This window comes from Micromonospora endophytica, from assembly GCF_003236305.1.
Lineage (GTDB): Bacteria > Actinomycetota > Actinomycetes > Mycobacteriales > Micromonosporaceae > Micromonospora > Micromonospora endophytica.
On the sequence record NZ_POTX01000001.1, the window covers coordinates 1 to 115,343 of the forward strand.

Annotated in this window: 91 protein-coding genes and 1 riboswitch (1 of these 92 running past the window's edge); of the genes, 35 read left to right on the plus strand and 56 right to left on the minus strand. The window is 70.0% G+C overall.

Annotation, left to right across the window (positions count from 1 at the left end):
* The 3 genes from C1I93_RS00005 to C1I93_RS00015 form a co-directional block, all read left to right on the plus strand.
* A partial coding sequence (locus tag C1I93_RS00005) for a carbohydrate ABC transporter permease (RefSeq protein ID WP_309148188.1) occupies positions 1–870 on the plus strand: 870 nt, incomplete at its 5' end.
* 35 nt (positions 871–905) lie between these two features.
* Entirely contained in the window at positions 906–3,266 is a 2,361-nt protein-coding gene (gene yicI / locus C1I93_RS00010) for an alpha-xylosidase (RefSeq protein WP_111241089.1), read from the plus strand.
* 158 nt (positions 3,267–3,424) lie between these two features.
* A complete protein-coding gene (locus C1I93_RS00015) occupies positions 3,425–4,924 on the plus strand; it encodes a multicopper oxidase family protein (protein WP_111241090.1) in 1,500 nt (499 codons plus the stop codon).
* On the opposite strand, the gene C1I93_RS00020 is transcribed toward C1I93_RS00015, so the two are convergent.
* Positions 4,925–5,962 carry a medium chain dehydrogenase/reductase family protein gene (locus C1I93_RS00020; protein WP_111241091.1) on the minus strand — a complete coding sequence of 346 codons (1,038 nt, stop codon included), beginning with the start codon at positions 5,960–5,962 and terminating at the stop codon, positions 4,925–4,927.
* A gap of 34 nt (positions 5,963–5,996) precedes the next feature.
* The gene (locus C1I93_RS00025; protein ID WP_111241092.1) at positions 5,997–6,437 is read right to left on the minus strand and encodes a hypothetical protein; all 441 of its coding nucleotides are present in this window, start codon (positions 6,435–6,437) and stop codon (positions 5,997–5,999) included.
* A gap of 148 nt (positions 6,438–6,585) precedes the next feature.
* Between C1I93_RS00025 and C1I93_RS00030 the strand changes: the two genes are divergently transcribed.
* Positions 6,586–9,279: an AAA family ATPase gene (locus tag C1I93_RS00030; RefSeq protein WP_212808386.1), complete on the plus strand. Its 2,694-nt coding sequence runs from the start codon at positions 6,586–6,588 to the stop codon at positions 9,277–9,279.
* 54 nt (positions 9,280–9,333) lie between these two features.
* On the opposite strand, the gene C1I93_RS00035 is transcribed toward C1I93_RS00030, so the two are convergent.
* From C1I93_RS00035 to C1I93_RS00050, 3 genes are all read right to left on the minus strand, one after another.
* Complete coding sequence (locus C1I93_RS00035) at positions 9,334–10,905, minus strand: serine/threonine-protein kinase (protein ID WP_111241094.1); 1,572 nt, start codon at positions 10,903–10,905, stop codon at positions 9,334–9,336.
* A gap of 49 nt (positions 10,906–10,954) precedes the next feature.
* Complete coding sequence (locus C1I93_RS00040; protein WP_111241095.1) at positions 10,955–14,134, minus strand: type I restriction endonuclease subunit R; 3,180 nt, start codon at positions 14,132–14,134, stop codon at positions 10,955–10,957.
* A gap of 687 nt (positions 14,135–14,821) precedes the next feature.
* Positions 14,822–15,964 (minus strand): helix-turn-helix domain-containing protein, encoded by a 1,143-nt coding sequence (locus C1I93_RS00050; RefSeq protein WP_111241096.1) that lies wholly within the window; start codon positions 15,962–15,964, stop codon positions 14,822–14,824.
* Positions 15,965–16,498: 534 nt separating this feature from the next.
* Here C1I93_RS00050 and C1I93_RS00055 point away from each other — a divergent pair.
* Both C1I93_RS00055 and C1I93_RS00060 read left to right on the plus strand, forming a co-directional pair.
* On the plus strand, positions 16,499–17,338 hold the full coding sequence (locus tag C1I93_RS00055; protein ID WP_181444939.1) for a helix-turn-helix domain-containing protein: 840 nt from the start codon (positions 16,499–16,501) through the stop codon (positions 17,336–17,338).
* Positions 17,335–17,565 carry a DUF397 domain-containing protein gene (locus tag C1I93_RS00060; RefSeq protein WP_111241098.1) on the plus strand — a complete coding sequence of 77 codons (231 nt, stop codon included), beginning with the start codon at positions 17,335–17,337 and terminating at the stop codon, positions 17,563–17,565. The genes C1I93_RS00055 and C1I93_RS00060 overlap by 4 nt, the downstream gene beginning before the upstream one ends.
* Positions 17,566–17,627: 62 nt before the next feature.
* On the opposite strand, the gene C1I93_RS00065 is transcribed toward C1I93_RS00060, so the two are convergent.
* The 9 genes from C1I93_RS00065 to C1I93_RS00105 form a co-directional block, all read right to left on the minus strand.
* The gene (locus tag C1I93_RS00065; RefSeq protein WP_111241099.1) at positions 17,628–18,080 is read right to left on the minus strand and encodes a hypothetical protein; all 453 of its coding nucleotides are present in this window, start codon (positions 18,078–18,080) and stop codon (positions 17,628–17,630) included.
* Entirely contained in the window at positions 18,053–18,709 is a 657-nt protein-coding gene (locus tag C1I93_RS00070) for a hypothetical protein (protein ID WP_111241100.1), read from the minus strand. The genes C1I93_RS00065 and C1I93_RS00070 overlap by 28 nt, the downstream gene beginning before the upstream one ends.
* Positions 18,706–18,966 carry a hypothetical protein gene (locus tag C1I93_RS00075; RefSeq protein WP_111241101.1) on the minus strand — a complete coding sequence of 87 codons (261 nt, stop codon included), beginning with the start codon at positions 18,964–18,966 and terminating at the stop codon, positions 18,706–18,708. Before C1I93_RS00075 ends, C1I93_RS00070 begins: the two co-directional genes overlap by 4 nt.
* Before the next feature lie 3 nt (positions 18,967–18,969).
* Positions 18,970–19,233 (minus strand): hypothetical protein, encoded by a 264-nt coding sequence (locus tag C1I93_RS00080; RefSeq protein WP_111241176.1) that lies wholly within the window; start codon positions 19,231–19,233, stop codon positions 18,970–18,972.
* Between the two features lie 142 nt (positions 19,234–19,375).
* On the minus strand, positions 19,376–19,987 hold the full coding sequence (locus C1I93_RS00085) for a DUF4276 family protein (RefSeq protein WP_111241102.1): 612 nt from the start codon (positions 19,985–19,987) through the stop codon (positions 19,376–19,378).
* Positions 19,984–21,213, minus strand: coding sequence for an AAA family ATPase (locus tag C1I93_RS00090; RefSeq protein WP_111241103.1), 1,230 nt, complete (start codon positions 21,211–21,213; stop codon positions 19,984–19,986). The genes C1I93_RS00085 and C1I93_RS00090 overlap by 4 nt, the downstream gene beginning before the upstream one ends.
* A 59-nt stretch (positions 21,214–21,272) precedes the next feature.
* On the minus strand, positions 21,273–22,490 hold the full coding sequence (locus tag C1I93_RS00095) for a restriction endonuclease subunit S (RefSeq protein ID WP_111241104.1): 1,218 nt from the start codon (positions 22,488–22,490) through the stop codon (positions 21,273–21,275).
* Positions 22,487–24,532 carry a type I restriction-modification system subunit M gene (locus C1I93_RS00100; protein WP_111241105.1) on the minus strand — a complete coding sequence of 682 codons (2,046 nt, stop codon included), beginning with the start codon at positions 24,530–24,532 and terminating at the stop codon, positions 22,487–22,489. Before C1I93_RS00100 ends, C1I93_RS00095 begins: the two co-directional genes overlap by 4 nt.
* A gap of 44 nt (positions 24,533–24,576) precedes the next feature.
* Positions 24,577–26,601 carry an N-6 DNA methylase gene (locus tag C1I93_RS00105; RefSeq protein WP_181444940.1) on the minus strand — a complete coding sequence of 675 codons (2,025 nt, stop codon included), beginning with the start codon at positions 26,599–26,601 and terminating at the stop codon, positions 24,577–24,579.
* 303 nt (positions 26,602–26,904) lie between these two features.
* Here C1I93_RS00105 and C1I93_RS00110 point away from each other — a divergent pair, with 303 nt between their 5' ends.
* The 4 genes from C1I93_RS00110 to C1I93_RS00125 all read left to right on the plus strand — a co-directional run bounded on the left by C1I93_RS00110 (position 26,905) and on the right by C1I93_RS00125 (position 38,250).
* On the plus strand, positions 26,905–29,364 hold the full coding sequence (locus C1I93_RS00110; protein WP_181444941.1) for an AAA family ATPase: 2,460 nt from the start codon (positions 26,905–26,907) through the stop codon (positions 29,362–29,364).
* Positions 29,361–29,735, plus strand: coding sequence for a hypothetical protein (locus C1I93_RS00115; protein WP_146603389.1), 375 nt, complete (start codon positions 29,361–29,363; stop codon positions 29,733–29,735). The genes C1I93_RS00110 and C1I93_RS00115 overlap by 4 nt, the downstream gene beginning before the upstream one ends.
* A gap of 278 nt (positions 29,736–30,013) precedes the next feature.
* Complete coding sequence (locus C1I93_RS00120) at positions 30,014–33,325, plus strand: hypothetical protein (protein ID WP_146603390.1); 3,312 nt, start codon at positions 30,014–30,016, stop codon at positions 33,323–33,325.
* The gene (locus C1I93_RS00125; protein ID WP_111241110.1) at positions 33,322–38,250 is read left to right on the plus strand and encodes a DEAD/DEAH box helicase; all 4,929 of its coding nucleotides are present in this window, start codon (positions 33,322–33,324) and stop codon (positions 38,248–38,250) included. The genes C1I93_RS00120 and C1I93_RS00125 overlap by 4 nt, the downstream gene beginning before the upstream one ends.
* A 67-nt stretch (positions 38,251–38,317) precedes the next feature.
* Here the strand turns inward: C1I93_RS00125 and C1I93_RS00130 are convergent, their stop codons facing one another.
* From C1I93_RS00130 to C1I93_RS00160, 7 genes are all read right to left on the minus strand, one after another.
* Positions 38,318–39,571, minus strand: coding sequence for an iron-containing alcohol dehydrogenase (locus C1I93_RS00130; protein ID WP_111241111.1), 1,254 nt, complete (start codon positions 39,569–39,571; stop codon positions 38,318–38,320).
* A 93-nt stretch (positions 39,572–39,664) separates the two neighbouring features.
* The gene (locus C1I93_RS00135) at positions 39,665–41,125 is read right to left on the minus strand and encodes an NAD-dependent succinate-semialdehyde dehydrogenase (RefSeq protein WP_111241112.1); all 1,461 of its coding nucleotides are present in this window, start codon (positions 41,123–41,125) and stop codon (positions 39,665–39,667) included.
* A gap of 36 nt (positions 41,126–41,161) precedes the next feature.
* On the minus strand, positions 41,162–42,238 hold the full coding sequence (locus tag C1I93_RS00140; protein WP_111241113.1) for an ABC transporter ATP-binding protein: 1,077 nt from the start codon (positions 42,236–42,238) through the stop codon (positions 41,162–41,164).
* Positions 42,238–43,305 carry an ABC transporter ATP-binding protein gene (locus C1I93_RS00145; RefSeq protein ID WP_111241114.1) on the minus strand — a complete coding sequence of 356 codons (1,068 nt, stop codon included), beginning with the start codon at positions 43,303–43,305 and terminating at the stop codon, positions 42,238–42,240. The genes C1I93_RS00140 and C1I93_RS00145 overlap by 1 nt, the downstream gene beginning before the upstream one ends.
* Entirely contained in the window at positions 43,305–44,216 is a 912-nt protein-coding gene (locus C1I93_RS00150; RefSeq protein ID WP_111241115.1) for a carbohydrate ABC transporter permease, read from the minus strand. Before C1I93_RS00150 ends, C1I93_RS00145 begins: the two co-directional genes overlap by 1 nt.
* Positions 44,216–45,166 carry a carbohydrate ABC transporter permease gene (locus C1I93_RS00155; protein ID WP_111241116.1) on the minus strand — a complete coding sequence of 317 codons (951 nt, stop codon included), beginning with the start codon at positions 45,164–45,166 and terminating at the stop codon, positions 44,216–44,218. The genes C1I93_RS00150 and C1I93_RS00155 overlap by 1 nt, the downstream gene beginning before the upstream one ends.
* On the minus strand, positions 45,163–46,563 hold the full coding sequence (locus C1I93_RS00160; protein ID WP_223256637.1) for a sugar ABC transporter substrate-binding protein: 1,401 nt from the start codon (positions 46,561–46,563) through the stop codon (positions 45,163–45,165). Before C1I93_RS00160 ends, C1I93_RS00155 begins: the two co-directional genes overlap by 4 nt.
* A gap of 296 nt (positions 46,564–46,859) precedes the next feature.
* On the opposite strand from C1I93_RS00160, the gene C1I93_RS00165 reads away from it, so the two are divergent.
* The 3 genes from C1I93_RS00165 (at position 46,860) to C1I93_RS00175 (ending at position 49,096) form a co-directional block, all read left to right on the plus strand.
* Positions 46,860–47,603, plus strand: a complete 744-nt coding sequence (locus C1I93_RS00165) for a GntR family transcriptional regulator (RefSeq protein ID WP_111241118.1) — start codon at positions 46,860–46,862, stop codon at positions 47,601–47,603.
* Positions 47,604–47,691: 88 nt separating this feature from the next.
* Positions 47,692–48,261, plus strand: a complete 570-nt coding sequence (locus C1I93_RS00170; RefSeq protein WP_111241119.1) for a DJ-1/PfpI family protein — start codon at positions 47,692–47,694, stop codon at positions 48,259–48,261.
* 19 nt (positions 48,262–48,280) lie between these two features.
* Entirely contained in the window at positions 48,281–49,096 is an 816-nt protein-coding gene (locus tag C1I93_RS00175) for an alpha/beta fold hydrolase (protein ID WP_111241120.1), read from the plus strand.
* A 2-nt stretch (positions 49,097–49,098) separates the two neighbouring features.
* Here C1I93_RS00175 and C1I93_RS00180 read toward each other — a convergent pair whose 3' ends face one another.
* Both C1I93_RS00180 and C1I93_RS00185 read right to left on the minus strand, forming a co-directional pair.
* A complete protein-coding gene (locus C1I93_RS00180) occupies positions 49,099–51,033 on the minus strand; it encodes a plant Invertase/pectin methylesterase inhibitor family protein (protein ID WP_146603391.1) in 1,935 nt (644 codons plus the stop codon).
* Positions 51,034–51,290: 257 nt separating this feature from the next.
* The gene (locus C1I93_RS00185) at positions 51,291–51,962 is read right to left on the minus strand and encodes a hypothetical protein (RefSeq protein ID WP_111241122.1); all 672 of its coding nucleotides are present in this window, start codon (positions 51,960–51,962) and stop codon (positions 51,291–51,293) included.
* Between the two features lie 315 nt (positions 51,963–52,277).
* On the opposite strand from C1I93_RS00185, the gene C1I93_RS00190 reads away from it, so the two are divergent.
* On the plus strand, positions 52,278–52,943 hold the full coding sequence (locus tag C1I93_RS00190; RefSeq protein ID WP_212808389.1) for a CPBP family intramembrane glutamic endopeptidase: 666 nt from the start codon (positions 52,278–52,280) through the stop codon (positions 52,941–52,943).
* A gap of 12 nt (positions 52,944–52,955) precedes the next feature.
* On the opposite strand, the gene C1I93_RS00195 is transcribed toward C1I93_RS00190, so the two are convergent.
* Genes C1I93_RS00195 through C1I93_RS00210 form a run of 4 tightly spaced genes read right to left on the minus strand, consistent with a single transcriptional unit; the run spans position 52,956 to position 60,541 of the window.
* Entirely contained in the window at positions 52,956–55,718 is a 2,763-nt protein-coding gene (locus tag C1I93_RS00195; protein ID WP_111241123.1) for an FtsX-like permease family protein, read from the minus strand.
* On the minus strand, positions 55,715–58,885 hold the full coding sequence (locus C1I93_RS00200; RefSeq protein ID WP_111241124.1) for an FtsX-like permease family protein: 3,171 nt from the start codon (positions 58,883–58,885) through the stop codon (positions 55,715–55,717). The genes C1I93_RS00195 and C1I93_RS00200 overlap by 4 nt, the downstream gene beginning before the upstream one ends.
* A 7-nt stretch (positions 58,886–58,892) precedes the next feature.
* Entirely contained in the window at positions 58,893–59,615 is a 723-nt protein-coding gene (locus tag C1I93_RS00205; RefSeq protein WP_111241125.1) for an ABC transporter ATP-binding protein, read from the minus strand.
* Positions 59,612–60,541, minus strand: coding sequence for an ABC transporter ATP-binding protein (locus C1I93_RS00210; protein ID WP_111241177.1), 930 nt, complete (start codon positions 60,539–60,541; stop codon positions 59,612–59,614). The genes C1I93_RS00205 and C1I93_RS00210 overlap by 4 nt, the downstream gene beginning before the upstream one ends.
* A gap of 482 nt (positions 60,542–61,023) precedes the next feature.
* Between C1I93_RS00210 and C1I93_RS00215 the strand changes: the two genes are divergently transcribed.
* The 13 genes from C1I93_RS00215 to C1I93_RS00275 all read left to right on the plus strand — a co-directional run bounded on the left by C1I93_RS00215 (position 61,024) and on the right by C1I93_RS00275 (position 76,463).
* Entirely contained in the window at positions 61,024–62,259 is a 1,236-nt protein-coding gene (locus C1I93_RS00215; protein WP_223256638.1) for an ATP-grasp domain-containing protein, read from the plus strand.
* A complete protein-coding gene (locus C1I93_RS00220) occupies positions 62,256–63,104 on the plus strand; it encodes a Rossmann-like domain-containing protein (RefSeq protein WP_111241127.1) in 849 nt (282 codons plus the stop codon). The genes C1I93_RS00215 and C1I93_RS00220 overlap by 4 nt, the downstream gene beginning before the upstream one ends.
* The gene (locus C1I93_RS00225; protein WP_111241128.1) at positions 63,098–64,174 is read left to right on the plus strand and encodes a PLP-dependent cysteine synthase family protein; all 1,077 of its coding nucleotides are present in this window, start codon (positions 63,098–63,100) and stop codon (positions 64,172–64,174) included. The genes C1I93_RS00220 and C1I93_RS00225 overlap by 7 nt, the downstream gene beginning before the upstream one ends.
* A complete protein-coding gene (locus C1I93_RS00230) occupies positions 64,171–65,193 on the plus strand; it encodes an enolase C-terminal domain-like protein (protein WP_111241129.1) in 1,023 nt (340 codons plus the stop codon). The genes C1I93_RS00225 and C1I93_RS00230 overlap by 4 nt, the downstream gene beginning before the upstream one ends.
* A complete protein-coding gene (locus tag C1I93_RS00235) occupies positions 65,190–66,425 on the plus strand; it encodes an MFS transporter (RefSeq protein WP_111241130.1) in 1,236 nt (411 codons plus the stop codon). The genes C1I93_RS00230 and C1I93_RS00235 overlap by 4 nt, the downstream gene beginning before the upstream one ends.
* Complete coding sequence (locus C1I93_RS00240; protein WP_111241131.1) at positions 66,422–67,225, plus strand: class I SAM-dependent methyltransferase; 804 nt, start codon at positions 66,422–66,424, stop codon at positions 67,223–67,225. Before C1I93_RS00235 ends, C1I93_RS00240 begins: the two co-directional genes overlap by 4 nt.
* A 29-nt stretch (positions 67,226–67,254) precedes the next feature.
* On the plus strand, positions 67,255–68,820 hold the full coding sequence (locus tag C1I93_RS00245) for an ABC transporter substrate-binding protein (protein ID WP_111241132.1): 1,566 nt from the start codon (positions 67,255–67,257) through the stop codon (positions 68,818–68,820).
* Positions 68,817–69,761, plus strand: a complete 945-nt coding sequence (locus C1I93_RS00250) for an ABC transporter permease (RefSeq protein ID WP_212808390.1) — start codon at positions 68,817–68,819, stop codon at positions 69,759–69,761. The genes C1I93_RS00245 and C1I93_RS00250 overlap by 4 nt, the downstream gene beginning before the upstream one ends.
* Positions 69,758–72,148, plus strand: coding sequence for an ABC transporter ATP-binding protein/permease (locus C1I93_RS00255; protein ID WP_111241134.1), 2,391 nt, complete (start codon positions 69,758–69,760; stop codon positions 72,146–72,148). The genes C1I93_RS00250 and C1I93_RS00255 overlap by 4 nt, the downstream gene beginning before the upstream one ends.
* 182 nt (positions 72,149–72,330) lie before the next feature.
* Positions 72,331–73,710, plus strand: coding sequence for a hypothetical protein (locus C1I93_RS00260; protein WP_111241178.1), 1,380 nt, complete (start codon positions 72,331–72,333; stop codon positions 73,708–73,710).
* Between the two features lie 64 nt (positions 73,711–73,774).
* On the plus strand, positions 73,775–75,019 hold the full coding sequence (locus C1I93_RS00265; RefSeq protein ID WP_111241135.1) for an AAA family ATPase: 1,245 nt from the start codon (positions 73,775–73,777) through the stop codon (positions 75,017–75,019).
* Complete coding sequence (locus tag C1I93_RS00270; protein WP_111241136.1) at positions 75,016–76,272, plus strand: vWA domain-containing protein; 1,257 nt, start codon at positions 75,016–75,018, stop codon at positions 76,270–76,272. Before C1I93_RS00265 ends, C1I93_RS00270 begins: the two co-directional genes overlap by 4 nt.
* A complete protein-coding gene (locus C1I93_RS00275; RefSeq protein WP_111241137.1) occupies positions 76,269–76,463 on the plus strand; it encodes a hypothetical protein in 195 nt (64 codons plus the stop codon). Before C1I93_RS00270 ends, C1I93_RS00275 begins: the two co-directional genes overlap by 4 nt.
* Before the next feature lie 4 nt (positions 76,464–76,467).
* Here the strand turns inward: C1I93_RS00275 and C1I93_RS00280 are convergent, their stop codons facing one another.
* A complete protein-coding gene (locus tag C1I93_RS00280; protein ID WP_111241138.1) occupies positions 76,468–77,970 on the minus strand; it encodes a cellulose binding domain-containing protein in 1,503 nt (500 codons plus the stop codon).
* Between the two features lie 164 nt (positions 77,971–78,134).
* Here C1I93_RS00280 and C1I93_RS00285 point away from each other — a divergent pair, with 164 nt between their 5' ends.
* Positions 78,135–79,280, plus strand: a complete 1,146-nt coding sequence (locus C1I93_RS00285; RefSeq protein ID WP_111241139.1) for a helix-turn-helix domain-containing protein — start codon at positions 78,135–78,137, stop codon at positions 79,278–79,280.
* A gap of 68 nt (positions 79,281–79,348) precedes the next feature.
* Here C1I93_RS00285 and C1I93_RS00290 read toward each other — a convergent pair whose 3' ends face one another.
* Positions 79,349–81,613 (minus strand): ATP-binding protein, encoded by a 2,265-nt coding sequence (locus C1I93_RS00290; protein WP_111241140.1) that lies wholly within the window; start codon positions 81,611–81,613, stop codon positions 79,349–79,351.
* 267 nt (positions 81,614–81,880) lie between these two features.
* On the minus strand, positions 81,881–82,684 hold the full coding sequence (locus C1I93_RS00295) for an inositol monophosphatase family protein (protein ID WP_111241141.1): 804 nt from the start codon (positions 82,682–82,684) through the stop codon (positions 81,881–81,883).
* 180 nt (positions 82,685–82,864) lie between these two features.
* Between C1I93_RS00295 and C1I93_RS00300 the strand changes: the two genes are divergently transcribed.
* Complete coding sequence (locus C1I93_RS00300) at positions 82,865–83,398, plus strand: DUF6993 domain-containing protein (protein ID WP_111241142.1); 534 nt, start codon at positions 82,865–82,867, stop codon at positions 83,396–83,398.
* On the opposite strand, the gene C1I93_RS32165 is transcribed toward C1I93_RS00300, so the two are convergent.
* The 5 genes from C1I93_RS32165 to C1I93_RS00320 are packed head-to-tail and all read right to left on the minus strand — an operon-like array spanning position 83,349 to position 86,894.
* On the minus strand, positions 83,349–83,534 hold the full coding sequence (locus C1I93_RS32165; RefSeq protein ID WP_258378242.1) for a TauD/TfdA dioxygenase family protein: 186 nt from the start codon (positions 83,532–83,534) through the stop codon (positions 83,349–83,351). The two genes, C1I93_RS00300 and C1I93_RS32165, sit on opposite strands and share 50 nt — an antisense overlap.
* Positions 83,461–84,240 carry a TauD/TfdA dioxygenase family protein gene (locus tag C1I93_RS00305; protein WP_258378243.1) on the minus strand — a complete coding sequence of 260 codons (780 nt, stop codon included), beginning with the start codon at positions 84,238–84,240 and terminating at the stop codon, positions 83,461–83,463. Before C1I93_RS00305 ends, C1I93_RS32165 begins: the two co-directional genes overlap by 74 nt.
* Positions 84,237–85,007 carry an ABC transporter ATP-binding protein gene (locus C1I93_RS00310; protein ID WP_111241143.1) on the minus strand — a complete coding sequence of 257 codons (771 nt, stop codon included), beginning with the start codon at positions 85,005–85,007 and terminating at the stop codon, positions 84,237–84,239. The genes C1I93_RS00305 and C1I93_RS00310 overlap by 4 nt, the downstream gene beginning before the upstream one ends.
* Positions 84,994–86,016, minus strand: coding sequence for a taurine ABC transporter substrate-binding protein (locus C1I93_RS00315; RefSeq protein WP_111241144.1), 1,023 nt, complete (start codon positions 86,014–86,016; stop codon positions 84,994–84,996). The genes C1I93_RS00310 and C1I93_RS00315 overlap by 14 nt, the downstream gene beginning before the upstream one ends.
* Before the next feature lie 11 nt (positions 86,017–86,027).
* On the minus strand, positions 86,028–86,894 hold the full coding sequence (locus tag C1I93_RS00320; RefSeq protein WP_111241145.1) for an ABC transporter permease: 867 nt from the start codon (positions 86,892–86,894) through the stop codon (positions 86,028–86,030).
* Between the two features lie 278 nt (positions 86,895–87,172).
* On the opposite strand from C1I93_RS00320, the gene C1I93_RS00325 reads away from it, so the two are divergent.
* Both C1I93_RS00325 and C1I93_RS00330 read left to right on the plus strand, forming a co-directional pair.
* The gene (locus C1I93_RS00325) at positions 87,173–88,381 is read left to right on the plus strand and encodes a S8 family peptidase (RefSeq protein ID WP_223256392.1); all 1,209 of its coding nucleotides are present in this window, start codon (positions 87,173–87,175) and stop codon (positions 88,379–88,381) included.
* 224 nt (positions 88,382–88,605) lie between these two features.
* A riboswitch (SAM riboswitch) is annotated at positions 88,606–88,726 on the plus strand.
* Between the two features lie 30 nt (positions 88,727–88,756).
* The gene (locus C1I93_RS00330) at positions 88,757–90,007 is read left to right on the plus strand and encodes an aminotransferase class V-fold PLP-dependent enzyme (RefSeq protein ID WP_111241147.1); all 1,251 of its coding nucleotides are present in this window, start codon (positions 88,757–88,759) and stop codon (positions 90,005–90,007) included.
* Between the two features lie 26 nt (positions 90,008–90,033).
* On the opposite strand, the gene C1I93_RS00335 is transcribed toward C1I93_RS00330, so the two are convergent.
* The 21 genes from C1I93_RS00335 to C1I93_RS00435 all read right to left on the minus strand — a co-directional run bounded on the left by C1I93_RS00335 (position 90,034) and on the right by C1I93_RS00435 (position 112,094).
* Positions 90,034–90,921 (minus strand): glutathione S-transferase C-terminal domain-containing protein, encoded by an 888-nt coding sequence (locus C1I93_RS00335; RefSeq protein ID WP_111241148.1) that lies wholly within the window; start codon positions 90,919–90,921, stop codon positions 90,034–90,036.
* Positions 90,918–92,621 carry a dipeptide ABC transporter ATP-binding protein gene (locus tag C1I93_RS00340; RefSeq protein ID WP_111241149.1) on the minus strand — a complete coding sequence of 568 codons (1,704 nt, stop codon included), beginning with the start codon at positions 92,619–92,621 and terminating at the stop codon, positions 90,918–90,920. Before C1I93_RS00340 ends, C1I93_RS00335 begins: the two co-directional genes overlap by 4 nt.
* Positions 92,621–93,493 carry an ABC transporter permease gene (locus C1I93_RS00345; protein ID WP_111241150.1) on the minus strand — a complete coding sequence of 291 codons (873 nt, stop codon included), beginning with the start codon at positions 93,491–93,493 and terminating at the stop codon, positions 92,621–92,623. Before C1I93_RS00345 ends, C1I93_RS00340 begins: the two co-directional genes overlap by 1 nt.
* A gap of 46 nt (positions 93,494–93,539) precedes the next feature.
* Positions 93,540–94,484 carry an ABC transporter permease gene (locus C1I93_RS00350; protein ID WP_111241151.1) on the minus strand — a complete coding sequence of 315 codons (945 nt, stop codon included), beginning with the start codon at positions 94,482–94,484 and terminating at the stop codon, positions 93,540–93,542.
* A 10-nt stretch (positions 94,485–94,494) separates the two neighbouring features.
* The gene (locus C1I93_RS00355) at positions 94,495–96,180 is read right to left on the minus strand and encodes an ABC transporter substrate-binding protein (protein ID WP_111241152.1); all 1,686 of its coding nucleotides are present in this window, start codon (positions 96,178–96,180) and stop codon (positions 94,495–94,497) included.
* A 53-nt stretch (positions 96,181–96,233) separates the two neighbouring features.
* The gene (locus C1I93_RS00360) at positions 96,234–97,769 is read right to left on the minus strand and encodes an MFS transporter (RefSeq protein ID WP_111241153.1); all 1,536 of its coding nucleotides are present in this window, start codon (positions 97,767–97,769) and stop codon (positions 96,234–96,236) included.
* 37 nt (positions 97,770–97,806) lie between these two features.
* Positions 97,807–98,457, minus strand: a complete 651-nt coding sequence (locus C1I93_RS00365; protein ID WP_111241154.1) for a DsbA family oxidoreductase — start codon at positions 98,455–98,457, stop codon at positions 97,807–97,809.
* Between the two features lie 43 nt (positions 98,458–98,500).
* Positions 98,501–99,487, minus strand: a complete 987-nt coding sequence (locus C1I93_RS00370) for a quinone oxidoreductase family protein (protein WP_111241155.1) — start codon at positions 99,485–99,487, stop codon at positions 98,501–98,503.
* Between the two features lie 84 nt (positions 99,488–99,571).
* Entirely contained in the window at positions 99,572–100,723 is a 1,152-nt protein-coding gene (locus C1I93_RS00375; protein WP_111241156.1) for a glycosyltransferase, read from the minus strand.
* Complete coding sequence (locus C1I93_RS00380) at positions 100,720–101,862, minus strand: glycosyltransferase (RefSeq protein ID WP_181444943.1); 1,143 nt, start codon at positions 101,860–101,862, stop codon at positions 100,720–100,722. Before C1I93_RS00380 ends, C1I93_RS00375 begins: the two co-directional genes overlap by 4 nt.
* Positions 101,863–101,936: 74 nt before the next feature.
* The gene (locus tag C1I93_RS00385; RefSeq protein ID WP_212808392.1) at positions 101,937–102,881 is read right to left on the minus strand and encodes an MBL fold metallo-hydrolase; all 945 of its coding nucleotides are present in this window, start codon (positions 102,879–102,881) and stop codon (positions 101,937–101,939) included.
* Positions 102,882–102,887: 6 nt separating this feature from the next.
* A complete protein-coding gene (locus C1I93_RS00390; RefSeq protein ID WP_111241159.1) occupies positions 102,888–104,027 on the minus strand; it encodes an acyl-CoA dehydrogenase family protein in 1,140 nt (379 codons plus the stop codon).
* 6 nt (positions 104,028–104,033) lie between these two features.
* Positions 104,034–104,699: a hypothetical protein gene (locus C1I93_RS00395; protein ID WP_111241160.1), complete on the minus strand. Its 666-nt coding sequence runs from the start codon at positions 104,697–104,699 to the stop codon at positions 104,034–104,036.
* A gap of 61 nt (positions 104,700–104,760) precedes the next feature.
* A complete protein-coding gene (locus C1I93_RS00400; RefSeq protein ID WP_111241161.1) occupies positions 104,761–105,276 on the minus strand; it encodes a nuclear transport factor 2 family protein in 516 nt (171 codons plus the stop codon).
* Between the two features lie 176 nt (positions 105,277–105,452).
* A complete protein-coding gene (locus C1I93_RS00405; RefSeq protein ID WP_111241162.1) occupies positions 105,453–106,406 on the minus strand; it encodes a 3-hydroxyacyl-CoA dehydrogenase NAD-binding domain-containing protein in 954 nt (317 codons plus the stop codon).
* A 99-nt stretch (positions 106,407–106,505) separates the two neighbouring features.
* The gene (locus tag C1I93_RS00410) at positions 106,506–107,921 is read right to left on the minus strand and encodes an NDP-hexose 2,3-dehydratase family protein (RefSeq protein ID WP_111241163.1); all 1,416 of its coding nucleotides are present in this window, start codon (positions 107,919–107,921) and stop codon (positions 106,506–106,508) included.
* Positions 107,918–108,757: an SDR family oxidoreductase gene (locus C1I93_RS00415; RefSeq protein ID WP_111241179.1), complete on the minus strand. Its 840-nt coding sequence runs from the start codon at positions 108,755–108,757 to the stop codon at positions 107,918–107,920. Before C1I93_RS00415 ends, C1I93_RS00410 begins: the two co-directional genes overlap by 4 nt.
* Positions 108,757–109,362, minus strand: a complete 606-nt coding sequence (locus C1I93_RS00420) for a dTDP-4-dehydrorhamnose 3,5-epimerase family protein (RefSeq protein ID WP_111241180.1) — start codon at positions 109,360–109,362, stop codon at positions 108,757–108,759. The genes C1I93_RS00415 and C1I93_RS00420 overlap by 1 nt, the downstream gene beginning before the upstream one ends.
* A gap of 9 nt (positions 109,363–109,371) precedes the next feature.
* Entirely contained in the window at positions 109,372–110,115 is a 744-nt protein-coding gene (locus C1I93_RS00425; protein ID WP_181444944.1) for a class I SAM-dependent DNA methyltransferase, read from the minus strand.
* 30 nt (positions 110,116–110,145) lie between these two features.
* The gene (locus C1I93_RS00430) at positions 110,146–111,297 is read right to left on the minus strand and encodes a DegT/DnrJ/EryC1/StrS family aminotransferase (RefSeq protein WP_111241164.1); all 1,152 of its coding nucleotides are present in this window, start codon (positions 111,295–111,297) and stop codon (positions 110,146–110,148) included.
* On the minus strand, positions 111,294–112,094 hold the full coding sequence (locus C1I93_RS00435; protein WP_111241165.1) for a phytanoyl-CoA dioxygenase family protein: 801 nt from the start codon (positions 112,092–112,094) through the stop codon (positions 111,294–111,296). Before C1I93_RS00435 ends, C1I93_RS00430 begins: the two co-directional genes overlap by 4 nt.
* Before the next feature lie 233 nt (positions 112,095–112,327).
* Between C1I93_RS00435 and C1I93_RS00440 the strand changes: the two genes are divergently transcribed.
* From C1I93_RS00440 to C1I93_RS00455, 4 genes are all read left to right on the plus strand, one after another.
* Positions 112,328–113,566 carry a beta-ketoacyl-[acyl-carrier-protein] synthase family protein gene (locus C1I93_RS00440; protein ID WP_275938109.1) on the plus strand — a complete coding sequence of 413 codons (1,239 nt, stop codon included), beginning with the start codon at positions 112,328–112,330 and terminating at the stop codon, positions 113,564–113,566.
* 61 nt (positions 113,567–113,627) lie between these two features.
* Complete coding sequence (locus C1I93_RS00445; protein ID WP_111241167.1) at positions 113,628–114,854, plus strand: ketosynthase chain-length factor; 1,227 nt, start codon at positions 113,628–113,630, stop codon at positions 114,852–114,854.
* A gap of 67 nt (positions 114,855–114,921) precedes the next feature.
* Complete coding sequence (locus C1I93_RS00450; protein ID WP_111241168.1) at positions 114,922–115,185, plus strand: acyl carrier protein; 264 nt, start codon at positions 114,922–114,924, stop codon at positions 115,183–115,185.
* On the plus strand, positions 115,182–115,343 hold the start of the coding sequence (locus tag C1I93_RS00455) for an aromatase/cyclase (RefSeq protein ID WP_220039546.1). Its footprint extends 786 nt past the window's final position; only the first 162 of its 948 coding nucleotides appear in the window; the start codon lies at positions 115,182–115,184; its stop codon lies beyond the right edge, outside the window. The genes C1I93_RS00450 and C1I93_RS00455 overlap by 4 nt, the downstream gene beginning before the upstream one ends.

Below are 115,343 nucleotides of genomic sequence, written 5' to 3' on the forward strand. Positions count from 1 at the left end.
ACCTTCCCCCGGCCGGGCCGCTCTCGGAAACCCCGGGACCGGGCCAAGATCGTCCCCACCCTCGTGCTCGCCCTCGGCGCGATCTACTGCGTCCTGCCGGTGATCTGGGTGCTGATCGCCGCCACCAAGACCACCGACGAACTCTTCAGCACCTACTCCGGCTGGCCCAGCTTCAACGGCGGTTTCACCGAGAACATCAGCACCCTGAGCACCTACGCCGACGGCCGGTTCTGGTGGTGGACCCTGAACAGCCTGATCTACGCCGGCGGCGGGGCGCTGCTGACCGTCATCGTCTCCTCGATGGCCGGCTACGCGATGGCGAAGTTCCGGTTCCACGGGCAGAAGCTGCTCTTCGGCGCGCTCCTCGCCGGGGTGCTCATCCCGCAGATCACCCTCGCCATCCCGCAGTACCTGCTGCTGTCCGAGATCGGCCTGGCCGGCGGCTACTGGTCGGTGATCCTGCCGAGCATCATCAGCCCGTACAGCATCTACCTCTGCCGGGTCTATGCCGGCGCGGCGATCCCCGACGAGATGCTGGAAGCCGGGCGGATGGACGGCGCCAGCGAGTTCCGGCTCTTCCGGTCGGTGGTGCTGCCGGTGATGGTGCCCGGACTGGTCACCGTCTTCCTGCTCCAGTTCATCTCGATCTGGAACAACTTCCTGCTGCCGTACATCATGCTCGCCAACGACGACCGGTTCCCGCTCACCGTGGGGCTCTACTCGCTGCTCAACCGGGGTGCCTCGCAGCCCGCGCTCTACACCCTGGTGATCACCGGCGCACTCCTGTCGATCATTCCGATCTTCGCGCTCTTCCTCTTCCTCCAGCGCTTCTGGCGGCTCGACCTGGTCGCCGGGGGACTGAAGGGCTGACCGTCACCCACTGTGGAACACCGAACGGGGAGACAATGAAATTCAAGGACGGCTACTGGCAGATGCGTCCCGGGGTGCGGGGCAGCTACGCCACCGCCGCCCACGACGTCACCGTCGGCGCGCAGGCCATCCGGGTGCTCGCCCCGGCCAAGCCGATCGGCCGTCGCGGCGACACGTTGGACGGGCCGGTGCTGCGGGTGGACCTCTCCGCACCGATGCCCGGCGTCGTCCGGGTCCGGGCCACCCACTTCGCCGGCTCCGTACCGGCCGGGCCGTCCTTCGCCCTCACCACCGAGGGCACACCGATCAGCACCGACCCGGCCGGTGACGGACCGCTCGCACAGGTCGACGACGAACACGTCAGCCTGACCAGCGGTGAACTCACCGTCCGGGTCGGCCGCGGCGCACCCTGGGGGCTCACCTTCAGCGCCGACGGCCGGGAAGTCACCCGCAGCGACCACAAATCCCTCGGCGCGATGACCGACGCCGACGGCGGCCACCACATGGTCGAACAGCTTCACCTCGGCGTCGGCGAACTCGTCTACGGCCTCGGCGAACGCTTCGGCCCACTGGTCCGCAACGGACAGGCCGTCGAGATCTGGAACGCCGACGGCGGCACCAACAGCGAACAGGCGTACAAGAACGTCCCGTTCTACCTCAGCAACCGCGGATACGGCGTCTTCGTCAACCACCCCGGCCGGGTCTCCTTCGAAGTCGCCTCCGAAACCGTCACCCGGGTGCAGTTCAGCGTCTCCGGCCACGAACTGGAGTACCTCGTCATCCACGGCCCCACCCCGGCCGAGATCCTGCGCCGCTACACCGCCCTCACCGGCCGCCCCGCGCTGCCGCCCGCCTGGTCCTTCGGGCTCTGGCTGAGCACCTCCTTCACCACCGATTACGACGAGGCCACCGTCACCTCCTTCGTCGACGGCATGGCCGAGCGTGACATCCCACTGAGCGTCTTTCACTTCGACTGCTTCTGGATGCGGCAGTTCCGCTGGTGCGACTTCGAATGGGACCCGGAAACCTTCCCCGACCCGCCCGGCATGCTCGCCCGGCTGCACGAGCGCGACCTCAAGGTCTGCGTCTGGATCAACCCGTACATCGGCCAGGCATCCGCCCTCTTCGACGAGGGCGCCGCGCGTGGCTACCTGCTGCGCCGCCCCGACGGCCGGATCTGGCAGGACGACCACTGGCAGGCCGGCCGCGCCCTGGTCGACCTCACCAACCCCGAGGCCCGCGACTGGTACGCCGGCAAGCTGCGCGACCTGCTCCGGATGGGCGTCGACTCCTTCAAGACCGACTTCGGCGAGCGGATCCCCACCGACGTGGTCTGGGCCGATGGCTCCGACCCGGAACGGATGCACAACTACTACAGCCTGCTCTACAACGAACTCGTCTTCGACCTGCTGGAGGAGGAACGGGGCACCGGCGACGCGGTCCTCTTCGCCCGCGCCGCCACCGTCGGCGGCCAGCGCCTGCCGGTGCATTGGGGCGGCGACTGCGAATCCTCCTACGAGGCGATGGCGGAGAGCCTGCGTGGCGGTCTCTCCCTCGGCATGGGCGGCTTCGGCTTCTGGAGCCACGACATCGGCGGCTTCGAGGGCCGCCCCGACCCCGCCGTCTTCAAACGGTGGGTCGCCTTCGGGCTGCTCTCCTCGCACAGCCGGCTGCACGGCAGCCGCTCCTACCGGGTGCCGTGGCTCTTCGACGAGGAATCCGTCGACGTGCTGCGCGACTTCACCCGGCTGAAGGCCCGGCTGATGCCCTACCTCTACGCCGCCGCCGTCACCGCCCACACCGAGGGCATGCCGGTGATGCGGGCCATGGCGCTGGAGTTTCCCGACGACCCGGCCTGCGCCTACCTCGACGCCCAGTACCTGCTCGGCCCGGACCTGCTGGTCGCCCCGGTGCTCAGCGCCGAAGGCGAGGTGACCTACTACGTTCCCGCCGGACGCTGGACCCGCTGGCAGGACAGCCGGACCGTCGAGGGACCGGGCTGGCGCACCGAGACCCACGGCTTCGACAGCCTCCCGCTGCTCGTCCGCCCCGGCGCCGTCGTCCCCGTCGGTGCCCGCGACGACAGACCCGACTACCCGTACGCCGACGGGGTCATCCTGCGGGCGTACCAGCTTGCCGACGGCACCCACCGGGTAGTCACCGTGCCCGACACCGACGGCGCCCCGGCCGCCGTCTTCGAGATCACCCGAGACGGTGACCGGATCCGGGTGACTCGCGACAGCCTGGTGCGGGCACCCTGGCACCTGGTGCTCGTCGGCGTCACCGGCCACGAGTCGGTCACCGGCGGCACCGCGCAGACCGTCACCGACGGCACCTGGGTCAGCGCCGAACCGGAGACCGACCAGCTGGAGATCGTCCTGCGCACCGAGGAGTGACCACCGATCGGCCGAAGCCCCGCCCGGTGCCCCGGCACCGAAGCCGCGTCTCGTCGCCGATCACCTCTGCTGAGGGCCGCAGGCACCGACGACGGCGACTCGTAGCTACGCAGTTGTCGCCGAGGCGACGGCACCGCCTGCCGCGACATGGTTGTCTCATGAGACGTCGTACGGTGCTGAAGGCATTCGGGTGGGGAATCGGGGGCGCGGTCGCCCTGGGCGGCGGCTTTGGGGCCTACTACCTGGGCGCGAAGCGGGACACCGTCGGGAAAGTCGCCTTCGACGCGGCGTTATCGATTCCCGCCCTGGCCCGGTCGCAGCGTGGTGCCTCGGGAGCCCGGGTCTTCACCCTCGGCATCCAGCCGGGCGAGACCCGGTTCAAAGCCGGCAGAGCCACCCGCACGTGGGGTGTGAACGGCACGTACCTGGGTCCGACCATCCGGGCCCGGCGCGGCGAGCCCGTCGAGTTCGTGGTGCACAACGGCCTCGACGAGGAGACCTCGCTGCATTGGCATGGCATGCATCTGCCGGCGGTGATGGACGGTGGTCCGCACCAGACGGTGGCGGCTGGGCAGAGCTGGACGCCACGGTGGACGATCGACCAACCCGCCGCGACGCTCTGGTACCACCCACATCTGCACGGTTCGACGGCCGAGCACATGTACCGCGGCCTGGCCGGACTGTTCATCGTCGACGACGAGCAGGTCGAGCCGCTGAACCTGCCGTCCGAGTACGGTGTCGACGACGTCCCGATGATCGTCCAGGACCGCGCGTTCGACGGTGACCAGCAGTTCGCGCAGCGGGAACCGCTGGCCGGTTCGCTGGGGGTGATCGGTGACGAGATCCTCGTCAACGGCACGATCGGGCCGTACTTCGACGTCACGACCCGGCTCGTGCGACTGCGGCTGTTGAACGGTTCCCCCGCGCGCCTGTACCACTTCGGCTTCTCCGACGATCGGCGCTTCTCGCTCATCGCCACGGACGGTGGGCTGCTCGCCGCGCCGTGGCAGACCGACCGGCTGTACCTCTCGCCGGGGGAGCGCGCGGAGATCGTGGTGGCCTTCGAACCGGGGGAGCGGGTCGAGCTGCGTTCGTACCCGGCAGCGCACGGCGGTGTGCTGGGACGGCTCGACGGCTTCGACGATCGCCTCGACATCTGCCAGTTTCGGGCCGCGGGTTCGCTCTCCGGCGACGCCGCCGTTCCCGCCGTGCTCGGCGCCGCACCGGACCTCGCTGGCGAGGCGGTCGCCCAGGAGCGCTCCTTCGTGCTCGCGTCGAACCAGATCAACGGCCGATCGATGGCAATGGACCGGATCGACTTCGGTGTCCGGGAGGGCACCGTGGAGGTGTGGGAGGTGACCAACGACAACGGGTATCTGCACAACTTCCACGTCCACGACGTGCAGTTCCAGGTGCTGACCGTCGATGGCGGGGCGCCGGAGCCACATCTGCGCGGCTGGAAGGACACCGTCCTGCTGGTCCAGGGGAGGCGTTACCGGCTGGCGATGCGCTTCCGGGACCACACCGACCCGAACATGCCGTACATGTACCACTGTCACCTGCTCGCGCACGAGGACGACGGGATGATGGGTCAGTTCGTCGTCCTCGGCGCGGGCGAGCAGGTAGGCGTACCACCGGGCCAGCACCGGCACCCGTGATCAGGGCACCAGGACGACCTTGCCGGCGACGGTGCGGGACTCGGCGAGCGCCAGTGCCGTCGCGGCCTCGGCCAGGGGGAGCTCCGCGGCGATCTGCGGGTCGAGCACGCCGTCGGCGAGCAACCGGAACACCTGGGTCAGATCCTCGGCCAGGGTGCGCCGGAAGGCCGCCAGGTCGCGGTGGCCCGCCCAGAAGTTGTAGAAGTAGGCGCTGCGGTGGTTGGGCAGGGTGTGCCAGAGCTTCAGCTGCGCGAAGAGCTTCAGCACCGGCAGTCGTGAGCTGCCCTCCTCGTTCTTCGTCGCCGCCGTGCCGTAGGACACCAGCGTGCCGCCCTTGCGCAGCAGCTGCCAGGACTGTTCCACGCCGGGGCCGCCGACGTGGTCGAACACCGCGTCCACACCGTCCGGCGCCAACGCCCTGATCCGGTGGTACATGCCCGGGTCGCGGTAGTCGACGGGGGTGGCGCCCAGCGCGCGTACCGCGTCGTGGTGTCGGGCCGACGCCGTGCCGATCACGCGGATGCCGGCGTGCCGGGCCAGCTGGACGAGCGTGGAGCCGACGCCGCCGTTCGCTCCCAGCACCACGATGACGCCCCCGGCGCGGACCTTGGCCAGCCGGTGCAGCATCTGCCAGGCCGTGATTCCGTTGACGACCACGGTTTCCGCGGCGGCGGGGGAGACCCCATCCGGCACCGGGACCAGGTCGGCGGCCTCGATCAGTACCTGGCTGGCCCACGCACCGATCTTGGTGACCGCGGCGAACCGGCGTCCGGTCAGGCCGGGGTCCACGCCGGGTCCGACGGCCGTGACGGTGCCGACCAGGTCATACCCGGGTACGAAGGGAAACGGCGGCTGATCGTAGTACTTGCCCCGGCGCATCTGTTGCTCGGCGAACGACACACCGGTGGCCTCCACTCGCAGGACGACCTGTCCCGCAGCCGGCGCGGGCAGTTCGCGGGTACGCACCTGCAGCCCGATCGGTTCGACCACGCCCGGTAGGACTATCTCGGTCGTACTGGTGTTGACGGCGTTGGTCATGACGGCATTCCTCCGCAGGTTCTCGGCTGCTGGTTCAGCGGTTGTCGTTGGGCCCCAGCGCCCCGGGGCGCCAGGTGTGCCAGCCACGGCAGAGCAGGTAGGCGGCGATGGTGGTCGCCGAGACGAACGCGTCGGCGATCAGGGTCAGCTCCGCGCGGGGGACGTCGAGGATGAAAGCGGCCTGGACGGTGACCGCGATCTTGTGGAACAGCAGGAGTTCCCACATGCCGCGCTGCTTTCGGGGAGCGACCGCCAGCATGGCCCACATCCCGGCGAAGACGATGTAGGCGCAGGTCCGCCAGTACTCGGTCAGGATCAGCTCTTCGGGGAGGTCACCGAGGCGGGTGAGGCCCTCGACGAAGGGCACCAGGGTGACGGCTGCCGTGATCGCCATCAGGACCCGTCCGGTCCGATCCTGCCAGCGCGTCGGTGCCGCTACGGCCGGGGCGGCGGCGATGTCGGTGTGGGTTGTCATGAAGCTTCCCCGTCTGCTCGATCACTACATAGGTGTGGACCGGAAAAGCATTCATCAGCGCGGCTCGGCACCGCGTCGGCGGGAATTGCGTAGTCGCCCGCGGATGCACGGAACCGACACCGCGCGCCGCAGGAGTAGCCTGTCCGGCGTGCGATCCGCGGCTGCCTCCCAGGGCCCACTGGTCGGCAGGGACGTCGAACTCAAGGTTCTCGACGAGTTGATCCAGGGCGCCCGGTCGGGCCGGGGTGGGGCGCTCGTGGTGCGCGGCGAAGCCGGCATCGGCAAGAGCACGCTGCTGGCGTACGCCCGCGACGCGGCGTCCGGCCTGCACGTCATCCAGGCGTCCGGGGCGCAGTTCGAGCAGGAGCTGCCCTTCGGCGCGCTGCATCAGCTCTGTGTGCCGGTGCTCGGTCACCTCGCGGACCTGCCGTCCCGGCACGCCGACGCGCTCCGGGTGGCGTTCGGGCTGGCGGCGGGCACACCCGACCTGTTCCACATCGGGGTGGCGACCCTGGGGCTGCTGGCCGCCGCGGCCCGGGTGCGACCGCTGCTGTGCGTGGTCGACGACGCCCACTGGTTGGACTCGGCGTCGTCGAAGGCGCTGGCGTTCGTCGGTCGGCGGGTGGCCGCCGAGCCCATCGCCATGCTGTACGCACTGCGGCAGCCCGCCCGGGACGAACTGCATGAGCTGCCCGGCCTCGACGTCACCGGATTGAGTGACGCCGAGGCGCGGATGTTGCTCGCGGCGCAACGGCACCTTCTCCTCGACGAGCAGGTGCTGCACCGGCTGCTGGCCGAGGCCCGGGGGAACCCGTTGGCGTTGCTCGAACTGCCCCGGGCAGGCGGCTTCGGGCCGCCGGACACCGTGCCGGTGCCGACCCGGATCGAGCGCAGCTTCCGGGCCCGGCTGTCGGACCTGTCGGACCAGGCCCGTCTCCTGCTGACCGTGGCGAGCGCCGACCCGACGGGCGACCCCGCCCTGCTGTGGCCGGCCGCGCGCCTGGCGGGCATCGACGTGTCGACCGCCAGCGCCAGCGTGGCCGTGACCGGGCTTGTCGAGTTCTCCACCGGCGTCCGCTTCTGTCACCCGCTGGCCCGCTCCGCGGTCTACCAGGCCGCATCCGGGCCGCAACGACAGCGAGCGCACCGGGCACTGGCCGAGGCGACCAACGCCGACACCGACCCGGACCGGCGAGCCTGGCACCGTGCCCAGGCCAGCGTCGGCCCCGACGACGCTGTCGCCGCCGAACTCGTCCGATCGGCCGCCCGCGCCCAGGCGCGCGGCGGTGTGGTGGCCGCGGCGGCCTTCCTGGAACGCGCGGCCGAGCTTTCCGAGGACCCCGCCCGCCGGGTCGAACGCACGCTCGCAGCGGCACAGGCCACCCTCGCCGCAGGCCGCCCCGACCAGGCCGCGACACTGGTCCGGGCCGTCGAGCACAGCGCGCTCGACGAGTTCCAACTCGCGCAAGCCGACCTGTTGCGGGGCCAGGTCGCCTTCCAGAGCCCCCGGGACGAGAGCGGCCCGGAGTGCATGATCCGTGCCGGGCGGCGGCTGGCCGGGCTGGATCCGGAACGCGCCCGCCGGTGCTTCCTGGACGCGATCGAGATGAGCCTCCTCGTCGGCCGGGCCAGCGGCGTGCTGGATCTGGTGCTGGCCGCGGCGCGGTCGGTACGGGCGACCGCGTCGCGTCCGCCGGACGTGCTGGATGCGTTGAGCCTGTTGAACTCGGCGGAACACCGCCGCGCGGTCCCGCTGATCCGGCAGTTCCTCGACGGTCACGACGGTCCCGGATGGACCGAGCACCCCGCGCTCGCCCTCATGCTCGCGGCGGAGATCTGGGATCCGCACCGATACTGGACCATCGTCGAGTGGCTGCTGCGGACCGGCCGCGAGTCCGGCTCGCCGCTGCTGCTGCGTCTCGGGCTCGCACAGACCGCCTCGTACGGCGCGCTCACCGCCGACCTCGGGCTGGCGATGGCGTCGATCGCCGAGGAGGAGGCGATCGCCGACGCGATCGGCGGGCCGCCGATGCACTACCACCGGATCCATCTGGCGGCCATGCGCGGTCGCCGTACCGAGGCGCTCGCGCTGTTCGAGAGCGCCACAGTCACCGCCACCACGAGCGGCAGCGGTCTCCTGATCGGCAACATCGACTGGGCGTCCGCGATGCTGCACAACGGTCTCGCCGACTATCCGACCGCGCTGGCCGCCGCCCGCCGGGCCGTCGCGGACGGAACCCTCTTCCTCGCCAGCTTCTCCCTGCCCGAACTGGTCGAAGCGGCGGTCCGCTGCGGCGACTCCGCCGCCGCCGCGACGGCGCTGGAGTCGCTTGTCGACCGCGCCGAGGCCAGCGGGACCGCCACCGGCCTGGGCATCGCGGCGTACGCCCACGGGCTGGTGACCGGCTCCGAGGAGCACTATCGGGCCGCCGTCGCGCACCTGGAGCAGAGTCCGTTGTCGGCCTACCGGGCCAGAGCCCACCTCGTGTACGGGGAATGGCTGCGGCGCGCGGGGCGCCGGCGGGACTGCCGGGAGCATCTGCGTACCGCGCACCACCTGCTGTCCGAGGCGGGCTTGGACGCGTTCGCCCGGCGGGCCGCTGTCGAGCTGCGCGCCACCGGGGAGCGGCCACGGCAGCGGTCACCACACACGTACGACCAGCTGACGATCCAGGAGCTGCACATCGCCCGGCTGGTCGCCGCCGGCGCGACGTCCAGCGAGGTGGCCGCTCAGCTGTTCATCAGCCCGCGCACCGTCGACGCCCACCTGCGCAACATCTTCCGCAAGCTCGGCATCAACTCCCGCCGGCAACTCAGGCACCGGCCCGATCTCGGCGCGTGAACCCGCCGGGGCGATGACGAAGCTCGCGCAAAGAAGCCGATCGCGGGAGGCCCATCAGTCGGCTGCGAATCGGAGCCGGGCGAGCACTTCGGCGACCTCCCGGGTCTCCTCATGCTGTGGCCCGTAGACGATGCAGAGGTCGTCGTACAGCGGCCGCAACTCGTCCCCTGCCTCCGTGGCCTTTCCTTCGGAAAGCAGCAGCATGCCGATGTTGCGGCGTAAATCCAGGGCTGTGGGGGAGGCGTCGCCGGCGGCGGCGCGCACGTGACTGAGCACCTGCCGGAACTGGCGCAGGGCTGTGGTGGCGTGGCCGAGTTCGGCCCGGCAGTGGGCTGCCTGGCGGAGGCATTCCAGGGCATCTTCGCTGGTGGGGCCGGCGGTGCGGGCGTAGGCGGCGGCGAGGGCGTCGAATTCCGGCAGCGCCCGCCGGAAATCCCCACCGATGACGAGGATGGCCGCTCGTCGTGACCGCAGGACCAGCACACGAGGGCTTTCGGCGCCGAGCAAGGCACTGGCGGGCCCGATCACCTGTTCAAGGATCTCTGCGGCCTGGGTGAAACGTTCGTCGTCCAGCAGTTCGTCGGATTGCGCCACGGCGGCCTTTATGGCGTCTCGGACACCGGTCCGGAGGATCGCCGCAGGGTCGGCGGCGGCGTCGCTTCGTGGTGTCGGGACGACCGGAGTGGGTTCGGGCCGGCGACGGGGTGCGTTGGGTCGGCGGTACACCAGCGTCGGGTCGGGCATGGTGCTGTGGGCGGCGTCGGATCCGGGCGGGGCCGATCCAGGCAGGGGAAGGAAGGGCAGTAGCTGCTCGTAGACGTCATAGGCCTCTGGGGGCCGGTCCTCGGGGGCCTTTGCCAACAGATCGAGGACCAGCTTTTCGATCTCTGCGGGCACGTCGGGGCGGAGCGTACGTAGGGGTGGTGGTGGCTCGGTGACGTGCTGGCGCCACAGTTCGAAGTCGCTGCTACCGGTGAAGACCCGCTGACCGGCGAAGAGTTCGTGCAGGACGCAGCCGAGGGCGTACAGGTCGCTCTGGGGTGTGATCTGTGCGCCTTGGATCTGCTCGGGCGGCATGTAGTGGTGGGTGCCGAGGGCGCTGCCGGTAGCGGTGATCTGGGTGACGTCGGTGCGCAGGATGGCGGCGATGCCGAAGTCGAGGAGCTTGACCGCTCCGTCTGCGGTGACCAGGACGTTGTCGGGTTTGAGGTCACGGTGCACGACGGGGATGGCGTGGGCGTGGGACAGGACGGTGCAGATCTGCGCGGCGATCGCGGCGGCCCAGGTGACGGGCAGCGGCTGCTGTGGGTCGATGAAGGCTCGCAGGGTGGTGCCGCGGACGAACTCCATCACCAGGTAGAGCCGGTCGTAGGAGTGGTCGAGGACGGCGTCGTACACCTGGGGGACGCCGTGGTGTTGGATGCGTGCGGTGACGCGGGCCTCGCGGCGGAACCGCCTGGTCAGTTCTTCCGCCTGCTCGGGAGTGTGTACGGCGTCGGGGCGGATGAGCTTGATGGCGACCTCGCGGTCGAGGACGCTGTCGTAGCCGCGCCAGACCTGTCCCATCCCGCCGGAGCCGATCTCCTCGACTCGCTCGTACCGGCCCGCGATCGGCTCTGCCCGCACGTTGCCTCCGTCTCGTCCCGACTGTCAGGGGCCAGAAGACCGCCGCCGGTCAGGCGGCCTCGTCGTCGACGACTCCCTCCTGCCTGCGGATCAGCCGCCAGGCGGCGCTGCGGGCACTGCGGTTGAGCGAGCTGCGGAAGTCGGACTGGGACTGCGGGCCGAAGTAGCGGCGACCGAGGTCTGCGGCGGTTTCGAAATGATCCATCATCTTCTCTTCGAAGACCGGGATGAAGACGTGGCCGAAGTTTTCCTCGTCGTTGGCGACGGCGGCCTGGCGGACCTTCGGTTCGGCCATCGCCTCGTTGAGCGGCTTGACCATGTCGTCGTCGGTGAAGCTGGTGCCGAACCGTTCGTTGAACCGTTCGACAAGCGCCGAGAGCAGGGACTTTTCCGGCTCGTTGGCTCCACCGGAGCCGTCGCCGAAGCCTTTCATCTCGGCGGCGCCCTCAGGGTTGAGGCTGATGTCGTGCTCGCCGGTCTTCTCCACCCGCAGGTGGCTGAGGTCGACCTCGCCGATGTCGACGCCGCCGTCGCCGCGCCGGGGCAGCCGGTTGAGCAGGTGCCGGCCGTAGAGGTAGAGCCGTTCCAGCTCCGCGTCGGCGTAGGGCACGATCTGGGCGAGGAAGCCGTACTTGCGAACGTAGTCGACGAGGTCGGCGCGGAACTTCTCGGCGTCTTCCCAGCCGTCCTCGTCCGCCAGCAACTCCGCGAAACGGTCGACGGCGGGCTGAAGGTGCCGGTACAGCTCGGCGTGCAGCTTCTCCCACTTCACCGTGTTGCCGCCGGCCTGCTCCTCGGCGGCCAGGTAGGCCTCGACGAACTCCTGCATCTCCGCCTCGACCAGCAGGTGGGCGGACATGACCCGGCTCTGCGCGGTGTAGAGCAGGTTGGGGTCCGAGGGGAGGGTCTCGGCTTTTTCGAAGTACGGCCGGAACGCCTCCTTGATCTCCTCGGCGTCGTTGCAGAAGTCCAGCACCGCCAGGTCGCCCTGGCTCTTGCGGTCGGCGGTCCGGTTGATCCGGGACAGCGTCTGCACGGCGGAGACACCGGAGAGCTTCTTGTTGACGTACATGGTGGTGAGTAGCGGTTGGTCGAAGCCGGTCTGGTATTTCTCCGCGACCACCAGGATGCGGTATTCGCGCTGTCCGGCGGCGGTGCCGGCGCGGGCGGACTTGTCGTCGGCCCGGGTGTAGCCGAACGCCTTCGGCAGGGCGCTCTCGGCCAGGCCGCCGTTCTCCTTCGACTCGGTGACCTCCTCGCCCTCATACGTCAACGTGCCGGAGAATGCAACAAGCACGCCCGGGTCGGGGTAGTCGCGGTCGTCGAGGTACCGCTTGATCGCCCGAGACATTTGCACGGCGCTCAACCGGGAGGCGGTGACGACCATCGCCTTGGCCCGCCCGCCGAGCCGGCCGGCGGTGTGGGCCCGGAAATGCTCGACGATGATCTGCGCGTGCTGAGCCACTGTGGAGTCGTGGGTCAGCGCGTACCGAGCGAGCTCCTTGTTGGCCTTGGAGGAGTCGACCTCCCGCTCGTCCGGGTTTTCGTTTACCAGCTTCCAGTACGTGTCGTAGGTGACGTAATTGCGCAGCGGATCGAGGATGAAGCCCTCATCGATGGCCTGCCGCATCGAGTAGGTGTGGAACGGGTGGTACTTGCCGTCCTCGCCGAGAGTGCCGAAGTCTTCGAGGGTCTTGTGCTTCGGTGTGGCGGTGAAGGCGAAGTAGGAGAGGTTGGCGCTGCGCTGCCGCCTGCGGGCGCTGGCGGCGAGCTTCTCCTCGGCGGTCTGTGGCCCGGCGGCGCTTATCGCGCCGGCGTCGTCGGAGTCGGCGTCGAGGCCGAGGTCGCGGAGCACCCGCCGCACATCGGTGGCAGCCTCGCCGGACTGCGACGAATGAGCCTCGTCCACGACGATCGCGAATCGGCTGCCCCGGATCTCGGTCGGGCTCCGCTTGAGGTAATCCACGAGGGCCGGGAACGTGGCCAGGGTGACCGTGAGGATTTTGCCGGTCTCCTGGGAGAGCGCCTTGGCGAGTTGCTCCGACTTCGCGCCGTACCGCTCGTCGATCTTCACGACGAGCCCAGCGGTCTGCTCGAAGCTGCCGACGGTGTCCCGCAGCTGGGAGTCCAGGTTCCGGCGGTCGGTGATGATGAGGACCTTGTCGAAGACCGGGCTGCCGGGTTTGACGCCGGCGGCGAGCGCGTCCGGGTCGAGCGCCGCCGGGTCGTTCGGGGTGTGCAGCGACGACAGCCGGTGCGCGAGCCAGGCGATGGTGTTCGACTTGCCCGAGCCGGCCGAGGCCATCACCAGGTAGTTGTGCCCGGCGCCGTGCCGGGCGGCGTGCGCGGTCAGCCGCTTCACCGCATGCCACTGGTGATAACGGGGGAAGATCAAAGTCTTGCGGGTACGACCACCCGCGCCCTTCTCCTGGTGCAGGTGGACGAAGCGTTCCAGCAGGTCGAGCCAGTTGTCCGGCTGCCAGATCTGCTCCCACAGGTAGGAGGCGGCGTATGTGCCGTACTCGGTGGCCGGCGGGTTGCCCTCGCCGCCGGGGCGGCCCGGCCCGGCGCTACCGGTGTTGAACGGCAGGAACGTGGTCGGCTTGCCCCGCAACTGGGTGGTGACGAAGACCAGGTCCGGGTCGACGGCGAAGTTCGCCACCACCCGGCGGGAGAAGATCAGCTCAGTGGGGTCACGCTCCTTGCGGTACTGCTCCTTGGCGTGCACCACGCCGGAGCCGGTGAGCGGGTTCTTCAGCTCGGCCGTGGCCACCGGGATGCCGTTGAGGAAGAGCGTCAGGTCGAGCCGGTTGCCCCGGTCGGCCTGCTTGGTCGCGTACGCCAACTCCCGCACCACTGTGAGTCGGTTGCGGCGGTAGTCGGCCAGGATCGCTTCGGACTCCATGAAGGATGGCTTGAAGTACGCCACCCGGAACCGCAGACCGTGAATCTTGAACCCCTTGCGGAGTACGTCGAGCAGTCCGTCCTCCGCGATCGCCCGATCGAGCCGCTTGACGAACTCCCGCTGGGCCGACACCTGGTCACCGCCACAGCGGGTTATCAGCTCTGTCCACTCCTCGGCCTGGGTCGCGCCGACGAAGGTAAAAAGTTGGCCGCTGTCGAGGCCGAGCTCAGGACGGTAGTCGTCTCGGTCGCCCTCTTCCCATCCGTTGGCGAGTAGCGCCGCGACGATCGCGTCCCCGAACGCCGACTCGTGATGCACCGCCACGTCGCCTCCCCCACCAACGGATCGGGGCGCTCACCCTGATCCATCCGTCGGAGCCTACTGAGAAGCGGACGTACCGAACAGTCACCTTTCGACCACAGCACGGTACGCCAGGGCGTCACGGTGGCCCTGGACATATTCGTGCAGCCATCGGGCGTCATGCCACGATCAAGTTCCGTCAACGTCGGGTCAAGCCGGCGAAGGCGGGCGCGGTACTCGGCGGCGAGTTCCTCCGCGTCAGCCACCAACTCGTCGACTTCCGCGGCGCTCAGGTGCGCGTCCATGAGTAGCTGTCCGAGAATGAACACCTCGACTCCGAGCGCGGTTTCGGCGGGGATGTTGTCGACCAGTTCCGGTTCACCGAGGGCGGCGCGGATGAGCCCTTCCATCTCCAGGGCCGGCAGGGTGTCGCGGTCGTTGTACCGGAGGCGGGTGGCGCTGACCCAGGCGGCCACATCGTTCGGGGTGGTGCCCGGGGGAAAGTGCATGTTGACGGCGAGCGCGAACGCCCCACCGATGATCAGGGGGTTGCCGAGTCGGTCGCTACGGCGGATCTCCTCAAGAATGGCGTCGACGCCGTCCCAGTCGGTTCGGGCCATGGCCCGGATCATGTCGCTCAGTGGTTGTTCGTTCATGTCGAGTGCCTCATCGAATGGGTGTGTGGAGCGCCGCGATCGGCGGTCGTGCGGGTCAGGGTTGGCGGGTCAGGCCGACGATGGTGGCGAGTCGCGCGACGTCGGCCGCTGCCGGTCCACGCTGGACGACCTGGGCGAGGAGGGTACGGGCGACAGGTCGGCTGCGGACCTCGGCGGGCGCGACGCTGTCGGCGTGCAGCAGGGCTTGTCCGGCCTGGGTGGGGTCGCCGGTGTCGAGGTAGGCGCGGGCGGCGTCGAGGAGGTGGGCGGCGCGGTGTTCGGGCGGCAGGCGTCGCCATTCGTGGCTGCGGATGGCATGTTCGTGTCGTTGGATGGCGTCGGTGGTGTCGCCGAGGTGGTGGGCGGCGAGGAAACGGGCGATCTGGACTGCGACCGGTCCGAAGCCGGTGTGGTGCCGGTCGGCGTCGCGGGGGTGCCGGTCGGCGAGGTCGGCGGCGTGGTCTAGCAGGTCGAGGGCGTTGCGGCGATCACCGGAGCCGGCGGCGGCGAGCCCGGCCTGGGCGAACAGGGTGCCGCGTACGGTGTGGTCGTCCACGGTGTCAGCGGCGCTGAGGGCCGCGGTGAGCGCGAGGGGGTGGTGCCCGAGCGCGCGCAGCGCCTGCGTCACCGCGATGCTGGCGGTGGCGGTGAGGGTGGGGCTGCCGGCGGCGGTGACGGCCCGATCGGCAGCGAGCCACGCGAGTTCGGCATGGTCGAGTTTGATCAGTACGGCGGCGGTGATCCGGTAGGTCGACACGAGCAGGCTGCGGGTGCCGTGGGTGCTGTCGAGCAGCCCGGGTAGGGCGTCGAGCAGTTGCGGGTAGCGGGCGTGCTGGTAGGTCATCCAGGCGTAGCCGACCTGCCGGCTGACCTGTTGCGCGGTGCCGGCCCGTTCAGGTCGGTGGTGGTAGCGGGCGAGGGCGGCGCGGACCCCGTCGACGCCGTCCAGGCGGGGTGCGGTCGGTGACGGCCGGCGGGGACCGAGCAGCATCTCCGGGTCGAGCCGCAACACGTCGGCGATCTCCCGGATGACCGAGTAACGGTCGAGTCGACGTACGCCTCGCTCGATCTTGTCGACCCAACTTTTCGACTTGCCGATCCGATCGGCGAACGCCTGCTGGCTCATACCCCGGCGGGTCCGGAACTCGGCGACCCGCCGCCCGATGGGTACGGAGTTGTGGTCGCGCCGGTGGTTCATCGCGGTCCCTCCACCGGCGGCATGACGTGGGTCGACTCCCCACAACGCGGACACCACCGCGACTTCACCCGAAACGCGAACAGCCCAGCCACGAACCCCAGCAGCACAGCACTGAGGATCATCATCGTCAGCTCGACAACCACAACCGCTCACCTTCCATCGAGACCGACAGCCGAGAATGAGTCCGCGATGGCTCGCGACCACTCGGAGCCGGCGGGCGGACGGGAGACGACCAGGAGCGACGCATCGGGGCTTGCGGCGTGTCGCGGTAAGCGCCAGCACGCTGAGCCAACGCCGTGTACGGGGGAGGACAGTGCATCTCAGATCCCTTCGGGGTTCTGGCAAGCCCTCACAACGGAGGTCTTGGTCGGATGGCCGGTCTGAGGGCTTCTCCGTGCGCTGATCGATCAGTGACCCAGCAGTGAATGCGCACCCATTTTGCGCGCGCAAATTTGCGGAGTCAACTACATGGCGTCATGTAGTGCTGGCGCGTATGGTCGATGCCAGGCGCACTGGAAGACGGAGAATGCGAGCGTGGAGAGCCCAACCTTCGTTCGGTTTCAACTCGGTACGCAGCTGAAGCGAGCGCGCGAGAAAGCTGGCGTGACCACCGAGCAGGCAGCCGCACTCATCGAGGTGTCGCCGAGCACCTTGCGCAGGATCGAGCAGGGCAGGGTCGGCTTGAAGGGGCCGGCGCTGAACGCGCTGCTCGACCGCTACGGAGTGGCCGATGTCGAGCTGCGCGAGACGTTGCGATCGATGGCTCGAACGGGTAAGCAGCGCGGCTGGTGGGCGAAGTACAGCGACTTGCCCAACTCCTACCGGCAGTACATCGGACTTGAGTCCGCAGCATCCGTGATCGAGAACTTCGAGACCCTTGTCGTGCCCGGCCTGTTGCAGACCGTTGACTACGCCCGAACGGTCATCAGCGCCGACGCATCCCAGCCCACGCCGCAGGCGACAGAGGAGCGGATCGCGGTGCGCACGGAGCGGCAGAAGCTGCTCACCGAGGAGAAGCTACGCCTGGTTGCCGTGATCGATGAGGCGGTCCTGCGCCGGCAGATCGGTGGCACCGAGGTGATGCGAGAGCAGCTATCGGCGCTGCTCGACGCGCAGAAGCGATGGAACGTGAGCATCCAGGTCATCCCGTTCCGGGAAGGTGCTTATGCCTCGATGGTGTCGAGCTTCCACATCCTCAGCTTCGATGACGGACCAGGGGTGGTGTACATCGAGGGCTTGACCGGCGACCTCTACGCTGAAGGTGAGGACGTTGACAGGTGTATGCGGGTATTCAGCAGCCTTCGAGCAGAAGCCCTGTCTCCCACGGCCTCAACCGTGATGATCAAGAGGATTCGGGACGAGGAGACGCCATGAAGGCGCTCGACAACCGGTGGCGCACCAGCAGCCGCAGCGGCGGCAACGGCGCGTGCGTTGAGGCCCGGTACGCCAACCACGCCACGCAGGTCCGCGACAGCAAAGATCAGCAGGGGCCGGTGCTGAGGTTCAGCTCCGGTCAGTGGACCGGCTTCATCGGTGGCATCAAGGCCGGCGAATTCGCGGCTGAATCGGCTTCCGGAGACCCGCACCGCCCGGGACGCTGAGCTTCGCCGCCGCCGAAGCGGTCGTCGGGCTGCTGGGGTCGCTGCTACCGGACGACTGGTGCCTACAGGTGCTCGGCCGCGAGTTCCTCCGCGTCGGTAACGAGCTCGTCGAGTTCCGTTGCGCTGAGGTTCTCTTCCAGAAGTATCTGTCCGAGCATGAAGAGTTCGGCACCGAGCGCGGTTTTGGGGGCGATGGTGTCGACCAGCTCCGGTTCGCCGAGGGCGGCTCGGATGAGACCCTCCATTTCGAGGGCGGGGAAAGGCTCTTGTCCTCGGTATGTAGCGCGGAGCCCCGCTACCCAGTGAGCCACCTCGGTAGGGGTGGTGCCAGGGCCGAAGCGTCGGTTGGCTGCGAGGGCGAAGGCGGCCCCGATGATCTGCAGGCTGTTCGCCATACCGTGCTGACCGATTTCGACCACCAGCGTGTCGACAGCATCCCAGTCAGCCTTGGCTAGAGCCCGGATCAGGTCGCCGAGCGGTTGTTCCTTCACCTCTGTTGTCTCCTCGCTCTCCATTTGCGGATCAACCTGGCGGCGCGCTGAGTTGCCACGCCAGCCAGCAGACCGACCACGACAAGGTTTCCTGCGGCCTCTGCCCCGTCTATCTTCTGCCGTGGTGTGGGTGCCGGGGTAGGCGGGGTTCCTGTGCCGGCTGATTGGGTGCCGGCGGGACCGTTGGAATCGCGAAGGGCCTTCGCCCACTCTTGAAGTGTCCCGGTCGTCGATGACGCTACGTCCTGCACATCGTCGGCGCGTCGTGCCCAGCTATTGAGGAATCCTCCCGAACTCGCACGGGCTCGGGCGCGTCGGTCGCTGTCGGCGACGAGTTCTTCGCCAGACGGTGACCCCGATTCGGCAGCTGCTTGAGGTGCCGAGCCCGGGGCGATGGCATTGAGGTACGCGCTGACATTCCGGGCAGCTTCGCTGCTGAGCCGGGCCAACCGGTGTGCCTTGTCAGTGCCGGTGCGGCTGTTGGTCACCGCCGCGCGGAGCGTCGGATGATCGGAACCCCTGCCAGCCGCCACGTACCGGGTGTTCGCCTCGGCGACGTCTGTTGCCGCGCGGGTGGCGCGGACCGCGATTTCGTCCAGTTGGTCCATAGCGGACTTGAGTTGGGCGATGACCTGGGCGAGCAGGCTGCTCATCCCAGCACTTCCCGGTACGCGTTGCCGCTCTCTTCGGCGGCGGCGATGGCCCGGAGGGCCAGTTTCACTTCGCGTACGGCGTCGGCGATGGCCTTGCGGGCCTGTTGTGCCTCGGTCCGCTGGCTGTCGTGCAGGGTGGCGAGCACGAGCGTGGAGACCTCGTCGAGGGTCGTGCCGACCCCTTCGATCGTCGTCTTGCTCTGCTCAAGCAGGTAGTTGGCCTCTCCGAGGGCGGCCTTGACCTCACCGATGCTCACGGGTCAGCCAAGGATGCTGATGTATTGCCGGGCCGCCTGGGCGCTGCCCTGAAGGACCGTCGCCGCCTCGATCAGCCGTTGCTTGCTCTGCTCGGTTCGGCTGATCGCCTCCGAGATCGTGGGATGTCCGGTCCCGGCCGCGACCGCGCGAAGGCGGGAGAGCACCTGCTCGGTCCCGTCGATGGCGGCTCGGATCTGGTTCGTCGTCGCGTTGCACTGCTCGGCTGCCTGGGCAAGTTCGGCTTTGACTTGCTCGATGCTGGCCATGCCGTCCTTCCGGTCACTGCGCGGGACGCTGGGATACTTCACTTCTGGTAGCGATGCAGACACTATCCAACGTGAATCCGCTTCCGCAGCCCCGTTTGTAGGGCCAAGGCGGAAGCGGCAGCCCGACCGTGCCGACAGTCGGTTACTCCCGTTTGCCGGTCACCAGGTAGTTGACGTCACGGCAGAACTTGTCGAAGGAGGGCGCGTTGTAACGAGCCATGGACAGATCGAATGCGGCGGCCAAGGCAGGCTGATCGACTCGAGGCCGATAGCTTCCGCCGTCGTTCCGGTGATGACTGAGCCAGCCCTTGCAGTCTCGTGGCCGCTCGCTGTCGTCGGGGACGGGGATGCCCGCGGGGAGCCCAGCCCGGCCAGCCAACGACGGTGCGGCCGCGAGAAACCATGCCTCGAACTCTCGATTCGCCAGGACAACGGCGGTGCGCCGGTCCGGTCGTACGGCCTGTGCCCGTTGAAGTAGCTCAGGTCCCAGGCTCGCCGGGCAGTCGTCGTCGGCATCGATGACGACAAGGATTCCGCCGGGAGCGGTCGGTGGCAGCCGGCGGGCAAGGCTCTCTACCGCCGCCTCAAGACCGCCACGCTTCACGAGCTTGCTGCGATTCGTCAGGAAGGGGCGCTGGATATCCGCATCCCAGATCATCATGTCGGACATCATCCGCCGCAATACGACCGGTAGTGCCGTCAGCTCGCCCTCACCCTCGACCACTGACGCGATGGTCACCCGTTGGGCCGTCATCGTTGGTGCGACTCCTCGCCGGGCTCATCCGTTGTGCTGACCGGCCGCAACTGGTCGGAGCGCAGCAGCTCTCCCATTGTGGCCAGCCCGTCCGACACGATGGATCGGCTCACCGGATCGATGGGGCCGATGGTGGTCACGCCGTTGTCGGCGGCGGCAACGAGGACCGCAGACAGGTCGGCCTCCTTCCGGTCGAAAAGTTCGGCGCTCTGGCTGGTCGCGATGACCTGAGTCCAGGTGCTGGCCTCGGTCAACGCGTCGAAGACCACACCCGCGGCCATCGGGTGCAGGGCGAGCTCCGGTTCCTCCAGGGCCACGAGCGGGATCCGGCCGTCCCGTGCGGGCGGCTGGAATAGGGCGGTGAGTAGGCCGACCGCACGGATGGTTCCCTCAGACAGCGACTCCGCTCGGAAGCTCTGCTCCGTGCCGTTGGGGCCGGTGGCGGTGGTCATCTGGGCGGCCACGTAATTCTGATCGGGCGCGGTTGGCCCGATCGCAGTCAGGTGCGGCACGATCGCGGCTGCGTAAGCAGAGATGCGCTCCCGCTCCCAATCGCCTAGTTGGGCCAGCACGCTACCGACGTCACTGCCGTTCTCACCGAGCACACCGACTTGAGTGGCTGGACGAGCATCGCGTAACACGGTCAGGTCCGGCTCGTAGAAGAACATGCTGCTCAACGCGTCGTAGAACTGCGCGTACGGCTCAGTGAGACGGACTAGGCCCAGATACGGGCCACCACGGGTCAGCCTTCGATGGCGAGTGTTGACCGAATCCTCCACCTCCATGTCCCTGACCAGAAACCGGGCCTGTGGTGGACCGCCGGGCGGACCGATTATGCACTCCTCCCGCCTTACATGGACGCCGGTCTCTCTGGCGTGAGAATGGCCCACGGTCAACTCGTACCGGACCTCCCAGAGAGCACCGTCAGATTGCGGCGATGGGATATGGCACTCCAGGGCGATGGTGGCATGGTCGGTCGGCTCGGGCGTGCGGCGTAGCAGCTCGTTCAAGCCGCCGCGCGCCTCAGTGGAGCGGCTGAGTCCATGCGTCGCCGCATCCCGGACGTAACGCAGCGCATCGAGGAAGTTCGACTTGCCGGCGGCGTTCAACCCGAGAAGGACAGCGAACGGGCCTAGGGTCACGTCGCAGTACCCGATTGACTTGTAGTTCTCGATCCGCAGCCGGCGGATGAACGGAACTGGGTGGTCAGGCGCACTGCTGGTCATAACACTTCAACGCCTCTCCTGTGGCGCAGCGACGGGTATGCCGGGGAATCGGCAGATTGTCATGGCGAAACCCCCTCTGCAACTCCACGCCCGCTTGCGGTGGACACATCAACCTGCCCCGTAACCGCCGCCGTAATCAACGCCTGCCGCCGCTCGGCAAGCAGTGTCTCCTGCTGAAGGAGTCGTGCCAGCAGGTTATCGATTCTCCCGATCTGCTCGTCAAGAGTTGCTACCACTTGGTCCTGCTTTGTTCGAGAGATGGCCGGGAAGGGGATTTCTTTCATTGCGCCGACGTTGAAATGCGCCTGAATGCTGCCGACCGCATGTTCGGCAACGCGTTCGCGGGCGTAGTCCGAGTTCAGTACATACTCGACGAACCTCGGTGACAGGTCGGGGCCGGGCCGGATTAGAATAAGATCGATGCAGTTCGCTCCGTCCAACTCTCGTGGAACAACCGCCGCAGCGCCCGCCTGGCCGGTTCGAACGACTACAACGTCACCAGCTTCCAGGCGTGACTTCTGATTCTCCCGCTCTCCCTCTTTGCTGATCTCGACCAGGTTCTCAAGGCTAATCTGTGCTGGTTTGACATTAATTCCCCGGAGCGCTGGCGTTCCCCCGGCTTCGACGTACCACTTGGCAGGCGTAATTACAATGCCAACCGTGATTTCGGTCGCGAGGTATTTCAGCGGCACTAGAGGCGCTGTGCCATCGGCGATCCCGAGCTCGTCCTCAATGCTCCTCTCCCGCTTGAGCGTCAACAGTCCTCGCATCTGAACGCGTCGCCGAACCAGTGTGTCGATGCGGGCGGTTTCGGCGTCGAGAAAGTCGGCGATACGCCGCTGTTCGTGCAGGGGTGGAACGGGAATGTCGAGATTCCGGAAGGCGTCAATGTCGATTGCTTGGCCCTGTCGGATACCTTGAGTGATGTTTGCCAGTTGTGAGATTAGAAAGCTTGATCGGAAGTAATACTTGTAGTAGTGCGGGTCGATTTCGGGTGCTGCTCGAAGAACGGTGTAGGCAGGGCTGACGATTCCCTTTACGGTTGAGTGGGATATCCCGTGCTGGAACGACCGGAGTCCAATAACAAAGTCGTCCGACTCGACCAGCTTGTAGTTTGATATATCAGATCCGGGGTTCCAAACTGAGAACTCGAGTTCCGTCCGCAGAAAAACTCCATCTTTCGTTGCGGATGCCAGCGGTGCCTCTACTCCTCGTATATCGCGTCGAATGAAGGCGAACCTTGCGCGACGGATGGGCCAAGTGCTGATTTTCGTCACCCCGTCACCTCGCCCAGTAGTGCCTGGATCTCTGCCTCCAGCGCCTTCAACTCGGCGTCGATCTCGGCGAGGGGGCGTGGTGGCTTGTAGACGTAGAAGTGGCGGGTGAAGGGGATTTCGTACCCGATTTTGGTTTTGGTGTGGTCGATCCAGGCGTCGGGGACGTGGGGGAGGACTTCGCGGCGGAGGTATTCCTCGATGTCCTCGTGTAGGGGCACGTTCTCGTAGTCGCGTAGGTCGGGGTCGGGTTCGGGGTCGCCCTTGACGAGTTGGACTTCGCCGTCGGGGTCGCGGACGCCGATGACCTCGCGGAGCGCCTTCTGGAAGGGGGCGCCGGTCGGCCAGAGGACGCCGCCTTCGGCCATCGCCGAGCGGATCGCGTCCCAGGCTGCCCGCTTGGTGGTCCACGAGCGGCCGAGTAGCGGCTTGAGTGCGGCGGTGAACAGGTCGACGTCGAGGGCCTTGGCGAACGGCTTGGCGTCGCGTACCCGGGTCAGGGTTTCGTCGGTGACTTCGAAGCGGAGCTTGAGGGGGCGTTCGACGGTGATCCGGCGGTAGCCGAAGTCCTCGTTGGCGAAGATCTTCACCTTCTGGTGCTGCGGGTGCTCGGGGTCGTCGGCGATGTGCAGCGCCTCGGCGTAGCGGCGGGTGATCTCGCTGATCTGGTCGTCGGTGAGGTATTTGCGCTTGTCGCCGAGGGACTTGCGCATCTTGGCGAACTGGTCGCGGGCGTCCAGCAGGATCACCTTGCCGACGTGGTCCGGCGACTTGCGGTTGGTGAGGATCCAGAAGTACGTCGAGATGCCGGTGTTGTAGAAGAGCTGGTCGGGCAGGGCGACAATCCCCTCCAGCCAGTCGTTCTCCAGGATCCACCGGCGGATCCGCGACTCGCCGGAGTCGGCGGCGCCGGTGAAGAGCGGCGAGCCGTTGAAGACGATGGCGACCCGGCTGCCGCCCTTGCCGTCGGCGGTGACCGGTTTCATTTTTGAAATCATGTGCTGGAGGAAGAGCAGCGAGCCGTCGTTGATGCGGGGCAGGCCGGCACCGAAGCGACCGTCGTCGCCGAGTGTTTCGTGCTCCTGCTCGACCTCGTCCTTGACCTTCTTCCACTCCACCCCGAACGGTGGGTTGGCCAGCAGGTAGTCGAAGCGTTCGCCGCGGTGGCCGTCGTCGCTGAACGAGTTGCCGAACTTGATGTTCTCCGGGTCCTGGCCTTTGATCATCATGTCGGACCGGCAGATCGCCCAGGACTCCGGATTGAGCTCCTGCCCGAAGACCTGCACGGTGGCCGACTTGTTCAGACTGGTGATGTGCTCCTCGGCCGCGCTCAGCATGCCGCCGGTGCCGCAGGCCGGGTCCATCACGGTACGCACCACGCCGGGGACGCTCAACGCGTCGTCATCGGGAGCGACCAGCAGGTTCACCATCAGCTCGATGACCTCGCGCGGGGTGAAGTGCTCACCGGCGGTCTCGTTCGACTGTTCCGCGAAACGTCGGATCAGCTCCTCGAAGACGTACCCCATCTGGTGGTTGGAGACGACGACCTTGGGTCGCCCGCGGTCGTCCGTGACCACCTGGCCGTGCTCGTCCAGCTCCACCGGCCGCAGGTCCAGATCCGCGAAGCGCGCGATCACCTTGTAGAGCAGGTTCGCGCTGTCGAGCCGGCGGATCTGCTGCGGGAACTCGTAGCGGTGCAGCACCTCCTGTGCGTTCTCGGAGAACGCTCCGATGTAGGCGAGCAGGTGCTTGGCGGCCTGGCTGGAGTCGTTGGCGATCGACTTCAGGGTGTAGCGGCTGGTGTTGTAGAAGCTGTGGCCGGCGGCGCGGCGCAGGAAGCGGGCCACGTCGACGTCCTGGCCGGCGAACCGCTCATGGGTCTCCTGCACCTTCGGCCGGGTCGGCTCCAGGACACACTCCAGCCGGCGCAGCACAGTGAACGGCAGGATCACCTTGCCGTAGTCGGACTGCTTGTAGTCACCGCGCAGGAGATCGGCGACCGACCAGGCGTTGTTCGCCAGTTCGGTGTGCTTGCTGCTGTTCAACGGGTTCCTTCCGATGAGCCGGTGCCGGGGGGGTCGGGTCGGTTTCAGGATGTCGGTTGGCCGACGTCAGGTGGTTGCAGTGCGCCGCCGGTGAGACCCGCCGCGAGCGTACGGGCGGTCTCGTCGGCGAGGCGGTGGGCGAGGTCGGCTGCGGTGCGCAGGGCGTGGAGCTGGCGGAACGCCCGGCCGTAGCGCTGCTGCTCGGCCAGCGGCAGCAGCGGCACCCGCAGGCGGCGGGGGTCCAGCCGGACCACGCTGGTGCCGGACGACGCGGCGCTGACATTCTCCTCGGCGGCCAGGAAACCGGCCAGAAACCACGGGTCGAGCCGGGCCGGGTCGGGCCGCAGGAGATGCAGGTGCCGACCGAGGTGACTGCCGGCGTCGTGGGCGTCGGCGACCCGCGTGACGCCGGTGCCGCCGGTGCCGTCGTGCAGAACATCCGGGAGGATCACGTCCCCCTCGCGGAGCTCGATCTCGGCTTGCGGCCGCAGCAGCTCCAGCGCGTCCCCGCGCAGGAGGTCGGCGACACTGGCCGTGCGCCAGGACAGTGGAGCGCTGCCGACGGGCGGCCAGGGCTCGGCGCCGCTGAGCGTGAACAGGCCGGTGGCCGCTCGGCGCAATCGCGAACGCAGCTCGTAGCTCATCGCGGCGAGCTCGTCGGGCATCGCCGGTACCGGGGTGGCCCGGACGTGGCGGGCCGGGGTGAGGTCGACAGTGTCGTCGAGCAGATCGATGATGGGCACCGCCTGCGCGAGCCCCGGCACCGGATCGAAATTGTCCGGATGGCGGTCGTAGTCGTGCCACGCCGTCAGGACACTGTCGTGCAGCGCGGGCCAGTCCACCGCCACCCGCTTGCCGGTGGGCCTGGCGTCCCGGGCCGGGCCGGGCGTGGCGGGGTCGGGCGTGGCGGGGTCGACGAACAGGACGTTCAGCGGCAACGTGGCCTGCGGATGTGGGCGTTCGAGCAGCCACAGGTGCAGGCCGACGTGCAGCGGTTGCGCGACGCCGGGCGGTAGGGCGATGACGGCGCGCAGCGCACCGCTGCGGAGGATCTCGGCTCTGATCCGGCGACCCGAAGCGCGTTCCGCGACGGCCGGCGGCATGAGGAGCACGGCGCGTCCGCCGTCGTCCAGGTGCGCGAGGCAGTGTTGGAGCCAGGCCAGCTCCGACTCGATCTTCGGCGGCAGACCGAACAACCACCGCGAGTCGTACGCCAACTCCTCGTGACCCCATTCGCGGTCGCCGTAGGGCGGGGCGCAGAGCACGGCCTCCGCTGTCAGCGCCGGGAAGGCGTCGGCCCGGATGCTGTCGCCGACGCGCACGCTGGTGTCCACCGCCTGGAGGGCCAGGCGGACGGCTGCCTGCGCGGCTTGTGCGGGGACGATGTCCTGTCCGTAGAGCTTCTGTGCGCCTCGGGCGGCGGCAGCGACCAGGAGACCGCCGGCACCGCAGGCAGGGTCGAAGACGGTCGCCGGGTACGGCATGCCCGGCTCGGTGAGCAGGTCGGCCATCAGTGCGGCCACCGGGGCGGGAGTGTCGTACAGGCCGTTGGCGCCGGTGCCGTCGAGGTCGCCCTCCGCGAGGACGTCCACCGTCCGTGGCGTCCCTTCGTCGGCGACACAGCGCAGCAGCGCCCGCAGCAGCGGTGCCTCACCCGATTGGTACGTCAGGTCGGCCAGCCCAGGGATCTCGGCCCGGTGTGGCTCGATTGCCTTCTGCGCCCGAGCGGGCAGTTGTGCATCGGGTAGGTCGACGAGTTGCTTCAGGTCGTCGTCGGACATCCGGGCTGCCGCCAGGACCAGGGGGAGCAGCCTGGTGGGTGTGGTGGCGCTGGACCCGGTGGCCCGCACGGCGGTCCGCAGGTCGTCGGCGGGTGAGGTGGCCGGGAGTTGACCTCGTGCGGCGAGCCAGGACTGGACCGCGTCCAAGTCGTACGCCGGGCTGGTGTCGGTGCCGCCCGTGGGGGCCGGGAAATCCGGGTGACGTCGCCGCCAGTTGCTGACGGTGGCGCGGGTGACGCCGGCCAGTCGAGAGATCTCGGCGGCGGTCACCTGGGCGGGTCTGGGCATCGACGTCCTGTCAGTTGGTGCATGATCCTGCTCGCGGATCACTGTACACGACAGCTGCGGCGTGTAAACGGTTTGACGTTGCTTTCACGCCGAGGTGTGCTAGTATCGCTTTCAGTGCGGCGGGTCGAGTATGCCTCGGTCGCCAACGATGCTTCCTGTCCGGATGCCGACATCTGGGCGCACCACCCCGTCTGTTGTGAACACGCTGGCAGGCACTCCACGTCCGGCCCGGCGCCTATCCGCCTGCCCTGGCGCGAGCGACGCCGTCTCTCCATCCCGCCATCCCTCGCGAGGAGGCAACACGTGACAGTCGACCCCCACGCTGACAGCGTCGACCAGCTCATCCTCGACCAGCTCGATCAATCCGAGCTGCCCGAACCCGCCAAGGACCTCGTCTTCGCGGCCCTGCTCGGCAGCGAAGACCTCGCCTCGGCGCTCGATGGCGCGGCACCGCGCCGACCGGCACCGCCATCGCCTGACACCGAAGACCCCGAGCCGATCGGCACCTACCTCAACAGCATCGAGGTGACCGGGTTCCGCGGCATCGGACCGACCGCCACGCTCACCCTCGTACCCGGCCCCGGACTGACCATCGTGACCGGTCGCAACGGCTCCGGAAAGTCCAGCTTCGCCGAAGCCGCCGAGTTCGCCCTGACCGGCCAGAACAAGCGGTGGGCCGGCCGCAGCGCGGTCTGGCAGGAAGGTTGGCGCAACCTACACGCCACCGAGAACCCCCGCATCCACGTACGACTCGGGATCGAAGGCCACCGCAACGGCGCCAGCGTCGAATGCAGCTGGGCACCCGGTGCCGACCTGGACGACCGTACGTCCTTCCTGCAGATCTCCGGCGAGCGTCGGCAGTCCGTCGCCGACCTCGGCTGGGAACAGCCGTTGGAGCTGTACCGGCCCTTCCTCTCCTACAGCGAACTCGGTGGCCTGCTCAGCGGCCGACCCAGCGAGATGCACGACTCGCTGCACCGCATCCTCGGCCTCAGTCGACTCGTCGACATCGAGGCCATGCTCAAGACCGCGCGTAAGGAGATGGACGACCGGCGCAAGCTGGCCGCCGCCCAACTGCCGGCGCTGCGAGCCACGCTCGTGGCCCACCCCGACCCGCGCGCTCGCCGCGCCGAGCAGGCGCTCAGCGGGAAGTCCGCCGACTTGGACGAACTCGCCGCGCTGGTCACCGCCGACGAGCCCGACAGCGACACGACCAGCGTGCCGCTGCGCCAGCTCGACGTCCTCGACCTGCCCGAACGGGACGGCCTGGTCCGCGAGGTCGAGCGGCTCCAGGGCGCGTTGCGCGAGATCGACGACCTGGCCGGTACGCCGGTGGAGCAGGCTCGATCGCTCGCCAAGCTGATCGGTGACGCCCTACGGCACCATCACAGCCACCCGGGCCAGCCCTGTCCAGTGTGTGGGGGTCGCACCCTGGACGAGGCGTGGGCCGAGCAGGCGCAGAAGCAGCTGCACCACCTCACCGATCGGGCCGAGCGCCTCGACGAAGCCCACCGGCTGGAGCGGGAGTCGCGTCACGCGCTGCGTATCTGGCTGTCCACCCTGCCGCCCGTACTCGCCCTCGACCTCAGCGCCGAAGGGGTGGAATCCGGCGACGCCCGGGTCGCGTGGCAGCACTGGGACGAACTGATCGGATCGGCCGACCCGCACAAGATCGCCCACGCCGCGCTCGTCGCGTTCGACGCGCTCGCCGCCGCTCTGCAACCGGTCAAGGTCGCGGCACGGCAGGCGCTCGAACGCCGGCAGGCTGCGTGGCAGCCGCTGGCCGACCAGATTCGCGTCTGGATCGACACCGAGAAGACCAGCCGAGAAGCAGCCCAGGCGTACGTGGCGCTGAAGGCAGCGGTCACCTGGCTGCAGAAAGCCGGCGGGAAGATCCGCAACGACAAGCTCGCACCGGTAGCCGCGGACGCGACCGAAATCTGGAACACCCTGCGTCAGCAGAGCAACGTCGACCTCGGCGCCATCCAACTCGCCGGCACCGGTACGAGCCGGCGGGTGGACCTGAAGGTCAACGTCGACGGCGTACCCGGGGCGGCGCTGGGGGTGATGAGCCAGGGCGAACTGCACTCGCTCGCCCTCGCGCTCTTCCTCCCGCGCGCCACCATGCCCGAGAGCCCGTTCCGGTTCCTGGTCATCGACGACCCGGTGCAATCCATGGACCCTGCCAAGGTGTACGGCCTGGCCAGGGTCCTGGACCAGGTGGCCAAGCATCGGCAGGTCATCGTCTTCACCCACGACGACCGCCTCCCGGCCGCGGTGCGGCACCTGCAACTCGACGCCCGGATCCGGATCGTCAGCCGGCTGGCCCGGTCCCAGGTCACCGTCACCGGCGACAAGCATGGCGACCCCGCCCGGCGCTACCTCGACGACGCGATGACCATCGCCCGCGACGAGGGCATGACCGAAGAGGTCCGCCGCCCGGTCGTCTGCAACCTCATCCGCGACGCCATCGAATACACCTGTCACGAGCGGATCCGTACCCGAGACTTCCAAGCGGGACGGACGGTCGCGGAGACCGAGGCGGCGATCAGCGATGCCCAGGGACTGCGGCCGACCCTCGCGCTGGCCCTCCTCTCGGACCACAAGCGCGCCGATGAGCTCCACCTGCCGCTGCAGAAACTGCACCACGCCGCCCCGCGCGTGGTGACCGTCGCCAACCGCGGTGCCCACGGCGGCGCGTCAGGCGACCTCGCTGCGCTGGTGACCGACGCGCGCGCAGTGGTGGAAAGGCTCAGCAAATGATGACGCCACAGGACTATCTCGACGCCGCCGGTGCGCTGCTGCTCCAACCGCCATCCTGCATGCGTCGCTGCTGGCAGCGCGGATCCGCGTGCCTGACCCGCCTCGCTCTCGAACAGGGGCTGCGGGACTACTGGAGGGTGGTTGCGCCGTCCGTGGCAGACCGGCCCATGCATAACCAGCTGCTCGTCCTGCCGGCCTTCGCCAGCACCGAGGCGGCCTCGACCGCGCGGATCGCCTGGCACGGCCTGTGCCGGGCGATGCACCACCACACGTACGAGCTGGCGCCAACGGTTGCCGAACTACGCGGCTGGCACGACGACGTCACCGTACTGCTGCCCCAACTCGAGTCCGGTCCGAGCCCTAACGCCTGACGCGTCCGTGACCCACCGATCCGAGGGCACGGCTGGTCTCACCTGCTCGCCACGTGACCAGCCCTGCCAGCCAGGCCAAGTCAGAGCCGCTATTTCTCACTCCCCTGAGTGGAGCTACGCCCGCCCTGAACTGTCCACCGTTGCGGCCGACTGGTCCCACCTCGATGGCCGATCGGACAAGGCGGAGACCGGGGCCTGGGTTTGGTCTTGAAGACGCCTTGGCTTGCTTGCATAGTCGCCCTACCGCGCTGACGACCCCAATCCACAAGAGGGAGATCGTGTCACACGCATCCGAGATACTTCGTCTTCGGGAAGCCGAGTGGGCGCCAGCCCTGCGCGCGGTGTCGCTCGTCGCCGAGATTGACGCACCGGAGGAGCAGGCTAAAGAGGTCATCCGTGCCCTGGGACGGGTCTTTTGGTACACCGCACCCCCCGACCGGCAGCGGCTGCTCACCCGTCACTATCCCGCGTGCCTGGTCGTCGGCCTGACCGGGATCGGTGCCGTCGGGTACGAGCATGGCGACTACTGGAGCGCCGTCCACAACGAGGCACCGGGTCAGGTCGACCAGACGCTGTGGGGGAGGGCCTTCCGCGCGAACCTCGACCACTTCCGGCTGGCCCGGTTCCATGGGCTGTCGCAGGTCAACGTCGGTGAGATCCTCATGCACGCCGGAATCCCCGCGTACTGCCTCGGCGATCTGTTGAATCTTCTCCTGCAACGCCAGTCCCGCGAGCCCGGACTCACCGGTGAAGGCTTTCTTGCCTGGGCGCTCGCGCCCGGCCGCGAGTCGCGCCTGAGCGGGACCGACAAACCGGTGCAGCGGTTTCTCCAGCGCGGCGAAGACTACGCCGCGGACCTCATTGACCGCTGCGTCGACCTGCTGGAGCGACTGCGGCAGCCGGCGTTCAACGCCGACGGACTCGGGCTCTCCCCACATCTGATCGCCAAGGCCCAGGCGCTCGCAGCGGCGGATCAACTCGACTGGACCGGCAGTTCAGACCGTGGGGAATCGGCTGCGGTGGCCACACATCAGCGTCCTCACCTGGAGTTGGAGCCGTACGGTCGGGGCCTGCTGGTGTGGCTGCCGCCGGTCCACGACGCAACGGACGGTCGCGTCTTGTGGCGGTTGCGCTTCGACGGCCAGGTCGAGTCGGTCGTCAGTCAGTCGCGTTGGCCGGGCACGCGCGAGACAGCCCCCGCAACAGCGGTAGCCGTCGTGCGCCCCGCTCGCCAGGTGGCAGTCGAGCCGGCCGGCTACGACCAAGAGTACGAACTGGACGTGGTCGACCCGCGCGACCCCTTGTTGGTCTTCACTGCGGATGGTCGACGGGTGCCGGCAACCTCCGGTCTGCCGCCTGAGCCGGTCTGGTTGCTCTATCCACAGGTGGGCGAGGGTGGTGGGCCGCTCGAACTGCGGTGCGAGGGCGATCTGCTCGACACGTACGACGTGCCGGCTCCGTACGGCTGGCTCGGTTGGACGCTGCGCCACGTCGATCTTCGCGAGGTGTCCCACCTGAGGCTGGGGGATGGGACGCCACGGCGGGTCAAGGGTGCCCGCCGCGCCCAACTGCAGCTCGCCCAGCCGCTGCCCGGGGTGAGCAGCCTCGCCGGCGCGCCAGTCGTCGCTACGGCCCCGCGCTTGAATCTGCCGACCGATCCCGGCGTAACCACCGAATGGTCGGTCCGGATTCGCCGGCCCGGCTCCGGTCAGCTTCTGCACGCTGAGAGCCTCTCCGTGGGCCACGACACGGCTGTCGACCCGTGGCGGCATCTGGTCCGCCCCTTGGTCGGCGCGTACGAGATCACCGTGCGGGGTCCGCTCGGCCGAGGCCTGGTGCGCACGTTGGAGTTCGCCGAAGGGCTGTCCGCCAGGTCGAACCCCTCCTGGCGGGAGGTCACGGCGGACGGGCTGGAACCGGTCACCGTGCGGGCCGACACCACCCTGCCCGGCCTATCGGTCATGCCCGCGCTGACTGAGTTGGGCCCCGCCGACACCGCTGTCGAACTGCAGCTCGACAGCCTGGCCGGCGCGGCCACCGTACGGGTCATGCCCGCCCACATGGCGATCCAACGGCTGGGCGGCGGAAGCCGCGGCGAATGGTCCCTACAGCCGCTGCGTTTGGACACCGAGACAATCGGCGAGGGTGAACTGCTGGTGCGGCTGCCGCGGGCGGCGGACGCACGGCTCATCGTCCGATCCGGGGGCCGTGAGCTGCAAACCGTTCCGTCGGGAGCGACATATGGCCAGCCGATGGCCCGGTTTTCGCTCGCGGCCATCGCTGACACGGTCGGCGCACACGGGCTCGTTCAGCTCGACGTGCGCTTTGATGGGCAGGACTTCCCGGCAGCGCGCTGCGTACCTCGACGCCTCGCCAGCACGGTGCACATCGAGGGCGGCCGGCTGGTGCTGGTCGACGGCGTGCGGGCCGAGGGGCTGACGGCCGCGCTATACCGGGTGTACGCGCCATGGGAGCGGCCGTACCTCGTACACCTCGGCGTGAACATGGTCAGCGACCCGCTCCCCACGCGGGTCACGACGGCGGGGCCCCTCGTGGCGCTGCTGCGCATCGAGGATCCGTGGTTGCCGTCGGACTGGCCGGAGTGGCCAGGCCGCGACAACGCCTTCGAGCTCGCCGAGCTCAAGTGGCAACCGGCGGGCCAGGACCCGGCGGGTGAGGCGGTCTCGGCGTACCTGGCCGGAGTAGGTGCCCTGCCCGAACGACCGGAGATCGCGCCGCTGCTGTTCGACCTCTACCCGCGCGCGGACGACCTCCGCGCCCGAGGCGTCACGGCCAACGTCCGGGGCGCCGCAGGCCTCCTTCGCCCGCATCCCGCCGCCGCGCTGGCCGCGCTCACCAAACACCGCGCCTCGGCAGACCAGGTGGTCGCGCCCCTGGTGCACTCCGGGCTGATCGCCCTGCCTCCCGACCGGTACGTCAGTACAGCCGACGAGGCGCGGCTATGGACGGCGAGCCCGCTGGCGGCGATGCTCGCCTCGGCTCACCGACTCCCTGACCTCGCCGCCCAAGTCGATCTGCGGGAACAGGTCGCTGCGGTGTGCGGGGAGGTGGCCGCGCACCTGCTCGCTGGCGGCTCCGACCCGTACGAGACGGTCGGCCGGTTCGACCAGTCGGCCGAGGTGTTCGCGTTGCTGCCAGCCGAGGAACGCGACCGAGTGTGGCGGGCGATGCGAGTCGTGCCCGGCGGCCTGCTCGACGCCGACGAACGGATGGCGGCGGCCCGCCACCTGTTCGAGGTGCGGGTGCGGCCCGGCCTGGGACGGCTCTCCAGCAGCGCGGAGGGGCTGCTGCGCGCCCTGCAGAAGCCCCTGGTCGAGTCCGGTGGGCCGCGGGTGGTAGGGGCGCTGCAGGCCCGCAATCCCACTCGAGGGTGGCTCGCTCTCCCCGCGCTGTCGCTGGCGTTCGCCTTTGTGGCGCGGCTGGCCGCCCGAGGGCACGCAGCCCCGGCCGGGCTGCTACCACGAACCCTGCCCCCGCACGCGACGCTCGCCCGCAGTGCGCCGCGTCTCGTCGCCATCGACCTTCTTCTCGCGGAGTTCCTCCTGACCGGAGCTGGAGTAGCCGAATGATCCTCGACCCCCTCGCCACCAGCGACGCGATCGTCTCCACCTACCGGCGCTATCTGCGTACCCTCGTGGAGCCGAAGGATCCCCGGCTCGCAACCGCGCTCGAGACCGCGATCGGCGACGCGATCAACCAGGAGATCACCAAGGGCCCGCTGCTCGAGGCGACCCCGCCCTACGTCACAAGCGCCACGCCCCGGCAACTCATCGACGCGGGCGTGCTCGATCCCGGCATCGCCAGCCTGGGTGCCGGACTGGCCATGGGCCGTCCGCTCTACCAACACCAGGAACGGGCGATCCGGAAGGCGACCGCAGGACGCAACATCGTCGTCGCCACCGGCACCGGATCCGGCAAGACCGAGAGCTTCCTCATCCCCATCCTGAGCCAGTTGATGGCCGAACGTGCGGCGGGCACCCTCGGGCCCGGCGTGCGGGCGCTGCTGCTGTACCCGATGAACGCGCTGGCCAACGATCAGATGAAGCGGCTGCGTGGCCTGCTGGCCGAGGCGCCGGACATCACCTTTGGCCGCTACACGGGTGAGACCCGCCGCAGCCGCCGGGAGGCCGCGGAGGTCTTCGAGCAGCAAAACCCTGGCGACCGGCCGCTGCCCAACGAACTGCTCAGCCGGGAGGAGATGCAGCAACGACCGCCGCACTTCCTGCTGACCAACTACGCCATGCTCGAATACCTGCTGCTGCGGCCCTTGGACATGGACCTGTTCGAGGGCCAGCACGCCGGGCACTGGCGGTTCATTGTCGTCGACGAGGCGCACATCTACGACGGGGCTCGCGGGGCCGAGCTGGCGATGCTGCTGCGCCGACTCGTCGACCGGGTGGATTCGGGCCGGCCGGTGCAGTGCATCGCAACGAGCGCGACCGTCGGGAACGACATGGGAGCCGTGGTCGACTTCGCTGCCTCCCTCTTCCCCGTTCCCTTCGAGTACGACCCCGCAGATGAGGGGAGGCAGGACGTCATCACCGCCGACCGGGTCCAGCTGCCGCCCGGGCCCGAGTGGGGACCCCTGCCCGCTACGGCGTACGAGAAGCTGCTCAACGCGCCCAACCCCGCCGACGCCGTCGTGGCCCTCGCCCGCGAGCACGGGTACGCCGGAGACGACCCCGCCGAGGCGCTGGCGTACGAGCAGCGCGTTCGCCGGCTCAAGGCGCTGCTCGCCCACGGGCCGATACCGCTGCACGAGGTCGCGCAGGCACTGTTCCCCGTTAGCGGAGCGTCCGAGACCACCTCGATGGTCGCCCTGGCCAACAGCGTGCACGACAAGGCCGGCACTCCGGTGCTGTCTGCTCGCTATCACCTCTTCGCCCGTGCGACGGAAGGAGCCTTCGCCTGCCTCGGAGCCAACGGGCCACACGTCAGCCTGACCCGGCACGAGCGTTGCGAACGGTGTGGCGACGCTGCCTTCGAGTTCGGCACCTGCCGCCGCTGCGGGACCGTCTATCTCATGGGCACGCTGGAGCGGGTCGGTACCTTCTCAGTGTTTCGGTCCCGCCGCTCACGCGACGAGCAGCAGGTGTGGATGGCGCTGGTCGACGAAGTGGCGACCGACGAGGACGAGGAGATGTTCAGTGGCACCGCCCAAACCGCCGGCGAGCTGGGCGCGCTGTGCATCCGGTGCGGGGTGTTCCAGATCGGTAAGGCGACCACCTGCCCGCGTTGCCCGGACGGCACCATGCGCGCCGTGCGTTTCTTACGGCAGCGCAGCGACGAGCTCACGGCATGCCTCGCATGCGGGGGACGGGGAGCCGGCCTGATCCGGCTCTTCGCCAGCGGCAACGAAGCCTCCGCCTCGGTCCTGGCGACCGCCCTCTATCAGAAGCTTCCCGTGGCCACCGATCCCGTCCAACGCGGCCTGCGAGGCGGCGGGCGCAAGCTGTTGCTGTTCAGCGACAGTCGGCAGTCTGCGGCGTACTTCGCGCCCTACCTTGAAGACTCCTACGAGCGAGTGCAGCGCCGGCGGCTGCTGCACGAGGGCGCCGTCGCCGCCGCAGCAGGCGGTGGCGAAGTACGCCTCGAGGACGTTGTCTACCACACCTCCCGGGCCGCTGACCGTTACGGCATCTTTGAACGGCGGCAGAGTCGACAGGCACGGGAACGGCAGGTCGCCCTCTGGGCGCAGGTGGAAGCCGTCGGCGTCGACGAGCGCAACTCACTGGAAGGCAGGGGACTGGTTGCCTGGGACATGTCCCGCGATCCCGCCTGGCGGCCACCCCAGCCACTGCTCGCCCTCGGCCTCACCGACGAGGAAGCCTGGGCGCTGCTCGGTGAACTGATCCGCTCGATCCGGCTCCAGGGTGCCGTCGCCGCCCTAGACGGCGTGGACCCGCGCGACGAGGCGTTCCAGCCGCGGCTCGGCCCGATCTACGTACGCGGCACTGGCTCCGACCCGCGCCGCAAGGTGCTCAGCTGGTTGCCGACCAAGGGCACCAACCGGCGGACCGACTTCGTAGCCAGAGTGCTCACCAGGCTCGGCCAGCAGGCGGACCCGCTTCAACTGCTCGAGGGCGTGTGGCGCCTATTGACCAAGGGGCCACAGGCCGAGTGGCTGATCGCTGGCACCGAGCCGGGCATCGGGCAGGTCCATCAACTCGACCCCGCCCTGATTACCTGTACGCCCACGGCTGACGGCCTGGCTGTGTGGCAGTGCGCCCGGTGCCGCAAGCTCACCCCGTTCAACGTCCGCGCCACCTGCCCCACCATGGCCTGCACCGGCGACCTCGAATCCTGGACGCCCCCTGCTGTGGACACCGACCCGGACCACTACCGCCACGTCTACCGGGACATGAACCCGGTGCCGCTGCGCGTACTCGAACACACCGCCCAGTGGACCAGCGAACGAGCCGCCGAAATCCAGCAGCAGTTCGTCCGTGGCGAAGTCAACGCCCTCTCCTGCTCCACCACGTTCGAACTCGGTGTCGACGTCGGGGAGCTACAAGCAGTCATGCTGCGCAACATGCCTCCCACCACCGCGAACTATGTCCAGCGGGCTGGCCGGGCCGGCCGCCGAACCGATTCGGCCGCGCTCGTTCTCACCTATGCCCAGCGCCGCTCGCATGACCTCTCCCGCTTCGCCGAGCCCGACCGGATGATCGCCGGGGAGGTACGGGCGCCGTACGTGCCCCTGACCAACGTGCGAATCGATCGGCGGCATGGCCACTCGGTCGCGCTCGCTGCGTTCTTTCGGCACCAGTTTCGGACCCACGGCACCATCTGGCGTACGGCAGGAGATTTCTTTCTGCCGGGTGAGGACGGGATCGCCCCGGTCACGTTGGTCCGGGATTTCCTTAACCCAGTACCTCCGCAGGTCACCGACTCGCTGCGGCAGGTGCTGCCGGCCGAGGTGCACGACATCATCGGCGTCAACTCCGAAGGGTGGGTCGAGCATCTGATCGACCTGCTGGAATCGGTCCGGGCCGAGTTGCAGCAGGATGTCGAGACGTACGAGCAGAAGCGACAGGAGGCCTTCGCCGCTCGCCAGGATGACAAGGCCGCGCGGTACGGCCGCGTGATGAACACGATCACTCGCCGAGAGCTACTCGGGCTGCTCGCCAACCGAAACGTCCTGCCAAAGTACGGATTTCCCGTTGACACCGTCGAGTTGCGGCTAGCCTTCGCGGACGCCTCAATCGCCAAGCAATTGGAGCTTGCCAGAGACCTCTCGTCGGCCATCTACGAGTACGCACCGGGTGCGGAGGTCGTCGCCGGGGGACTGGTCTGGCAGTCGGCTGGCCTGTACCGGCTGCCCGGGCGCGACCTTGAGCGACGCTACTACGCGGTGTGCGACGGGTGCGGCCACTACCGTGACTCCATCGACCGCCTCGACCAGGAGTGCCCAGCCTGCGGTGCTGCCCTCGTCGGCGTACCCCGTCAGTACGCCATTCCCGTCTTCGGGTTCGTCGCGGCACGCGGTACCGGCCGGCGACCCACCAGTGCGCCGCGTCGGGCATGGCACGGCGCAACCCATGTTGTGTCGCCCGGCGCCGAACTCTATGCGGACAAGTTGGACCTCGCCGGAGGCGCGATCACCGTCCGGGCCGGTGCCCGGGGCGAGCTGGTGGCAATCAGCGACGGTGCGATGGGGCGGGGCTTTCTCGTCTGCGCGACCTGTGGCTTCGCTGGCCCGGCCATCGAGGGTCGGTTTGATCACCAGAGTCCGCTTAGTGGCCGCGAGTGCCGTGGCCGCATGGAAAACCTGTCGCTGGCCCACAAATATCAGACGGACGTCCTCGACCTGAGCTTCGACGGTGCGGTCGTGATCGGAGTCGAGGACAACGCCTGGCGGTCCGTCGCCTACGCACTGGTGGAGGGGGCGGTGCGCGCGCTCGAGATCTCCCGCGACGACATCGACGCGACGGTCTACCGGACCGACGCCGGCCGCAGCGTGATCATGCTGTATGACACCGTGCCCGGAGGAGCCGGCCACGTCCGACGCATCGCGGAGCAGCTGCGAGACGTACTCAACCATGCCCTGCAGCGGGTCGTCGACTGTGAATGCGGCCCCGAAACCAGCTGCTACCGCTGCCTGCGGGTGTTTCGCAACGAGCGCTATCACGAGCAGCTACGCCGCGGTGTGGCGGCGGACGTGCTCAGCCGCCTCCTCGGCAAGCGCGACCAAGCGTCCGTCGGGGCGCTGCGGGTCTCGCTCTCGGACGTCGGGCCCGCACTTACCGCGACTCGCCGATTCCTGGTAACGGAGGCGCCCGGCGAGGTATTCGAGCCAGTCACCTCCGGACAACTCGATCTCTACGAAGGTCGTGTTGTCCTCGCCCGCCGTAACGGCGACGCTGCGGTGGGACGGCTCTGGCTCCGACGCGACGACAACGGTGTGGTCGGGGCGGGCCTGCAGCCGATAGCCGGAGCGCGGTTGGATGACGGTGCAGACGATCTCATGTTGATAGGCGTAGCGGTGTGGTGATGTACGACAAGACTTCCCGGCAGGCGCTTAACGGCACCTCATTGCAAAACCGCAGGGGAACTCGTCGTCAGGGGGAAGGCCGGTCACTGTCGCTGCTCGGCGTCCGGACGTGTCGGGTCCGATCCCCGGTCCAGGCCGCTTCGAGGATCGCGGCCAGGCTGGCGGTGTCGGTCGGGCCGGGATGGTTCTGGATCAAGCGGGTGACGCCACCGGCCAGCTCCGCGAAGCGCGGGAGGTCGGCGCGTGCCACGCCGATGTCCGCCAAGGTGGGCGGGATGCCGATGTCGGCAAGGAGCCCGTCGAGCCAGGTGAGGAAGGTGTCTGCGGCCTCGGCATCCGAGGCGTCGGTCACGTCGAGCCCGCACACCCCGGCGAGGACGGCCAACCGGTCGCCGATGGCATCCCTGGCCGCGTCCAGCGCGTACGGCAGGAGCAGCCCGACGCCCAGGCCGTGCGGCGTGTGTGTGGCTGCGCCGATGGGGTACTGGAGAGCGTGCGGGACCGCGGTGCCCGCGTGGGAGAAGGCGAGCCCGGCGAGCATGGACCCGTAGGACATGTCCGCGCGCGCGTCCGTGTCGCCTCCGTCCCTGACCGCACGACGCAGGCTACGGGCGATCCGCTCCGCGGCCAGGAGCGCGTAGTGGTCGGTGATCGGGTTACGGCCGAGGAAGACCTGCTCCACCGGGTCGCGCGGTCCGTGGGCCCGGGGCCGTGCGGTGTAGCTCTCCACCGCGTGACAGAACGCGTCGATGCCGGAGTGGGCGGTGACGGTCGCAGGGCAGCTGTACGTGAGTTCGGGGTCGACGATGGCGAAGTCGGGCACGATGTGGACGCTGGAAACCCCCACCTTCAGCTCGCGGTCCGGGTCGGTCAACACCGAGACGGGTGTGAGTTCGGAGCCGGTGCCTGACGTCGTCGGGACCGCGACGAGAGGAATCGTCGGCCCCGGCACCTTCGACTCGCCGTAGAAGTCGCGCGGCGTCCCACCGTGGCGCCGGATGACGCCGACGATTTTGGCAAGGTCGATCACTGTGCCACCCCCGACGGCGAGGATCACGTCGGCGTCCACCTCGGCGGCAACCGAGACGGCCAGGGCGACATCGGTGAGTGGCACGTCTGGAGTCGCGTCGGAGAACACCTCGACGGCCTCGACCCTCTCCCGCACGGCGGCCACGATCTCGGACACGCCCGGCTGCCCCAGAAGAACCTGGTCGGTCACGATGAGGACTCGCGAGCCACTCTCGGCCACCACTCGTGGGATGTTCTGCGCGACCCCTTCGCCCACTATCAGCTGGCGTGGTCCGCGGACGGTCTCAAGCATGTCAGCTCCATCGCGATGAAGACGTCGCCCCTGGTGGGCGGGCGAGTCGGGTGGCGCGGTGATTCTCGACGGGCGCCCGCAACAGCCGGCTGGTCACGGTAGGTCGATCGCCGCGTAGGTGAGGTCGAGATACTCGAGGATGCCCTCGTGTGACCCTTCCTTGCCGATCCCGGACTGCTTCACGCCGCCGAACGGGGCCGACGGGTCCGAGATCAGACCACGGTTGATGCCGATCATCCCCGTATCCAGCCCCTCGGTGAACCGGAGCGCCCGCGCAAGGTCACCGGTGAAGACGTATCCGACCAGGCCGTGTTCGGTGTCGTTGGCCTTCGCCAGCACCTCGTCGTCGGACGTGAACGAGATGATCGGCGCCACCGGGCCGAAGATCTCCGCCTGCAGCATCCGCGCATCGTCGGGCACGTCGACGAGGACTGTGGGCGGGTAGAAGTGGCCCGGCCCGTCCGGACGCTCGCCGCCCACCAGGACCCGGGCGCCGCGATCGACCGCGTCGGCGACGAGCTCGTCGATCCTGGTGACCGAAGCCTCGTCGATCAACGCCCCGACGTCCACGCCGTCGTCGAGACCATGGCCCACCGAGAGCGTGGCCATCCGCTCGGCGAAGCGCGCCGTGAACTCCTCGCGCACCGGCTCCTCGACGTAGATCCGGTTGGCCGCGATGCAGGACTCCCCGATGTTGCGCATCTTGGCCACCATGGCACCGTCGAGCGCGACGTCCAGGTCAGCGTCGGCGCAGACGATCAGGGCCGCGTTGCCACCCAGTTCCATGGAGGTACGCAGCACGTTGTCTGCGGCCTGTCGGAGCAGCACCCGTCCGACCTCGGTCGACCCGGTGAACGAGAGCTTGCGGGTCCGACTGTCGGCCAGCAGCGCGGAGACCACCTTGCCGGAGCGCTTGGTGGTCACCACGTTGACGACGCCCGGGGGAACGCCGACCTCCTGCATGATGCGGGCCAGCAACAGCATGGTCAGTGGCGTCTGGGCGGCCGGCTTGGTGATCGTCGTGCAGCCGGCAGCCAGCGCCGGAGCGATCTTGCGGGCACCCATGGCCAACGGAAAGTTCCAGGGTGTGACGAAGACGCACGGTCCGACCGGCTTCGGTACGGTGAGGATGCGATATCCACCTGCGGGAGCGGTGCGGTAGCGCCCCTCGACGCGCACCGCCTCCTCGGCGAACCAGCGGAAGAACTCGGCGCCGTAGGCCACCTCGGCCCGAGCCTCGGCGAGCGGCTTGCCCATCTCGAGCGTGATCAGCCGGGCGATCTCCTCGGATCGTTCGGTCAGTGCCCGGTACGTCGCGGTCAACAACTCCGACCGTTTCCGCGGCGGGGTCGCCGCCCACTGCGCCATCGCCTTGCTCGCCACGTCCAGAGCGGCGAGCCCGTCGACCACGTCGGCGTCCGCCACCTCGGCGATGGTCTTGCCGGTGGCCGGGTCCTCGACGGCAAAGGTGGCTCCGCTTGCCGCGGCGTGCCAGGCGTCGCCGATCCGCAGCCGCCGGTGCTCGGGGGCCAGGACGTTCATCGGGTCACTCATCGCGTCGCCTCCTGTGATCTTCTTCGTCCGGCGCGGTTATCGCCCGGCCCCGGACAGCGACAGCCCGGTGTCCGCGTCGAACAGGTGCGCACGGTCCAGGTCGACCGCGACAGACAGCCGCTCGCCCGGCCTACCGGTGACGGTGGGTCGTGCCTTGACCTTGAGGATCTCCGTCCCCACCAGGACGTCGACCACCGTTCGGTCACCGAGCGGCTCGAGCCCGTAGAGTTCCCCCGACAACGACGCGTCCCCACACTGCTCGACGGACAGGTCCTCCGCGCGCAGGCCCAGCAGCAGCGCCCGACCGCCCTGCGCCGTGGTCCAGCGGGGTCGTGGCAGCGTCCAGCCTTGCGCACCGACCAGCCGGTCACCCTCGGCGTGGCAGGCGAGCAGGCTGATCGGGGGGCTCCCGACGAATCCGGCGACCCACCGGTTGGCGGGACGCTCGTACACCTCGGTCGGCGTGCCGACCTGTTGCACCTTCCCCTCCTTGAGGACCGCGACCTGGTCGGCCATGGACAGGGCCTCGACCTGGTCGTTGGTCACGTAGACGACTGTCGCGCCGAGGCTGCGGTGGATGCGGGTGAGCTCGGTGCGCATCTCGACGCGAAGCTTGAGGTCGAGGTTCGTCAGCGGCTCGTCCATGAGAAACGCGCGCGGACGACGGACCAGCGCCCGGGCCAGGGCGACCCGCTGCATCTCACCGCCTGACAACTGCGCGGGACGACGCTGCAGCAGCCGTTCGATGTGCAGCAGGCTCGACATCCGCTCGACGGCAGCGGCGATCTCGCGCGAAGAACAGCGGCGTGCCCGCAGCGGCGACGCGATGTTCTCGTACACGGTGTGTCGCGGGTAGAGGGCGTAGTTCTGGAAGACCATGGCCAGGTCGCGTGTGGCCGGGGCGTCACCTGTCGCGTCCCGCCCGTCCAGATGCACCGACCCGGCGTCAAGCTTCTCCAGGCCGGCGATCGCTCGCAGGGTCGTCGTCTTGCCTGCCCCGGAGGGCCCGAGCACGACGAAGAACGAGCCGTCCGGCACGTCCAGCGTCACCCCGTCCAGGGCCTGGACCTTGCCGAAGGACTTGCACAGCCCGTGCGCTGCCACGGTTCCCATCAGGCCACCAGCTCTTCCGTGCGTACGTCGTAGACCGCCGGGGTCCCGCCGGTGTGCCGCAGCCCGACCGGTGCGTCGGCGGCGAACCGGACAGTCGGTGGCATCCGAACCCGTACGTCGCGCTGGCCGCTGTGGTCAACCACGTAGATGATTTCGTCGCCCAGCCACTCCGCCGAAACCACGCGGGCCGGGACCGAGCGTTCCGCCCCTGGTGCGGTGACTTCCAGCGCCTCCGGCCGGACGCCTGCGACCAGGCACCGGTCGCGCGGCAGGCCGGGCGGTGGCGGGAGGACCAGTCCGCCCTGACCGCGCAGCTTCCCGTCGGCCACCTCCACCTCGATCAAATTCATCGGCGGGGAGCCGATGAATGCGGCGCAGAAAAGGCTCGCCGGACGGTCGTAGACCTCCAGCGGCGTGCCTACCTGCTCGACGCGGCCCTTGTTGAGGATGGCGATTCGGTGCCCGAGCGACATCGCCTCGACCTGGTCGTGGGTGACGTAGACCATCGTCGCCCCCAGCTCTCCCTGCAGGTGCTTGATCTCCGTGCGCATGTCCGTCCTCAGCTCCGCGTCCAGATTGGTGAGAGGTTCGTCCATGAGGAACGCGCGCGGTCGTCGTACCAGGGCGCGAGCGAGCGCGACGCGCTGCTGCTCTCCGCCGGACAGCTGGCGTGGTCGCCGGTCCAGGAGCGGGCCAAGCCGCATCAGCTGGGCGGCCTGGTTGACCCGCCGGTGCACCTCCGACTTGGGTAGCCCTTCGGCCCGCAGGGGGAACGCCAGGTTGTCGCGGGTTCTCAGATGCGGGTAGAGAGCGTAGAACTGGAACACCATGGCGATGTCGCGCTCGGCGGGCGGCAGGTCGTTGACCAGCGTGTCGCCGATGCGGATGTCGCCCGTCGTCTGCCGCTCCAGGCCGGCCATGGCCCGCAGCGTGGTCGTCTTGCCGCAACCCGAAGGGCCGAGCATCACGAACAGCTCGCCGTCGTCGATGGATAGGTCCACGCGGTCGACTGCGACCGTCCCGTCCGGGTAGCGCTTGTGCAGGGCGGTCACCTCGATGCCCGCCATCAGCGTCGCACCGCCCCGAGCGTCACACCGGCGATGAGATGCTTGCGCACCAGGTAGGCGAAGACGAGCACCGGTAGGGCGAACACCACGGAGGCGGCGGCCACGAGACCCCAGTCCACAGTCGTGCCACCGATGAGGCCGGCGATGGCGGGTGGGGCCGTCCGCACGCTGTCGCTGGAGGTGAGGAAGATGGCGAACACGAACTCGTTCCACGAGAAGATGAGCGCGAAGACCGCCGTCGCGGCGATGCCGGGCACGAGCAGGGGCAGGGTGAATCGCCGGAACGCCTGCAGACGGGTGTAGCCGTCGAGCATGGCGGCATCCTCGTACTCCGCGGGCACCTCGTCGACGAACCCCTTCATCATCCAGATCGTGAACGGAAGGTTGTACGCGGCGTAGATGAGGATCAGGCCGAGCTTGGTGTCGATGAGTCCGACCTGGCGGTACATGAGGAAGATCGGGATCACCACCACCACGGGCGGCATGAAGCGGGTGGACAGGATGAAGAACAGTTGGTCCTTCTTGGCCTTCACAGCGAAGCGCGAGTAGGCCCAGGCCGCCGGGACCCCCAGCACGGTGGCCAGCACCGTGGAGGCCCCGGCGACCAGGATGGAGTTGAGGAACGCGACGGACAGGGCCGAGCGACCGCCGTCGGGGCCGACGAACACGTCCTTGAAATGGTCCATGGTGACCGTGAAGCCGAAGAACTCGGCGGGGACGGCGTAGACGTCGCGGTTCTCCTTGATGGACGTCTCGATCATCCACAGCACCGGGAAGAGCATCACGACGGCCAGCACGGTCAGCAGCGCGACCTCCAGCACGGAGCGGCTCCGGCCGCCGAGGCGGCGCGCGGGTGGCGGGTGATCCCGGGCCGGGCCGGTGGACACGGCCTCGTCGACGGAGACGGCCATCAGCCCTCCTTGAGCTTGTTCAGGTAGCGCAGGTAGATCTGCGTGAGGACGATGACGACGAGGACCATGAGGATCCCGTACGCCGACGCGGTGCCGGTGTTGAAGCCCAGGAACGCGACCTTGTAGACGTGGAACGACAACGTCTCGGTGGAGACACCCGGACCTCCGCTGGTGAGGATGTAGACCAGGTCGAACAGCCGGAACGCCTCGATGGCCCGGAACAGCACGGCGATGAGCAGCAGCGGCCACACCAGCGGAAGAGTGATGGTGCGGAACCGGAACCACTCGGACGCCCGGTCGATCGAGGCGGCCTCGTACAGGTACTTGGGGATCGCGGTGAGGCCCGCGAGTGCGATGAGCATGATGAACGGCGTCCATTGCCAGGTGTCGACCACGATCAGGGAGATCAGTGCCGTTCGCTGCCGGGTGAGCCACTCCACCTGCCCCAGGCCGAGCGAGCCGAGCATGCTGTTGATCACGCCGAACTGCGCGTCGAGCATGAATCGCCAGAACAGCCCGACCACCACCGGCGACAGCATCATCGGGACCAGGAACAGGGTGGTCAGCACTCCTCGCCCGTGCGTGCGCCGGGAGATCAGGTAGGCGATGGTGAAGCCGAGCACGGTCTGCAGGGTGACCGCGCCGACCACGTAGATCAACGTCGTCAGGGCCCGCTGGTGGACCTGCGCCGACGTCAGGATGGCGGTGTAGTTCCCGAACCCGACGAAATGGGCCGGCCCGCCACGGGTGGCCGAGTAGTCGGTGAACGACAGGAACAACGTCCACAGCAACGGGAACACCGACATGGCGAGCAACAGCAGCAGCGCGGGGGAGATGAAGCCCACGGCGAGCCCGCGGTCGCTGAGCCGGCGGGACCGAACCGGTGCAGGTGGCGTCGCTGACGCCAACTGCCCGGGGTGGTCGGTCGTCAGGGGTACGGGGTCACTCACAGTCCGCCGCCGCCCTTGCGGCTGCTGGAGTCGAGCACGTCCTGCTGCTGCCTGGCGATGTCGTCGAGCGCGTCCTTCGGCTTCTTCGCGCCGTTGAGAGCCGCGTTCACGCCTGTGTTCTCGATGTCGACGAGGCGCGCGTACTCGGGCACGTTCCACATGTCCCGCATCCGGGGAACCGAGTCGGCGTACACCTGGTTGAACGGCCCGGCGTTGAGGAACTCGGGCGACTCCAGGGCGTCCGTACGCGATGGCACCCCACCCGCCGCGGCCCACTTCTTCTGGATGTCGGCCCGCTCGAACCACCTCATGAAGTTCAGTGCTTCTGCCTGGTTCGCCGTGGGGGAGTAGGCCGACACGTGCATTCCCATGCCGCCGAGCGGGACCAGGTTCGTCTTCTGGCTCGGCAGGGTGGCAAAACCCAGCTTGTCGAGAATCTGCTCCCGCGTGGCGCCGAGGGTCGACTGCAACGGATCGAGCAGGCCGCCGCTCGCCGCGATCCAGTTGAACGCGATGCATGCCTTGCCCTGGGCGACCGCCGCGTTGACCTCGTCGATGAACCAGTTGCCGGAGCCCTTGGCGGTCAGCGGCTTCATCTTGTTGACCAGGACGTCCATCGCCTCCTGGCCCGCAGCGTCGTTGAGGACGCCCTCGATCTTGCGCGCCTTGGCGTCCCAGAGGTTGCCGCCGTAGACGCCGTTGACCGTGTTGTAGGTGACGGCCGCGGCGTCGGAGCCGTTGGCCTGGTGGAAAGCCAGCCCGCTGACGCCAGGGTGTTCCGCCTGGCACCTCTCGGCGACTGAGATCATCTCGTCCCAGGTCTGCGGTGGCTTGTCGCCGATCAGGTCCTTGCGGTAGATCATCGTCCAGGTGTCGCCGAGCAGCGGCAGCCCGTACAGGCTGGCGTTTTCGTCGCGCTTGCCGGTCTCCGCCTGGGGGTACTGGCCGTAGGCAGCCAGGAGGTACGGGTTGTAGGCCGTGACGTCGATGTTGTTCTTGACGAAGTCGGTGATGTCGAGGATGTTGCCGTTCGTCACGGCCTCGCCGATGTGTTGCGAGTCCAGGATCGCGATGTCGAAGTCGGTCTTGCGCGCGGCGAACTGGGTGAACATCGCGTCGTGCCAGTTCGCGTTCGGCACGGTGTTGACCTTGATGGTCGCGTTCGGTCGTTCCTTTTTGTACTCCGCGTTCGCGAAGGCTTCCAGTGCGCGGGCGGGCGGCCAGTCGAACCAGATGAAGCTGAGAGTCAGCGGGTCCGTGGTGAGCTCCGGGATGGTCGCGGGCGCCTTGGGGGCGCTTGCCGTCGTACCGCCGTCCTGGCCGTCGCCGCAAGCCGCCACGGTCGTGGCCACCAGCAGCATGGCGGCCGTCGCCAGCTGCACCTTTCGCCCGGGCACGGACGATCGTCCTGGTCGCTTCTGATGCCGCATCTTCTCGCCTGCTTTCTGGGTGGGGACTTCTATGGCCTCGCTTTGTGCTTCGCCTAGCAGTTGCCGAACCGAGCAGGATGTCGAGCACGCTCTGGGAGCTTCAGGTGATCGAAGTGGAGCCGGTCGCGGGCGGTTCGCGACGGTGCAGGATGGCGGGCGCTCGCCACATTTCCTATACGATCTAGTGAGGGCGCCAGCATGTCGCAGCGTTGTGACTGATGTCAACAGGTTCCCGAAGACGCAAGAAAGGACCTCAGGTCACGATGGACGACGATGCGATGATTGCGCGGGGCCGCAGGGCCGTGACGGGCGGAATGCCGCCGGGAAGATCTGGCGGCCGGCTTGCCGACGAGGTGTACGACACGCTGCTCGGACAGTTGATGTCGCTACGGATCGAGCCTGGCTCCCGCGTCACGATCGACGTCCTGGCGCGAGAGCTGGGGGTCTCGCAGACGCCGATCCGAGACGCCCTGAACCGCATGGAGGCCGAGGGCCTGGTCGTGCGGGTGCCCCATGCCGGCTACCGCATTCCCCCCCAGATAACCCGTCACCGATTCGAGGACATGCTTGAGGTCCGCCTGCTCCTCGAGCCGGCAGCGGCGCGCAGATCCGCCGAACGCGCATCCTTGCAGCAGGTGGCCGGCCTGCGGCGAATGCTGGAGGAGATGGCGGAGTTGGAGGGCGGCGGCGGTGCTGCGGCCTATGGTGCCTTCGGTCTACGTGACGCCGCTTTTCACGATCTCATTGCGCTGAGCGCGGAGAACCAGGTCATCCGGGAAGCGCTCGCTCGTCTGCACAGCCACGTGCACCTCTTCCGGCTGCACCACGACACCCAGGTCACGCACTTGGCCATGGCCGAGCACGAGGAAGTGGTGGCCGCGATCGCCGCGCGTGACCCCGACGCCGCCGCCTACGCGATGCGTCGGCACATTTTGCGCTCCGGCGAGCGTTTTCGACGGTTGTTTGACGAAGTCAAGGACGTGAATGGTGTGGCGGTAGAGGCTTGACGGGTGGGCTGGGCCGAGGAATGCTGGCTCTACCGGATCGGATCGTATTGGATCTATCTCGCCCGTCCCCAGATGCGAGGAGAAGCAGATGCCGAGAGCGCTGCTCCTGACCGGCGACGCCGCCGAGGAACTCGACACCATGTACCCCTACTACCGCGTGCAGGAGGGCGGCTGGGACGTTGACGTCTCGTCACGGACGCTGCGTGACGTGCAACTGGTCATCCACGAGTTCGACCCCGACTCCGACGCCTACGTGGAGAAGGACGGCCGGAAGCTGCCGGTCGACGTGCCCTGGTCCGAGGTCGACGTGGAGCGCTATGACGCCCTCATCATCCCCGGGGGACGTGCCCCTGAGTGGATCCGGGTCGACGCCGACGTCAGGCGCATCACCGAGCACTTCTTCGCGAGCAACCTTCCCATCGCGCTGGTGTGCCACGGCGCGCAGGTGCCAGCGGTGTACGGGCTGCTGAAGGGTCGAAAGACGGCCTGCTTCCCACCCATCACCGGCGACATGGAGAACGCGGGCGCGACGGTCATCGACGCTCCCGACGTCGTGGACGGCAACCTCGTCTCCTGCCGCGGGTGGTCCGACATGCCGCAATTCGGCAGGGCGATGATGGAAGTCTTTTCGAAGTCGGTAAACCCCGCATCGGTATGAGCGCACCTGGCCTGCCCCGGTGACGACACTTCGGACCATCACCGTCGACGGCTCTCCCGTCCACGTCCTGGAGAGCGGCACCGGGCCCGCAGTGCTGATGTTGCACGGCTCCGGGCCCGGCACGACCGGGACCGGAGCCTGGGCAACCACGGCGCAGGCGCTGGGCACGTCCTGGCACCTGGTGGCTCCCGACCAGGCGGGGTTCGGCCGGACACCCGTCCCGGCGGGCTCAAGGGGCGGGCTCCGGCTGTGGACGGAGCAGGCCGCGGGCCTGATGGATGCGCTCGGTATCGACCAGTACGCCGTGGCGGGGCACTCCATGGGCGGTGCCGTGGCGTTGGCGTTGGCGGCCGCCCGCCCCCAACAGGTCACCCGGGTCGTGGCGGTCTCGACGATGGGCGCCCCCGGGGCACCGCTCTCCGCCGAGCTCGACGCGCTCTGGGCCGCCCCCGCCGGCACCCACGGGGCCCGAGACATGCTGAGTCGCCTCGTCTTCGACCAAGCGCTCGTGACCGATTCGGCAGTCGATGCCCGGGCCGCCGCGATGCGAGCGGGAGCGGCCGCGTACGCGTCGTTGTTCCCGCCACCCAGGGCCCGGTGGGTCGACGAGCTCACCCTCTCGACGCAGACGCTGGCAGCGATCCGCGCGCCGGTGCTGCTCGTGCACGGCGCCGAGGACAAGATCACCCCGCTCGGGACCGCAACCCAGCCCTTACTCGAACAGCTGGCCGATGTCCGTCTGCACGTGCTCGGCCGATGCGGGCACGTGCCGGCGATCGAGCACCCGTACGAGTTCAGGCAACTGCTGTCGTGCTTCCTGCGCCAGGACCGCTGACCCTAGATTGCCGCGGCGGCCAGTGCTTGCCTCGCCAGGTCTCGCGCCTCGTCGTCTTCGCTGATACCGCGCCAACCTCCGCTGTACAGCAGTCGTTCGTCCTGCTCGGCGGCGCGGTGCAGCAGAGGTGTGAACGTGGTGGCGGCCGGCCCGAGGGCGACGAGGTAGCGCAGTGCCTGGCGGCTGACCGGCAGTTGCTGACTGTGCCGCAGCGGGTCGAGGGCCGCGTCGAAAACGTTCAGGCAGAGGGTCGGGTCGCTGGTGATGCGGTAGTGCGCGAAGCCCAGCTCGACACCGTCCCAGGTGGGCCAGTCAGCTGGTTGCTCCACGAGTTGCCGTTCGATGTCTGGCAGGTAGCGCGCGGCCAGCGGACCGAGGTCGCCCAGCCTGCGGGCAGCTGCGGCATTGATGCGTCGTGCGTCGCGCACGTCGTCGCGGGCCAGGAACGGTTCGGGGTCGCCGGTTACCCGGAACAGGGTCCAGGCGGCGGCAGAGGCTTCGGGGCCGTCACCGACGGCCATCCGCGTCAGGGTGGTGCGCGCCGCCGCGGCCGCGGGGCCGAGTTCGGCAAGGACATTGCAGGCCGGTACGGGCAGTTGCGTGTCGAGCATGGCGGTCAGTTCGGGCACTGCTGCCGCGGCTGCTGGGCCGTAGGCCTTCAGCACCTCGGTGAGCTGGTAGGCCGTCGCTGTGCCGGGATCGTTGCGCAGTCGCCATCGGATCGCGGGCACGAGGTCGTCGGCGTACGCGGCCAGCGACAGGCAGACGTCGGCGATTCCCGGGTCCTGGTCCAGCCAGTAGAAGTCGTCGCCGTAATGCGTCGAACCCATCCGGAAGACTTCTGGATCACGGCGTAGCGACCGCTCGACGGCCGGAACCGCTCGGCGGTCTCCCCACCGCGCCAGGGCCCATGCGGCCAGCGCTCCCGTGCGACCCGGTTGGCTGAGCAGCTCCGCGACGCGGTCCGACCAGACACGACCGGCATCTCCCGACACGGCGAGCAGATGGACAGCGGCTGCCCGGATGGGGGGTGGCCCGTCGAGTGCGGCACCGATGTCCGGGGTGAGCGCGACGGTGGCCGAGCGCCACTTCCGCATGACCGTGCCTACCTCGGCGAGCGGCCGGTCGTCCGGTGCCCGGGTTGCTTCGCCGATGGCGATCCGGGCCAGGGCGATCCGGGCTTCGCGGTCGTCGCCGAGTTCCCGGCTCAGCCAGCCGACGGTGCGTTTCGGCACGGAGTGCGGGTACGCCGCGAGAAGGTTCTCGGCCGTCCCGGCTTGGTGGCCGAGACGGCGGGCGGCGACCAGGAAGGTGAGCCGCCGTGGATCGCCGGCCGGCGGGATGCGGTCGGACAGCCAGCCGGCGGTAGCTGCGCGCTTTCCGGGTGTCAAGGCGTCCCGCGCTGCCGCGCTGGCCAGGGCGAGAATGTAGTCGGCCGCGACGTCGGGGTCCGCCTCGCCGGGAAGGCGGCGGATCAGCTCATCGGCAAGGTCGTCGGCGCGCTCGACCAGCCCGACCAGGATCTCCACGCCGCCGCGCCGGATGGCGGGATCCGGATCGTCGAGCAGGCGCAGCAGGCTGTCGAAAGCCCCGAGCAGACCCTTGCGGCACGTCCGGGCCGAAGGCTGGGACCGCCAAGGCTGCCTCATCTCGTGGTGCAGCATGGCGAAGCTGCATACCAGGTCAAGGATGTCCACCCGATGAGGAACCGTCGGGTCCAGGGCGAAGCGAATGAGGAACGGCACCACCGCGGCACCGGCGGAGTACACCGCACCGCCCTGGTGATAGACCGCTGCGTCGAGATCGCCGAGAGCGTCAACGCAGGTTTCCGGGTCGGTCATCGCCGCCAGCCAACCCGGCACCTCATCCGCCGAGCCGTACGCGTGCTCCAGCGCCGACCAGTCGATCTCGGAAACCCCGTCCAACAGCCCAGCCACGCCGCACATTAAACCGCACCGAAAGGTAACGGCGGCCGCTGGCCGCGAGGCGCTCGTCACCGAGGTGATCTCAACCTGACATGCGAGCCAACCTACTCGCCGGCCCGCGGGGTCTGATCCGCGTGCGGTTTGGTCACTCCCGGCTGCCGCAGATGGACGATCCCCACGCAGGGATCAACCGGCATCGCGGCGCCGACGGCGCACCTCAGGAGCGGACTCCTCCACCCTGTGTGGAAAGAGCCCCCTCGGGTACGTATCTACCGCTCTACTCTGGTGAGCCAGCGGGTGTGGATGTCCTGGTAACGGAGCGGGTCGACGGCTGCCGGGTCATCGAGGAGTTCGACGAGTAGGGCGCCGTTCGGGAGCCGGCGTGCCTGGACGGCGATCTCAGGCAGCGGGGCTGCTGGCAGCTGGCGATCGGTGCCCAGGTAGGTCCACCAGCCGAGTTCGGCCGGCCATCCACCGGCGGGATGAGACGTGTGGTGGATGTCGAGGTGCCACACCTGCTCGGATGACCATTCATCGAGAATCCGCCCGACGTCGGCCTGTAGTCGTTCGGCGGCATCAAGCCACAAGCTGGTCAGCCGAGCGTGCAATTGACGGAAGGTGTTGGCCTCTGGCCCTGGGCGGCGGTGACAGAACGCCGCGTCCAACGACCAGGTGAGGGTCCCCGCCTTCCACTCCACGAAGACATCGACGTCGTCGTCCGTCCAGAGTTGGCCACCCGCGGTGCCCGCCGCCACGGCGTCGAGTGCCGCCTGCGGGTCCTTGACCGGGTGGACGTCGCCGTTCGGATTGGTGAACAGGTTGACCAGCCCGTCGGAACGCTGCGGCACCAGGCCGCGGACCGCAGCCAGGGCGTACAGCTGGCGGAGAGCCGGCTCTGCCGCCGCCTGCACCTGTAGTTCCCAGATCCAGTCCGATCCCACCGCGGAATGATGACATTCGGCTGACGGCTGTGAGGGGGAGGATCACCTGCGTGGACACCGGCACCTCGGACTACCTCGTCGAGCTCAAGCTCCCGGCCACGATGCCCACCTGCTCCGGCCAGGGGTGATTCACAGGTGGCACGAGATGTCACGGCGAGGTGGTGACGTGGTGGCACTGCCCGCAGCGCACGGTGCGCGCTGCAATGGGACGTCCACAATCTTCGGAGGAACTTCCCGATGAACGCCCCACGATCCGACGGATCCTGGAATACGACTGATCGCCCGAGCCACTCCGACGTGGGAAGCTCGCGCCTGATGACACCGGAGCATTCTCGCCCGGCCGTCGACACCTCCCGACCGTTCGGCGCCCACCTGCGCATGAGCTGGTGGAAGCCGCTCGTGGTCATCCTCGTGCCGCCGCTGGTGATGGTGGTTCTGCAGGTTCTGCTCTACCAGATCGTGGGCGTCATCGAGGGCAGCGACGATCCGATGTCGGCCACCTTCACACCCTTGAAGTTCCTGGCCATCAACATCAGCGTCGGCACGGCGGGCGTCCTGGCGATCCTGCTCCTGGTGTGGATCGCCAAGGTGCCGTGGCGAAGTCTGATCAGCTCACCGCGAGCCTTCGACGTCCGCCGCCTGACGTACTACCTGGCCGGGGCGGCGCTGCTGGTGGGCGCGGGGATTGGTGTCGTGGCGCTGGTCGCACCCGATGCACCGGGCTGGACCGCTTTCGGTGTCACCGGTACGACGATCGGCATGTTGGCGGTCATCCTGCTGAGCACCCCGATTCAGTCCGTCGGTGAGGAGCTGATGTTCCGCAGCGCCACGCTGCCCGCCGCCGCGTCCTGGGTGCGCGCGGTCCGCCCTGCTCTGGTCGTCGGGCTCGTCGTCTCCAGCCTGGGCTTCGCCGTGGTCCACGGGTCGGCCGACCCCTGGCTGTTCAGCTACTACACGGTGGTCGGCATCAGCGCCGGCTGACCTGGCGGAACGCTACTGGTCACCGGCGCGGAGTACCTCGCTGAGCCGGTCGCGTCGCCGCAGCGCCGACTCGACAGGTACGACCACGGCGGCAGCCGCCAGCAGCGCCACGCTCACCAGGCCGAACAGCCACCACGGCAGGACCGCCGCCGGGTCGGCGGCTTGACCGGTGAGCAGCCGTAGCTCGATCGGACCGAGTGTCAGGCGGGCGAGCAGGGCCCCGAGCAGCGGGCCGCACACCGCGGCGACCACCACCGGCGGCAGCAGTTCTCCGGCGGCGACCCAGCGGGCGTCGCGTGGCCGTAGGCCGAGGGTCCGCAGCCGGGTCAGGGTCTGCCACCGCTCCGACGCACCGGCGGCGGCGGAGAGTGTGAGGCCGAGCAGCCCCAGCGCCAGCAACGCCGCTGCGGCCGTCCAGGCCAGTCGTAGTATCCCGGCGGTCAGCGGAGCCACTCGCTGTGCCCGCAGGACGTCTGCGCGCAGCACGACGTCGGCGGCGACGCCGCTGTTCGACACGGCCCGCGCCGCGCCGGGGCCGGTCACCCAGACGGTATTGGGAACGGCGGGCAGCCCCGCGTCGGCGAGGGCCGTGGCGTCGACGATGACGACGTCGTCGGCACCACCGACGGAGGGAGCGGTACCGACCGCAGCGAGGTGGATCGCCGGGGCGTCGTCCCGGGACAGTTGTAGTCGCGTGCCGGTCCGCAGGTCGCCGTTGCTCGATCGGACCAGCGCGGGGACGCCCCCGGGGCCAGGACCGGGTGCGGTGAGCCGGGCCAGTGCCGGCGCGTCGGGCAGCGGGGTGGTGGCCAGCAGGCGCTGGAACGCGGCGGCGTCCACGATGACCAGCCGTGGAGTGAGCAGCGTCGATTCGGTGAAGACGCGCGCCGAGTCGGTCACCTGCGCGACGACGACCTGCCCTACCCCGGGTGCGGCAACGATGCGCTCGGCGAGCGCGGGCGTCGCGGCGTCGGCGTCGGCGCCGATGTCGAGGCGGGCGTCGGCGCCGACGGTGCTCCACGCGCCGTCGGCCAGACCCCGGGTGACGGTGGCGCCGACGACGAGCGCGAACGACGCGAGCGCCGTGGCGCTGACCAGCACCAGCAGCGGCAGCGCGCGTCCGGCGGTGGTGGCCGCCCGGGCGGCGCCGAACACGGCCAGCGGGCGGCGCGAGCGCAGGGCCTGGCGGAGCGTGAACCCTACTCCGACGGGCAGCAGCCGCAGCAGGACGATCGCTGCGGCGAGCACGCCCAGCGCGACGGCGCCGAGCGGTAGGACCAGGTCGCCGGTCAGCTCACCGGCGTCGCCGTCGGAGGCGACGGGCAGGAGCCCACGCTGATGCAGCGTGACGAAGGCGGCGACCGCGGTGATCAGAACGGCGGACTCCACGACGGCGCGGCGCAGTTGGCCGGTGGCCAGGATCCAGCGCCGAGCCGCCCGGTTGGCGGGTTGGCGCCGGTCGCGGCTGGCGCGGGCGGCGGCGAGGATGCCGAACGCCGGCCCGGCGACGGCACCGGCCAGGACCACGGGAACGCTCCAGGTCCAGCAGACCCCCGGTGCGGCCACGCGGGCGAGCGCGAGCCCGACGGCGGCGGCAGACAGGGACACCACACTGGACTCGATGATCAGTTCCGTACCGAGGTCGGGTAGCGCCGCACCACGCTGCCGGGCGGCGCGTAGCGCCGGGGCACGGCGGCGGACCAGCAGGTCGGCGGCGAGCAGCAGGACCAGTACCGTGACGGTCAGGACTCCGGCGAGCAGCACGGCGGCCTGTGCGAAAGCGGCGCTGATCTGGGTACGGGCGTCGCGTAGGACGGTGTCGAGCTGCGATTCCCACTTCAGGGACTGGCTGCGGTCGGCTGATGCGCCGGAGGCTGCCTTGAGCTTCACCACCTGGCTGGCGATCGTCTCGGTGGCGTCCCAGGTGAGCGCGTCGGGTTCGGGGGCGAAGTGGATGGTGCGCCGGAGTTGATCCTCGTCGATGGCGAGCCGGGCGTCCGGCAGCGACTCGCGCGACAGCAGGCCGGCGAACCGGGTGGTGCCCACACCGTCGGCACCAGGCACGGGGCGTAGCAGCGCTGGGGCGAGTTGCCAGGCCGGGTCGGCGCTGTCCGCGGGTCGGTAGATCCCGCTGATCCGGACGTCCTTGTCCTGACCGTGGCCGTCCTGGACCGGGATTCGATCGCCGGGACCGAGGTCGAGGGCGGTGGCGTCGGTCTCGGAGAGGCCGACCTGCAGCGGCCAGGGCGGTCCGTGGGAGGGGATCTCGATGAACTGTTCGGGGACGGCGGGGCCGGGTGCGCTGCCGGAGATCCAGGTCACGTCCGGGCCGCCGAGGTCACCGGCCAGGTAGGTGAACTGGAAGGTACGCGGCACATCACCGCCGGTGATGCGCAGGATCGGGCCGTTGACAACGGCGACGGGCGGGCGCAGCGCGGTGTCCAGGTCGGGCCCGAGCAGGTAGGTCGCCCGGGCGCGGAAGTCGTCGATGTCCTCGGCGAGGCGGGTCATCCGTACCCGTCCGCCGGTCGGACCGTTGTCGTGTTCCCAGTTGGCGTGTACGAGGACGTTCGAGCCCTGGCCGGCGCGGCGTACCGTGTCCTGGACGGCGTTGTCGGCGCCGGCCCGGAGCAGCGCCGGCACGGCCCCGGCGAGCAGCGTGACGGCCGCGATGACGGCGGCGGTGAGCAGCAGCGCACCGGCGTCGGCACGGCCACGGCCACGGACGCTGGGCCAGTGCGGCGCCGGCCACCGGCGGGTCAGCCACCGGTTCACGGTGCCACCCGCAGGTGCGCCGCGTCGGCCCGGCGGACCTGGACGATGACCACCACGGCGACCGCCAGCAGGCATCCGGCCAGCAGCACGGCGAGCAGCGCGGCCTCGGCCGGCCACGGCCAGTGTGGCTGGGCGGCCGGGACCGGCGCGGCGCCGGTGTCGGAGCGTACGAGCAGGGGAGCGACGACGCGGGTGGCGAGCGCGCCGACGGCCGCGCCCGCCGCGAGCAGGGGCAGCAGCACGCCGGCGTGCTGACCGAGCAGTACCGCCCGGATGCCGCGCCGGGACATCCCCAGCCCACGCAGCCGCGCCACCTCGACGGCGCGGACCTGGAGATCGCAGGTCACGTGCAGCACGACGCCGGCGAGCAGCAGCAGGGCCGAGGCCGGGACGATGAGCCGGAGCGCGGCCGGCAGCCCGGCGTGCAGCGGGCCACCGGTGAGCCGGGCGGTCTCCGCCTCGCGGGTCGCGACGGTGCCCAGGTGCAGGGCGGTGGCCCGCTCGGCGGCACCGGGATCGGCGGGGTGGCCGACCCACCAGGCGTCGACCGGGAAGGTCAGGTCACCGGCGACGGCGCGGGCGCGCGACAGCATGTCCAGGTCGGCCAGGACGGCGACGGCGCCAGGAGCGGACGGTACGGTCGGCACCACCTCGGTGACGACGATCGGGACGGGCGTGGTGCCGACCGTGACGCTGAGCTGGCTGCCGCTGTCGGCACCGACCTCGCTGGCGAAGCGGGCGGAGACGGCGACGGGCACCGGGCCGGGGTCCGGGAAGGCGGTGGCGGCGAGGGTGCGGGCGGCGTCCGGGGCACCGCCGAGGTCGACTGTCATCGCCATTCGCAGCGCGGTCCCCGTCGGCGTGGCGGAGAGCACCACGGTTGGGTCACGCAACTTGCTCGGCACCGGCGGCGCGGATGTGGCGGTCCAATCCGATCCGTCGGCCGATCCAGCGGGCGGCATGGTGAGGGTGACGGCCAGGGCGGTGCGGCCGCCGACCGTGGGCTCGGCATCCGGGTCGGCCGTGACCGGCAGGGAGACCGCGACGAGACGCAGTCCGTCGGCGGTGGCGCACTCGGGCAGCCGGTGCTCCCGGCCGTCGAGCGGCACGGGGGGACCGGTGCAGGTTATCCGCAGACCGGCGGCGTCCTGCAGCAGCAGCTGGGGCGTCACGGCGATCGAGGTGTCGTCGGTCGCGGTCCCGCTCAGGACGAGCGGGGCACCAGCCGCAATGGCGAGGCCGGTGACGCGGGTCGGTGGGGCGAGCCGGGCGCCCACCTCCGCCCAGGTGCGGCCATGGTCGAGCCGCCCACGTAGCAGCGCGTCGGCGCGGGTGGTGTCGACGGCGACCAGGCGCGGCGGATCGCCGGCGGTGCCGAGCCACTGACCGACGGCCGTACCCCGATTGAGGGCTGGACTCGCCGCCCCGGAGGTGGCCGTGCCGACGACCGTCCCCTCTCCGGCCACCGGCGCCGTGCTGAGGGTGAGTGCCAGGTCGGTGCCGACGGCAAGCGCGGCCTGGTCGCGCTGCGACTGGTGCCACGTGGCGTCGAAGGCGAGGCCGAAGGTTGCGGCTGCGCAGGCCAGCCCGACGAGCAGCCCGGCGGCGACCGCCTGGGGTCGACGGGCGGCCTCGGAGACCGCCAGCGGAAGCGCCAGCCCACGGGCGCGGTACGCCAGCCGGTCGACGCCGCGCAGGGCGGGCAGTACCACCCGCAGCGCCAGGGCGGCGCCTGCGGTGAGCAGCAGCGCCGGCGCGATCACCCGGACCGGGTCGGCGCGTGGGCTGGCGGCGGTGGGCTGCGCGTACAGCTGCCACCATCCGGCGGCGGCGAAGACCGCGAGCATCAGGTCGGCGCCGGACCGGGTCAGCAGCTCGCGGCGGGTGCGCCGGTCGCCGGCTGCCGGGCCGGGCCGGATCGCCAGGAGGGTGATCACCGCGGCGAGTACCAGCGCGCCGCCAGCGACCACGAGGACCTGGATGCCGGTGATGGCCGGCCGGACGGCCAGGCCGGCGCCGTCCAGCGGCGGCAGCTGGGTCAGGCCGGCGTGCAGGGCCGACGACGCCGGTATCGCGAGGGCGACGGCGACGGCGGCGACGAGCCCGGCCTCGAGTGTCGCGGTGGCGGCGAGTTGGCGGCGGCTGGTGCCGAGGGCGGACCGCAGGGCCGTCTCGTCGGCGCGGATGCCCGCGGTCAGCCGGCCGGCGAGGACGAGCGCCGTCGCGGCCAGGACACCACCGAGGACGGCGATGGCGAGCACGACGGCGGCGGTGGCCTGCCGCTGGTCGTCGGCGGAGCGCAGGGTCAGCGGCAGGTCGGAGGCGACCCGGGCGAGCCGGACGCGGTCGCCGAGGGTGCCGGCCAGCCGACGGTCGGCACCGCGGACGGCCCCGGCCACGGCCTCCAGGTCGCGGCGGTTGGCGTTGGACAGGTCCGGATGGGCGGTGACCTCCATCCGGTCGACTGTGGCACCGGTGGTGAACAGGTCGGCGAGGTCGACGAGGAACGGGCCGTAGGCGTTGACCGGCTGCCGGAAGCGACCGTCCTGGTGGCCGCTGGTGGAGCCGGCCGCGGCCAGCGGGTCGCGGTCCCAGCCGCGCCCCGGCAACGGGCGCACCACACCGACGACCGTCACGTCGATGGCCGGGACGGGATCGTGGGCCAGCTCGGCGCCGAGGCGCACCCGGCGACCGGGGGAGAGGCCGAGCAGGTGGGCGGTGGACTCCAGCACCACCGCGTCACCACGCTCGCGCGGCCAGCGTCCGGTGACCAGCTCGGCTCGGGTCGGCAGGTCGTCCAGCCCCGACAGGTACGCCTGGGCCGGGACGGTGGTGCCCGGGGCGAGCGCGGGCGGCAGCGCCCGCAGCACTGTCGACGCCCGCGCGGTGGTGGTCACCGGGAACGGTGCGAGCGCGGCGGCGACCACGGTGCGGGTGTCGGCGGCGACGGACCGCGCGTCCGGACCCTCGACGGTGCCGGTGTAGACGGTCACGCCGACGTCGGTGGGATCCGCGCCGGCCATGGCGACCTCCAGCGCCCGCTCGGCGGTGCGGGTACTCAGCAGGGCGCAGGTGCCCAGCACTGTCGCGCCGACCGTGACCACCCCGATCAGGGCCGCCAGCAACGGCCACTGCGCACGGGCGCGCCGGCTGACCAGCCTCAGCATCGGCGCGTCACCCGGCGTCCGGCGCGGGCTCGTCCGGCTGCCCGGCCGCTGCCTCGTCGAGTAGCCCGTCGTGGATGCGGATCACCCGGTCCGCCAACGCCATCATCACCGGGTCGTGGGTGGACACCAGAACGGTGACGCCTTCGGACTCGACCACCCCGCGCAGCAGGGCCATCACCGACAGGCCGGTCTCCGCGTCCAGTTGCCCGGTGGGTTCGTCGGCGATCAGCAGCCGGGGCGAGGCGGCCAGCGCGCGGGCGATCGCCACCCGCTGCTGCTGGCCGCCGGACAGCTCAGCCGGCCGCTGCCGGGCGTGGTCGGCCAGGCCGACCAGCTCCAGCAGCAACTCGACCCGCCGCTCGCGCTCGGCCGGGGCGACGCGGGCCAGCCGCAGCGGGGCGGCGACGTTCTCCGCGGCCGACAGCACCGGGATCAACCCGAAGCTCTGGAAGACGTACGACACCTTCTCGCGCCGCAGCCGGGACAGGCCGTCCTCGTCGAGCGCGGTCACCTCGGTGCCGTCGACGTGCACGCTGCCGGCGTCCGGGCGATCCAGGCCGCCGACGGTGTTGAGCAGGGTGGTCTTGCCCGAGCCGGACCGTCCGACCAGCGCCACCATGGTGCCGGCGGCCACGTCGAACGACACCCCGCGCAGGGCGGGTACGACGGTCGGCCCGGTGCGGAAGCTCCGGTGCACGCCGCGCACCCGCAGCAGCGGCTCGCTGCTCATTCGCCGCTTCCCGAGGGGCGGATCGTGATGTGGTCGGGTTCCAGGGCCAGCCGGACCCGTCGGGTCAGCGCCAACGCCTGGCGGAAGTCCCGGGGCACCTGTACCCGTCCGGCCCGGTCCATCACGGCGTACTCCTCGGCGATCGTGTGCGTGTCGCCCACCGCGTCGGTGGTGGTGCGGCGCAGCACCTCGCTGCTGGTGCGCCCATCCCGGATCGCGACGGTCCGTTCGACCTGGCCGCTGACCTCCCGGTCGTGGGTCACCACGACAACGGTGACGCCGTACCGCCGGTTGACCTCCCGCAGCACACCGAAGACCTCAGCGGAGGTGGCGGCGTCCAGCTCGCCGGTCGGCTCGTCGGCGAGCAGCACCCGCGGCCGGTTGGCCAGCGCCACCGCGATCGCCACCCGCATCTGCTGTCCGCCGGAGAGTTGCCCGGGGCGCCGGTCGGCGCAGTCGGCGACACCGAGGCTGTCCAGCAGCTCCGCCGCGCGCTCCCGGCGCTCCTTCTTCGCGGTACGGGCCGCCGTCATCGGCAGGTCCACCATCTCCTGTGCGGTCAGGTAAGGGATCAGGTTGCTCGCCGTCTGCTGCCGTACGAACCCGACGGTCTGCCGCCGGTATTCCACCCGGTCGGCGGGGGACATCGCCAGCAGATTCCACCTGTCGACCCGGACCCGCCCGGCGGTGGGGGCGTCGATGCCGGCCAGGATGGCGAGCAGCGTCGACTTGCCCGACCCGGAGGCACCGACGACGGCGACCAGCTCACCGCTCTCCACGGCCAGGTCCAGACCCTGCAGTGCCTGCACCTCTATCGAGCCGGTCTGGTAGATCCGCACCAGGTTCTCGCAGACGATGAGCGCGTCCCGGCCGAACTCGGGTGCCCGCGCGGATGGCTGCGGCAGGGACAGCGGTGTGCGGGACATCATGGCTGCCTCATGCGTCACGAACCTCCATTGTCGGCGCTGAAGCAGTCTCGCAAGCCGCGGCTCCGTTGACCATGCCCCCGGGGCGGCTGAGGGCGAGCAGCGACCACCACGGGTAGCCGGCGGTGACGGTCCCGACGACGACGAGGGCCGCGAACAGTGCCGCCACGTCACAGGTCGGATGTGACACGGCGGCACTGACGTGCGGCGGGTGAACGCGATCGTCCCGGTCCGGGCACCCCTGCCGTCGACCACAGTCTGCCCCGGCACCTGCTGATGCCTCCCCACCACAAGGAGGTAAGCGGGGTGATCGACCGGAGCATCCACTGACTGCGGTGTGGTCGGTCCGTGGGCCGGCCACACCCAGGGACCGAACTAGCAATTGCAAATGACAACCGTTATCGTCTGGTGGTCCGGGATCCCCTGAACGTCGGGAGCGCGCGGTGGGCCACGTGTTGTTAGTCGAGAGCTGGGTCGGTGCGATGAGCACCCTGCTGCCCCGGGCGATCCGGGAAGCAGGGCATCGGTTCACCTTCCTGACCAGGAACCTGCATCACTACCTGCGCCAGGGCGTCGGCGAAGATGTGCACCCGTTGCTCACCGCGGACAACGTGATCACCGCCGAGACCAACGACCTGGACACGCTGCGGCACCAGGTCCAGCGGCTGCACGAGGTGCTGCGGTTCGACGGGGTCATCACGTCGTGTGACTACTACCTCAGCACCGCGGCTCAGTTGGCCGCACAGCTGGACCTGCCTGGTGCACGCCCGGAAGCCGTCGAGTGTGCCTACCGCAAGGACTTGGCGCGGCAGCGGATGCAGGCGGCCGGCCTGCCTGGTCCGGCGTTCGCGATCACCGAGGACTGGCCGGGCACCGAGGCCGCCGCACGCAGGCTGGGCTTCCCTCTGGTCGTCAAACCGGTCGACCTGTGCGCCGGGATGTTCGTCCGGCTGGTGGCCGACAGGACACAGCTGCGCGAGGCGTTCGATGCCCTCGGCGATTTCCCGGTCAATGCCCGTGGCCAGCAGCGCTCGTCGCTGGTGCTGTTGGAGGAAGTTCTGGTCGGGCCGGAGGTCAGCGTCGAGACCGTCACGATCGACCGGGCGACCACAGTGCTCGGCGTGACGGACAAGAGCCTGGCCGGTGAGCCGTGGTTCGTGGAGACGGGGCACATGTTCCCCGCGGCGCTCGATGCCGCCACGGCCACCGCGGTGTGTGACATGGCGGTCGCCGCCCTCGCCGCGGTCGGGTTCGACCGCGGCGTGGCACACACCGAGCTGCGGCTGACGGCAGCCGGGCCGCGGGTGGTGGAGATCAACCCTCGCCCGGCGGGTAACCAGATCACCGAGTTGGTCCGGCGGGCGACAGGGGTGGATCTCCCCATGGTGTTCGCCCAGCTCGCCCTCGGGGAACAGCCGGACCTCGGGGTGGCCGACACGGGGGTACGCAGCGCAGCCATCTCGTTCCTGCTTCCGCCCCGAGCCGGAACCGTTGCCGGGATCGACGGTTCGGCCGCGCTCACCGCGGCTCCCGATGTCGTGGACTGGGCGGTGAAACCCGCCGGGCACCGCACCGCTGACGCGGTCAGCAACAACAACTACCTCGGCCATGTCATGACCGTGGACACCGTAGGCCACGGCGCCCGGGCCCGGGCCGAGGAACTGGTTGCCGGGCTGGGCGTTCGGTACGCCGACGACATGGCGGGAGCCCTCGCGTGACGACGCCGACGCCGGTCGAGACCGGTGAGCCGTTCACGTCGGTGACCGATCTGATCGAGGCCGTCCGCGCGGCCCACCTCGGCCCCGACCCGGCCGATGAACTGGTCAGCGTCGCGTTCACCACCCGGCAAGGTGCCCGGCACGCCGGTCGTCTCCGGGGCTACCGCAACCACGTGCTCAGCCTCCGGGTGGGTTCCACCGTCGGTTCATGCGCGGTGGAGCCGGACGAGCTGACCGACGAGGTCGCCTACGACTGTGTGGGGCGCGGCGTCGCGGAACTGCTGACCCACCCGGTACGGGCGGTCCGCGTCGCGGCCCTCGACGCCTACCTCGCCGCGGCCCGCCCGCATGCGCAGGCCGCCCACGACACGGTGACGATCCCCGCAGGTGGCTCGCTGGCCAAATCGACCGCCCGGGCCACCGCGGTGGCGGAGCTGATACCGGTGGCTCCGGGGCGGCGTGTCCTGGTCGTCGGTGTGGTGAATTCCCTGCTCGAACAGTTGCGCCGCCGCGGCGTCAGCTACCTGCCCTGCGATCTGGCGGGCGGCAGCACTGAATGGGGCGAGCCGTGCCTGCCGGACGCCGCCGCCCTGCTGGAAGGCTGCGACGCCCTGCTGGTGTCCGGGATGACCCTGGGCAACGGCACATTCGAGCCGCTGCTGCGGCACGCCCGCGCGACCGGCAAGCCGATGGTGGCCTTCGCGCAGACCGGCAGCGCCGTCCTACCGTGCTTCCTCGGCTCTGGACTGAGCGCCGTGTCGGCCGAGCCGTACCCGTTCTTCTGGCTCGACGGCGGACCGACGACGATCTACCGCTATCGGGTCGCCGCCGGGTCGCCGTGCTGACCGTCCCCGCCCCGGCCACGTGCGTACCGCACCTGCTGGGGTTGCTGGGGCGCTCCCCGGTGGCGTTCGTCGATGTCCCGCTGCCGCACCCGCACGGCGGCTTCCACGCCAAGGTGGAGTACCTGAGCCCGGGCGGCATGAAAGCCCGCGCCGCCGTGGCCATGCTGCGGGCCGCTCGGCTGCGCGGCGAGCTTCGACCAGGAGCCACAGTGGTGGAGTCCACCAGCGGCACCCTCGGGCTGGGGCTGGCGTTCGCCGGGCAGGCTCTGGGCCACCCGGTCGTCCTGGTGGTGGATCGCGAACTGGAACGATCGATGCGGGCGCTGCTGACCGCCTACGGGGCGGCGGTCGAAAAGGTCGAGCAGCCGCATCCGGTCGGCGGATGGCAGCAGGCCCGCCTGGACCGGCTGCACGAGGTGCTGGCGCGCATTCCGGGCGCCTACTGGCCCGACCAGTACCACAACCCGGACAACGTCACCGGCTACTGCACCCTCGCCGAGGAGTTGACCGCACAGGTCGAGGCCGTTGATGTGCTGGTGTGCAGCGTCGGCACCGGCGGGCACAGTGCCGGCCTGGCCCGAGCGCTCAGGCGGCACTGGCCCGGGATGCGGCTCGTCGGTGTCGACACCGTCGGCTCGACGATCTTCGGTCAGCCCGCGAGGCCGCGGCTCATGCGCGGATTGGGCAGCAGCATCTTCCCCCGCAACGTCGACTACGCCGCCTTCGACGAGGTGCACTGGGTCGGCCCGGTGGAGGCGGTGGACACCTGCCGCCGGCTGGCGCGTTCGGCGTTCGTCACCGGCGGCTGGAGCACCGGCGCCGTCGCCCGGGTCGCCGCGTGGATCAGCCGCATGCAGCCCGGTGCCCGGGTGGTCACGATCTTCCCGGATGGTCCGCACCGCTACCTCGACTCGATCTTCGACGACGCGTACTGCGCCACCCACGGGCTGCTCGCCCCGGCTCCGGGCCATCCGATCGAGATCCCGTACCCGGACGCCGTCGAGGTGACCCGGTGGAGTCGTTGCCGGACGGTCCTCGATCCGCTGCGTAGCCTGGCGGTGCCGGCATGAGGCTCGGCTGGCGCACCTACCCGCTGCGGCTGCACGAACCGCTGCGGATCTCCCGCTCGGCGATGTCGGGACGCGACGCCGTGCAGGTCGACCTGTCCCACGACGGTGTCACCGGCCACGGTGAGGTCGTCACGAGCGGCTACTACGGCCTCGACCTGGCTGCCATCCTCGGGTTGCTGGCCGGGCTCAGGCACCGCGTACGCGGCTACGGCGAACCCGAGGCGCTGCTTGCGGAGCTGCCTGCGCTCGCTGCTGAGCTGCCCGCCGGTGTGCTGGCGGCACTGGACGCCGCCGTTCACGATCTGTTGGGCCGTCGTGCCGGGATGCCTGTGTATCGGTGGCTTGGCCGGCCCGCCTTCTCGCCGGCGCCCACGGCCCACACCATCGGCCTCGTCGCGCCTGACCACGCTGCCGCCACCGCTCGGGCGCTGGCCCGGCGTGGCTTCCGGCTCATCAAGGTCAAGTGCGGGGATCTCGCGGATGCGGCCCGGATCGCCGCAGTACGCGCCGCCATGCCGCATGCCCGGCTCGTCATCGACCCCAACGGCGCCTGGACGCCCGAGCAGACCGTACGGCTGCTCGACGCGGTGCGTCCGCACGGCATCGACGCCGTCGAACAACCCATCGCGCCCGGAACACCGCGGCTGCTCGCCTGGATCAGCGCGCGTACCGACGTGCCGGTCATCGCCGACGAGGATGCCGCCACGGTGGCGCACCTCGACCCCCTCGCGGGCGCGGTCGCCGGTATCAATATCAAGATCGCGAAGTGTGGGGGTATCCACGCCGCGCAGCAGATCGCGGCCGCGGCCAGCACCTACGGCATGGAACTCATGCTGGGCTGCCTGGTGGCCAGCTCGCTGGGCATCGCGCCAGCGGTGCACCTCACCGGCGGTGCCCGTTGGCTCGACCTGGACGGGCACCTGCTGCTCGCCGACGATCCGTGGACCGGCATCGGTGGCCACGACGGCGTCCTGCGGCTGACCGACGAACCCGGACTCGGCGTGCGGGTGGCCCGATGAGGACGTGGGTCACCCTGCGCAGCTTCCCGCTGTCCATCCGGCTGCTGGTGGTCAACCAGTTCGGCGTCAACGTCGGCTTCTACCTGCTGTTGCCCTACCTCGCCGGCTACCTGGCCGACGACGTCGGCCTGTCCGCCGCCGTGATCGGCATCGTGCTGGGCGTACGGAACCTCAGCCAGCAGGGCATGTTCCTGCTGGGCGGCTCGGCCGCCGACCGGATCGGCGCCCGTGGCGTCATCATCGCCGGCTGCGCCCTGCGTGCCGTCGGCTTCGGACTCTTCGCCATCAGCACGTCACTGCTGTTCCTGCTGGCTGCGTCGATCCTGTCCGGGCTGGCCGGGGCGCTGTTCAACCCGGCCGTGCGCACCTACGTGGCGCAGGCCGCCGCCGACCGGCGGGCCGAGGCGTTCGCGTTGTTCAACGTGTTCGCCAGTGCCGGCGCGCTGCTCGGGCCACTGCTCGGCTCCGCCCTGCTGGTTGTCGACTTCCGGGTCGCCGCGCTGGCCGCCGCAGCCGTGTTCGCCGCGCTCACCGTGGCGCAGGCGATCTGGCTGCCCGCCCAACCGGTCGAACCCAGCGCGGCAACCGTCTGGCAGGACTGGCGTACCGGCATCGCCGACCGCCGGTTCCTGGCCTTCAGCGTGGCGCTGGCCGGCATGTTCGCGTTGCAGACACAGCTGTACCTGATCCTGCCGATGCAGGCGGAACACGTCACCGGGCAGCCCGTGGCGGTCGCCGTGTTGTTCGTCGTCTCCACCGTGGTGACGCTCGCTCTGCAACTGCCCCTGACCGGCTGGCTGCAGGGCCGCTGGAGCCGCGGCACGAGCATCACCGCGGGGATGGCCGTCATGGGAGCCGGGTTCCTGCTGCCGCTGCTGCGCGTGGAATCGGCGCCACCGGTGCTGCGGATGGTGCCCGTGCTGGCCGCTGCTGTCCTGCTCACCGTCGGGGTGATGATCGCCCAACCCTTCGTGCTGGAGCTGATCCCCGCCTTCGCCGGGCGCGGGCTGACCGGCACCTACTTCGGCCTGTTCTACCTGGTGTCAGGGATCCTCGCCGCCGGCTGCACGGCCGCCGTCGGCGCGGCGGTGGGTGCCTCCGCCGACGCGGGCGTGCCCGGATCGGCGTGGCTGCTCACCGCAGGCGTCGGGATGGCGTCGGCGGGCGCGGTATGGCTGCTGCGCCGCGGCGGCCTGCTCACTCCCGCATCGGCTCCGGTGAGCGTCTCATGAGCGGAGAGAACCTCCTCACCGACAACCCGGAGCTGTACGAACAGCAGTTTCCCGACCCGGGTCACGTCGCTGCCCGGTTCGTCGACGACGTCGTGCGCCGATTCGCCGACCGGACCGTCGCCGGGCCCCGACTGCTCGACGTCGGTTGTGGCACCGGCCGCGACGCCGGGCACCTCGCCACGCTCGGCTACACCGCCACCGGGCTGGACACGTCGGTGCCGATGCTGACCTACGCGCGGCACCGCCACCCCCGGGTGCGGTTCGTCCGCGCCGACCTGCGCGCCTTCGAGCTGACCGAACGCTTCGACGTCGTCACCTGCCTGGACAGCGCGCTGCTCTACTGCCACCGCAACGCCGACCTGACCGCCTTCCTGCAACGCTGCCACCGGCACCTGCGCCCCGGTGGGCTACTGCTGGCGGAGATGCGCAACGGTGCGTTCTTCCTCGGCAACACCGAACTGCTCGACGGCGCCCGTACCCGCACCGTGACCTGGCGCGGCCTGACGTACACCTCCAGGACGCGGCTGTGGATCGACCACCGCGAGCAGCTGCTGCGCCGGGAACGTGTCTGGACCTGGCCGGCCTGCCCGGAACCGCTGGTGCAGACCTCGGCATGGCGGCTGCTGTTTCCCGCCGAGCTACGGCACCTGCTCGACACCGCCGGGTTCGACGTCGTGGCCCTGTTCGACAGCCCCGGCCCACGAACCGACCCGCCCTGGCATCCGGGAGCCGTGCTGTCGCGCGTCCTCTCCGGTGACCGCCTGCACCTGGTCGCCCGCCGCCGCAACGACGCGACGTGACCCGCACCCTTAGCGAAAGGACACCCACCATGATTCACTCGCCCGTCACCGCGTCGAGAGTGTCTCGCCGCGGCCTGCTCGGCGGAGCCGCCGCGATCTCCGCCGCCCTGCTGACCGGCTGCGGCCCGGGCGGCGACCCGGCCGCCAGCTCGGCCGGGCAACCCCGGCGCGGCGGTCGGCTGCGGGCGGCGTTCGCCGGCGGCGGCGTCAACGAGACGCTGGACCCGCACCAGGCGAACCTGTTCAACGAGGCGTCGCGGGCCAAGGCGATGTTCGACAAGCTCGCCGACTACGGCCCGGACGTCTCCATCCAACCCCGCCTCGCCGAACGCTGGGAACCCAACCGCGACCTGACCCGCTGGCGGATCACCCTGCGCCCGGCCACGTTCCACGACGGCAAGCCGGTCCGGGCCGCCGACGTGCTCTACAGCTACGCCCGGATCACCGATCCGAAGCGGGCCTTCCGCGCCAAGGCCAGCCTCGAACTACTCGACCTGCCCAACAGCCGCGCCGTCGACGACCGCACCCTGGAGCTGGCCCTCAAGCGGCCCTTCGCCGAGTTTCCCAACGCGCTGGCCGCGTTCGGCGCGTACATCGTCCCCGAGGGCGCCGACAGCTTCGAACGGCCCGTCGGATCCGGGCCGTTCACCTTCGACTCCTGGCAGCCCGGCCGGTCGCTGCTGCTCACCCGGTACGACGGCTACTGGGAGGGCGGCGCGCACCTCGACGAGCTGGAGTATCTGATCAGCAACGAGGAGTCGGCCCGGGTCAACGCCCTGCTCGCCGGCCAGGTGGACTACGCGCACGACATCACTCCCACCACCGCGCGTACCCACGCCGACGGCGGCCGCATGACAGTCATCCGGATGCCGAACAGCACCATGCAGTCGTTCGCCATGAAGGTCGACCGGCCGCCGTTCGACAACCGTGACCTGCGGGAAGCCATGTTCCTGCTCACCGACCGCCAACAGTTGGTCGACACCGTCCTCGCCGGAGCCGGGCAGGTCGGCAACGACCTCTTCGGCAAGGGCTACCAGTACTACGCCGACGACATCGCCCAGCGCACCCGCGACCTCGACCGCGCCCGGTTCCTCATCGACAAGGCCGATGCCAAGGGCCTGCGCATCACACTCGACACCGCGTCGGTGGCCAGCGGGTTCGTCGAGGCCGCCAGCGTCTTCGCCGAACAGGCCAAGCAGGCCGGCCTCGTGATCGAAACCGCGATGGGCAACAAGGACACCTACTGGAGGGACATTCTCGACTCCGGCGTGCTGGCCTCGTACCGCTCCGGTGCCATGCCCATCGAAACCCACATCTCGCAGCGGCTACTGACCAACTCCACCACCAACGCCACCCGGTGGGCCCGTCCCGAGTTCGACGCCCTTTACGCCAAGGCCGTCGCCAGCGCCGACGACGCGACCCGCCGCCAGGCGTACGGCGACATGCAGCGCACCCTGCACGCTGAGGGTGGATTCCTGATCTGGGGCTTCGCCGACTTCCTCGTCGCCACCGCCCCCGGCGTCGGCGGAGTGTCCGCCAACGCCCCTGCCAACACCCTCGACTGGGCCCGCTTCGACAAGGTCTGGCTGGGGTGAATCTGCCCCGCTACGCCGCCGGGCGGTTGTTGCTCGGCCTCGGGCAGGTCGCCGGGATCACCACCATCGTGTTCGTGCTCACCGAGGCGCTGCCCGGTGACGCCGCCGTGGTGATCGCCGGCGACCACCCCGACCCGGCCCGCATCGCCGCGATCCGGGCGCAACTGGACCTCGACCGACCGGCCTGGCAGCGGTACCTCGACTGGCTGGCCGACCTGATCCGCGGCGACCTCGGCGTCTCGCTGATCTCACAGCGGCCGATCGTCGACCGGCTCGCCGACAGCGCGGGCGCCACCCTGCTGTTGGCGGCGGTGACCCTCCTCGTGCTGATACCACTCGCCATCGCGCTGGGCATGCTGGCGGCCCGCCGAGAAGGGGGACGGCTGGATCGGGTGGTGTCCGCGGTGTCGGTCGCGCTGTACGCGGTGCCCGAGTTCGCCCTGGCGATCCTGCTCATCGCCGTCTTCGGCGTCCGACTCGGCTGGCTACCTCCCACCGCGTTCGGCGCCGACCTGCTCACCCAGCCGTCCGTGCTCGTGCTGCCGTTGCTCGTGCTGCTCGCCCGGCCGATCTGCACCATCAGCAGACTCACCCGCGCCGGCATGCTCGACGCCCTGCGCGGCGAGTACGTGAGCCACGCCCGACGGCTCGGCATCACCGGCAGCCGGCTCTGGCTTCGCCATGCCCTGCCCGGCGCTCTGGCGCCGATCGTGCAGCAACTCGCCCGCACCACCGACTGGCTGCTCGGCGGCGTCATCGTCGTCGAGGCGGTGTTCGTCATCCCCGGCCTCGGCACCGCCCTCGTCGATGCCGTGTCCACCCGCGACATCCCCACCGTGCAGGCGCTCTGTGTCCTGGTTGCCGTCACCACAGTGGTGGTGAACCTGGCCGCCGATCTGGTGGCGTTCCGCCTCGCACCCCGCACCGGGGCGGTGCGATGAGGCGGCTGCGTACCCTGACCGGGGCAGTGCTGCTCGCCGTGCCGCTCGCGCTGGCCGCGTTCGGCCCGCTGCTGGCAGGCGAGCCGGCCGACCGCACGTTCCCGTTCTCCGGCGACGGGGTGCTGGGCACCGACTTCGTCGGCCGCGACGTCGGACAGCAGGTCCTACTCGGCGGTCGGTCCGTCGTCGTGGTCGCCGTGTGCGCGACGATGCTGGCGTACCTCGTCGGCGTGCCGGTCGGCCTGCTGGCCGCCGCCACCCGCCGCCGGTGGGTCGACGAACTGCTCATGCGTCCGCTCGACCTGACTCTGGCGGTGCCGTCGCTGCTGGTGCTGATCCTGCTGGCCGCCACCGCGCCGCCCGGACAGCTCACCCTCGTCGGGATAGTCGCGCTGGTCGGACTGCCGGAGATCGCCCGGATCACCCGCGCCGCCGCGTTGCCGCTGGCCCACGGACCGGCGATGGAGGCGATGCGTCTGTACCGCGAGACCTGGTGGCGGCGTGGCCCCGGCTACGTCGGCACCGGCATCCGCCGGATCCTGCTCGCCGACGCCGGAGTCAGGTTCATCGGCGCCATGTATCTGGTGGCCACCGCCAGCTTCCTGGGCATCGGCGTGGCACCCGGCGCCGCGGACTGGGCCGTCATGGTGGACCGCAACCGCACCGGGCTGTTCCTCCAGCCCTGGGCCGTCGCCGTGCCGGCCGCGCTGATCATCTCCCTGGCCGTCGGTCTCAACCTGGTCACCGACCGGATGCTGACCACCCGCGCCATTCCCAGCCCGGCACCAGCACCCGCGCAGGCCAGGACGGGGGACCGTCCGCAAGGGAACGAAGCACTTCTCCAGGTGCAGGAACTGGCGGCCAGGACCGTCGACCGGACGTTGCTTGACGGTATCTCCTTCAGGCTGCCTGCCGGCGAGATCCTCGCCGTCATCGGCGCCTCCGGCAGCGGCAAGACCACCACCGCCCGGGCGCTGCTCGGCGAGGGCACCCCTGGCGTCACCCGCACCGGCACCATCACCCTGGCCGGCCAGCCCGTCACCACCGCCACCCCGCCCAAGCCCGGCACCGTCGGCTACGTGCCCCAGCAACCCGTCGCCGCGCTCAACCCCGTACGCCGGATCGGTGCTGTGCTCCACGAGATCGCCAGGCACCAGGCACCCGACGGCAGCCGCAGCGCCCACCAGCGCACCGTGGCGGCCGTACTCGAACGCGTCAGCCTGCCCGCCGACCGCCGCTTCCTGCGCCGCTTTCCCCACCAGCTCTCCGGCGGTCAGCAACAACGCCTAGTGATCGCGCACGCCCTGCTGGCGCACGCCGTCCTGCTCATCGCCGACGAACCCACCACCGGACAGGACGCGCTCACCCGCAACGACGTAGCCCGAGAACTGACAAAACTCGCCCGGGAGGGCATCGCCGTCATCCTGCTCAGCCACGACCTGCACCTCGTACGAGCCGTCGCCGACCAGATCCTCGTGTTGCACCGAGGCGCCGCCATCGAATACGGCCCGGCGGCCGAGGTGCTAGCCACGCCACGACACCGGGACACTCGGCAGTTGCTCGCGGCGCCGCCGGCCCGGCCGACGGCGGTGGTACCCGAGGACAGGCCGCTGTTGCAGGTCACCGGCCTGAGCGCGACCCACCGCGACGGCGGTCGCCAGCGCGAGGTGCTCCGCGACGTCAGCCTGGCCGTCCCCGCCGGACAGTGCCTCGCCGTGGTCGGCCGATCCGGAAGCGGCAAGACAACCCTCGCCCGCTGCATCGCCGGTCTGCATCCCGCCCGCACCGGCGACGTGACCCTCGGTGGGCATCACCTCGCCACTGACCTCGACCGACGCCAGCGGCACGAACTCGGTGCCATCCAGTACGTGTTCCAAGACGCACGAGCCAGCTTCAACCCGTACCTGCCGGTCCTGGACCAGACCGCCGGTCCCGCGCGTCAGCTGCGGAACGCCACGCCGGAGCAGGCCCGCCGCACCGCCCTCCGCCTGCTCGAACGGGTGGGCCTCGCCGAACATGCCGTGATCCAGCGTCCAGATCGGCTCTCCGGCGGCGAACTGCACCGCGCCGCGTTCGCCCGCGCGCTCGCCGGCGAACCCCGCGTCCTCATCTGCGACGAGACGACCGCCGGGCTCGACAGCGTCACGCAGCACGGCATCCTCACGCTCCTCGACGAGCTGCGGCGCAGCCTGCACCTGACCGTCGTCGTGATCAGCCACGACCGCGACGTGGTCGCTCACCTCGCCGACCAGATCGTCGTTCTCGACAACGGAGTCGTCGTCGACCGTGGCCCGGCCGACGCCCTGCTCACCCACGCAGACCACCCGTTGACCCGCGCGCTTCTCCACAGCGACCCGGCGACCGCCGGAGCACCGTCGGACCGGTGATCCGAGTGCCGCCCAAGTCTGGGGCCGCATTGGTCTCGACGCCGGTCATGATCGCACCGGCGCGGATGAAGGTGCCGCGTCGCCCCCTTGGGGCTTGGCGGAGCTCACGGCGGGGCGCTATGCTCCGCCGCGATGAATCCTCCTCTCAGATTGGGGGTCCGGTTCGTGCAAGGTGAGTGCTGATGCGCTCCCTGGCCGCGAATGCGGATTCTCGTCTTTCCCTCTGGCGGCGGGTACGCGAGTACGCCGTGCCGCCCCCCATGATCGAAGCTGCGACCGCTCGTCGTCAGGTGGGTGACTGGGCTGGCGCTTGCGCCGCCGCCCGCGTCGATGTCGACTTCGACCTGCGCGCCGTAATCCAACGGCACGGTCGTGCGGTGGCCACCTGGCTTCGGGCTGATCTCCGGCACCTCGCGCCTGACCTGCTGCGCTGGCACATGCCGAGGATCGCGCCTGACGGACTGCTGCGGCCGGGCCTGACCGTCTCGCTGGCCCGGTACGGTCCGGCGGAACACGATGGTGCCGAGCCGGTGCACCTCGTCGCCCGGACACCACCGGCCTGGGCGGATGCGGGCCAACGGATCAGCCTGGCATTGTGGACCGGATCTCCCGCCGAGACCCATCCTGACCGTCGGTTCCGCCTCGACCTGCATCGTCATCTGTGGGACGTACGCAGAGCCGATGAGCTACGGAGCCGGTCGGGCATCCAGCAGATGACATCCGATACCGCCTCCGCGACCAGCCCTGATCCGATCTGGGACGGGCTGCGAGAGTGCGGGTACGCGGTGCACCGGTGGGCGGCCGAGGCGGCGCTGCTGCTCCACGCCGAGGGGCAGGCCGGCGGCACCGTGGCGGTACGCATCGGCCCACGACGCCGTCTGCTCCTGGACATCGCTCCGGCGGGACCGGACCTCCGGCCACCTGCGGCGCGGATCGCCGGGGCGGCGCGGGCTTTTCGTGTCGCCGGGCTGCCGGTGCTGCCCGACGTGGCGACCTGGGTGACGCCTGACCTGGAGTTGCTGCGCCACGGGCTGATCGAGGTCGACCGGCTCCACCCGCTGGTGGCCGCCGCGCTCGCGCCCGGTCATCCATCAGCCGGCGTGCCGGCGTCCCCAGAGCCGGCAACAGCGCCACGTCTCGTGGCCTGCCGGGGAGCCTGGCACCGCATCGGCCCGGTGAACGGTGCGCTCACACCCCTCGACCACCACCCGGCAGAAATCCGCCGGGAGGAACTGTTGGCCGCGCTGACCGGCACCCCGTTGCCCTGCCTGCAGGCGATCGACGAAGCGCACCGCCGACCGGAGTGCCTTCCCGACATCCGCGCCCGCCTGGACCACGGCGACACCGCCGGTGCGCTGGCCACCGTCGAGGCCCTGCTCGGACCCGAAGCGCTCCTGCGCGACGGGAACCTGCGGGAGGAACTGGAGAACGCCGCGCTGCGGCGAATCTCGTACGGGCTGTTCCGGGCCGGGCTGATCGGACCTGGACCTGCTCCTTCCTTCTCGGACCTGCGGCCCAAGCGTGACCGCCGCTCTCACCCGCGCCACGCGATTCCCCGCTGACCAGCGGGCCTCTTTCCTCGCCCGGCTCCAGGCCGGTCCACCACGACCTCACAGGTGATCACAGATGCTTCCTACCCGCACCTTGACCGACCCCACCCCGATGTCGCAGCTCGACGTCGCCGCCGACCTGCTCGTGCTGCTCCACGACACCACCACCGAGACCCGGTCCGACCCGCAACTGGAGGCACTCACCCTGGCCGTGGCCGCCGACCTGCCGGTGCTGCTGTGGGGCGAGCCGGGAATCGGCAAGACCGCCGCGCTGACGCAGCTCGCCGCAGCCCTGGACCTACCGCTCACCACGGTGATCGCCAGCGTCCACGAGCCGTCCGACTTCTCGGGACTGCCCGTGGTCGGCGACGACCCGGCGACCCAGGGCGTTCCGATGGCGCCGCCGGACTGGGCCGTGCGCCTGGTACGCGCCGGTCGGGGACTGTTGTTCCTGGACGAACTCTCCACCGCCCCGCCGGCCGTGCAGGCGTCCCTGCTTAGGCTCGTGCTCGAGCGGCAGGTCGGCAGCCTGCGCCTGCCGGCCGGGGTCCGGATCGTGGCCGCCGCCAACCCGCGATCCTCGGCGGCCGACGGCTGGGAGCTGAGCCCACCGCTGGCCAACCGCTTCGTGCACTTGCGCTGGACCCACGACCACGAAGTCGTCGTACGCGGCCTGAGCGGGACCTGGCCCCGGGCCACGCTGCCCCGGCTCGACCCGGAACGGCTGCCGGACGCTGTCACCTTCGCTCGTCGCGCGGTGTGTGGGCTCCTGTCGGCCCGCCCGGGGCTCGTTCACCGGCTACCCACGAGTGAGGCTGGTCGCGGTGGCCCGTGGCCGTCACCCCGCAGCTGGGAGATGACCCTGCGCCTGATCGCCTTCGCCACTGCGGCCGACACCTCCCGGGAGGTCCTGTCGAATCTGGTCAGAGGCACCGTGGGCGATGGCCCGGGACTGGAGCTACTGGCCAGCCTGGACCGGATGGACCTTCCCGACCCCGAGGCGCTGCTGGCCGACCCGGCCACGGCCGTTCTGCCCGAGCGGGGCGATCTGCGCCAGGCCGTGTTGGACGGCGTGGTGGAGGCGGTGCGCCGGCGTCCGGAGCGGTCCCGCTGGGACGCCGCCTGGGCACTGCTGGTCCGGGCACTGGAGACGGGTGCTCCGGACCTCGTGGTCGTACCCGCGTCCACCCTCGCCCGACTGCGCCAGCAAGACTGGGACGTGCCGGCGTCGATCGAGCGGCTCGCCGGGGCGGTGTCCCTGTCCCAGCGAGCAGATCAGACGGCGGCCCGGGCCGCGGCGGGCGCGGGGACCGGCCGATGAGCATCGACCATGCCAGGACGTTGACGCTGGACCGGGACAAGCTCTTCACCGCCCGGCTGCACGCCGCCCGGGTCCGGCCCTACCTGGCGACGGCGCTGTTCGCCCTGCACGTGGTCGAGTCCCGGAGGGTGCCGACGATGGCAGTGGACGCGCACTGGCGTTGCTACGTCTCGCCCGCCTTCGTATACCGGACCTCGGTGGAGGAGCTCGCCGGAGTGTGGGTGCACGAGGTCTCGCACCTGCTCCGTGACCACCATGGGCGCAGTGACCGGGTCGCCCGGGAACGCGGGCTGACTGGGCCGGGGGAGCGGCTGCGGATGAACATCGCCGCGGACTGTGAAATCAACGACGACGTGTTCGGGGAGGGGCTGGCCCGCCCCGAAGGCGCGGTCGAGCCCAGCTCTCTGCTGCTGCCCGAGGGGCAACTGATGGAGGACTACCTGCGTCAGTTCCGGCTCGGACCGCGTACCCAGCACCTGGCCTGGCTGGACTGCGGCAGCGGCGTCGACGGGTTGCCGCGGGAATGGGACCTCGGACCCGACGGCGCACACGCGCTCAGCCCTCAGGAACGGGACGCGGTGCGGTTCCGGGTGGCCGAGGGCATCACCGGCCGACCGGGAAACGTCCCCCAGGGCTGGCGCCGGTGGGCGGAGCAGGCATTCCAGCCACCGCAGCCGTGGCGGGAACTCCTGGGAGCGGCGGTCCGTTCGGCGGTCTCGACGCCCGGGGTGGGCGAGGACTACACCTACGGCCGGCTGTCGCGGCGCTCCGCCGGCATACCCGGCGTCGTTCTGCCGGCGCTGCGACGCCGGCCCCCGCGGGTCTGCGTCATCATCGACACGTCCGGCTCGGTCAGCGACGCCGAACTGGGCAGTGCCCTGCTCGAGGTTGCCGCGATCTCCCGGGCCGTGGGTGGCCGTCGCGACCTGGTGACCGTCCTTCCCTGCGACGCGTCGGCCCAGGTCGTCCGCCCACTGTGCCGGGCCGAGGACATCCCGCTGATCGGTGGTGGGGGTACGGATCTGCGTACGGGTTTCGCCCGCGCGCTTCGGCAGGGCCCATGCCCGGACGTTGTCGTCGTGCTGACCGACGGGCAAACGCCCTGGCCGGCCTCACGGCCGCCCTGCCGCACCGTCGTAGGGCTGTTCCACCGCGCCGTCAGGTGGGACGAGGACGACCCGGACTACCGGCCGGATTCCTCGCCCGAGTGGGCGCGCGTGGTCACCATCGGCGCCGCTCCGACCGCCCGGTGAGCCCCGGCCCGGCCCTGGACGGCAGCACGATGTCGAGTGCGCGCTTCCGGCGGGCTGTCGACGAGGGCGACCTGCCTGCGGAGACCGATCTGGCGCTGCTGCTCAGGTGCGTCATGACGATCGGCAACGGCGTTGTGGTGCAGCAGGCCACCAGGGCCTGGCAGCTTCCGCTGCCAGGCCCTGGTGGGTGAATGATCAGGCGCAGGTTTTGCCGTTCAGGGTGATCGGCGCTGGCGTGTGCGGCGTGCCGGTGGCGTTGAAGCCGAAGGTGACGGCCCCGCCGTTCGGGATGCTGGCGTTGTAGGCCAGGTTCGAGGCGGTCACTGCGGTGCCGTTCTGGGTGATCGCGGCGTTCCACGGGGTGGTGATGGTGCTGCCGGCCGGCAGATTCCAGGCCAGCTGCCAACCGTTGACGGCGGCGGCAGAGTTGTAGATGGTCACGTTCGCGGTGTAGCCGCCCGACCAGGTGGTGACCTGGTAGGACACCTGACAGGTCGCCGGGCCCGCGGTGGCGGTCACCGGGACGATGTCGCCGAAGTCGTCGCGTACGGTGGCGAAGTCCTGGAAGCCGATGCCGGTGCCGGCACCGCTGGTGTGGGTGCCGGCGGCCAGCACCGATCCGTTCGGGTTCACCTGGTAGAGCGGGCCGCCGCTGTCGCCGCCGTAGCCGGTCTCCCCGCCGTCCAGCTGGGTGGCCTCGACCAGGTCCTGCTCGTCGGTGTAGTGGAACTGCACCTCAAGGTTGCAGATCGGCTCGCCGTGGATCTCGGCGGTGGTCTGTCCGGACTGGCAGAGGATCTGGCCGGGGAAGACCTGAGTCCAGCCGGCCACCGGCACCGTCGTCGACTCGTGCAGGCCGCCGACGTACACGTCACTGCCGGCCGACGCTGCGCTGAGCAGAGCGATGTCGTGCGGGCCGTGGCGCTCGACGATGAACCCGATCGGGTCGCCGACGCCGTCGAACCACTCGCCGCCGAGCGGTCCGCAGTGCGCGGCGGTCAGCACATACGGGGTGTCATCGGCGAGATCGCGTACCCCGAAGCCGGACGTGCAGAGGTCACCGCCGCCGTTCCAGATGCGCGCGCCACCGTTCCATGGGGCCGCGTCGTCGAAGCGGGTGGCGTGCTGCTCCAGCTTCTCCGCCGCGACGGTGCTGGTCTTCACGCCGGTGGCGGGCAGCGCCGGGACCTTCGCGCCGCCGGTGGTGTCGACGGCGACCTCCAGCCCACTGCCGTCGGTCTTGATCCGCACGGTGTGCGCGGCATCCGCGTGGTCCTTCGCCACGACTCGGCGCAGCTTCGCTGCCGCGGCCTGTAGCTCTCTGCCGCTGTACCGGGCCGGCTCGACCCGTACCTCGGCGAGTTTCCCGACGCTTCGCACGGCGGTGGCGATGTCGGCCGGCACCGACCCCTTCCACCAGAGTGTGACGTGCCCGTCGACCAGGCCGAGGCCGGCGTAGCCGCGCGGCTCACCTGCCTCCACAGCGGATCGGATGACGCTGGCAGCGTCGACGAGGGCCACCTGCCCGGCCATGCGCTTCTGCACCGTGGGTGACAGCCTGTCAAAGAGATTCGCGGCGGGTACGCCGGACGGTGCGGCCGGCGAGGCGGCGGCGGCCCCGGCCGTGGTCAGTCCGACAGCGGAGAGCGTGAGCAGGGCGGCCGTGGCCACCCGCAGGGCGGTTCGGAAAGTCTGCATGGCCCAGAGTCAACCGAGAGTGACGGCGCGGATCCATGCAGAAGAATCGGCAACTTCACCGTGAGCATGTGTTCAGTAACACAGCGGCAGGGGTGATGCTACCGGAGCGTAGTCACTAGCGTCCCTCTGAGGGGCTGAGCACACCCATCGGGGGGGGGCGGGCTGTGAGTGATTGTGGACGACTCGCGGGCGGTTCCGCGCTGAGGGTGCTGCGCACCGCCGCCGGACTGACCATTGACGACCTGGCCAAACGATCGGGCGTGAGCCCGCGCACCATCGGCGGCATCGAGCGGGGCCGGATCCGGCGTCCACACGAAGGCACCCTCGCCGCGCTGGCGGAGGCCCTGCGCCTCGGGCCGGACGACGGCACCCGGCTGCGGGCCGCGGTCCGGATCGAGCCGGCGGCGACCGGGCTGCCCAGGCTGACGCCCTGTTTCACCGGGCGCGACGACGACCTCGACTGGCTGGCCGACGCCGTGGCCCGGCACCGGGTGATCGAGCTGGCCGGCCTGCCCGGCATCGGCAAGAGCGCGCTGGCGGCGCAGGCCGCCGCCAGGCTGAGCGGTGACTTCCCGGACGGGGTGCGGTTCGTGGGGCTGACCGGCTCGCCCGCCCCGCACCCCGCCGCGCTGGCCCGGGAGCTGGCGCGTTCGCTGGGTGTCGACGTGCCGGGTGATGACGCCTTCGCGGTCGCGGCGTGGCGGCGACTGCTCGACGAGCGGCGGTTGCTCCTGGTCTTCGACGATGCGGCCGACGCGGTCCGGCTGGCACCGCTGCTGCCGGACCGAGGGGCATCGGTAGCGGTGGTGACCACGTCCGGGCGGTTGCGCCTGCCACTGGGGCGCGCGCGGCGGGTGCTCACACCGTTGCCCGCGCCCGACGCCGAGCTGGCCCTGTATCGAATGATCGGTCCGGCGGTCCCGGACGCGGGGGCGGCCGAGCTGGCGCAACACTGCCACGGTCTTCCGTTGGCGCTGCGTACCGTGGCAAACCGGGTGCGGACCCGGCACGCGTGGTCGATCGAGCGTCTCAGGGCACAGCTCGACCGGCCGGGGCGGCAGCTGGCGGCGCTCACCGCCGGTGACCTGTCGGTGGGCGCGGCCCTCGACCGCGGTTACCGGCAGTTGCCGGAGTCGCTGCGCGCGGCGGTCCGCGCGCTGGCCGCGCCGGTGCCGCCGGCGGCGGCGGTCGCCGACCTGGACGGTTGCGGGTGGATCGCCCGCGATCACGGGGTCAATCCGATTTTGTACGCGTTCGCGGTAGCCCGCGCCGGGGGCGCACGGGCGACGGTGCCGCTCACCGCAGCCTGAGTTCGCGGCGGCCCGCCGATGCGGGCGCACCGCGGTGCTCATCCCTACGCGACGCGATCCGCCGCAGCTCAGCCACTCACCGCCCCGGAGTTCAGCTCGGCCAGCGCCGCACGGGCGCGAGCGACGCTCTCGGCGTCACCGAGCGAGTCGGCCAGCTCGACCGCCGCTGCCAGATACTCACCCGCTTCCGCGGCGCGGCCGGTGCGCCGCAGAGCCTCGGCCAGCCCGATCAGCGCGGCCAACTCCTGGGTTCGCAGCCCGCAGGCGCGTGAGCCCGTCACCGCCTCGCGAAGGGCGCCGACCGCCTCGTCCCAGCGTCCCAGATCCGCCAGGTTCGACCCGATCCACCGGCAGGTGATCGCGTCCGAGTAGGCGCGCGGAACTGCCGCGATCGGAAACTCCGCGTCGCGCAGTAACCGCAGCGTACGCCGGTGCGCCCGCAGCGCGTCGGGCGTGCGGCCGAGCGCCCGCAACGCTATGCCGGTCATCGACACGGCCTGCACCGTGCCCTCGTGATCTCCGGCCGCGCTCAGCACGCCGCTTCCCCGTCGTAGCAGCCGCAGGGCGGCGTCAAACTCGCGGAGCCGCAGCTGCGCGGACGCGGCGTAGAGCAGCGCCCAGCCCTGCTGAGCACGGTCGCCAGCACGCCGGGCCGACCGCAGCGCCGCCCGGGCGGTGGCCAGGCCCGCGGACGCGTCGTTCAGACAGAGCGTCTGCGCCCAGGAAAGATAGTTCAGGTGCGTGGCCTGCCGGGCCAAGTCGCCGGTGCGGGTCGCCGCCTCGGCAGCCAGCCGGAAGACCTCCGGCCAGATGTCCAGGTAGATTCGCTGGTCGGAGAACCAGTGCAGCGCATCGGAGACCGCGACGACCAGGTCGTCCCGCCCGGTCTCGGCCGCGATCCGCAGCGCCGGGAGCCAGTTCTCCCGCTCGGCGTCGAGCCAGTCGCGGGCCTGGTCGGCATCCGATTCGTCGTCCGGCGCCGGCCCACCCGGCTCGAAGTGCCGCCCGGCCCGGACGGTCGCCTCCAGCAGCCACGTCACCAGGCTCTCCCGCAGCGCTGGCGCGGCCGACGGCTCGTCCCGCTCCAGGCAGGTCATGGCGAAGTCGCGGACCAGGTCGTGCAGCCCGTAGCGGTCCGGTGGCCGGAGCCCGAGCAGCCCGGACTCGACCAGCCCGTCGAGCCGGTCCTCAGCCTCGGTCACATCGACTCCACACAGCACGGCTGCGGCGTCCGCGGTGAAGTCCGGCCCCGGGATCAGCGCCAGTCGCCGCAGCGTCGTGCGCCCGGTCACCGAAAGCCAGCGGTATGACAGCGCGAGCGCCGCGGACAGGCCGGAGTTGTCACCGTCGATGGCAGCGACCCGATTCCGGGCCTGCGCGAGGCGCGCGTTTAGGTCGGCGACGGTGAGTGCCGGGTCGTCGCGCAGCCGCTGCCCGGCGATCCGCAGCGCGAGCGGCAGGTGCCCGCAGTGCGTGGCGAGTGCGGTGATCCGCTCCGGCGCGACGTCCTCGACCCGGCCGACGGCCCGCAGCAGCGCCGTCGACTCGGCCGGTGACAGCGGCTCCTGCGGCAGCCAGTGCACCGCCTCCAGCCCGCTCAACCAGCGCCGGCAGGTGAGCAGCACCAGGGCTGGGCCGTCGCCGGGCAGCAACGGCCGCACCTGCTCCTCGGAGGCCGCATTGTCCAGCACCAGCAGCGCTCGCCGGTGCCGCAGCAGCCCACGGTAGATCCGAGCCCGCTCGTCGACGTCGGCCGGTATCCGTGACTCGCTCAAGCCGAGCGCCAGCAGCAGCCGTTGCAGCACCTCACCGGCGCTCGCCGGGTGCTGGTGGGTGCCGCGCAGATCGACGAAGAACCGCCCGTCCGGGTACCGCTCGGTGAGGTCGTGGGCCGCGCGCAGCGCCAGCGCCGTCTTGCCGACGCCAGGCTGCCCGGTGAGTACGGCGACGACGGCCGGCGGTTCCGCCGACTCGACGAGTTCGCCGAGCCTGCCGAGCGACTCGGCCCGGCCGGTGAAGTCGGCGGGCGGCGCAGGCATCGGGCACGGCCCGAGCGGCGGCCGGCCGGCGCGGGCGGTCTCCTCGATCAGGGCGCGGTCGCCGGCGGGCGGCGCCAGCACGTCGAGGACTGCGGTCAGGGTACGGCGCTGTGGCCGGCGAACCAGGTCGCGCTCGAGGTTGCTCAGCGCCCGGCTACTCACGCCGGACCGGTCGGCGAGTTCCTCGATCGTCAGCCCGGCGGCCGCTCGATGGTGCCGCAGCAGCCGCCCCAGGCTGGTGCCCTCGCCCGCCCGCACCCGACCCTCGCCTCCGTACCACGTGGATGGCGTCATCCTATCGACGGATATCGTCAAGGTCGAGGTGCCGATGCCCCAGACCCGGTCCAGAGGACTGGCCTGCTCCCACGTCCTCTGGTCGAAGCCGGCACCCTGCCGGCCCAGTATTGCCCATCCGATTCCTAACCGGCGTTCCGCCGCGTGAAGTAGGTGTTGGCGGCGGCGAGTGCGCCCATCCAGAGCACCACCTCCGGGCCGGTCCCCGGTAGACCACGTGCGGGAGGCGGGTCCAGGGTTGGGCCGTGCCGGGAAGGCGACAGCCGTTCAGTCTCCTTCTGCGCGTTGGTTTCGGATCAGGGTGAGCAGCGTGGTGTGGGTCTGTTCGTCGGCGGCCACGACGAGGCCGCCCGCACCGGTGTGGAGGGGTTGACCGTGGATCCCGCTGACCACACAGCCGGCTGCGTGGCAGAGGGCGATGCCGGCGGTGAAGTGGACATTCCCCGATAGGGGGCCGTCGGTGACGTAGGCGGCACGACGGCCGGCGGCGACCCAGGCCACCGCCAGGGTGGTGGAGACGACGCGTGGGCGGAACCGCGCGATGAATCGGGGGTCGGAAAGTAACCGGGCGGCCCGGAAAACCCGTTCGTTGGGAAACGGTGCGTCGAGGTTGACGTCCACCAGCCCCGACTCGGCTGACGGGGCCAGTGGTTCGTCCACGCCATCGCGTCGCACGTGGGCCCCAGCGCCGTCGGTCCAGAACACCTCGCCGGTGAACGGATCTGCCGAGGCTGCCACGAGAGCCCGCGTCCCGGTTTGCAGGGCCACGTTGACCGAGACCAGCATGTTGTGTACGGCGAAGTTCAGCGTCCCGCACAGCGGGTCGACCAGCCAGGTGCGTCCGTTTCCGTCGGACCCGGTGCGCCCACTCTCCTCCGCCACGACGAGGTCGTCCGGCCGGGCGGCGTGCAGGACGTCGAGGATGGCTCTCTCTGCTTCGATGTCGGCCGTCGTGGCGAAGTCCTCGCCAGACTTCTTCCACCGGCTCAGCGACAACCCGTAGTAGGAGCGCACCACCGTCGCGCCCGCCTCTGCCGCTTTGATGACCAGATCGCGATCGTCGATCGACATACTCGAACGTTAGACGGTGGGCCTTCACCTGCGGTCGGAGGTGAGCCAGACCGGCCGGCAGGTGGACGGTGGCCGGTGAGGCCGCGTCGAACTGCGACAACGGTCCGGTCTCAGGTCGATGACAGCTCCCCGCTGCCTCGTAGAATCAGGTCCTCGAAGTCCAGACGACGGGGGTCGGTGATGCGGGCAGCGAAGATCAGCTGGTCGACGGGTGCTGCCTCGCTCGCCTTGCTGGCGCTCGGCTGTGCGGCCCCAGACACCCGGGTCGGCGACGCGCAGGCGATACCCACAAGTCCGTCGGCGTCGCCCGCGGTGGCGGCGGAGCCGACCGGTCCGCAGGCGGACGCACCCCCCAACCACGCCGACAACAACGGCTGGAAGCAACGGCACGAACTCTCCGCCGCGGACCAGCGAACCGGCCAGAGACTTGCCGCGCAGATCCGGCCCAGGCTTGACGAACTACGCGCGGCGGGGGATTTCGCACCGGCGTCCACCCAGCGAGCGCTGCTCGACCTGGGCATCAAGGCAGACGCGATCGAGGTCACGGCCATGCGGCCGCCGATCGGTCAGGAGGCATCCCCGCCGGGCGCGGTGTACGCGGTTCGCTTCGCGGACGTGGGCTGTGTGATCGGGGACGTGCGGCCCGACCGAGTCATGGTCGAGGTCACCGGCTCGGCTGCCGAGTTCGGGTGCCTGGAGCCGTTCTCGCACTGACGCCGCGGGGAATGTCACCGCGCAGCGTGATGCGGTGCATGACCCGCCGATCGGATCCGTAGTCACGGTTGGCGTAGTGAGCGGTACTGCGGTTGTCCCAGAGCGCCACGTCCCCGGCTTGCCAGCGGTGCCGCACGATGTGCTCGGGCTTGGTGAGGTGGGCGTAGAGCAGGTCCAGGATGGCTCGGCTCTCGAAGTCCGAACACGCCGACGATGTGCGAGGTGAAACCCGGGTTCACGAAGATCCCGCGACGACCGGTCTCGGGATGGACCCGGACCACCGGGTGCTCGACCGGGTCCAGCCGGGACACCTGTCGGCCCTCCCACACGTTGCCGCCACGTTGCGCCAGGTAGTAGCCGAACTCGCGGGTGCCGTCGTGGATGGCGGTGAGTTGATCGACAAGCCGTCGTACCGGTTCGCTGAGCGACTCGTACGCCAGTTGTGCGTCGGCCCAGTTGGTGTCGCCGCCGGTCGGCGGAAGGACGACGGGGCGCAGGATCGAGCCGAGCGGCGGTCGCTTCATGAAGGTGACGTCGGTGTGCCATACGTCGGCGAAGCCGTTGTCGGTGCTGTCGAGGGCGTATATCTCGGGGTGAGCGTCATCGACGCCGCCGATCACCGGGTGCGAGGCGGTCAGTTCGCCGAGCCGGCGGCCCAGGCGAACCTGGCCGTCGTCGTCGAGGCGCTGGCCGCGGAGGAAGAGCACCTTACGCTCGACCAGAGCGGCACGTAACGCGACGATCTCCTCGTCGGTGGCGGTGGCCAGATCCAGACCGTGGATCAGGGCGCCGAAGTGCGGTCCGAGCGGCTCGAGGTCGAGCTGCGTGGCGACCTTTGTCATGCGGATGCTCCTTCGCTTCGGACGGCGTGTCCGATCTCGGCTCGCAGGGCGGCATAATCGGGCAGGCCCCGCAGGTCGTCCGGGGTGATGCCGGCGCGGGGTAGCGGGATGGGCAGGTCCAGGACGATCCGACCGGGGCGAGGGCTGAGCACCACGACCCTGCTGCCGAGGAAGACCGCCTCGTCCACGCTGTGCGTGACGAAGATCGAGGTACGCCCGGTCGCGGCGCTGACCGAGCGCAGGTCTTCCTGGAGGCGCTCGCGGGTGAGCGCGTCGAGCGCGGCGAATGGTTCGTCGAGCAGCAGTAGTGGGCGGTCGGCGGCGAGGGCGCGGGCGATCGCGACTCGCTGCTGTTGGCCGCCGGAGATCTGCCAGGTGCGGCGCTTCGCCACGTCGGGCAGCCCGACCCGCTGAAGTAACGCGTCGACGCCATCGGTGGACTGCCCGGCGTAACGCAGAGCCAGCTCGATGTTGCCGCCGACAGTTTTCCAGGGAAAGAGCCGGGGCTGCTGGAAGACCAGGCCCGCGCCGCGCCCTGGGATCGGTGGCACCCCGCCGGTCAGGACCGTGCCGGTGGTGGGCCGTTCGAAACCGGCGATCAGCCGCAGCAGTGTGCTCTTACCGCACCCGGACGCGCCGACCAGGACGAGGAACTCGCCCGGCGGCACCGCCAGGTTGAGGGGACCGAGGGCGACGGTGTCGCCGTACCTGTGCTCGACGTCGGTGACGGCGATCGCCGGGGTGCCACCGGACTCAGCCGAGGGCATCGGGTAGTCCTTCGGTGTAGATGGCGGCCTGCACGGTTGCCAGGTCCGGTACGGCGTCGATCTTCTGCTGGTCCTTGAGGAACTGTGCCGCGCTGACCAGGTTTTCGGCGAGCTTGCCCTTGGCCACGGAGTTGCCGAGCCATTCGGCGCCGGCCAGATCCGCCGGTTTGAGGAAGACACCTTGCGAGAGCTGCTGCTGCGCTTCCTCGGGGCTGAGGTTGAGTTCGGCGCCGACCGACTTCGCTGCCGCCGCGGGGTTGTCGTGGATCAGGTTCAGGGCCTGGGACTGCGCTTTGCGCCAGGCGTCCACTGCCGCCGGGTGCGCCTGGATGAAGTCGGTGGCGACGACGCCGAGGTCCAGCGTGGGCTTGCCGTCGGCGGCGAGCTCGCGACTGGTGACCAGCACCGTACCGGTCTTTCTGAGTTCGTCCAGCGACGGCAACCAGGAGTAGGCCGCGTCCAGGTCGCCTCGGGTCCAGGCGGCCAGGATGTCCTGGGGCTCCAGGTCGACGATGGTGACCTCTGATTCCTTGATGCCGGCCCGATCCAACGCGGCCAGCAGGCTGTAGTGGGCGGTGGAGGCGAACGGGGTCCCGACCTTCTTGCCGCGCAGTCCGGCCACATCCGTGATCCCGGCGCCGTTGCGGGCCACCAGTGCCTCGTTGTCGCCGGCCACGTCGAGCACGAAGGCGACCTGATACGGAATGTTCAGTGGTGCGGAGAGTCCGCGGGCGACCGGACTCGACCCGATTGCCGCGATGTCGATGCTTCCGGCGACGAAGGCGGTGTTGATGCTCGCACCGGAGTCGAACTTGGTCCAGGTGATCTGGTAGTCGGGTAGGGCATCCTCCAGCAGCCCTTGGTTCTTCACGATCAGGTCGCCGCTCGGGAATGCCTGGTAGGCGATCCGGATGGTCTTGCGGGCCGGGTCGCCGCCGCTGGCGGCACCGTCTCCGCAGGCGGTCAGGAGCAGGGACACGGCTGCCAGCAGACTGACTGTCTTGCGCATCTGGTGTTCTCCTAGATCTGGCCCCGCCACGGAATGAGCCGGTTCTCGGCGCTCCGTAGCAGGGCATCGATGATGAGGCCGGACAGGCCGATGGCGAAGAGGCCGAGGACGACGACGTCGGTCTGGGAGTAGCGCTGGGCGTCGCGGACCATGCCGCCGATGCCGGGCACGCCGTTGATCGTCTCCGCGGCGACCACCGAGGAGTACGCCACCCCGACCGCGATCCGGATTCCGGTGAAGATCTCCGGTAGCGCGTGGGGTAGCACCACGTCGCGGATCACCTGAGCACGACTGGCACCGAGCGCCCGGGCGGCCTCCACCAGACCGGTCGGTGCGGCGTAGACGGCTGCCGCGGTCGCGACCGCCACCGGCGGCATCGCGGCGATGGAGAGCAACCAGAGCTTCGGGGTCTCGTCGATGCCGAACCAGATGATGAAGAGGCTGAAGTAGGCGAGCGGGGGAAGGGCCCGGACGAAGGTGACGACCGGCTCGATCACCACCCGGATCCAACTGACGGTGCCCATCACGACGCCGAGGAGCACCCCACCGGCGACGCCGATCACGGACCCGATCAGGATGCGCCGCAGGCTGACGCCGAGGTGCTCGATGAGCAGGTGTCCGCTGTAGCCGCGGATGCCGTCGTGGGTGGTCGACGTCTGGACCAACTGGTGCCACACCGCGCCGGGGGAGGGGATGAAAGTCGGGTTTCTGGTGACCCGGGCGGCGACTTCCCAGAGCCCGTAGAGCACGACGAGGGCGAGTAGCCGGAGCAGGATCCGGCGGCGTCGTCCGCCACGGGGCGTCAGAGCCCCTCGGGTGACCGTCAACGCACCGGTCGAGGTTTCCGTGGCGGGTGGCACGGGGACTGTGGTGGTCACCCACTTTTCCTATAGCGACAGTAGGGAATAGGCAAGCGGAGATCAAAGGACGGGACGGTCGCGAGATCGTCGCACGAGGTTGTTTTTTGTTACGACTGGAGCAACCCGGCAACAGAAGCCTAAAGCAACGGCAACCATCGATCGGCTGCTTCGCCCTAGCTTTGGTGGCGCACCGAACACGGTGCACCACAAGGGTTTCCGCACATCACCATCCTCAAAGGATGAGAGTGCGGAGCGCGCCGGCCGCTGCCACGGTCGGCTCAGGAAGGAGCAACCACGTGAGGCTCACCCACCTCGTCACCCGTCGCCGGCTCGGCACTCTGGGCACCGCGGCTCTCGCGGGTGCGCTACTCGCCACCGCCGGGGTCAACCCGGCGGCGGCGACGCCCACCGGCACCGTCCTTGGCGCCGACCTGTCGACCGCCGTCGCGGGCAGCTACATCGTCGTGCTCAAGGACGGGCAGCAGCTCACCCGCTCCCGTGCGGAGGGTCTCACCACCCGGCACAGCGGCCGGGTCGACCGGATCTACGGGCGGACGGTCAACGGCTACTCGGCCACCCTCACCGAGCGGGCCGCCCGCCGGCTGGCCGCCGACCCGGCGGTCGCCTACGTCGAGCAGGACCAGCGGGTGCAGGCCCTGGCCACCCAGACCAACCCGCCGTCCTGGGGCCTTGACCGCATCGACCAGCGGAACCTGCCGCTGAACCAGTCGTTCACCTACGGTCCGAGCAACGGCGTGCGGATCTACGTGGTGGACACCGGGGTCCGGATCACCCACCAGGACTTCGGTGGCCGCGCGGTGCACGGCTACGACGCGGTCGACAACGACTTCAACACCGACGACGGCAACGGGCACGGCACCTTCGTGGCCTCTGTCGCCGCAGGTAGCGCCTACGGGGTGGCCAAGAACGCCACAATCGTCGGGGTGCGGGTGCTCAACAACAGCGGCTCCGGCACCACGGCCGGAGTCATCGCCGGTGTCGACTGGGTGACCGCGAACGCCACCCGGCCGGCCGTGGCCAACCTGAGCCTCGGCGGCGGCGCCAGCACCACCCTCGACGCCGCGGTCCGTCGCTCGATCAACGCGGGCATCACCTACACCATCGCCGCGGGCAACTCGGGCGTCCCGGCCACCGGAACCTCACCGGCCCGGGTCACCGAGGCGCTGACCGTCGGTGCCACCGACCGCACCGACACCCGTCCCACCTGGTCGAACTACGGCACCGCACTGGACCTGTTCGCCCCGGGTGTGTCGATCACCGCCGCCTGGCGGACCAGCGACACCGCCACGTACACCGGCAGTGGCACCTCGTTCGCCGCCCCGCACGTGGCCGGCGCCGCCGCGATCTACCTGCGGAACAACCCCTCGGCGGCACCGGCGGCGGTGAACGCGGCGATCGTCGCCGCAGCGACCCCGAACGTGGTCATCAACCCCGGAGCCGGATCACCGAACCGCCTGCTCTACATCGGCACCTTCGGGAGCTGATTCGCACGACGACCGGCAGCACGAGCGTCCGCGCCGATAATCGGCGCGGACGTTTCGCCTGCTCGGCTCACCGCCGAGGGTGTCATCGGTCGTGCATCAGCACCATCCGGCGGGCCCGACAGGGCACCACAATGGACCGACGCGGGTGCCAGCGTGCGTCGTGGACGACGGTGATGCGCAGAGTCACTGGCGGTGAGGCCAGCAGGTGTGGCAACATCGGCTGCGGTCATGAGTGTCAGCGTCAAGGCCCCGGCCTGCTGGCCGGCAACCCTCGTGCGTCCGCGGTGGGGTGCCTCCGGGTGAGGACCAGGCCGCCGGCGACCGCCGGATAGGCAAGCGCGGACCCGTATGGGTCCACCGTCACGAAGGACCAGTGTGCCCACGATCGCTCCCGTGGTGCTCGGCGCGGATCTGCCAGTCCGTCTTTCCGACGGCACCACCGTCGCATACGCCAACCTCGACTACGCCGCTACCGCACCCTGCCTCGCTGCCGCCGCCGATGCGGTGAACGAACTCCTGCCCTGGTACGCCAGTGTGCACCGGGGCGCCGGCGCGGCGTCGCGTCGGTGCACACTGGCGTACGAGCAGTCCCGCCAGACCATCGCGGATTTCCTCGACACCCGGCCCGACGACCATGTGATCTTCACCCGGAACACTACCGACGCGATGAATCTGCTCGCCCGGGCACTGCCACCCCACGCCACCGTGGTGACCTGGGCGGGCGAGCACCACGCGAACCTCCTGCCCTGGCCGCGGGTTCACTGCCTGCCGGTGCCCGCGGACCTGCCGGCGGTGGTGTCCGGGCTGACCCGGGCACTGGCCGACCTGGGCAGCGCAGGCCCCGTGCTGGTGGCGGTCACCGGCGCATCAAACGTCACCGGAGAGGTCTGGCCGATAGCCGAACTCGCCGAGGTCGCGCACCGGCACGGTGCGCGGATCGCCGTCGATGCCGCCCAGTTGGCCCCGCACCGTCCGGTCTCGATGACCGCCGCCGGCATCGATTACCTGGCGCTCTCCGGGCACAAGCTGTACGCGCCGTTCGGCGCGGGAGTGCTGGCCGGCCGGGCCGACTGGCTCGACGACGCCGCCCCGTATCTCGCCGGCGGCGGGGCGACCAGGCACGTCGGTGACGAGGCGGCCGAGGTGCAATGGCAGTCTGGTCCCGCTCGGCATGAGGCCGGCACACCGAATCTGCTGGGCGCGGTTGCGCTCGCCGCCGCCTGCGCCACGCTCGCCACCTCACCGGCGGTGCTGGCTCACCACGAACAGGATCTGCTGACGCGGTTGCGTGACGGGCTCGCCGCCCTGCCTCAGGTGGCGGAACTGCGAACGTTCGACGTCGACCACGACCGGGTCGGCATCGTCAGCTTCGCGGTCGCCGACCAGCGAGCAGCGGACGTCGCCTACCGGCTCGCCGCTGACCACGGTATCGGCGTGCGTGACGGGTTGTTCTGCGCCCACCCGCTCGCCCGCACGTTGCTGGCCGACGCAGCCGAGCGGCTCGACCGCCCGACCGACAGGTATGCGGTCCGGGCCAGCATCGGCATCGGCACGACCGCCGAGCACATCGACCGGCTTCTGCGCGGGCTGCGGGAGATCGTGACGTCGCCGGCTCCGATGACGTGACGCCCAGGCGAGCAAGCGCTACCCGGTCACGCGGCCGTGAGTCGGTCCCGGTCATGCGGCTGCGACCAGTCCAGGTCCACCGGATCCACGACGATCCGCTCGGGCCCGTGCGCTCGGATGGCGGACCGGTCACGGCGGTAGCTGTCGAAGTCCGTGGTGTCCCGGAATGCGGGCAGTTGGTAGAGGTCACGGGCGTAGGCCCACAGATTCGGAAAGCCGGTCAGTCCCCGTTCACTGATCTTGCCGAGCGGATTGTCGAGCAGGTCGAACCGGACGAGCGTGGGCCACAGGCAGACGTCCGCCCCGGTGATCGAGTCTCCGAAGAGGAATCTGCGGTCGGTGAGCCGCTCGTCCAACCGGTCAAGGACGCCGATGACCCTACGGCGGGCTGCCTCGTACCCGGGCTGGGTGGTGGTCTGCGCCACCGTGTACGCGCAGCCGCTGAGGTTGGTTTCGAGCAGAGCAGTGAGCCGGGCGACGTCAGTTCGCAGTTGCTGGGGATACAGCTCGACTGCCGGATCTCCCCAGGCGTCGAACGCAGTGGCGAGGTCGTATCCGATGCTCGCGTCGTCGTTGCTGACGATCTGGTGAGTCTCGCGGTCCCAGAGGACGGGCACCGGATACGGCCCGGGGTAGCCGGGCACGGTGGCCTCGTACGCCTCCGCCAGGTGGGTGAAGCCGTTCACCGGGTCAAGGCCGCGGCGTTCCCGGAAGACCCAGCCGCGGGCGTCACGTTCGTCGTCGACGTACGACAGCGACACGACATCGTGCAGGCCCTTGAGCGACCGAATGATGGCCGTCCGCTGCGCCCAGGGGCACGACCAGGACAGGTACAGGTGGTATCGCTCGGGATCGGCACGTAGGCCGCTGGCACCGTCGGCGGTGACGCTTCGTTGTTTCAGGTCGATGGTCACGATGTCGCCTCCTGGGGGAACTCGGCGTGACTGCCGCCGATGCCGGCGCCGGCCGGCACCCGGATCGTGGGGATCGCGGCCAGCAGCTCTCTGGTGTACTCGGCACGTGGTGCGGTGAAGACCTGCCCCACCTCACCGCTCTCCACGACCCGGCCGTCGTTGAGCACCACGACCTCATCACTCATGTGATAGATGACGCCCAGATGATGCGAGATGAACAGATATGCCAGTCCGGTCTCCCGCTGAAGGCGAACGAGCAGATCCAGCACCTGCGCCTGTACCGAGACGTCCAGGCTGGACACGGGTTCGTCGCAGACCAACACCCGGGGTCCGGGAGCCAGCGCACGGGCGATCGCGAGGCGCTGGCGCTGGCCGCCGGAGAGGCGAGCGGGCCGGCGGTGCAACATGGTCTCGTCCAGGCCGACCTGCTCCAGCAGCTCCACCGCCCGGGCCCGGCGCTGGGCCCGGGGGACACCACCCACCAGCAGTGCCTCGTCGAGAATCTGTCGAACGTCGAAACGGGGATCGAACGAGCTCAACGGATCCTGGTGCACCACCTGGATGTGCCGGCGTACCTCGCGGCGTCGGCGGCCGGACATCCGGCTCCAGGCGACGCCGTCGACAAGCGCTTCGCCGTGGTCCGGCGTCAGCAATCCGAGCACCAGCCGTCCGATTGTGGTTTTGCCCGAGCCGGACTCACCCACCAGGCCCAGGGTCTGTCCTGCCCGTAACTGGAACGACACGTCATTCACGGCAATGCGGGTGCCATACCGCTTCACCAGCCCGCGGGCCTCGATCACCACCTCGCCCGGACCGGGGGTCGACGGTGCCGGAACCGGATCTGCCTGCGCCGACCCGGTCGGCAGCGAGAGCCACTTGCCCTTGCTCTGCGCCCCGGGTATCGCGGCCAGCAACGCCCGGGTGTAGGGGTGCGACGGTGCTTCCAGCACCTGTGCGACGGGGCCGTCCTCGACGAAGACGCCATCCTTCATCACCAGCACCCGATCGGCCAGCGTTGCCACCACTGCCAGATCGTGGCTGATCAGCAACAACGCCGTCCCCTCGCGGCGCCGCTCAGCCAGCAACCGCAGGATCTGCGCCTGGACGCTGACGTCCAACGCGGTGGTGGGCTCGTCGGCGACGAGCAGGTCGGGGTCGCAGGCGATGGCGGACGCGATCAACGCCCGCTGGCGCAGCCCGCCGGAGAGCTCGTGCGGAAACTGCGCAGCACGTGCCTGGGGCTCCGGAACGCCGACCGCACGCAGCAGCTCGATCACCCGCGCCGGAACGCGGTCCCGGGCGAGGACACCGTGCAGCCGGAGCGGCTCGGCTATCTCGGCCCCTACCCGGCGCAGCGGGTCCAGCGAGACGAGGGCGTCCTGCAGCACGTAGCCGAGGCGGGCACGCACGGCCCGCCACTGCTTCTCCCGCAGCGTGAGCGCGTCACGGCCATTGATCCGTAGCGTCGTGGCATCCACCGTGGCCCCGCTGCCGGGGAGCCCGAACAGGGTACGAGCGGTGACGCTCTTACCCGATCCGGACTCACCGACGATGGCCACGCACTCGCCGGATCGTACGGTGAAGGAGACCCCTCGAACCGCCCGGATCGCGCCGAACGTCACGGTCAGATTCTCCACCTCGATGATCGGACGGTTGTCGGGAAGACCCGGCCCGGCACCGCCCCCGTCGGACACTGCCATCAGTTGCCTCCCTCGGGGCCGTCGAGCCCCTCCAACCGCCGTTGTAGCGCGCCACCGACCACCGTGATGGCGAGCACGGTGAACGTGATCGCCAGGCCCGGGAAGACCGCCGTCCACCAGGCCACCGAGAAGTAGTCACGCCCGGCCGCCAACATCGCGCCCCACTCCGGGGCGGGCGGACGCGCGCCCAGACCCAGGAAGCTCAGCGACGCTGCGGCCACCAGTGCGGTCCCGACCTCTATGGTGGCCAGGACCAGCAACGGGACGAACGCGTTCGGCACGATGTGGGCCAGCACCACCCGTGCCCGGCGCAGACCCAGCGCGGTGGCCGCCTGCACGTACTCGGAGCGGCGGATCACCATGGTCTGCACGCGGACCAGCCGGGCGTACCCCGGTGCGATGTAGATGGCGATCGCGTAGATCGAGTTGAGCGCGCCCGGCCCGGCGAGGGTGAGGACGAGCATTGCCAGCAGCAGGTTGGGCAGGGACATCGTGACGTCCACCAACCGCATGATGATCTCGTCCGCGATGCGGCCGCCCAGCCCGGCGATCAACCCGAGCAGGGTGCCGACGGTGACCGCCAGGGCCACCGCGCCGAGCCCGGCCAGCAAGGAGTGCCGAGCGCCGTACACGACCCGGGTGAAGACGTCGCGGCCGTTGGCGTCCGTGCCGAAGGGGTGCGTGAGGCTGGGCGGTTGCAGCGTCGCGAGCGGATCTGCCTCGTAGGGCAGGCCGTCCGTGAACAGACCGGGCACGATCGCCGCGAGCACGATCATCGACAGCACGACTGCGGCAATCACCTGCCCCGGGCGCTGTCGAAGCAGCGCCGACCTCGCGACCTGGTGTCGCAGCAGGCTTGTGGGTTGCGTCATGTCGACCGTCGCAATCGCCCGCTGCCAGCAGGGACTGGCCGAACCCTCATGTCGCCTCCCGTAGCCGGGGATCGATAACTGGATAGATCAGGTCCAGCCCGGTGTTCACCACGACGTAGACGGTGGCGCTGACCAGGACGACGCCCATGACCACCGGCAGATCCTTGCCGTGGACCGCGTCGAGCATCAGCACGCCCAGACCCGGCCGCGAGAAGACCTTCTCCGTCACGACCATCGCGCCCAGCAGCATCCCGAAGAGCCACCCGGCCAGGGTGATCACCGGAAGCAGCGCGTGCCGCAACGCGTGGCGCAGCCGGACACCACCGTCGGACATGCCGCGAGCTCGAGCCGTCAGCGCGAACGGCTGCTGCAACACCCGCTCCAGCCCCTCCCGCATCACCTGACTGAGCAGGGCGCCCACCGGTATGGCCATGGAGATGGCCGGCAGCACCAGACCGGTCAGCCCGTCGCCACCCACCGCCGGCATCCAACCCAGTTGAAAGGAGAAGACCGTCAGCAACAGGATCCCCACCCAGAACATCGGCACCGAGGTACCGACCAGTTCCGCGCCCGAGGCCAGCCCGCGAATCCAGCGGGCCCGACCGGCGGTCGTCAACGCGCTCACCGTCGCCACCACCAGCGCCAGCGCCATCCCGGCTCCGGCCAGTTGGAGTGACGGGCCGATCCCGGCGCCGATCGCCGACACGACCGACTCGTGCCGTTGATAGGAGTAGCCGAGGTCGCCGCTGACGACCCGCCCCAGGTAGGCGCCGTACTGGACCAGGAGCGGCCGGTCCAGTCCGTAGTCCACGGCGATCTGTGCCCGCACCTCAGGCGTGACGATGGTGGTCCCGACCAGGGCATCCTCCACGCTGCCGGGCGTCAGGTGCAGGGCGCAGAACGACACGGTGACCGCTCCCCACAACACCATGACGGAGGTGGCGAGCCGGACCAGTAGGCGGCCACCGATCGCGGCTCTCCTGCTTCTCATCGGGGTGCCCTCATTCTCCGGTGGTCCAGGCACCGTAGAAGGCGGGATACGCCGGCTGTTCCCAACTGATGCCGTTGGCTCGCTTGCTCGTGGCAAACACATAGCTGGGCGAGTAGACCGGGAAGACGGCGGCATCCTCGAGGACCTTCCGCTGGATGCTCGCGTAGAGCTCGGCCCGTTCAGCCGGATCGCCGGTCTCGAGCGTACGGTCCAGCCAGGCGTCGACCTGCTTGTCCTGATAGCGGGCGGCGTTGGCGCCGGATCCGGTCTCGGTCGGGACGTTCGTGCTGTGGAAAAGGTCCCGCAGGGCGTCAGCGTCGATCCGCTGCCAGCTGAAGTCGGCCAGATCGTAGTCACCGCGAGCGGCGATCCCCGGGTAGGTGCTCAAGGTGACGTCGAGGAACTGCACGTCGATCCCGATCTTTCTGGCCGCCGCCTGGACCTGCTCGGCGAGCACCGGCCGCTGCTCCCGGGCGATGGCCCGGACGAACATCCACCTGACCACCAACCGCTGGCCGTCCCTGGTCCGGTAGCCCTCGTCATCGCGGCCGGTCCAGCCAGCCTGATCGAGGAGCGCCGCTGCCGCCTGCGGGTCGTGCCGTTGCAGATCGCGGGTGCCGGGGTCGTAGCCCACGGTGACGGCCGCGATCGGGCTCGTCGCGGGTTCGTAGACACCGAAGTAGAGGCTCTTCACGATGGTGGCGAAATCGATGCCGACGCGAAACGCCTGCCGGACCCGTACGTCTGCGAATGGCCCGGCGGAGGTGTTCGGATAGTAGTTGTAGTTGCCGCCGGATGCCTGCTGGCGCTGCACCGTGATGTTCGGGTTGGCCTCGAGCTGCTTGACACTCACCGATGGGACACCGCCGATGGCGTCGACCTGGCCGCTGGAGAGTGCGCCGACCCGGATCGAGTCCTCAGGGATGATGGAGATCTCGAGTCGATCCAGGTAAGCGGGACCTTTCAGCTCCGCGTCCTGCGGCGGCCAGGCGTAGTCCGGGTTCCGGCGGTAGGTGACGAGCTTGCCCGGCTCGAAGGACTCCATCACGAACGGACCGCTGCCCACCACGTTGCGGGCCAGTGCCTCCTGCCCTCGCGCAAGTGCGGCGGGCGACTGGATTCCGAGATACGGCGTCGACAGCGAGGCCAGGAACGGTGCGTGCGGACGGGAGAACGTCACCTTGGCCGTCAGCGGGTCGAGCACCTCGGTCCGTTCGTACGCGGGAATCAGGCCGGCGGCCAGTGCGGACTTGGTCTTGGGATCGACGACGTGGTCGAGGTTGGCCTTGACCGCGGCCGCGTCGAACGACGTGCCATCGCTGAACCGCACCCCGTCGCGGAGGGTGAAGGTGTAGCTTCGCTGATCGGGCGAGACCGTCCAGGACGTCGCCAGCCAGGGTTTGATCTTGCCTTCGGCGTCTATCGCGACCAGGGAGTCGACCACGTGCCGGGTGAGCAGGGCGGTCACGTCGGATGGGCTGCTGTGTGGGTCGAGGTTGGTCGGCTGGGTGTGCACCGCGAAGCGCAGGGTGCCACCCTGGACCGGGGCGGACGCCTTGGCCTCGCTGTCCGCGCTGCTGCTGCACGCCGTCAGTCCGAGTCCGGCCGCCAGCGTCAGGACGGTGGGCAGCACGATGCGTGAAGTGGGTCTCCGGATCCCGCGTATCCATCGGCTGCTGGGCAGTGCGCGGTGCATGTGATCTCCTTGGTTGTGTTATCAGGTTGGGCTTGGCTGCGGTCGACTGGTGGCTATTGATCTGCTGCGGTCGGGACGGTCCGCGCTGCGCGCAGCGCGGACACCACGACCACGGCGAGGAGAAGGACGACCACCGCGCCCACCCCCGCGGCGAGTTGCATCCCGTGACTGAAGGCCTGCCCGGCGACATCGCGCAGGGCCGGGCCCAGGCCGTCGGTCAGCTGCTCCGCGACGGCGAAGGCGGCGCCTACGGTGTCTGTGGCCGAGGCGACGACATCGTCAGGTATTCCGGGGGGCAGAGCGTCGTGGACCTCCGCCCGGTAGACGGCCATCCCGGCGCTGCCGATCAGTGCGATGCCGAGACCGATGCCGAGGTCGGCGCCGGTCTCGGAGATCGCCGCTGCCGCCCCCGCCTGCGCCGCCGGCACCGTGGTGAGGAGCAGTCCGTTGCCCAGCGCCAGCGTCGGGCCGAATCCGAGCGACATCAACGAACCACCGGCGATCACCAGGGTGGCACCGGACTCCGGCGTCACCTGGGTGAGCGTGGCCAGGCCGGCAGCGGCCAGCACCAGCCCGCCGGCCATCAGGCGCGGCTGCGGGATCCGCCGAGCCAGCAGCGGGGCGAGCATGGTGCCCCCGATGCTGGCCAGCGCGGCCGGAACGACCACCAGCCCCGCCTGCAGGGGCGACAGCCCCACCACCGTCTGTAGATACTGGCTGATGAAGAACTGCATACCGGAGGCGGCGGCGATCACGAGGGCGAGCACGCCCAGTGTCACAGTGAACGACCGGTTGGCGAACAGCCGCAGGTCCAACAATGGATCGGGCCCGGTCCGCTGCCGATGGACAAAAACGGCACCGATGACCAACCCGGCCAGCATGACGGCGACCACGAAGAGGGTCGATGCTCCCGCCGCAGCCTGCTTGAGGCCGTAGACCAGGGCGAGCACGGCCGCCAACAGCATCCCGGCACCGAGCAGATCGAGTCGACCGGGGTCGGTGGCGCGCTGCTCGGGCAGCAGCACCGGGCTGAGTACCACCACCAGCGCCGCCACCGGCACCGCCAGCAGGAACACCGAGCCCCACCAGAACCGCTCAAGCAGCGCGCCGCCGACCACCGGCCCCAGGGCGGAACCGGCGGTGAAACTGGAGATCCAGACACTGATCGCCACGGACCGTTCCCGGGCGTCGGTGAACATGGTGCGGATCAGCGACATGGTCGAGGGCATCAGCGTGGCCGCGGTCGCACCCATCAGTGCCCGGGCCAGGATCAGCAGCTCAGCTGTGGGCGCGAAGGCCGCTGCCGCACTGGCCGCGCCGAAGGCGGCGGCACCCCAGGTGAGCAGCCTGCGGCGACCGAACCGATCGCCCACGTTGCCCATCGTGATCAGCAAGCCGGCGATCACGAAGCCGTAGACGTCGATGATCCATAGCAGCTGCGTGCTTCCCGGACGCAGGTCGGCGCTCAGCTTGGGCACCGCAAGGTGCAACACCGTCATGCTGATCGCGATCACCGCCGTGGGCAGCGTCAGCACTGCCAGACCCCACCACTGCCGAGCGGTGGCGCGCGGCGGTGCGGCGACGGCCATCAACGCTGCCCCCTCCGCCCGGGTGACCCATCGCCCGTCATCGGTGTGCGGTCGCCACGCGCAGTCCCTCCTCGATCAGGCGTCGCAGGTCGGCGGGAGTCTGAATGGCATCGGTCGGCGATCCGCCGTCGAGTACGAGGGTGGGCACTCCGCTCACCCCACGATCCCGGGCGCTGCGTTCATCGGCCCGCACCCGGTCGGCGTATGCGTCGCCGGAGAGCAGGCTGCGTACGTCCGCGACAGGAAGACCCGCTTCGGTGCCGAGCCGCGTCAGCACCTGCGGGTCGCTGACGTTGAGCCCCTCACACAGGTAGCCGTGGAGCAGCCGCTCCACCACCGCATCGGCTCGGCCTTGCTCGGCGCCCAGATGAGTCAGTCGGTGAGCGTCGAAGGTGTTCACCGGATGGGCCTTGTGCAGGTCGATGTCCAAACCCTCGGCGCGCCCCAGCGAGTGGATCAGGTCCACCCGCGCGGCGCCGGCGTCCCCCCACCACTGCGCCATCGACGCGGCCGCGCTGAGTGCTGGGGTCCGCTCCGCGTCGGGTGCCAGCTCGTAACTGCGCCACCGAAACCTCAGGCGATCACGCCCTGGCAGATCTTCCAGGGCGGCTTCGAGACGACGCTTGCCGATGTAACTCCAAGGGCAAAGAATGTCCGCGTAGACATCCAGTTCGACGTATTTTCCCATGGTGACTCCTCGATGAATGTGAACGAGTGTGTGCTGATTCGGATTAGACGGTCAGAACGATGCGCCCCCGATGGGCGCGCGACTCGATGATCTTGTGCGCCTCCGCGACATCCGCCAGCGGCAGGATCGTGTGGATGTGATGCCGAACGCCCCCGGAGCGCAAATTCTCGACAAGCGCCTCATGATCGGCCAGATATTGGGCCGGGCGGGCGTTTCTCCACGCGGAGAGCGCGAATCCGGTCACCTTCCGCAGACCGATGAGTTCCATCGGCGAGATGAGGGGGATCTCCCGGCCGCCCTGCGCCGAACCGTAGAAGACCAGGCGCCCGAACGGCGCGAGCAGTCCGATGCCCCGACGCAACGTCTCGCCCCCGACGCTGTCGAGGATGACGTCCACGCCCCGGCCGTCCGTCGCGGCGCGCACCTGGTCGGCCCAGTCGGCACTGGTGTAGTCGACCACCACGTCGGCGCCCAGACCTTCGACGAAGGCGGCCTTCTCCGGCCCGCCGGCCGTCGCGATCACCAGGCCGGCGCCGGCCAGGCGCGCCAGTTGGACACTGATGTGCCCGATCCCGCCGGACGCCGCATGCACCAGGACGCTTTCCCCCTGGGCCAGCGGGGCGGTGCCGATCGTCCCGGCCGCGATCGGCCCCGACGAGGGCAACACCGTCGCCTGCGCGGCGTCCAGTCCGCTCGGGACCGGCAGGAGCGTGTCCGCGTTCACCACTGCTTGTTCGGCGTACGCGCCGTGCAACGTGTAGGCCCCCACCCGGTCACCGACCGCGATCCCGGTCACCCGGGCGCCTACCTCTGCCACCACGCCGATGAGGTCACCGCCGAGCACGATGGGAAAGGAGGGCTGCCACATCGGGGCCGCGAAGATGTCCCGCCGCATCTGCGTCTGTGCGAATCCGACACCGATCGCCTCGACGGAAATCAACACCTGATCCGGTCCCGGCCGCGGCGCCGGAACATCCTCGACCTGCAACACGTCCGGCGGCCCGTACTCGTGAATGCGAACAGCACGCATCTGGATCTCCTCCCTCAACGAACCACTAGGCGGATTCGGCTTTTCCTGCCGCCCGTCCGCGGCGAAATGCTCATGTCGATCTCCTCAACCGCGTCCTCGTGGCCCGTGCGCGAGCGCCAGACGTTCGACGGTGGCGAGCACCTCCGCGGGCCCCGGAAGGCGGGACATCTCTGCTGCGACGTCGCGCGCCCGCCGCCGGTACGAGGAGTCGTCGAGCACCGCCCGGCATGCCTCGACGACGTTCTCGGGAGAGTCGTCCTCGGGGGGCACCATCACCGCGGCCCCGTACTCGACGACCCGACGGGTGAAGCCGAGGGCGTACGGCAGATAGGGAATGAGCACCTGCGGCACGCCGTAGTGCAGGTTGCCCAGAACCGTCGTGCCACCCGCGTGGCTGAGCACCACATCGCAGGTGGGTGCCACCACGTCCAGCGGTACCCAGCCCGCCCAGGCGTTGTCCGGCAGGGGCCGCAGTGCCTCGGCCACGGCGGGTGGAGCCGCCACGAACAGCTCCACGTCGAGCGCGCTGGCCTTGGTGACCAGGCCGCTGAGCACCTCGAAGTCGCGGTCGCGGCTGACCCGGCTGCCGGCCGACACCAGCAGTCGGGGCCGACTCCCTCGGGTGTACATCCACGGCTCGATCGGGCCCTTCGTGGCGAAGGGGACGTAGCTCATGAGTTCGGCGGGTGGGGCGTCGGTCTCGCGGAGGCTGGGTGGGCACACGTCGATGAACAGGTCCGCCCTGGGCATCTCGTGGTAGCCGAGCCGGCCCAGCCAGGTACCCAACTCCGCGGCGGCGGCCAGGTCGATGGTGCGCGGCTCTCCCATGTCCACCGCCTGCCTGACGTACGGCACACCCGCGTATCGGGCCACCAACGGCGCGGCGAAGACCAGGGAGCCACCCACCACGATGTCGGGCCGCCACTGGTCAGCGAAGGTGAGCAGCGCCTCCAGACACCAACTGGCGTACCGGCCGAAGCAGCGCCCGTTGAAGATGTACCGCTCGTGCAGGTCGGTCGGAATGGTTCGGTACGACCCGTCGTCGTACCGGAGGGTGTCCAGCATCTTCCGTGCGGTCACCGGCAGGCCCGCCAGGCCGGCCGTGGTGACGGTGGCCATCACGTTCTCCGGGCCGGCCATCACCACCTCGTGCCCGGCGTCGCGGGCGGCCTGGGCCAACGGGACGATCGAGAAGATGACCCCGGAGGTGCCTCCGGCCACGAAGAGGATTCTCACTCCGCCACCTCGCCCTGACCGTCCCCGTCGATTTCCGCGGTGATCAGATCGACGAGCCGGCGGGGATCCGGCAGGTCGTACGTGCCGTGCATCCGACGGGCCGTCTCGCGAAGTGCCGAGTCCGCGAGCACCTGCCCGCACAGGTCGGTCACGTGCTCCGGCGCGCTGCTGGCCGCGCAGGTCACCCGGGCGGCCCCCAGTTCGGTCAGTTGCTCGGCGGGCTCCACGAAACCGGGGTGCGCGGGCAGGAAGACCTGCGGCACCCCCTTGTCCAGGCAGGTCAGGATGGTGTCCGGATAGCCCTGGTGGACCACCAGGTCGCAGTCGGCGGCGAGTACCGCCAGGGGCGCCTGCCCGACCCGTACGCCGGCCGGCAGCGGCGGCGTCTGCTCCAGTGCGGCCGGCGACCCGGCCACCACGACCTCGGCGCCCAGTCCGGGCAGCCCGACGGTCAGCTCCGCGAGCCTCGCGGGGCCGAACAACGCCCACGGCAGACTCGGATCATGCACGCTCACCACCACGCGTGGGCGGCTGTCCCGCAGGTACATCCAGGGTTCGAGGGCCACCTGCGTCTCAACCGGAAGGCAACGCATCGGTTCCGACGGCGGTGCGTCGGCCGGGCGCAGGGCCGGCGGGGCGGCGCTGATCGACAGCCACGGCGTCGACAGGTCGTGCCGACCCCACTTCTCCAGCTCGGGTCCGAGCTCCATGATGGCCGCGAGCGTCTGTGCCACCGGCGTGGCGATGTCCACGCCGAACCGGACGTAGGGAATGCCGTACCGGTCGGCGACGAGGTGGGCGGCGACCGCCCAGGCGTCACCGACCACCCGGTCCGGCCGCCACTGCTCGACAATGGACGACAGCCCGTCGAGAGAACGCGCGGCGAACCGGCCGATGATCCGGCCGATGGCGAGATCCCGCTCCGCTGCGTCCGAGGGAATCTCGACCTGCTCCCCACTGCGGTCCACCAGGCCGGCGTGCAGGGTGGTGGCGGAGACCGCCACCGCGGGCAGGCCCGAGCTGACCACCACGGGCAGCACGTCCTCGTGCCCCGCCACGATCACCTGGTGCCCGGCGAGCCGGACCGCCTGACAGAGCGGAACCAACTGGTACCAGGACTCGCGCGTGGGCCCGGTCACGAACAGCACCCTCATTCCAACCCTCCCGATGCGGCGTCCTGCCGGCCAGGGCCGACGCTCCCGACGGCCACGGCTCAGGCATGGCAGGCGGGCAGCCGCCCGCCGTTGAACTCGACGATTTCCTCAAACGCCGCCGCGACATCCAGCGGCTGGGCGAGTTCACCGCCGGCCCGCTCCACCAGGGCCCGGCGCAGATTGCCGACGAGCCGCTCGCGGTCGCGTAGGCCGTCGAACCCGCCGTACCCTTCGCGGGCACAGTCCCGGGCCATCTGTAGGGCCGACATCCCGCGCTCGGCGGCCGTTGTCGCGACGGACTGAAGCCAACGCAGGTACGCGGTGGTCTCGTCGAACGCCTCCGGCCCGGCGACCGGCCCGTGCCCGCCCACCACCACCAACGGATCGAGCGCACGCAGTACGTCGAGCGCCGCCAGCATGCCGCGCACCGTGCCCATCAGCACGAATGGGGTACACCCCGGCATCACCACGTCCCCGGCGAACAGCACCCGTTCGGCGGGCAGCCATACGACTGTGTCGTGGCGGGTGTGCGCCGGTCCCACGGAGATGAGTTCGACTCGCCGTTCGCCCGCGTGCACTGTCAACCGATTCGTGTAGGTGAGGTGGGGCAGCACGGTCCGCACCTCACCCCAGTCCACGTTCGGCCAGAGCCCGGTCAACGCGAGCCCGGTCTCGGCGATCTCGGCGCGAGTCCCCGCGTGGCTCACCACCGTCGCGGCCGGTCCGAACACCGCGTTGCCGAAGGTGTGATCGCCGTGGAAGTGGGTGTTGACGATGATCCGGCGGGGACCGTCGGCGACCGCGTCGACGGCGGTACGCAGGGCTCTGGCCCGGCGCTCGGTGGCGGCGGTGTCCACCACGACCGCCCCGAAGCCGGGCGCGGTCACCACGCCTGCGTTGTTCAGACACCAGCCACCGTCCGGCTGGAGGTACGCGTAGACCCGGTCGGCCACCTCCGTTATCCGGGCTGCGGCGGGCGGGCCGGTGCGATCGGAACCGGGCACCTACTGCTACCTCCTCGTCGGGGCGGCCGGCAGCAGGTCCGGCCGGCTCGCGTAGGCCCCGGCGATCGCGGGGAGTTGAAGGCCGGCATGACCGGCACCGGTGGTGACGTCCCGCCAGAACCGCTGCAGTGGCTCGTTCTCGGCCTGCCCCCGGCTGCCCGAGCTGCGGATCAACCGGTCGACCACGCCGGCCAGCAGGTCGGCGGCGAGGGCGCAGTCCCGGCCGTTGCGGACGGTGAGTACGGGGCCGGGATCGCCACGGTCAGCGACCTCGGCAACCCGTCGCAGCAGCAGCTCCACAGCGTCGAGTTCCCCGTCGGCACGTGCCAGTGTCAGCTCGTACACGGAACGGTTGATGCCACCGCTGATCGCCGCGGCGGGGCCTTTGAGCTTGCCGGCGACCAGCTCCACCCACCGGCTCACCGCGCCGCGAGCGGCGCCGAGCAGGGGGGCCACCAGAGTCAGACCGTTGGCCGCCTTCATCGGCACCTGGTGGCAGGCTGCCTGGGCGTCGGGCGCCCGCCCGGCGAACAGATCGGCGAGGGCGACGGAACGGGAGCGGGGCACGACGACCTCAGCGAGGACCAGGGTGTTGCTGCCCGTCGCGCGCATCCCCGCGTTGAACCAGGTGTCGGCGATCCCGAAGGCGGCTCGCGGCACCGCGAAGAACCACGGCTCGTGCCCGCCGTCGACAGGCGTCCTGGCGCAGACCAGCGCCCAGTCGGCGTAGGCGACACCACTGACGTACGGCCACTGACCGCGTACCCGCCAGCCGCCCGGGACCGGTTCGGCGGTTCCGCTCTGGCCCAGGGCCCCCACCACCACGACATCGGGACCCTGGGCCCAGACCTCCCGCTGGCCCTCGACCGGCAGGAAAGCCGCCATCCGACCAGTTGCCGCAGCCAGTGAGGCGAACCACGCGGTGGACGCGCAGGTCTCTCCCAGTAGGGCGACTGCGGACAGCAGTTCGGAGAAGCTTCCCGCCACGCCGCCCTGGGCGACGGGCACGAAATGCCGCGCGAAGCCCCCTTGGACGACCAGTCTGACCACGTCGGGGTCAAGGTTGCGCCGGGCCTCGGAGTCAGCCGCGCGCTTGGCGGCCAGCGTGGCGATTTCCTGAACGGCGTCGGGCGACGGGCGGGGCATTCCGAATCACCCGATGGTGGTCGTGGTGAAGGTCACCGGGTTGGCCGGGTCCACGTAGTTCTCGAAGGGGTCCCAGGAGCCGGTCGTGGTCTGCTCCCGGAACCAGTAGAAGGCGGGATCCGCGAAGCTCGAACCGCCGGGCGAGGTGACAACGGCACCCGATCCGGCGGCGCGTACCCTGACGACGAGGTCGGGGATATCGAACTCCACGCCCCCTGGGAAGTAGCTGTTCGATCGGACGATCAGATCCGCGCCGTTACGCTGCACCCAGAAATTGGCCCCGCTGATACCGCTGCCACCCTCAAGTCGATATCCGAGGATGGTGCCGCCGGTGATCCGGTAAGCCACCCGGAGGTCGGTGAGCTGCTTGTTGAACGCGGCCACCGCCAGGATCGGGGCTGAGTCGAACCGTACGGTAAGTTTCTTTTCCGGTTGCACGGTGACGGGCGCGGTGACGGTGAAGTTCCGCGCGTACTCGATGGGAAGCCATTCGCCGTTGAGTCGGGTCCGCGATTCGTACTCGACGTTGACGGTCACGCTCTGCACCGTGGCGTGGCCGGCGGTCGCGCCGCCCCGGGCCGCTGCCGGGGAAGCCTGTACGGCGGCGCTTGCCGCGACAAGACCGAACGTCCCCGCAGCAATGGTGATCGCGCGAAAGAATCGATACCGCATGGTTGGGTGTCCCTTCACTTGGTTCCTCGAATTCGGATGGTCGTGCGGGAACGTCGAGAGGTCACCGGAGCGGGGCCCCGACCTCGACCTCCCGCTCGTCTGTGGTGTGTGCGGACGCACCGCCCGCCGGTGCTGCGGCCCCTTCGGGTTGCCAGTCGTGCTCCACCCAGCGGGACCGGAGCAGCAGGCGGCCAGCGTTCTCCACCAGCACGTCGTGAACGACACAGCTTGGCGCGATCTCCGGCACACGTACGCCTGGGCGGGTGGTCACCACCAAGGCGTAGAAGGTGGAGTGGATCTCACCGTCGGGGCGCTGATCCAACCGGAGCATCCCGAACCAGTGGCGCCGCTGCACGGGCTCGTCGCCGAATCGCTCGCGGTGGAAGGCGCTCAGCTCGTCGGCGATTCCTCGGCGCGTACGGGCCGGGGGGCGTCCCGGTGTGTGCCGAAATTCGCCGTCCTCGGTGAAGGTGCCGGCGTAGACGTCGAACTGGCGGCTGTCCAGCGCATGCACCTGATCCGCGTAGAACTGTTGCACCCGGGGATACAACTCGGACAACGAATGTGGCGGTGTCATGGCACCTCTCAACCGGCGATTCCAGTGGGTCAACCGAGGCAGATGCTAGGACCTCGTACTCGAATGCCGCTCGAATTGCTGAGCCCGCTCGAACGGCGCCGTCTGCCGCCCGCCGAAACCCGGGATGCGGATTTCCCGAATTGCATCGATATCTGTCGCTCGGGTTCGTCGGTGGGCTACGACTGGCGGCGCTGAGACTCGATGCCGGACAGCGCGTCGATCACGGCGTTTTGTTTGAGGTCCCGTTCCACAGACAATCTGTCGTGATTCCCCGAGCCGTAGGTTCGATCGGCCTCGGCGCCGAGGAAGTCGATGCACTCCTCGGTCAGTCTCGGATGCCCCAGCTCCTGCCAGCTCTGTTCGAGGCCGCGACCAAGGTGCGTGAGCCAACGGCGCAGCCCACCCGCACCGCCGCCCAGGTGAAACGCCTCGAACGGGCCTACCGTCGCCCAGCGCAGACCGATCGAATGGGTCACGACGCGGTCCAGTTCTTCCATTGTGACCACGCCTTCGCGCACCAGGTGGATGCACTCCTGGAGCAACGCCGACTGCAGCCGGTTGGCGACGAACCGCGGTACGGGCTTGCGGAGCACCACGGGAACCTTTCCCACCGACCGATAGAAGGCGACCGCCTCGGCGATGGCCTGTGGCTGGGTTCTCGTACCACCGACCACCTCCACCAGCGGAATGACGTGCGGAGGGTTGAACGGGTGGCCGACGACGACCCGTCCCGGGTCGTCGAGGTCGGAGGCGATCTCGTCCGGCGGCATCGTGGAGGTCGAGGAGAGCAGCAGCGCTCCGGGCGGCGCCGCGGCCGCGATCGCCAGGTAGAGGTCCCGCTTGAGATCGCGGTCCTCGGGAGCGTTCTCCTGTACCACCTCGGCGTCGGCGACGGCCGTCGCCAGGTCGGGCACGAACCGCAGCCGGGCGGCGAGTTCCGCCGGGTCGCGGGGTCCGCCCGGCATGGTCTCCGCGAACAGCCGTAGCTGGTCGACGACTATCCGTTCGGCCTCGGGCCGCCTGCTGTTGACGATGACGTCGAGCCCGTGCGCGGCGAACAGCGCTATCCAGCCCAGGCCGATGGTTCCCGCGCCGATCACCGTCACTCTGGTTGGTCGTCCCGCACTCATCTGCGCTGCCTTCCTTTCCCGAAACGTCCCGCTGCGCCCTGCTCCCGAGTCATCCGGCGGCCCTAGCCGTCGCGTCGCCTGCCGGAGTTCGCGTGCACCTCAGCAGGGTTCGGCCGAGACCGCGCCGGTGTTGAGGCAGGCGAGCAGGGTGCGCGCCTGCACGTTCAGGTAGTGCGGGTGCCGCACCAGGTGGCGGAGCTGATCGATGCTGATCCAGCAGAAGCCCGGGGGAGGGTCCAGCGGGACCTGCGTCGCATCCACCTCAATGATCATGTAGCGGCTCTCGGCGTTCCGGAACCGGCCGCCCTCCTCAGAGTGGATCACTGAGTAGCGAACGCGACCCGGATCCGCCCCCAGCACGAGATGCAGAAACCGTGGGTGATCTCGGCGATCGAGATGCCGGTAGTTGTCCGGAACACACTGGACGGTCGGCGCCAGCTCCACGCAGTTTCGGGTTCCGCTCTCCGCGCGGGCCTGCGCCAGCAGATGCGGCACCCCATCGATATGGCGGGTCAGGAAGGCGGCCACACCGATGCCGCACTGCTCGATCAGTGGCTGGGTCCAGTGGCTGACCTCGCGGTTGTCGGCCGTGACCGAGGCGGCGACCACCCGGAAGTAGCGGCCCTCCTCGTGGTCGATCGAGCGTCTGCCGCGGCGCCACCCGGTCACCTCGGTCAAGGGTTTGAGATCGGCGCGTACGTCCCGCCGGGCGCGTTCGGCGGTGAACCAGGACAGCAGCTCGGTGTCGGAGTGCAACGCCCCCGACTCGTCGGACCCCACCGGCGCACAGGCGAGCACGGTGCGGGCATCCATGTTGACGACATTGTCCAGGCGCAGCAACTCGCCGAGCTGGCCCAGCGTGAGCCAGCAGAAGTCGGCGCCGACCGGCACCGGGCCGGTGGCCTCGACGATCATGTTCCGGTTCGCCTTGTGATGGAACCACGCGCCGTGCTCGGACTGGAGCACGTCGGCGAGCACCCGGCCGCGCCGCGGCCCGACGAAGTAGTCCAGATATCGCACCTTGGCGCCGCGGTGCACCCCGGTGAAGTTGCTTCGGGTCGCCTGGACGGTGGGGGATAGCTGGAGCAGATTGGGATTTCCCGGCTCCATCTTCGCCTGCATCAGGGCGTGCAGTACGCCGTCGAATTCCTTGACGAGAAGGCCGAGCATGCCCACCTCGGGCTGCGTGATGATCGGCTGTTCCCAGCGCCGGAACGGCCCCTCGTCGGTACGGCAGCGCAGCCCTTCGATGCTGAAGAACCTGCCGGTGTGGTGGACCAGGTTGCCGGTGACCCGCTCGAAGGACCACTGGTCCAGATCGGCGAAGTCGATCAGCTCGACGCCGAACCGGTGGGCGCGGCGACGTTCGGCCAGCCACCCGGGAAACTCGGCGGTGCTCATCTGCACGCCCGCCGAGGACTCCGCCAGCGATCTCGCGAACCTGGAGGCAGGCCCCGCGTCTGCCCGGGGCCGCAGGCGCAGACCGGCCCCGGCGGGCCCGAGTGCAGCGTTCATTGTTCCTCCTGGCTGTCGGACCGCAGCGGTGGTCGTCGCCGGGCTGCCACGACCGACTGCTCTGCCGCCATCCGATTGAGGTTCTCGAGCCAGCGATCGAGATCGGCGATGCGGGCAGTCATCTGCTGGACTACCTCCGGGTGCGGAAGGACCAGGAACCGCTCCTCGGCGATGCCCGTGAACAGCGCCTCGGCCACCTCTTCCGGGCCGATCGCGGTCGAGGTGAGCCGCAGCCCGGCGACGCCCGCCATTCGATGTGTCTCGGTACGTACGCCACGTGGACAGATGGCGTGGACGCTGACGCCGCGGTGCCGGTAGGTCAGCGAGAGCCACTCGGCGAAAGCGAGCGCGGCATGCTTGGACACCGCGTAGGGCGCCGCGTCGATCATGGTGAGCAGGCCAGCCGAGGACACCACGGACACGAACCGTCCACGGCCGCGCTCCAGCCACTCCGGCAACAGGTCACGGGCGGCCCGTACGTGTGCCATGAGGTTGACGTCCCAGGCTGTCTGCCAGTCCTCGTCGGCGGCTTCAGGACCCCCCGTGTGGACCGCTCCCGCGTTGGCGCAGAACACGTCGACCGGCCCGCCGAGCAGTCGACGGGCGGCCGGAACGAGGCTCTCCGCCGCGTTCCCGGGCAGGGGCAGGCCGCCGACCTCGGCGGCCACCGTCGCGGCGCGGTCGGGGTTGCGGTCGTTGACCACCACCCGGGCCCCGGCGGCAGCGAACCTCCGCGCCAGGGCTGCCCCGATGCCGCGACCGGCGCCCGTGACCACCACCCCGGCGTCGCGGAGGTCGACCCGCCGGCCGTTGCCGCCGCCTGCTCCACGGTCCATCACGCCGCCTCCCACGCCAGTGAGAGCTGCCGGCAGGCGGCGTAGTCAGGCAAGATCCCCGCGCGCTCGGCCTCATCCAGGGTGGGGGCTGTCCGATCCCGCTCGGAGAGGACCAGGTCGAACTCGGTCGGCAGCGGCAGCCGTAGCCGGGGATCGGTCGGCGATATCGCCAGCTCGTTGGCGGGCACGTACTCCGTGGACAGCAGGTAGCAGACGACTGTGTCATCGGCCAGCGACACGAACAGGTGCCCGACGCCCACCGGCAGATAGAGCGCCCGGAAATCCCGCTGGTCGAGGAGCACGCTGTCCCACTGGCCATAGGTCGGCGCGCCCACCCGGGTGTCGACGATGATGTCGAGCGCCCGTCCCTGCGCGCTGTAGACGAACTTCGCCATGCCCGGCGGCGTGGCGGTGAAGTGGATCCCCCGGGCCACCGCCCGGTGTGACCTGCTGAGGCTGCACTGCGCCACCGGGAACAACCGGTGGCCGGTGTGATCGAGGAAAAGCTCCTGTTGATACGGCGACAGGAACAGACCTCGATGGTCGTGGAAGGACTGGGGCGTGAGTTCGTACGCGCCCTCGACCTTCAGCTCGCGGATCTGCACCACTGCACCTCAGTCCCGCTCCAGGACGCCGACGTACATCCCCGGCCCGCCGAGAGGGTGTACGACGTGCTCGGCGGTGAACCCCGCCCGCGCGAACGCGGTAAGGTACTCCTGCCGGGTGAACAGCGTCATGACGTGGGTCTCGGTGTGGTGTCTGATGCCGGCCGCAGGTTCGGCGACCACCCAGTGGATCTCCATCCGACTGGCGGACCGATCGGGATCCCGCACCGAATGCGAGACGCGGGAGATGGTTCGCCCGTCGACCACCACCACGTCTGCCTGGACGTGGCCGGACAGGAACGTCTCCGGCGACCACCAGGGTTCGATGACCACGACGCCGCCGGAGTTCAGATGCCTGGCGAAACTCTCCAGCGTCGCGTTCAGCTCCGCTGCGTCGGCCAGGTAGCCGACCGAGCTGAACATGCAGGTGATCGCGTCGAACGTACGGCCGAGGTCGAACTTGCGCATGTCGCCCTGCCACAGCTGCGTGCCGGGCAGCCGCTGGCGAGCCAGCCGCAACATCTCCTCGGACAGGTCCAACCCGGCCACCTCGCCGAACGCTGCCGCGAAGTGCCGCAGGTGCGCTCCGGTGCCGCACGCGACATCGAGCACCTGGTCCGCGTCGCGGGCACGCTCGCGGACCAAGCCGATCGCGATCTCGGCCTCGCCGGCGTAGTCCTTGCCACGGCCCCGGTACGAGGCGTCGTACAGTTCGGCCCGCTGGTACACGTCGAGGACCTCGGAATGATTCATCACGTGTTCTCCATCGGTGCGTACGGGCGATCACAGGGTCGTCAGCACGTGGCGCAGCGCTTCGATCACCCGGTCCTGGACGTCGGTCGGGAGGGACGGGTACATCGGCAGCGAGAAGATCTCCTTGGACAGCCGCTCCGTGACGGGGAGCGCGCCCGCGGGATAGCCGAGATGAGCGAACCCGGTCATCGTGTGCACCGGCCAGGGATAGCTGATGTTCAACGAGATCCCGTACGACGTGAGCCGGTCGATGATCTGGTCGCGCTGCGGATGCCGGACCACGTAGACGTAGTAGACGTGTTCGTTACCGGCGGTGGTCGTCGGCAGACGCAGCCCACCGTCGCCGACGAACTCGGCCAGCCCCTGCTCGTAGCGGCGGGCGACGGCACGGCGTGCGGCGACATAGGTGTCCAGCCGGCGGAGCTTGCGGCGCAGGATCTCGGCCTGCACCTCATCGAGTCGCGAGTTGTGCCCAGGGGTCTGGACGACGTAGTAGACCTCCTCCATGCCGTAGTAGCGCAGGCGTCGGAGGTTCCGGTCCACCTCGTCGTCGGAGGTGACGACGGCACCGCCGTCGCCGTATGCGCCCAGCACCTTGGTGGGGTAGAAGGAGAACGCGGCCGCGTCGCCGTGCGTGCCGGCGAGTCGTCCGTGCTGGCGGGCACCGTGCGCCTGCGCGCAGTCCTCGAGAACCCGCAGACCGCGCTGCGCCGCCAGGTCACGCAACGGCGCCATGTCCACGCACTGTCCGTACAGATGCACGGGCAGCAGTGCCGCGGTGCGTTCGGTGATCGCGGCGGCCACCTGGCTGGTGTCCATGAGGAAGTCCTCGTCACGGACGTCGACGAAGACCGGCGTCGCACCGGCGCCGTCGATCGCCACGACGGTCGGGGCGGCCGTGTTGGACACGGTGATGACCTCGTCTCCGGGGCCGATCCCGAGCGCCTCCAGTCCCAGCTTGACCGCGTTGGTGCCGTTGTCGACACCCACGCAGTGCGCCGCACCGTGGTAGGCGGCGAACTCCTGCTCGAACCCGCGCACGCTCGCACCGAGGACGAGCTGCCCGGACCGGAACACCTGGTCGACGGCGTCCAGGATGTCGGCGCGTTCGGCCTCGTACTCGTCGAGATATGCCCAGACCCGCGTGGTCGTCGAGATACCTGGCTGTTGCCGCAGGCTCATCGGGCGGCGCCGATGAGCGGGAAGAGGCGATCATCGTCGAGAGGCTGGCCGGGCAGCATCCCGCCCAGGTCGTCCGGGACCAGGGCGCTCGGCTCGAAGACCGACTCGGCGTCCATGTAGACGGTGGCCAGCGACACCCGTAGCTGCGCGGTTTCGTTGCGGCCGGCCAGGTGCAGAACCCGCTCGTGGTGGAAGGTGCAGTCGCCGGCCCGCAACGGCACAGTGACCCGCGGCTCCCAGATCAGGTTCCTGGGGCAGCCGAACGGATCGGAGCGCTCCGTGGGGGACGGATCGCGCTCGTGGGGCACCAGGTGCGACCCGGGAATGAAGGTCATGCAGCCCCGCTCGACCGGGACATCGGTGAGTGCCACCCAGGCGGTCAGGCCGACGGGACGGCCACTGAAGGGAATCGCCGGAGCGTCAGCGTGCAAAGGTGTCGGTGCCGACCCGCTGATCGCCTTGCGCAGCAGTTCGGACTTGAACATGCGCAGCGGTACGCCGGCCAGCCGCTCCGCGATCGCGGTGACCCGCGGGTGCAGGGCCAGGGCGCGCAGGTCGCCGCTTCTGCGGTCGACATGTGGGACCCAGTCCATGACCCGCCCGTCTGGGCGGTCCCAGGTCACCTTCTCGGCCTGGTCGAGCTCCCGCTGCGCCGCGGCCAGCAGGTGGTCGACCTCCTTCCGGCTCAACACCCCAGGGACACGGACGAAACCCTGTTCCCGATAGTGGCGGACCGTCTCCTCGGAGACGTGGTGTGTCGTGTCGTCCGGTGCCGCGCCCGGCCTGTCGTCCGGCATCGTCGGGCTCCCTTCGCCAACAGGTCCTGCGACTGGCTGAACGTGCCGAGTGTCGAGGCAGCTGCTCGAGGCGCGGTCGAGTCGGCCCGAGCCGCGCCGCGAGTCGGCTTCGAGTGGGTCTCGAGCGGCGTGCCGGAGTCTGCTGACAACTTCTACCGCGCCGCATGCCCGCTGCGGTCACACCCCTCCGGAGGTACGCGATGGACACGTCGAGCCGTGGCCGCCGAGTCGCCATGACGGGAATGGGCGTACGCAGCCCCGGCGGTGTCGGGGTCAAGGAGTTCTGGGATCTGCTCACGTCGGGGCGCACGGCAACCCGAAGAATCTCGTTCTTCGACGCCGCCCAGTTCCGGTCCCAGGTGGCCGCGGAGGTCGCGTTCGACGCGCTGGCTGAGGGCCTGACCCCACGCGAGATCCGCAGGATGGACCGCGCCACGCAGTTTGCCATGGTCTGTGCCCGCGACGCGGCCACCGACAGTGGCCTGGACTTCACCGCGCTCGACCCGTTCCGGATCGGGGTGAGCCTGGGCAGCGCGGTGGCCTCGGCCACCAGCCTGGAGAACGAATACCTCGTCATGTCGGACCGGGGCCGGGACTGGACTGTCGATCCCGCCTACCTGTCTCCACACATGTTCGACTACCTCAGCCCGGGTGCCATGCCCGCCGAGGTGGCCTGGACCGTGGGCGCCCAGGGGCCGGTGACCATGATCTCCGACGGATGCACCTCAGGTATCGACGCCGTGGGGCACGCCGCTCAACTCATCCGCGAGGGCACCGTCGATGTCATGCTGACCGGTGCCACCGACGCCCCGATCTCACCGATCGTCGTGGCCTGCTTCGACGCGATCAAGGCGAGCACCGCACGCAACGACGATCCCGAGCACGCGTCGCGACCTTTCGATCGCACCCGGGACGGATTCGTCCTGGCCGAGGGTGCCGCCATGTTCGTGCTCGAGGAGTACGAGTCGGCTCGTGCCCGGGGGGCGCACATCTACGCCGAGATCGGCGGCTTCGCGACCCGCTGCAACGCGTACCACATGACCGGGCTGACCACGCACGGTCGAGAGATGGCGCAGGCCATCACCGTCGCGCTCGACGAGGCGCGGGTGAGCCCGGAGCAGGTGTCCTACATCAACGCGCACGGGTCGGGGACGCGGCAGAACGACAGGCACGAGACCGCCGCGTTCAAACACGCGCTCGGGAAACACGCCTACCAGGTACCGATCAGTTCCGTGAAGTCCATGGTCGGGCACTCCCTCGGTGCCATCGGCGCGATCGAGATCGCCGCCTGCGCCCTCGCCATCGAGCACGACGTCGTGCCGCCGACGGCGAACCTGCACGAACCCGATCCCGAATGCGATCTGGACTACGTCCCGCTGACCGCCCGGGAGCTGCCCGTGCACAACGTACTCACGGTGGGCAGTGGGTTTGGCGGGTTCCAGAGCGCGATGGTGCTGCGGGCCCCGGCATGAATTCCGACGATCGGCGAAGCACCCGGACGTGGAACGGCGCCAACGAAGCGGAGATGCAGCGATGACCGGTTCGGTTCGTACCGTGATCACCGGCATGGGAGTGGTGGCGCCCAATGGGATCGGCACCGAGCGGTACTGGCAGGCGGCGCGCGACGGTCGCAGCGGTATCCGGGAGCTGAGCCGGTTCGACACGTCGGGCTATCCCTACCGACTGGCGGGACAGATCGTCGACTTCGTGGCCGAGGAGCACATAGGTCGGCGACTCCTGCCACAGACCGACGTCTCCACCCGACTCGCGCTCGCTGCCGCGGACTGGGCGATCGCCGATGCGAGTGGACTCGACGGCCTGGCCAGCGACCGGATGGGCGTGGTCACCGCGAATGCTCTCGGCGGGTTCGAGTTCACCCATCGCGAGTTCCGCAAGCTGTGGCGGCAGGGCAGCCCGTACGTCAGCGTGTATGAATCGTTCGCGTGGTTCTACGCGGTGAACAGCGGACAGATCTCCATCCGCAACGGGCTGCGCGGGTCCAGCGCGGCCCTGGTCGCCGAGCAGGCCGGTGGACTGGACGCGCTCGGGCACGCCTGCCGGACCATCAGAGGCGGGACCGATCTCATGATCACCGGCGGGGTGGACTCGGCACTGGACCCCTGGGGGTTCCTCTCCCAGTTCGCTGGCGGGCGGGTCAGCGTCGAGCCGGACCCCGCTCGGGCGTACCTGCCGTTCGATGCCGCCGCCAGCGGGTACGTCCCGGGTGAGGGCGGAGCCATGTTGGTCGTCGAGTCGGCCGCGAGCGCGCACGCGCGCGGAGCCGCCCAGATCCACGCCGAGATCGCCGGGTACGCGGCGACCTTCGACCCTCCACCCGGGTCCGGGCGTCCCTCCGGGCTACGCCGAGCTGCCGAGCAGGCGATCGCCGGGGCGGGGCTGGTGCCAGGCGACATCGGGGTGGTCTTCGCAGACGCCAGCGGGGTGCCGGAACTGGACCGGGACGAGGCGGCGACGATCAGCGCCCTGTTCGGTCCGGGCGCGGTGCCGGTGACCGCGCCCAAGGCGCTGACCGGCCGGCTCTACGCCGGCGGCGGTCCTCTGGATGTGGTCACCGCCGTGCTGTCACTGCGCGACGGGGTCATTCCACCGACCGCGCACACCACTGCGGTTCCGGAGAGCTACCAGATCGACCTCGTGTTGGGTGCGCCACGCGAACTACCGCTGCCCGCGGCGCTCGTACTGGCTCGTGGGCGGCACGGATTCAACGCCGCCGTCGTCGTCCGGGCCTGGTCGCAGTGACGAACCCGCACCCCAGAGATGTGCGCGGCGGCCACCGCCGCCTGCCGACGACCCGAAGGAGGAGAGCATGACGCAGCTGAGCATCGACGACATTCACCAGGTGTTGGTGGAGTCCGCCGGCGAGGTCGAGAACATCGCGCCGGACGAGGACGTCACCGGACGGACCTTCGAGGAGTTGGGATACGACTCCCTGGCTCTGATCGAGACCGCCGCCCAGTTGCGGCAGCGTTTCGGCATCCATCTCGAAGACGATGCCGTCCTGTCGGCCGAGACCCTCGGCGGGCTGCTGGCCCTGGCCAATGCGGCCGCCACGCGGCGGGTGGAGGGGTGACCGCCTCGACCAACGCACACTGGACCGTGCACACGCTGGCGGTGGATGCCCCGGTATCTGTCCTGTACGACCTGGTCAGCGACGTCACGGTCTGGCCCGCCATCTTCGGACCCAGCGTGTACGCGCGGCCGCTGGCCCACGGTCCGGGATGGGAACGT

Coding starts and splice junctions, on each gene's coding strand:
- C1I93_RS00085 (WP_111241102.1), bottom strand. CDS start 19,987: ATGACGGCCCAACGGGTGACCATCGCGTCAGTGGTCGAGGGTGAGGGC.
- C1I93_RS00405 (WP_111241162.1), bottom strand. CDS start 106,406: ATGAGTGCGGGACGACCAACCAGAGTGACGGTGATCGGCGCGGGAACC.
- C1I93_RS00295 (WP_111241141.1), bottom strand. CDS start 82,684: ATGTCGATCGACGATCGCGATCTGGTCATCAAAGCGGCAGAGGCGGGC.
- C1I93_RS00200 (WP_111241124.1), bottom strand. CDS start 58,885: ATGCTGAGGCTGGTCAGCCGGCGCGCCCGTGCGCAGTGGCCGTTGCTG.
- C1I93_RS00150 (WP_111241115.1), bottom strand. CDS start 44,216: ATGGCCGTCTCCGTCGACGAGGCCGTGTCCACCGGCCCGGCCCGGGAT.
- C1I93_RS00305 (WP_258378243.1), bottom strand. CDS start 84,240: ATGACAAAGGTCGCCACGCAGCTCGACCTCGAGCCGCTCGGACCGCAC.
- C1I93_RS00255 (WP_111241134.1), top strand. CDS start 69,758: ATGAGGCGGCTGCGTACCCTGACCGGGGCAGTGCTGCTCGCCGTGCCG.
- C1I93_RS00130 (WP_111241111.1), bottom strand. CDS start 39,571: ATGCTTGAGACCGTCCGCGGACCACGCCAGCTGATAGTGGGCGAAGGG.
- C1I93_RS00450 (WP_111241168.1), top strand. CDS start 114,922: ATGACGCAGCTGAGCATCGACGACATTCACCAGGTGTTGGTGGAGTCC.
- C1I93_RS00435 (WP_111241165.1), bottom strand. CDS start 112,094: ATGCCGGACGACAGGCCGGGCGCGGCACCGGACGACACGACACACCAC.
- C1I93_RS00310 (WP_111241143.1), bottom strand. CDS start 85,007: ATGCCCTCGGCTGAGTCCGGTGGCACCCCGGCGATCGCCGTCACCGAC.
- C1I93_RS00270 (WP_111241136.1), top strand. CDS start 75,016: ATGAGCATCGACCATGCCAGGACGTTGACGCTGGACCGGGACAAGCTC.
- C1I93_RS00215 (WP_223256638.1), top strand. CDS start 61,024: ATGAGCACCCTGCTGCCCCGGGCGATCCGGGAAGCAGGGCATCGGTTC.
- C1I93_RS00390 (WP_111241159.1), bottom strand. CDS start 104,027: ATGCCCCGCCCGTCGCCCGACGCCGTTCAGGAAATCGCCACGCTGGCC.
- C1I93_RS00355 (WP_111241152.1), bottom strand. CDS start 96,180: ATGCACCGCGCACTGCCCAGCAGCCGATGGATACGCGGGATCCGGAGA.
- C1I93_RS00235 (WP_111241130.1), top strand. CDS start 65,190: ATGAGGACGTGGGTCACCCTGCGCAGCTTCCCGCTGTCCATCCGGCTG.
- C1I93_RS00210 (WP_111241177.1), bottom strand. CDS start 60,541: ATGTCCCGCACACCGCTGTCCCTGCCGCAGCCATCCGCGCGGGCACCC.
- C1I93_RS00105 (WP_181444940.1), bottom strand. CDS start 26,601: ATGCCCAGACCCGCCCAGGTGACCGCCGCCGAGATCTCTCGACTGGCC.
- C1I93_RS00245 (WP_111241132.1), top strand. CDS start 67,255: ATGATTCACTCGCCCGTCACCGCGTCGAGAGTGTCTCGCCGCGGCCTG.
- C1I93_RS00350 (WP_111241151.1), bottom strand. CDS start 94,484: ATGAGAAGCAGGAGAGCCGCGATCGGTGGCCGCCTACTGGTCCGGCTC.
- C1I93_RS00065 (WP_111241099.1), bottom strand. CDS start 18,080: ATGGAGAGCGAGGAGACAACAGAGGTGAAGGAACAACCGCTCGGCGAC.
- C1I93_RS00015 (WP_111241090.1), top strand. CDS start 3,425: ATGAGACGTCGTACGGTGCTGAAGGCATTCGGGTGGGGAATCGGGGGC.
- C1I93_RS00430 (WP_111241164.1), bottom strand. CDS start 111,297: ATGAGCCTGCGGCAACAGCCAGGTATCTCGACGACCACGCGGGTCTGG.
- C1I93_RS00345 (WP_111241150.1), bottom strand. CDS start 93,493: ATGACGCAACCCACAAGCCTGCTGCGACACCAGGTCGCGAGGTCGGCG.
- C1I93_RS00205 (WP_111241125.1), bottom strand. CDS start 59,615: ATGAGCAGCGAGCCGCTGCTGCGGGTGCGCGGCGTGCACCGGAGCTTC.
- C1I93_RS00070 (WP_111241100.1), bottom strand. CDS start 18,709: ATGAGCAGCCTGCTCGCCCAGGTCATCGCCCAACTCAAGTCCGCTATG.
- C1I93_RS00190 (WP_212808389.1), top strand. CDS start 52,278: ATGACACCGGAGCATTCTCGCCCGGCCGTCGACACCTCCCGACCGTTC.
- C1I93_RS00165 (WP_111241118.1), top strand. CDS start 46,860: ATGGACGACGATGCGATGATTGCGCGGGGCCGCAGGGCCGTGACGGGC.
- yicI (WP_111241089.1), top strand. CDS start 906: ATGAAATTCAAGGACGGCTACTGGCAGATGCGTCCCGGGGTGCGGGGC.
- C1I93_RS00080 (WP_111241176.1), bottom strand. CDS start 19,233: ATGGCCAGCATCGAGCAAGTCAAAGCCGAACTTGCCCAGGCAGCCGAG.
- C1I93_RS00445 (WP_111241167.1), top strand. CDS start 113,628: ATGACCGGTTCGGTTCGTACCGTGATCACCGGCATGGGAGTGGTGGCG.
- C1I93_RS00400 (WP_111241161.1), bottom strand. CDS start 105,276: ATGACACCGCCACATTCGTTGTCCGAGTTGTATCCCCGGGTGCAACAG.
- C1I93_RS00145 (WP_111241114.1), bottom strand. CDS start 43,305: ATGGCGGGCATCGAGGTGACCGCCCTGCACAAGCGCTACCCGGACGGG.
- C1I93_RS00280 (WP_111241138.1), bottom strand. CDS start 77,970: ATGCAGACTTTCCGAACCGCCCTGCGGGTGGCCACGGCCGCCCTGCTC.
- C1I93_RS00230 (WP_111241129.1), top strand. CDS start 64,171: ATGAGGCTCGGCTGGCGCACCTACCCGCTGCGGCTGCACGAACCGCTG.
- C1I93_RS00240 (WP_111241131.1), top strand. CDS start 66,422: ATGAGCGGAGAGAACCTCCTCACCGACAACCCGGAGCTGTACGAACAG.
- C1I93_RS00360 (WP_111241153.1), bottom strand. CDS start 97,769: ATGGCCGTCGCCGCACCGCCGCGCGCCACCGCTCGGCAGTGGTGGGGT.
- C1I93_RS00020 (WP_111241091.1), bottom strand. CDS start 5,962: ATGACCAACGCCGTCAACACCAGTACGACCGAGATAGTCCTACCGGGC.
- C1I93_RS00395 (WP_111241160.1), bottom strand. CDS start 104,699: ATGCGGTATCGATTCTTTCGCGCGATCACCATTGCTGCGGGGACGTTC.
- C1I93_RS00340 (WP_111241149.1), bottom strand. CDS start 92,621: ATGGCAGTGTCCGACGGGGGCGGTGCCGGGCCGGGTCTTCCCGACAAC.
- C1I93_RS00140 (WP_111241113.1), bottom strand. CDS start 42,238: ATGGGAACCGTGGCAGCGCACGGGCTGTGCAAGTCCTTCGGCAAGGTC.
- C1I93_RS00060 (WP_111241098.1), top strand. CDS start 17,335: ATGAAGGCGCTCGACAACCGGTGGCGCACCAGCAGCCGCAGCGGCGGC.
- C1I93_RS00290 (WP_111241140.1), bottom strand. CDS start 81,613: ATGACGCCATCCACGTGGTACGGAGGCGAGGGTCGGGTGCGGGCGGGC.
- C1I93_RS00260 (WP_111241178.1), top strand. CDS start 72,331: ATGCGCTCCCTGGCCGCGAATGCGGATTCTCGTCTTTCCCTCTGGCGG.
- C1I93_RS00410 (WP_111241163.1), bottom strand. CDS start 107,921: ATGAACGCTGCACTCGGGCCCGCCGGGGCCGGTCTGCGCCTGCGGCCC.
- C1I93_RS00265 (WP_111241135.1), top strand. CDS start 73,775: ATGCTTCCTACCCGCACCTTGACCGACCCCACCCCGATGTCGCAGCTC.
- C1I93_RS00090 (WP_111241103.1), bottom strand. CDS start 21,213: ATGACCAGCAGTGCGCCTGACCACCCAGTTCCGTTCATCCGCCGGCTG.
- C1I93_RS00050 (WP_111241096.1), bottom strand. CDS start 15,964: ATGAACCACCGGCGCGACCACAACTCCGTACCCATCGGGCGGCGGGTC.
- C1I93_RS00415 (WP_111241179.1), bottom strand. CDS start 108,757: ATGGACCGTGGAGCAGGCGGCGGCAACGGCCGGCGGGTCGACCTCCGC.
- C1I93_RS00025 (WP_111241092.1), bottom strand. CDS start 6,437: ATGACAACCCACACCGACATCGCCGCCGCCCCGGCCGTAGCGGCACCG.
- C1I93_RS00365 (WP_111241154.1), bottom strand. CDS start 98,457: ATGGGAAAATACGTCGAACTGGATGTCTACGCGGACATTCTTTGCCCT.
- C1I93_RS00315 (WP_111241144.1), bottom strand. CDS start 86,016: ATGCGCAAGACAGTCAGTCTGCTGGCAGCCGTGTCCCTGCTCCTGACC.
- C1I93_RS00135 (WP_111241112.1), bottom strand. CDS start 41,125: ATGAGTGACCCGATGAACGTCCTGGCCCCCGAGCACCGGCGGCTGCGG.
- C1I93_RS00370 (WP_111241155.1), bottom strand. CDS start 99,487: ATGCGTGCTGTTCGCATTCACGAGTACGGGCCGCCGGACGTGTTGCAG.
- C1I93_RS00115 (WP_146603389.1), top strand. CDS start 29,361: ATGATGACGCCACAGGACTATCTCGACGCCGCCGGTGCGCTGCTGCTC.
- C1I93_RS00125 (WP_111241110.1), top strand. CDS start 33,322: ATGATCCTCGACCCCCTCGCCACCAGCGACGCGATCGTCTCCACCTAC.
- C1I93_RS00170 (WP_111241119.1), top strand. CDS start 47,692: ATGCCGAGAGCGCTGCTCCTGACCGGCGACGCCGCCGAGGAACTCGAC.
- C1I93_RS00440 (WP_275938109.1), top strand. CDS start 112,328: ATGACGGGAATGGGCGTACGCAGCCCCGGCGGTGTCGGGGTCAAGGAG.
- C1I93_RS00425 (WP_181444944.1), bottom strand. CDS start 110,115: ATGAATCATTCCGAGGTCCTCGACGTGTACCAGCGGGCCGAACTGTAC.
- C1I93_RS00300 (WP_111241142.1), top strand. CDS start 82,865: ATGCGGGCAGCGAAGATCAGCTGGTCGACGGGTGCTGCCTCGCTCGCC.